Source organism: Tessaracoccus pujii (genome assembly GCF_054483895.1).
Genome location: NZ_CM137012.1, coordinates 57,672 through 172,162, shown reverse-complemented (window position 1 = coordinate 172,162; position 114,491 = coordinate 57,672). Strand labels below are relative to the sequence as shown.

Annotated in this window: 100 protein-coding genes, 4 tRNA genes, 1 pseudogene and 1 riboswitch (2 of these 106 cut by a window edge); of the genes and pseudogenes, 40 read left to right on the top strand and 65 right to left on the bottom strand. The window is 70.1% G+C overall.

Translation table 11 applies throughout. The annotated features are described in order from the left end of the window. Positions 1-155, top strand: the final stretch of a protein-coding gene (locus ACX1D0_RS00775; RefSeq protein ID WP_459019013.1) for a hypothetical protein. It extends 856 nt beyond the left edge of the window; the window shows 155 of its 1,011 coding nt (coding positions 857-1,011); its start codon lies off the left edge, out of view; the stop codon is at positions 153-155. 3 nt (positions 156-158) lie between these two features. Here the strand turns inward: ACX1D0_RS00775 and ypfJ are convergent, their stop codons facing one another. Next, the gene (gene ypfJ, locus ACX1D0_RS00770; RefSeq protein ID WP_459019012.1) at positions 159-1,049 is read right to left on the bottom strand and encodes a KPN_02809 family neutral zinc metallopeptidase; all 891 of its coding nucleotides are present in this window, start codon (positions 1,047-1,049) and stop codon (positions 159-161) included. Between the two features lie 93 nt (positions 1,050-1,142). On the opposite strand from ypfJ, the gene ACX1D0_RS00765 reads away from it, so the two are divergent. Beyond that, a complete protein-coding gene (locus ACX1D0_RS00765) occupies positions 1,143-1,835 on the top strand; it encodes an NUDIX hydrolase (protein WP_459019011.1) in 693 nt (230 codons plus the stop codon). On the opposite strand, the gene ACX1D0_RS00760 is transcribed toward ACX1D0_RS00765, so the two are convergent. Continuing rightward, a complete protein-coding gene (locus tag ACX1D0_RS00760; protein WP_459019010.1) occupies positions 1,825-2,652 on the bottom strand; it encodes a Bax inhibitor-1/YccA family protein in 828 nt (275 codons plus the stop codon). The genes ACX1D0_RS00765 and ACX1D0_RS00760 overlap by 11 nt on opposite strands. A 127-nt stretch (positions 2,653-2,779) precedes the next feature. Between ACX1D0_RS00760 and ACX1D0_RS00755 the strand changes: the two genes are divergently transcribed. Then, a complete protein-coding gene (locus ACX1D0_RS00755; RefSeq protein ID WP_459019009.1) occupies positions 2,780-4,198 on the top strand; it encodes an MBL fold metallo-hydrolase RNA specificity domain-containing protein in 1,419 nt (472 codons plus the stop codon). Between the two features lie 3 nt (positions 4,199-4,201). Here ACX1D0_RS00755 and ACX1D0_RS00750 read toward each other — a convergent pair. Both ACX1D0_RS00750 and ACX1D0_RS00745 read right to left on the bottom strand, forming a co-directional pair. Then, a tRNA-Leu gene (locus tag ACX1D0_RS00750) sits at positions 4,202-4,275 on the bottom strand. A 153-nt stretch (positions 4,276-4,428) separates the two neighbouring features. Continuing rightward, positions 4,429-4,896: a TY-Chap domain-containing protein gene (locus ACX1D0_RS00745; RefSeq protein WP_459019008.1), complete on the bottom strand. Its 468-nt coding sequence runs from the start codon at positions 4,894-4,896 to the stop codon at positions 4,429-4,431. A 142-nt stretch (positions 4,897-5,038) separates the two neighbouring features. Between ACX1D0_RS00745 and trhA the strand changes: the two genes are divergently transcribed. After that, entirely contained in the window at positions 5,039-5,716 is a 678-nt protein-coding gene (gene trhA, locus ACX1D0_RS00740; protein WP_459019007.1) for a PAQR family membrane homeostasis protein TrhA, read from the top strand. A 234-nt stretch (positions 5,717-5,950) separates the two neighbouring features. Here trhA and ACX1D0_RS00735 read toward each other — a convergent pair whose 3' ends face one another. Continuing rightward, positions 5,951-6,508, bottom strand: coding sequence for a hypothetical protein (locus ACX1D0_RS00735; protein WP_459019006.1), 558 nt, complete (start codon positions 6,506-6,508; stop codon positions 5,951-5,953). 155 nt (positions 6,509-6,663) lie between these two features. Between ACX1D0_RS00735 and ACX1D0_RS00730 the strand changes: the two genes are divergently transcribed. From ACX1D0_RS00730 to ACX1D0_RS00720, 3 genes are all read left to right on the top strand, one after another. Further along, the gene (locus ACX1D0_RS00730) at positions 6,664-7,383 is read left to right on the top strand and encodes a hypothetical protein (RefSeq protein ID WP_459019005.1); all 720 of its coding nucleotides are present in this window, start codon (positions 6,664-6,666) and stop codon (positions 7,381-7,383) included. A gap of 61 nt (positions 7,384-7,444) precedes the next feature. Beyond that, positions 7,445-7,963, top strand: coding sequence for an NfeD family protein (locus ACX1D0_RS00725; RefSeq protein WP_459019004.1), 519 nt, complete (start codon positions 7,445-7,447; stop codon positions 7,961-7,963). Between the two features lie 22 nt (positions 7,964-7,985). Beyond that, the gene (locus ACX1D0_RS00720; protein WP_459019003.1) at positions 7,986-9,479 is read left to right on the top strand and encodes a flotillin family protein; all 1,494 of its coding nucleotides are present in this window, start codon (positions 7,986-7,988) and stop codon (positions 9,477-9,479) included. Here the strand turns inward: ACX1D0_RS00720 and ACX1D0_RS00715 are convergent. From ACX1D0_RS00715 to ACX1D0_RS00665, 11 genes are all read right to left on the bottom strand, one after another. After that, on the bottom strand, positions 9,465-10,382 hold the full coding sequence (locus tag ACX1D0_RS00715; RefSeq protein ID WP_459019002.1) for a Ppx/GppA phosphatase family protein: 918 nt from the start codon (positions 10,380-10,382) through the stop codon (positions 9,465-9,467). The two genes, ACX1D0_RS00720 and ACX1D0_RS00715, sit on opposite strands and share 15 nt — an antisense overlap. Then, complete coding sequence (locus ACX1D0_RS00710; protein ID WP_459019001.1) at positions 10,379-10,903, bottom strand: DUF501 domain-containing protein; 525 nt, start codon at positions 10,901-10,903, stop codon at positions 10,379-10,381. The genes ACX1D0_RS00715 and ACX1D0_RS00710 overlap by 4 nt, the downstream gene beginning before the upstream one ends. Before the next feature lie 36 nt (positions 10,904-10,939). Further along, positions 10,940-11,575 carry an FtsB family cell division protein gene (locus ACX1D0_RS00705; RefSeq protein ID WP_459019000.1) on the bottom strand — a complete coding sequence of 212 codons (636 nt, stop codon included), beginning with the start codon at positions 11,573-11,575 and terminating at the stop codon, positions 10,940-10,942. A gap of 30 nt (positions 11,576-11,605) precedes the next feature. After that, on the bottom strand, positions 11,606-12,886 hold the full coding sequence (gene eno / locus ACX1D0_RS00700; protein ID WP_459018999.1) for a phosphopyruvate hydratase: 1,281 nt from the start codon (positions 12,884-12,886) through the stop codon (positions 11,606-11,608). Between the two features lie 76 nt (positions 12,887-12,962). Then, complete coding sequence (locus ACX1D0_RS00695) at positions 12,963-13,571, bottom strand: nucleoside triphosphate pyrophosphohydrolase (protein ID WP_459018998.1); 609 nt, start codon at positions 13,569-13,571, stop codon at positions 12,963-12,965. Between the two features lie 17 nt (positions 13,572-13,588). Beyond that, complete coding sequence (locus ACX1D0_RS00690; RefSeq protein ID WP_459018997.1) at positions 13,589-14,092, bottom strand: hypothetical protein; 504 nt, start codon at positions 14,090-14,092, stop codon at positions 13,589-13,591. Between the two features lie 65 nt (positions 14,093-14,157). After that, entirely contained in the window at positions 14,158-17,652 is a 3,495-nt protein-coding gene (gene mfd, locus ACX1D0_RS00685) for a transcription-repair coupling factor (RefSeq protein ID WP_459018996.1), read from the bottom strand. Positions 17,653-17,683: 31 nt separating this feature from the next. Beyond that, a complete protein-coding gene (gene pth / locus ACX1D0_RS00680; protein WP_459018995.1) occupies positions 17,684-18,268 on the bottom strand; it encodes an aminoacyl-tRNA hydrolase in 585 nt (194 codons plus the stop codon). After that, a complete protein-coding gene (locus tag ACX1D0_RS00675) occupies positions 18,265-18,870 on the bottom strand; it encodes a 50S ribosomal protein L25/general stress protein Ctc (RefSeq protein WP_459018994.1) in 606 nt (201 codons plus the stop codon). The genes pth and ACX1D0_RS00675 overlap by 4 nt, the downstream gene beginning before the upstream one ends. 142 nt (positions 18,871-19,012) lie before the next feature. Next, the gene (locus tag ACX1D0_RS00670; protein WP_459018993.1) at positions 19,013-19,906 is read right to left on the bottom strand and encodes a GTP-binding protein LepA; all 894 of its coding nucleotides are present in this window, start codon (positions 19,904-19,906) and stop codon (positions 19,013-19,015) included. An 82-nt stretch (positions 19,907-19,988) separates the two neighbouring features. Next, positions 19,989-21,020: a LacI family DNA-binding transcriptional regulator gene (locus ACX1D0_RS00665; protein WP_459018992.1), complete on the bottom strand. Its 1,032-nt coding sequence runs from the start codon at positions 21,018-21,020 to the stop codon at positions 19,989-19,991. Positions 21,021-21,168: 148 nt separating this feature from the next. On the opposite strand from ACX1D0_RS00665, the gene ACX1D0_RS00660 reads away from it, so the two are divergent. From ACX1D0_RS00660 to ACX1D0_RS00625, 8 genes are all read left to right on the top strand, one after another. After that, positions 21,169-23,943 carry a family 78 glycoside hydrolase catalytic domain gene (locus tag ACX1D0_RS00660; RefSeq protein ID WP_459018991.1) on the top strand — a complete coding sequence of 925 codons (2,775 nt, stop codon included), beginning with the start codon at positions 21,169-21,171 and terminating at the stop codon, positions 23,941-23,943. 144 nt (positions 23,944-24,087) lie between these two features. Further along, complete coding sequence (locus ACX1D0_RS00655) at positions 24,088-25,425, top strand: ABC transporter substrate-binding protein (protein ID WP_459018990.1); 1,338 nt, start codon at positions 24,088-24,090, stop codon at positions 25,423-25,425. Positions 25,426-25,574: 149 nt separating this feature from the next. Continuing rightward, positions 25,575-26,507, top strand: a complete 933-nt coding sequence (locus ACX1D0_RS00650) for a carbohydrate ABC transporter permease (RefSeq protein WP_459018989.1) — start codon at positions 25,575-25,577, stop codon at positions 26,505-26,507. Positions 26,508-26,512: 5 nt separating this feature from the next. Next, positions 26,513-27,337, top strand: a complete 825-nt coding sequence (locus ACX1D0_RS00645) for a carbohydrate ABC transporter permease (RefSeq protein ID WP_459020350.1) — start codon at positions 26,513-26,515, stop codon at positions 27,335-27,337. An 88-nt stretch (positions 27,338-27,425) separates the two neighbouring features. Then, entirely contained in the window at positions 27,426-28,421 is a 996-nt protein-coding gene (locus ACX1D0_RS00640; RefSeq protein ID WP_459018988.1) for a LacI family DNA-binding transcriptional regulator, read from the top strand. Positions 28,422-28,518: 97 nt separating this feature from the next. After that, positions 28,519-29,682 carry an L-rhamnose isomerase gene (rhaI, locus tag ACX1D0_RS00635; RefSeq protein ID WP_459018987.1) on the top strand — a complete coding sequence of 388 codons (1,164 nt, stop codon included), beginning with the start codon at positions 28,519-28,521 and terminating at the stop codon, positions 29,680-29,682. After that, positions 29,682-32,180 (top strand): FGGY-family carbohydrate kinase, encoded by a 2,499-nt coding sequence (locus ACX1D0_RS00630; protein ID WP_459018986.1) that lies wholly within the window; start codon positions 29,682-29,684, stop codon positions 32,178-32,180. Before rhaI ends, ACX1D0_RS00630 begins: the two co-directional genes overlap by 1 nt. A gap of 91 nt (positions 32,181-32,271) precedes the next feature. Further along, positions 32,272-33,480, top strand: coding sequence for an Nramp family divalent metal transporter (locus ACX1D0_RS00625; protein ID WP_527252171.1), 1,209 nt, complete (start codon positions 32,272-32,274; stop codon positions 33,478-33,480). 12 nt (positions 33,481-33,492) lie between these two features. Here the strand turns inward: ACX1D0_RS00625 and ACX1D0_RS00620 are convergent, their stop codons facing one another. The 3 genes from ACX1D0_RS00620 to glmU form a co-directional block, all read right to left on the bottom strand. Then, a complete protein-coding gene (locus tag ACX1D0_RS00620) occupies positions 33,493-34,917 on the bottom strand; it encodes a sugar porter family MFS transporter (protein ID WP_459018985.1) in 1,425 nt (474 codons plus the stop codon). A gap of 164 nt (positions 34,918-35,081) precedes the next feature. Beyond that, positions 35,082-36,056 carry a ribose-phosphate diphosphokinase gene (locus tag ACX1D0_RS00615; protein ID WP_459018984.1) on the bottom strand — a complete coding sequence of 325 codons (975 nt, stop codon included), beginning with the start codon at positions 36,054-36,056 and terminating at the stop codon, positions 35,082-35,084. A 5-nt stretch (positions 36,057-36,061) separates the two neighbouring features. Next, complete coding sequence (glmU, locus tag ACX1D0_RS00610; RefSeq protein ID WP_459018983.1) at positions 36,062-37,543, bottom strand: bifunctional UDP-N-acetylglucosamine diphosphorylase/glucosamine-1-phosphate N-acetyltransferase GlmU; 1,482 nt, start codon at positions 37,541-37,543, stop codon at positions 36,062-36,064. Between the two features lie 269 nt (positions 37,544-37,812). Here glmU and ACX1D0_RS00605 point away from each other — a divergent pair, with 269 nt between their 5' ends. The 5 genes from ACX1D0_RS00605 to ACX1D0_RS00585 all read left to right on the top strand — a co-directional run bounded on the left by ACX1D0_RS00605 (position 37,813) and on the right by ACX1D0_RS00585 (position 48,067). Next, positions 37,813-39,894, top strand: coding sequence for a glycoside hydrolase family 36 protein (locus tag ACX1D0_RS00605; RefSeq protein WP_459018982.1), 2,082 nt, complete (start codon positions 37,813-37,815; stop codon positions 39,892-39,894). Beyond that, positions 39,887-40,909: a LacI family DNA-binding transcriptional regulator gene (locus ACX1D0_RS00600; protein ID WP_459018981.1), complete on the top strand. Its 1,023-nt coding sequence runs from the start codon at positions 39,887-39,889 to the stop codon at positions 40,907-40,909. Before ACX1D0_RS00605 ends, ACX1D0_RS00600 begins: the two co-directional genes overlap by 8 nt. Beyond that, entirely contained in the window at positions 40,899-43,346 is a 2,448-nt protein-coding gene (locus tag ACX1D0_RS00595; protein WP_459018980.1) for a carbohydrate-binding protein, read from the top strand. The genes ACX1D0_RS00600 and ACX1D0_RS00595 overlap by 11 nt, the downstream gene beginning before the upstream one ends. A 175-nt stretch (positions 43,347-43,521) precedes the next feature. Then, complete coding sequence (locus ACX1D0_RS00590; RefSeq protein WP_459018979.1) at positions 43,522-44,580, top strand: LacI family DNA-binding transcriptional regulator; 1,059 nt, start codon at positions 43,522-43,524, stop codon at positions 44,578-44,580. Between the two features lie 106 nt (positions 44,581-44,686). After that, the gene (locus tag ACX1D0_RS00585; protein WP_459018978.1) at positions 44,687-48,067 is read left to right on the top strand and encodes a choice-of-anchor Q domain-containing protein; all 3,381 of its coding nucleotides are present in this window, start codon (positions 44,687-44,689) and stop codon (positions 48,065-48,067) included. Positions 48,068-48,128: 61 nt separating this feature from the next. On the opposite strand, the gene ACX1D0_RS00580 is transcribed toward ACX1D0_RS00585, so the two are convergent. From ACX1D0_RS00580 to ACX1D0_RS00570, 3 genes are all read right to left on the bottom strand, one after another. Continuing rightward, a complete protein-coding gene (locus tag ACX1D0_RS00580) occupies positions 48,129-49,349 on the bottom strand; it encodes a Gfo/Idh/MocA family protein (RefSeq protein WP_459018977.1) in 1,221 nt (406 codons plus the stop codon). Between the two features lie 120 nt (positions 49,350-49,469). Next, entirely contained in the window at positions 49,470-49,991 is a 522-nt protein-coding gene (locus ACX1D0_RS00575; RefSeq protein ID WP_459018976.1) for a DinB family protein, read from the bottom strand. Between the two features lie 74 nt (positions 49,992-50,065). Then, a complete protein-coding gene (locus ACX1D0_RS00570) occupies positions 50,066-50,245 on the bottom strand; it encodes a hypothetical protein (protein WP_459018975.1) in 180 nt (59 codons plus the stop codon). 125 nt (positions 50,246-50,370) lie between these two features. Beyond that, positions 50,371-50,467, top strand: a riboswitch (TPP riboswitch). On the opposite strand from ACX1D0_RS00570, the gene ACX1D0_RS00565 reads away from it, so the two are divergent. The 5 genes and pseudogenes from ACX1D0_RS00565 (at position 50,457) to ACX1D0_RS00545 (ending at position 54,280) form a co-directional block, all read left to right on the top strand. Further along, the gene (locus ACX1D0_RS00565) at positions 50,457-51,527 is read left to right on the top strand and encodes an ABC transporter substrate-binding protein (protein WP_459018974.1); all 1,071 of its coding nucleotides are present in this window, start codon (positions 50,457-50,459) and stop codon (positions 51,525-51,527) included. Its footprint overlaps the riboswitch before it by 11 nt. A gap of 73 nt (positions 51,528-51,600) precedes the next feature. Further along, positions 51,601-52,353: an ABC transporter permease gene (locus ACX1D0_RS00560; RefSeq protein WP_459018973.1), complete on the top strand. Its 753-nt coding sequence runs from the start codon at positions 51,601-51,603 to the stop codon at positions 52,351-52,353. Then, positions 52,350-53,027 (top strand): ABC transporter ATP-binding protein, encoded by a 678-nt coding sequence (locus ACX1D0_RS00555; RefSeq protein ID WP_459018972.1) that lies wholly within the window; start codon positions 52,350-52,352, stop codon positions 53,025-53,027. Before ACX1D0_RS00560 ends, ACX1D0_RS00555 begins: the two co-directional genes overlap by 4 nt. 254 nt (positions 53,028-53,281) lie before the next feature. Beyond that, positions 53,282-53,437, top strand: a pseudogene (locus ACX1D0_RS00550) (DUF4236 domain-containing protein); the annotation flags it as partial. A gap of 108 nt (positions 53,438-53,545) precedes the next feature. Further along, the gene (locus ACX1D0_RS00545; protein WP_459020469.1) at positions 53,546-54,280 is read left to right on the top strand and encodes a tetratricopeptide repeat protein; all 735 of its coding nucleotides are present in this window, start codon (positions 53,546-53,548) and stop codon (positions 54,278-54,280) included. Between the two features lie 13 nt (positions 54,281-54,293). Here ACX1D0_RS00545 and ACX1D0_RS00540 read toward each other — a convergent pair whose 3' ends face one another. From ACX1D0_RS00540 to ACX1D0_RS00525, 4 genes are all read right to left on the bottom strand, one after another. Beyond that, the gene (locus tag ACX1D0_RS00540) at positions 54,294-55,226 is read right to left on the bottom strand and encodes a hypothetical protein (RefSeq protein WP_459018971.1); all 933 of its coding nucleotides are present in this window, start codon (positions 55,224-55,226) and stop codon (positions 54,294-54,296) included. A gap of 59 nt (positions 55,227-55,285) precedes the next feature. Next, positions 55,286-56,284, bottom strand: a complete 999-nt coding sequence (locus ACX1D0_RS00535; protein WP_459018970.1) for an exonuclease domain-containing protein — start codon at positions 56,282-56,284, stop codon at positions 55,286-55,288. Then, the gene (locus ACX1D0_RS00530; RefSeq protein WP_459018969.1) at positions 56,277-56,660 is read right to left on the bottom strand and encodes a hypothetical protein; all 384 of its coding nucleotides are present in this window, start codon (positions 56,658-56,660) and stop codon (positions 56,277-56,279) included. Before ACX1D0_RS00530 ends, ACX1D0_RS00535 begins: the two co-directional genes overlap by 8 nt. A gap of 667 nt (positions 56,661-57,327) precedes the next feature. Further along, positions 57,328-57,406: transfer RNA gene (locus tag ACX1D0_RS00525), tRNA-Gln, on the bottom strand. Positions 57,407-57,579: 173 nt separating this feature from the next. Between ACX1D0_RS00525 and ACX1D0_RS00520 the strand changes: the two genes are divergently transcribed. From ACX1D0_RS00520 to ACX1D0_RS00505, 4 genes are all read left to right on the top strand, one after another. Beyond that, complete coding sequence (locus ACX1D0_RS00520; protein ID WP_459018968.1) at positions 57,580-58,947, top strand: 13E12 repeat family protein; 1,368 nt, start codon at positions 57,580-57,582, stop codon at positions 58,945-58,947. Positions 58,948-59,119: 172 nt separating this feature from the next. Further along, positions 59,120-59,689, top strand: coding sequence for a DNA-3-methyladenine glycosylase I (locus ACX1D0_RS00515; RefSeq protein WP_459018967.1), 570 nt, complete (start codon positions 59,120-59,122; stop codon positions 59,687-59,689). 272 nt (positions 59,690-59,961) lie between these two features. Continuing rightward, positions 59,962-60,174, top strand: coding sequence for a hypothetical protein (locus tag ACX1D0_RS00510; RefSeq protein ID WP_459018966.1), 213 nt, complete (start codon positions 59,962-59,964; stop codon positions 60,172-60,174). A 107-nt stretch (positions 60,175-60,281) separates the two neighbouring features. Then, positions 60,282-60,953, top strand: a complete 672-nt coding sequence (locus tag ACX1D0_RS00505; protein WP_459020467.1) for a TetR/AcrR family transcriptional regulator — start codon at positions 60,282-60,284, stop codon at positions 60,951-60,953. Here ACX1D0_RS00505 and ACX1D0_RS00500 read toward each other — a convergent pair. The 5 genes from ACX1D0_RS00500 to rsmI are packed head-to-tail and all read right to left on the bottom strand — an operon-like array spanning position 60,920 to position 64,916. Further along, positions 60,920-61,405, bottom strand: a complete 486-nt coding sequence (locus ACX1D0_RS00500) for a MarR family winged helix-turn-helix transcriptional regulator (protein ID WP_459018965.1) — start codon at positions 61,403-61,405, stop codon at positions 60,920-60,922. The genes ACX1D0_RS00505 and ACX1D0_RS00500 overlap by 34 nt on opposite strands. Then, a complete protein-coding gene (locus tag ACX1D0_RS00495) occupies positions 61,402-62,301 on the bottom strand; it encodes a 4-(cytidine 5'-diphospho)-2-C-methyl-D-erythritol kinase (RefSeq protein ID WP_459018964.1) in 900 nt (299 codons plus the stop codon). The genes ACX1D0_RS00500 and ACX1D0_RS00495 overlap by 4 nt, the downstream gene beginning before the upstream one ends. Before the next feature lie 44 nt (positions 62,302-62,345). Then, the gene (gene rsmA, locus ACX1D0_RS00490; RefSeq protein WP_459018963.1) at positions 62,346-63,209 is read right to left on the bottom strand and encodes a 16S rRNA (adenine(1518)-N(6)/adenine(1519)-N(6))-dimethyltransferase RsmA; all 864 of its coding nucleotides are present in this window, start codon (positions 63,207-63,209) and stop codon (positions 62,346-62,348) included. After that, a complete protein-coding gene (locus ACX1D0_RS00485) occupies positions 63,202-64,068 on the bottom strand; it encodes a TatD family hydrolase (RefSeq protein WP_459018962.1) in 867 nt (288 codons plus the stop codon). Before ACX1D0_RS00485 ends, rsmA begins: the two co-directional genes overlap by 8 nt. Beyond that, entirely contained in the window at positions 64,065-64,916 is an 852-nt protein-coding gene (gene rsmI, locus ACX1D0_RS00480; RefSeq protein ID WP_459018961.1) for a 16S rRNA (cytidine(1402)-2'-O)-methyltransferase, read from the bottom strand. The genes ACX1D0_RS00485 and rsmI overlap by 4 nt, the downstream gene beginning before the upstream one ends. A 25-nt stretch (positions 64,917-64,941) precedes the next feature. Between rsmI and ACX1D0_RS00475 the strand changes: the two genes are divergently transcribed. Then, the gene (locus ACX1D0_RS00475) at positions 64,942-66,495 is read left to right on the top strand and encodes a dolichyl-phosphate-mannose--protein mannosyltransferase (protein WP_459020466.1); all 1,554 of its coding nucleotides are present in this window, start codon (positions 64,942-64,944) and stop codon (positions 66,493-66,495) included. Here ACX1D0_RS00475 and ACX1D0_RS00470 read toward each other — a convergent pair. Then, the gene (locus ACX1D0_RS00470) at positions 66,492-67,583 is read right to left on the bottom strand and encodes an FAD-dependent oxidoreductase (RefSeq protein WP_459018960.1); all 1,092 of its coding nucleotides are present in this window, start codon (positions 67,581-67,583) and stop codon (positions 66,492-66,494) included. The two genes, ACX1D0_RS00475 and ACX1D0_RS00470, sit on opposite strands and share 4 nt — an antisense overlap. Before the next feature lie 93 nt (positions 67,584-67,676). Between ACX1D0_RS00470 and ACX1D0_RS00465 the strand changes: the two genes are divergently transcribed. Beyond that, positions 67,677-69,107, top strand: coding sequence for a uracil-xanthine permease family protein (locus tag ACX1D0_RS00465; RefSeq protein WP_459018959.1), 1,431 nt, complete (start codon positions 67,677-67,679; stop codon positions 69,105-69,107). Between the two features lie 53 nt (positions 69,108-69,160). Further along, positions 69,161-69,652 carry a flavin reductase family protein gene (locus ACX1D0_RS00460; protein WP_459018958.1) on the top strand — a complete coding sequence of 164 codons (492 nt, stop codon included), beginning with the start codon at positions 69,161-69,163 and terminating at the stop codon, positions 69,650-69,652. 4 nt (positions 69,653-69,656) lie between these two features. On the opposite strand, the gene nhaA is transcribed toward ACX1D0_RS00460, so the two are convergent. Both nhaA and ACX1D0_RS00450 read right to left on the bottom strand, forming a co-directional pair. Next, the gene (gene nhaA, locus ACX1D0_RS00455) at positions 69,657-70,931 is read right to left on the bottom strand and encodes a Na+/H+ antiporter NhaA (protein ID WP_459018957.1); all 1,275 of its coding nucleotides are present in this window, start codon (positions 70,929-70,931) and stop codon (positions 69,657-69,659) included. A gap of 240 nt (positions 70,932-71,171) precedes the next feature. Then, positions 71,172-71,768: a hypothetical protein gene (locus tag ACX1D0_RS00450; protein WP_459018956.1), complete on the bottom strand. Its 597-nt coding sequence runs from the start codon at positions 71,766-71,768 to the stop codon at positions 71,172-71,174. A 70-nt stretch (positions 71,769-71,838) separates the two neighbouring features. Here ACX1D0_RS00450 and ACX1D0_RS00445 point away from each other — a divergent pair, with 70 nt between their 5' ends. Continuing rightward, positions 71,839-73,029, top strand: coding sequence for a MarP family serine protease (locus ACX1D0_RS00445; RefSeq protein WP_459018955.1), 1,191 nt, complete (start codon positions 71,839-71,841; stop codon positions 73,027-73,029). A gap of 37 nt (positions 73,030-73,066) precedes the next feature. Here ACX1D0_RS00445 and ACX1D0_RS00440 read toward each other — a convergent pair. From ACX1D0_RS00440 to ACX1D0_RS00430, 3 genes are all read right to left on the bottom strand, one after another. Next, positions 73,067-73,142 (bottom strand) — tRNA-Ala (locus ACX1D0_RS00440). A 57-nt stretch (positions 73,143-73,199) separates the two neighbouring features. Beyond that, positions 73,200-73,934, bottom strand: a complete 735-nt coding sequence (locus ACX1D0_RS00435; RefSeq protein ID WP_459018954.1) for a hypothetical protein — start codon at positions 73,932-73,934, stop codon at positions 73,200-73,202. 91 nt (positions 73,935-74,025) lie between these two features. Continuing rightward, positions 74,026-75,318, bottom strand: coding sequence for a molybdopterin molybdotransferase MoeA (locus ACX1D0_RS00430; RefSeq protein WP_459018953.1), 1,293 nt, complete (start codon positions 75,316-75,318; stop codon positions 74,026-74,028). Positions 75,319-75,336: 18 nt separating this feature from the next. On the opposite strand from ACX1D0_RS00430, the gene ACX1D0_RS00425 reads away from it, so the two are divergent. From ACX1D0_RS00425 to mscL, 4 genes are all read left to right on the top strand, one after another. After that, positions 75,337-75,918 (top strand): 5-formyltetrahydrofolate cyclo-ligase, encoded by a 582-nt coding sequence (locus ACX1D0_RS00425; RefSeq protein WP_459018952.1) that lies wholly within the window; start codon positions 75,337-75,339, stop codon positions 75,916-75,918. Positions 75,919-75,958: 40 nt separating this feature from the next. Then, positions 75,959-76,228: an FmdB family zinc ribbon protein gene (locus tag ACX1D0_RS00420; protein WP_459018951.1), complete on the top strand. Its 270-nt coding sequence runs from the start codon at positions 75,959-75,961 to the stop codon at positions 76,226-76,228. Positions 76,229-76,289: 61 nt separating this feature from the next. Further along, entirely contained in the window at positions 76,290-76,910 is a 621-nt protein-coding gene (locus tag ACX1D0_RS00415; RefSeq protein WP_459018950.1) for an SAF domain-containing protein, read from the top strand. Between the two features lie 165 nt (positions 76,911-77,075). Next, positions 77,076-77,441, top strand: coding sequence for a large conductance mechanosensitive channel protein MscL (mscL, locus tag ACX1D0_RS00410; protein ID WP_459018949.1), 366 nt, complete (start codon positions 77,076-77,078; stop codon positions 77,439-77,441). A 65-nt stretch (positions 77,442-77,506) separates the two neighbouring features. On the opposite strand, the gene ACX1D0_RS00405 is transcribed toward mscL, so the two are convergent. The 13 genes from ACX1D0_RS00405 to ACX1D0_RS00345 all read right to left on the bottom strand — a co-directional run bounded on the left by ACX1D0_RS00405 (position 77,507) and on the right by ACX1D0_RS00345 (position 93,617). After that, positions 77,507-77,848 (bottom strand): hypothetical protein, encoded by a 342-nt coding sequence (locus ACX1D0_RS00405; RefSeq protein ID WP_459018948.1) that lies wholly within the window; start codon positions 77,846-77,848, stop codon positions 77,507-77,509. Then, on the bottom strand, positions 77,841-79,220 hold the full coding sequence (locus ACX1D0_RS00400) for a UTP--glucose-1-phosphate uridylyltransferase (RefSeq protein ID WP_459018947.1): 1,380 nt from the start codon (positions 79,218-79,220) through the stop codon (positions 77,841-77,843). Before ACX1D0_RS00400 ends, ACX1D0_RS00405 begins: the two co-directional genes overlap by 8 nt. A gap of 48 nt (positions 79,221-79,268) precedes the next feature. Beyond that, positions 79,269-81,866: a multicopper oxidase domain-containing protein gene (locus ACX1D0_RS00395; protein ID WP_459018946.1), complete on the bottom strand. Its 2,598-nt coding sequence runs from the start codon at positions 81,864-81,866 to the stop codon at positions 79,269-79,271. Beyond that, positions 81,863-82,966 (bottom strand): DUF8744 domain-containing protein, encoded by a 1,104-nt coding sequence (locus ACX1D0_RS00390; protein ID WP_459018945.1) that lies wholly within the window; start codon positions 82,964-82,966, stop codon positions 81,863-81,865. Before ACX1D0_RS00390 ends, ACX1D0_RS00395 begins: the two co-directional genes overlap by 4 nt. Continuing rightward, positions 82,926-83,384, bottom strand: coding sequence for a hemerythrin domain-containing protein (locus ACX1D0_RS00385; protein ID WP_459018944.1), 459 nt, complete (start codon positions 83,382-83,384; stop codon positions 82,926-82,928). The genes ACX1D0_RS00390 and ACX1D0_RS00385 overlap by 41 nt, the downstream gene beginning before the upstream one ends. After that, positions 83,384-83,665, bottom strand: a complete 282-nt coding sequence (locus ACX1D0_RS00380; protein ID WP_459018943.1) for a DUF2249 domain-containing protein — start codon at positions 83,663-83,665, stop codon at positions 83,384-83,386. Before ACX1D0_RS00380 ends, ACX1D0_RS00385 begins: the two co-directional genes overlap by 1 nt. Positions 83,666-83,726: 61 nt before the next feature. Further along, positions 83,727-84,416, bottom strand: a complete 690-nt coding sequence (locus ACX1D0_RS00375; RefSeq protein ID WP_459018942.1) for a sirohydrochlorin chelatase — start codon at positions 84,414-84,416, stop codon at positions 83,727-83,729. After that, a complete protein-coding gene (locus tag ACX1D0_RS00370; protein WP_459018941.1) occupies positions 84,413-85,558 on the bottom strand; it encodes a uroporphyrinogen-III synthase in 1,146 nt (381 codons plus the stop codon). Before ACX1D0_RS00370 ends, ACX1D0_RS00375 begins: the two co-directional genes overlap by 4 nt. Continuing rightward, positions 85,559-85,954, bottom strand: a complete 396-nt coding sequence (gene nirD, locus ACX1D0_RS00365) for a nitrite reductase small subunit NirD (protein WP_459018940.1) — start codon at positions 85,952-85,954, stop codon at positions 85,559-85,561. Further along, complete coding sequence (gene nirB / locus ACX1D0_RS00360) at positions 85,951-88,551, bottom strand: nitrite reductase large subunit NirB (RefSeq protein ID WP_459018939.1); 2,601 nt, start codon at positions 88,549-88,551, stop codon at positions 85,951-85,953. Before nirB ends, nirD begins: the two co-directional genes overlap by 4 nt. 106 nt (positions 88,552-88,657) lie before the next feature. Further along, the gene (locus ACX1D0_RS00355) at positions 88,658-90,142 is read right to left on the bottom strand and encodes an FAD-dependent oxidoreductase (RefSeq protein ID WP_459018938.1); all 1,485 of its coding nucleotides are present in this window, start codon (positions 90,140-90,142) and stop codon (positions 88,658-88,660) included. After that, positions 90,139-92,241 (bottom strand): molybdopterin oxidoreductase family protein, encoded by a 2,103-nt coding sequence (locus ACX1D0_RS00350; protein ID WP_459018937.1) that lies wholly within the window; start codon positions 92,239-92,241, stop codon positions 90,139-90,141. Before ACX1D0_RS00350 ends, ACX1D0_RS00355 begins: the two co-directional genes overlap by 4 nt. 2 nt (positions 92,242-92,243) lie before the next feature. After that, complete coding sequence (locus tag ACX1D0_RS00345; protein WP_459018936.1) at positions 92,244-93,617, bottom strand: MFS transporter; 1,374 nt, start codon at positions 93,615-93,617, stop codon at positions 92,244-92,246. A 364-nt stretch (positions 93,618-93,981) separates the two neighbouring features. Here ACX1D0_RS00345 and ACX1D0_RS00340 point away from each other — a divergent pair. Next, positions 93,982-94,057 (top strand) — tRNA-Arg (locus tag ACX1D0_RS00340). A 103-nt stretch (positions 94,058-94,160) separates the two neighbouring features. Here the strand turns inward: ACX1D0_RS00340 and ACX1D0_RS00335 are convergent. The 8 genes from ACX1D0_RS00335 to ACX1D0_RS00300 form a co-directional block, all read right to left on the bottom strand. Beyond that, positions 94,161-95,174 carry a dihydroorotate dehydrogenase-like protein gene (locus ACX1D0_RS00335; protein WP_459018935.1) on the bottom strand — a complete coding sequence of 338 codons (1,014 nt, stop codon included), beginning with the start codon at positions 95,172-95,174 and terminating at the stop codon, positions 94,161-94,163. Next, positions 95,174-98,746, bottom strand: a complete 3,573-nt coding sequence (gene nifJ / locus ACX1D0_RS00330) for a pyruvate:ferredoxin (flavodoxin) oxidoreductase (RefSeq protein WP_459018934.1) — start codon at positions 98,744-98,746, stop codon at positions 95,174-95,176. Before nifJ ends, ACX1D0_RS00335 begins: the two co-directional genes overlap by 1 nt. Then, positions 98,743-100,380, bottom strand: coding sequence for an NAD(P)-binding protein (locus tag ACX1D0_RS00325; protein WP_459018933.1), 1,638 nt, complete (start codon positions 100,378-100,380; stop codon positions 98,743-98,745). Before ACX1D0_RS00325 ends, nifJ begins: the two co-directional genes overlap by 4 nt. A 120-nt stretch (positions 100,381-100,500) precedes the next feature. Next, positions 100,501-100,860: a thioredoxin gene (gene trxA, locus ACX1D0_RS00320; protein ID WP_459018932.1), complete on the bottom strand. Its 360-nt coding sequence runs from the start codon at positions 100,858-100,860 to the stop codon at positions 100,501-100,503. A 105-nt stretch (positions 100,861-100,965) separates the two neighbouring features. Next, complete coding sequence (locus ACX1D0_RS00315) at positions 100,966-101,721, bottom strand: class I SAM-dependent methyltransferase (protein ID WP_459018931.1); 756 nt, start codon at positions 101,719-101,721, stop codon at positions 100,966-100,968. Next, positions 101,714-102,403 carry an iron-dependent transcriptional repressor DtxR gene (locus ACX1D0_RS00310; protein WP_459018930.1) on the bottom strand — a complete coding sequence of 230 codons (690 nt, stop codon included), beginning with the start codon at positions 102,401-102,403 and terminating at the stop codon, positions 101,714-101,716. The genes ACX1D0_RS00315 and ACX1D0_RS00310 overlap by 8 nt, the downstream gene beginning before the upstream one ends. 48 nt (positions 102,404-102,451) lie before the next feature. Continuing rightward, positions 102,452-103,588 (bottom strand): N-acetylglucosamine-6-phosphate deacetylase, encoded by a 1,137-nt coding sequence (locus ACX1D0_RS00305; RefSeq protein ID WP_459018929.1) that lies wholly within the window; start codon positions 103,586-103,588, stop codon positions 102,452-102,454. Positions 103,589-103,597: 9 nt separating this feature from the next. Beyond that, the gene (locus tag ACX1D0_RS00300; RefSeq protein WP_459018928.1) at positions 103,598-104,560 is read right to left on the bottom strand and encodes a hypothetical protein; all 963 of its coding nucleotides are present in this window, start codon (positions 104,558-104,560) and stop codon (positions 103,598-103,600) included. A gap of 124 nt (positions 104,561-104,684) precedes the next feature. Here ACX1D0_RS00300 and ACX1D0_RS00295 point away from each other — a divergent pair, with 124 nt between their 5' ends. Further along, positions 104,685-105,305, top strand: a complete 621-nt coding sequence (locus ACX1D0_RS00295) for a hypothetical protein (RefSeq protein WP_459018927.1) — start codon at positions 104,685-104,687, stop codon at positions 105,303-105,305. 4 nt (positions 105,306-105,309) lie between these two features. Here the strand turns inward: ACX1D0_RS00295 and ACX1D0_RS00290 are convergent, their stop codons facing one another. The 5 genes from ACX1D0_RS00290 to nagB all read right to left on the bottom strand — a co-directional run bounded on the left by ACX1D0_RS00290 (position 105,310) and on the right by nagB (position 112,417). Next, entirely contained in the window at positions 105,310-108,711 is a 3,402-nt protein-coding gene (locus ACX1D0_RS00290) for a pyruvate carboxylase (RefSeq protein ID WP_459018926.1), read from the bottom strand. Positions 108,712-108,798: 87 nt separating this feature from the next. After that, positions 108,799-110,346, bottom strand: a complete 1,548-nt coding sequence (locus ACX1D0_RS00285; RefSeq protein ID WP_459018925.1) for an NCS2 family permease — start codon at positions 110,344-110,346, stop codon at positions 108,799-108,801. 68 nt (positions 110,347-110,414) lie between these two features. Next, entirely contained in the window at positions 110,415-111,185 is a 771-nt protein-coding gene (locus tag ACX1D0_RS00280) for a DUF3027 domain-containing protein (protein ID WP_459018924.1), read from the bottom strand. Next, on the bottom strand, positions 111,186-111,569 hold the full coding sequence (locus ACX1D0_RS00275; protein ID WP_459018923.1) for a cold-shock protein: 384 nt from the start codon (positions 111,567-111,569) through the stop codon (positions 111,186-111,188). A gap of 41 nt (positions 111,570-111,610) precedes the next feature. Next, complete coding sequence (gene nagB, locus ACX1D0_RS00270) at positions 111,611-112,417, bottom strand: glucosamine-6-phosphate deaminase (RefSeq protein ID WP_459018922.1); 807 nt, start codon at positions 112,415-112,417, stop codon at positions 111,611-111,613. Positions 112,418-112,585: 168 nt separating this feature from the next. Here nagB and ACX1D0_RS00265 point away from each other — a divergent pair, with 168 nt between their 5' ends. Further along, positions 112,586-113,290 (top strand): hypothetical protein, encoded by a 705-nt coding sequence (locus ACX1D0_RS00265; protein ID WP_459018921.1) that lies wholly within the window; start codon positions 112,586-112,588, stop codon positions 113,288-113,290. Here the strand turns inward: ACX1D0_RS00265 and ACX1D0_RS00260 are convergent. Beyond that, a complete protein-coding gene (locus ACX1D0_RS00260; protein ID WP_459018920.1) occupies positions 113,287-113,793 on the bottom strand; it encodes an NUDIX hydrolase in 507 nt (168 codons plus the stop codon). The two genes, ACX1D0_RS00265 and ACX1D0_RS00260, sit on opposite strands and share 4 nt — an antisense overlap. Next, positions 113,786-114,491, bottom strand: partial view of a copper homeostasis protein CutC gene (locus ACX1D0_RS00255; RefSeq protein WP_459018919.1) — the 3' portion only. The gene runs 5 nt beyond the window's last position; the window shows 706 of its 711 coding nt (coding positions 6-711); its start codon lies off the right edge, out of view; its stop codon occupies positions 113,786-113,788. Before ACX1D0_RS00255 ends, ACX1D0_RS00260 begins: the two co-directional genes overlap by 8 nt.

Genomic DNA, 114,491 nt, shown 5'->3' with positions numbered 1-114,491 from the left:
CCGTGGCTCAGTTCCAGACCACGTCGGAGGAGCAGTGCGACGTGCTCATCGACATGAGCCTCCAGCGCTCCGCGCCGGTGGCACGCGTGGACTGCCAGGGCGAAGTGCACTACGCGGACCTCGAAGGCCGCGACATGACCGACCTTGTCGGCTGACCGCTACTGCCCCAGATCGTCGGTGGAGAACGTGTCACACACGTTCGGGTCTCCGCTGTTGAAGCCCTTGGCCACCCACAGCTGCCGCATCTCGGATGAACCGTGCGTCCAGCTCTCCGGAACGACACGGCCGCCCTGCTGCTCCTGGATGTGGTCATCGCCGACTGCTCGGGCGGCGTCGACGATGCGGTTGAGGTCGTCCTGCGTGATCGACTCGATGGGCGATTGCGGATCCTTGAGGGTGTTGTTGAACCACACCCCGGCGTAGCAGTCGGCCTGGAGCTCGAGGCGCACCTGGCCGGAGGTGGGTCCGGTGTCGTTGCCCATGGAGCGCGCCTGCTGCATGGTGCCGGTCAGGTTGGAGATGTGATGGCCGTACTCGTGGGCGACGATGTAGGCCTCCGCGGCGTAACCGCCGGCCGCGCCGAGCTGGTTGAGCAGAACGCCCATGAACTCGGTGTCGATGTAGATGGTCTGGTCTCCGGGGCAGTAGAAGGGGCCCATCTCAGACGAACCGGTACCGCATGCCGTCGCCACCTGGCCGGTGAACAGCTGGGTGGTGCCGGGCTGGTAGCCCTCGACGACCTGACTCCAGTAGTTCTCGATGGCCACCACGTAGGCCGGCCATCGGCAGTCCGGGTTGGTGTCGATGTCCGCGCCGGTCTGGCACTCGGGGTTCTGGCCCACCGTCGAGGGTTGCGCCTGACCACCGCCCAGGATGTCGTCCGGATTGATGCCCAGGTTGCCCCCGCCGAAGACCAGCAGGAGCAGGGTGATGATGAGGCCGCCGATGCCGCCACCGACGGCGATCCCGCGGCCGCCACGGCGACCGCCGCCTCCCCCGCCGTAGCGGACGTTGGCGTTGTCGATGCGGGCATTGTCCCGGAACTCCATGGATCGCTCCCTCACGCTTGGTCCGTCCATCCTAACCGGACGGCCGTCGACGCGGCAGAGGATCATCTCCGGACCAGCGACTAGACTTGTCCAATGCGCGTCGTCGGTGTCACCAGTCCCGTGGGGGCGCCGGTGGCAGGCTTCCCCGTGGAGCACGGACGCCACCCCCGGGTCACCATGTTCGACCATGGCTTCGTGCCCCTCCGCCCCCTCGGGGCCACCATGCAGAGCGATGACATCGTCTTCACGTGGCTCGTGCGCGAGGTGTGCGCGGCGGACCACCGCCCTCAGGAGCGTCACACGGTCTACGTGGCCCCGTCGCAGGAGACGCCCCGGCTGCACCAGCGTGTCGGCGCCTACGCGCTCGTGTTCTCGGACCGCGGGATCCTGGGCACCGTGAACTCCTCAGCCACGGCGGCCCCCGGAACCTGGGCGCTGCCGGGCGGTGGGGTGGACCCGGGTGAGTCCCCGTCGGATGCGGTGCTGCGCGAGATCTACGAGGAGACGGGCCAGGAGGTGGTGATCGACAGGGTGCTGACCCTGGAGTCCGAGCACTGGGTGGGCCGTTCGCTCTCCGGGAGGCTGGAGGACTTCCACGCATTGCGGGTCATCTACGGCGCCACATGCAAGACACCCAGTGACCCCGTCGTCCACGATGTGGGTGGATCGACGCAAGAGGCCAGCTGGGTGCCGACGCGCTCATGGCGCAGATTGCATTGGACCAACAGCTCCCGGACGCTGCTGTCGCAGTTCGCCCGGAAGCTGGGCCGTCCGCTCAGTTCCTGAAGTAGCTCATGATGCGCAGGATCTCGGTGTACAGCCACACCATGGTGACCGTGATGCCGAGGGCCGCGCGCCACGACTCCTGAGCCGGGGCCTGGGCCGCGATGCCGCGCTCGATCGAGTCGAAGTCCACGACGAGGCTGAGCACCGCGAGGATGACCGCCAGCACCGAGATGCCGATGGACAGCAGTCCGGCGCCTGAGCCGATGTCGCGGATGCCGAGATCGATGCCGAACAGCGCGAGCACCAGGTTGACCAGGAATACGGCCGCCAGCGACGCGGTGGCAATGAAGACCACCTTGCGGAACTTGGCGGTGACGCGGATGTTGAAGAACTTGTACGCGGCGAGCGTGGCGCCTGCCGTGACGAAGGTCGCGAGCACCGCGGACACCACGATGCCGGGGTACATCAGCTCGAACAGGAGCGAGAACGCGCCCACGAAGACGCCCTCGACCGCAGCGTAGAACAGCACGCCGCCGACGGGGAGCTTGGCCCTGCCGGCCACGAACAGCACCGTGACGAACCCGACGAGGGCCGACACGATCACGGCCGGCATCAGCAGGCTGGTGGGGATGAACATGAACGTGGCGATGGCCACGACGAGCACCACGCCGAGCGTGATCGCGCTCTTGGCGATGACGTCGTCCAGGGTCATCACGCCGCCGACGCGGGCCGGCTGCTGGGAGGGTGCGTAGGGCGACTGCTGGGGGTACTGGGAGTATTGCGGCTGGTCGTAGCCGTAGCCGGGCTGCGGGTACTGCTGCTGCGGGGCAGCGTTCCGCGCGAAGGCGTCGGGGCGACCGATGATCGGATTTGCCATGTCACTTGCTCTTTCTGGGCTGACCCAAGGAGGAGTCTGTCGGTCTCCATGGTACCGAGGACCGCAACACATCTGCCCTTCGACGGGTTCGGCGTGGCGACCCCGCCGTCGTGCGACGATCGGAGTCATGAGCACTCCTCAGACCGCGACCCTCACGTTCCTCGGTGCGGCCGGCACTGTCACCGGCTCGAAGTACCTGCTGACCCTCGGCGGCAGGCGGATCCTCGTCGACGCCGGCATGTTCCAGGGCGAGAAGCAGTGGCGGACCCAGAACCGGGCGGACTTCCCGGTTGATCCCGCCTCGATCACCGACGTGCTCCTCACACACGCGCACACGGACCATTCGGCCTACCTTCCGGCACTCGTCAAGCACGGGTTCCGGGGGCCCATCTGGTGCACCGAGGCCACGATCCGCCTCGCCGAGATCGTGCTGCGGGACTCCGGCCGGCTCCAGGAGCAGTCGGTCACGGATGCGCTCCGCGGCGGCTACTCGAGGCACGAGCCGCCCGAGGCGCTCTACACCGGCGTGCACGTCGAGGACACTCTGCCGCTGATGCGCCCCGTCCCGTTCGACACCGATGTGGACCTCGACGGTGTCACCGCCCGCTGGGTGCGCGCGGGCCACATCCTCGGCTCCGCGAGCATCCACGTCCGGTTCGGGGACCGCAGCGTGCTGTTCTCCGGAGACCTGGGCCGCCACGACCACCCCATCCTCAAGCCCCGTGAGACGCCGCCCGGGGCCGACGTCGTGCTCTGTGAGTCCACCTACGGCGACCGCGAGCATCTCGAGCCCGAGCTGGCGCACGAGCCGTTCGCCGCGGCCATCCGTCGCACCGTCGAGCGTGGCGGGCAGGTGGTGGTGCCGGCGTTCGCGATCGACAGGACCGAGACGGTGCTGCACGCGCTGGTGCGCCTGACGCGGGAGGGTCGCATCCCTCGGGTACCCGTCGTCGTGGACGGGCCGATGTCGATCGCGGCCCTGGCCGTGTACGCCGACGAATCGCTGGGCGAGTTGGCCGAGGACATCACACTGGCCGACTTCACCGACCTCGACCTCGGTGAGGCTCGCGAGGCGCGGGACTCGAAGAAGCTCAACAGCCGCACCGACCCGATGATCATCGTCAGCTCCTCCGGCATGGCGGAGGGCGGGAGGGTGCTCTATCACCTGCAGCGGCTTCTGCCGGACCCGCGCAACACGGTGGTCCTCACCGGCTTCCAGGCAGAGGGGACGCGCGGCCGTGCGCTCGAGGAGGGCGCCCACTCGGTGAAGATCAACGGCCGGTACGTGCCCGTCAAGGCTGAGATCGTCCGGGACCACGAGTTCTCGGTGCACGGGGACGCCTCCGACCTCCTCGACTGGCTGCGTGAGCTGGACAGGGAGCCAGAGACGGTGTTCATCACGCACGGCGAGCCGCAGGTCGCGGCCACGTTCGCTCGTCGGATCGAGGACGAGCTGGGCTGGGTGGCGGTGGTGCCACGGTTCGGCGAGGTGGTCAGCCTGCTGGCCGACGGCGTGGATCCCGATGACCTGGACGTCGCGGACTGAGGGTGCCCCCGACGGGATTCGAACCCGTACTGAAGCGGGTTTAAGCCGCCTGCCTCTGCCAGTTGGGCCACGAGGGCGCGACGGCGATTCTAGCCGCGCGACAACACCTCCATCTGGTGCACCACCCGCTTCACCGCCTCCTCTGATCGGTCCGACGGGTACCTGTACTTGCGCAGCAGCCCGAAGGCCGTCACCTCCCTCCCACTGCCGTTGCCGGAAACGTGCCGATGTCAGTCGCGGAACCCGTCGCCGCGAACGGCGAATCCTCCACCCTTGAGAAAGGCTGGGTGGATCACGGAGAACACGTCGCGGAGCACGGAGGCTGCCACGGCCGCGGCCTGCATCGCCTCACTGACGGGGAGCACCAGCCGATACGCCGAGCTGTGCCTGCTGAAACGGCGCAGCCCACACTTCCGCAACGCGGACATGTCGGCCCGGGTCAAGCGATAGGCGCAGGCCAGGACATCGTTGCCCTCCACGATGACGCCGACCTCGCCCTCCCATGCGAAGGTCATGACGGAGGGGGTGGCTTCCATCCCGGATCCGCCGTCCTCGTCGTCATCGTCCACGTAGCCGTCATCGATACTCGCCAGCAGGTATTGCCCTGGACGCAACTCCCGCACCGCGGCTGCGTACTCCTGCTCGAACGTCCGCCACGACGCCTCCACCGTGGCTTCCAGATCGATCACGTCGTCCATGAGGACCTCCTACCGTCCGCGCGCCGACCTGAGTGTCGACGACTGACGCCGACGCTAGGGCGCAGGTACGACAGTTTCGCCCCGGTAAACTGCGTCGTGACGGGACCCCCCTCACGCACGGCCACACGGCGGAAGGCGGCTGGTGAACAGCGCTATCAGAAGCAGGGACGGCAGCATCCACGTGACCGACGAGCGGTTCAATACCCTCTCGCACCTGGTGGCCTTCTGCTTCTCGGTCATGGGGACGGTCCTGCTCGTCTCCCAGGCCGTCGCTCAGGGAGACCCCTGGAAGATCGTCGGGTTCGGCGTCTACGGGCTGTCCCTCATGACGCTCTTCGCGGCGAGCACGCTCCACCATGGGCTCGACCGCGGACCCCGGGTGAACGAGGCGCTGCGGACGCTCGACTACGCATCGGTCTTCACCCTGATCGCCGGCACGGTCACTCCCCTCGTGCTGGTGCTCTTCCGCAGTGTCTACGGATGGGCGGTGTTTGGCGCGGTGTGGGCCGTCGCGATTCTAGGGATCGTGCTCCGTTCGGTGTGGCGTCGAATCCCGAAGTACGTCACCAACACCCTCTACATCACGCTCGGCTGGATGACCATCGCGCTGTTGGGCGCGGACGTCTCGCTCCCGCCGACGGCACTCGTCCTGCTTGCGGCGGGCGGTCTGGTGTACAGCACGGGCTTCGTGATCTACGTGATCGAGCGGCCGAACCCCTGGCCCGGCCGGTTCGGCTTCCACGAGATCTGGCACGTGCTCGTGGCCGTGGCGGCGTTCCTGCACTACCTCTTGATGTATCGCTACGTGCTGCCGGCGTGATCCACGCCTTGTCGAGACGACGAGACGCGGCTCGTTTGCCGCTCTCGGAGTTCACAGGCGTCGATCACCCGTACCACCGTCGGCCGCGGTTGCTCCGCTGAACTCATCCGCAGAGCGAGGATCGTTGCGGACGTGGCCCAAGCCGCCGGCGTCCTGCCAGCCCAGCGGACGTCGGCCCGGCCAGAAAGAATCTCTCTACGACTTCACCCGATTGGTACGCCTTATCGAAAATTGTCAGTGGTCGGTTCTAGCGTGGAGCACATGAAGGATTCGGCGCGCGAGATCGCGGAGCAGCTGCGCTCCGTCGACGAGCTGCGCCGCTTCGCCGAGGCGACCACGCTCACCTTGATCTGCGAGCTTGCCGAGCAGTACCACGTCGAGGACGACGACGTGCTGGAAGTCCTCGCGGAGCGGAAGGTGATCGTCGGCGGCAGCGGCACCCCGGCGGTGTCCGAGTTCATCGGTCTGGAGTTGGCAGGGCTCCTGCGCTGCCCCCCGGTCGTCGCCGCTTCCAAGCTCGCCGCCGCACTCAACCTCAAACACCGCCATCCCCGCCTGTACACCGCGGTGCAGCAGGGGGAGATCGAGGCGGCGCGTGCCTGCAAGGCCGCAGAGCTGTGCCTGGACCTCCCGGCCGACATGGCAGATCATGTCACCATGCGGTGGGTCGCGAAGCAGGATGCGTTGGGCTGGACGGCTTCGCTCAACCTGCTGCGGAAGATGATCATCGAGGCAGACCGGGCCCGCGCCGCGGAACGCGAACGGCAACAGCGCGCCACCCGCGGAGTCCACCTCTGGGGCCTGTACGACGGGGTGATGAACCTCACCGGCCGCCTCGACGTGATCGACGCCCGCTACCTCGACGCGGCCGTCGCCGCATCGCGGACCTCCTCGCAGCCGAGCAGCCCGCAACGTCGAAGACGATCCTGCGCGCCAAGGCGCTCGGAGTGCTCGCCAACCCCGCCTACGCGCTGGCCCTCCTCCAACGCGCCGCACAACCCGCCCTCCTGGACGGCCCCTCTGCCGTCGCCCTCGAGAGCGCGGCCGCCACGCCCGACAACCAAAGCATCCCGCTCGGTGCGGGCGTCGCCCTGCCGGACCCTCCCGACGAGTCGGGGGGCGCACAGCGGCACGATCCGCACTGCGTCGGCGCCCTCTGCGGCACCATCACCACGCCGCTGGCCAAGCTCCGCCCCAAACTGGAGCTCGCCGTCCACATCCACACCGACGCCATCGGCCACCTCACCGGCGCTGCCCGCGTCGACAAGGCCGGGCACATCACCACCGCGCTGCTGGCCGAACTCCTTCCGGGCCTCGAAATCACAGTGCAGCCGGTGATCGACCTGCCGGAAATCCCCGCCGAGGACCACTACGTGCCCACCGTGGGGCTGAAGAAGGCCCTCCTACTGACCCTGCACCACGAAATGTTTCCCTACTCACAGCGCCGAGCCCACGGCCTGGACCTGGATCACACCCAGCCCTACGTGCCGGGCTGCCACGGCCAGACCTGCGTCGGGAACCTCGCCCCCCTCGGACGCAAAGCCCACCGCGCCAAGACCGCACGACACTGGCGCGTCGACCAACCCAGACCCGGACAGTTCTACTGGTTCAGCCCTCTCGGTTACCGCTACGAGACCACACCCACCGGCACCCGCATGCTCGCCTAGCGAGAGGTGCACGGGGCGCCCGCTACGCTGGGAGTGTCCACCCACCGGAGGGGAGCAGCCGTTGACTACGTTCTTGATCATCGGCGCTGTCGGCATCGCGCTCGTACTGGCGACCCTGATCCTCGGTGATGTGCTCGACGGAGTGCTCGGCCTCGACGCCCTGGACAGCGATCTCTTCTCGATCTCCAGCATCGCGGCGTTCGTCGGGGCCTTCGGGTTCGGCGGCGCGCTCTCCCTGGCACTGGTCCCCAACACGCTGCTCGCCGTCGTGGTCGGCGGAGCCATCGGCTCCACCGCCGCGTGGGGCGCCCTGTGGCTGACCAGGCGGCTGCGTGCCGGCGAAGACGCCGCGACCTTCCGCTCGGACTCGATGATCGGCCACCCGGCCCGTGTCATCACCCCCATCCCCGCCGACGGGTACGGGGAGATCCACGTCACCGTCGGCGGCCACGTGCGCAAGGTCAGCGCCCGGTCCGCCCGGCCCGTCGCTGCAGGCACCGAGGTGTGGGTCTCCTCAGTGATGTCACCCACCGCCGTCGAGGTCACACCCACAGACCACACCCCCGAGATCACCGACTGATCCCGCCTAGAAAGGCACTGCCATGCCCCCCGCCCTGCTCCCGATCGCGGGACTCCTCCTGCTGTTGCTCCTCGTGGGCCTCCTCGTCGCCAGCCGCTACAAGGTGGCCAAACCCAACGAGGCGTTCATCATCACCGGCCGCAAGGGCAAGGAGGTGCGCAACCCCGAGACCGGGCTGGTCTCCACCGACCTCAGCGGCCAGAAGGTGGTCATGGGAGGCGGCGTGTTCGTGGTTCCGTTCATCCAGCGCCTCCACGTGCTGGACCTGTCGTCACGTCGCATCATGGTGACCATCCGCAACGCCGTGTCCGGCCAGGGCATCAAGCTCAACGTCGACGGCGTGGCCATCGTGAAGGTCGGCGGCAACGAGGATTCGATCCGGGCCTCCGCCCAGCGCTTCCTCAGCCAGCAGGCCGAAATCGAGACGTTCACGCAGGAGACGCTCGCCGGCTCGCTGCGCTCCATCGTCGGGTCCTTGACGGTCGAACAGATCATCCGCGACCGGGCGGCCTTCGCGCAGCGCGTCACGGACGAGTCGGAGTCCTCGCTCACCGGACAGGGCCTGGTGCTCGACACGTTCCAGATCCAGGACATCACCGACGACGGCACCTACCTGTCGGACCTGGGCCGCCCCGAGTCGGCCAAGCTGGGCCGCATGGCCGCCGTGGCGGAGGCGGAAGCGCGCCGCGAGGCCGAGCAGGCGCAGATCGCCGCCGAGCAGGAGATCGCGATCGCCACCCGCGCCCTCGTCCTCAAGCAGGCCGAGATCCAGGCCGAGACCGACGCCGCCCGCGCCCAGGCGGCCGCCGCCGGGCCCCTCGCGCAGGCGGACCGGGACCAGTCCATCCTGTTCGAGCAGGAGAAGGTGGCCGTGGCGCAGGCGGCCTTGAAGGAACGCCAGCTCGACACCGAGGTCCGGCGCCCAGCCGACGCCGAGCGCTACCGCGTCGAGACGGCCGCTGAGGCTCAGCGCAACGCGGCCATCTTCGAGGCCGACGCCCGGAAGGCCGCCTCGATCGCCAACGCCGAGGCGGAGGCGGAGAAGGCCCGGCTGAGCGGCGTCGGCGAGAAGTCCCGGCGCTCGGCGCTGGCGGAGGCCGAGGCCATCGAGGGCGCCCGCCGCGGCGAGGCTGAGAAGGCCCGGCGCACGGCGGAAGCGGAAGCGGTCCGCGCCGAGGGCGAGGCTCAGGCGGCCGCGGTGCTGGCCGTCGGCCAGGCGGAGGCCGAGGCCATGAACAAGCGCGCCGAGGCGTTCGCGCACTACAACGACGCCGCCGTGCTGCAGATGCTGATCGAGGTGCTGCCACAGATCGCGGAGAAGATCGCCGCGCCGATGGGCAACATCGACACGCTGACGATCGTGTCCACCGAGGGCGCTGCGGCACTCCCCAAGGCCGTCACCTCCAACATGCTGCAGACGATGCAGATGGTGAAGGACGCCACCGGCTACGACCTCACCGCGGTCCTTGACCGGTTCGCCGCCAGGGACGCGGCCCCGGAGTCAGCGGTGCAGTAGCCCGAGCGCGATCCCGTCGAGGATGTCGGTCTCGCTGACCAGCACCGCTCCTCCCGGGACGCGGCGGGAGATCTCGTCGAGGATCAGCCCGCCGGCGCCGAGGACGGCGGCGCGGAGCGGGTGCATGCACGGCTCTGCGGCGGTCTCCTCGGCGGTCTGCGCCAGCCAGCGGTCCACCGTGCGGGCAATGTCGTCGCGGCTCAGCACCGTCTCATGGACCGCCTGGCGGGAGTACTCCTGCAGCCCCAGCACCGACGCCGCGACACTCGTGACGGTCCCGGCGACGCCGATGGCGGAGGTCAGGGAGGCGAAGTCCACGCCCGCGCCGTCGAGGAGGTTGCCGACATGCGCGCGGGCGGCGGCCACCTCGTCCGCCGTGGCGGGATCCGAGGGCATGAGGCGCTCCCGGACCCGGACGGCGCCGATGTCCAGGCTGACCGCCGAGGCGATGGTGGGGCCGTCGTGCACGACGATCAGCTCGGTCGACCCTCCGCCGATGTCGAACACCAGCGCCGGCGTTGGCGTGTGCACGCCGCTGAGGACACCCATCGTCGAGAGGAGCGCCTCCTCGTCGCCGGAGATGACGTCCACCTCGACATTCAGGCGCCGGCGCACCGAGGCTTCGAAGACGTCGCGGTTACTCACGTCACGGGCGGCAGAGGTGGCGACGAACCTGACGTCACCCACCTGGTGGCGCTCGATCAGGCCCGCGAACTCCTCGAAGATGACCTCCGCGCGGGCGAGTGCGTCGGGGTGGAACTCACCCGTGGCGTCGACGCCCTGACCCAGGCGGGCGAGGCGCACCTCTCGGGCCAGTTCCGTGACGCCGCCGTCGCTTTCCCGGCGCAGGATGAGCAGGCGGATGGAGTTGGTGCCGCAGTCGACGGCGGCGACGGTGATCATGCGTCCTCCGGGAGGCAGGGGGTGGTCCAGAACTCGCCGAGCAGCGCCAGCGCCTCGTCCCCGAGGGGGTTGACGCCGGGTCCGGCGGCGAGCGAGTGGCCGACGAGCACGTGCAGGCACTTGACCCGCGTGGGCATGCCGCCGGCCGAGATGCCGTCGATCTCCTCGACGTGGCCGAGTTCGGCACGGTCCGCGAGGTAGGCCTCGTGGGCCGCGCGGTACCGGTCCGCCAGCTCACCGTCGGCGGCCAGCCGCTCGGTCATCTCGGCCATCAGGCCCGACGCCTCGAGGGTGGAGCATCCGGCGACGGCGCGCTGGCAGGTGAGGTAGTAGGTGGTGGGGAAGGGGGTGCCGGTGGCGAGCCGCGGCTGCGTCTTCACCACGCCCGGCCTCCCACAGGGGCAGCGCCACGCCACGGCCGCGACACCGCGCGGCTCACGTCCGAGCTGCGCCTCGACGGCGGCGAGGTCCGCCTCGCTGGGCCCGCCGTCGTGGGCGTCCGGGTGCTGGGTCTGGGTCATGAGGCCTCCTTCCGATGCCCGAGCCTAGCGGCCATCTCAGCGCTCCGGCGTCGGCGCCGGGCTGGGTGCGACGGTGCGGTCGGGATCCGCCGCCGGTGACGCGCTGGGCTCGGGAACGGGCTGGTCCGCTACCGCGACGGAGCCCCACATCCGCTCCCACCACAGACCGGTCTCGCCGGGTCCCGGGGCGTCCTCGATGGTGGCGCCGTCCAGCGGCTGCCCGTCCGCGCCGATGACGCGGTATCCCACCTCGCCGGGCATCACCCAGCCGAGCCGGACCCGGGCGACGGAGCGGACGTATTCCGGATCGTTCCAGCGGTTGAGCTTGTCCTCCAGGTCGGCGATCCGTTCCTGCTTGGCCGCGATGTCGGCCCGAACGGCCGCGATCTCCTGAGACTGCGCGAAGTACACCCGCAGCGAGTGCGCCAGCACCAGCGCCAGTCCGGCGGTCACGACGAGGAGGACCGCGAGCCGCCACGTGGCCGACAGCGCCCTCTGCGCGCGCGGCACCGGACCCGGGCGGGTGTCCATGGCCGCCCGGACGTCCGGCTCGGCGAGCGGCTCGACGCGGGGGCGGTGGGTGCGCTCCCCCGGACGCGCAGTGGTCCGGGCCCGCGGAGTTCCGCGACCCGGACCACTGGTGGTCGGCTTGTTCCGAGGAGTCTGAGGCACTGATCCAGTGTGCCGGATCAGGCCCTCAACTCATCCCTTGAAACGCGGGAAGGCCGAACGACCGGCGTAGACGGCCGCCTCGTCCAGGTCGTCCTCGATGCGCAGCAGCTGGTTGTACTTCGCCACCCGGTCCGTGCGCGCGGGGGCGCCGGACTTGATCTGGCCACAGCCGAGCGCGACGGCCAGGTCCGCGATGGTCACGTCCTCGGTCTCACCCGAGCGGTGCGACATCATGGTGCGGTAGCCGTTGCGGTGCGCGAGGTCCACCGCGTCGATGGTCTCCGTCAGGGAGCCGATCTGGTTGACCTTCACCAGCAACGCGTTGGCGGTGTCGGTGTCGATGCCCCTCTGGATGCGGGTGACGTTGGTGACGAACAGGTCGTCGCCCACGATCTGCACCTTGCTCCCGAGGCGATCGGTCATGGCCTTCCAGCCGTCCCAGTCCTCCTCGTTGAGCGGGTCCTCGATGGAGACCAGCGGGTAGGCGTCGACGAGCTCGGCGTAGTAGTCCACCATCTCGTCGGCCGTCTTGGTGGCACCCTCGAACGCGTAGCCGCCGTCCTTGTAGAACTCGGACGCCGCGACGTCGAGCGCGAGCGCCACGTCGACGCCGGGCTCGTAGCCGGCCTTCTTGATGGCCTCGACGATCAGGTCCAGGGCGGCGCGGTTGGACTCGAGGTTGGGAGCGAACCCGCCCTCGTCACCGAGCCCGGTGTTGAGGCCCTTCTCCTTGAGGACGGCCTTGAGGGCGTGGTAGACGCTGGCGCCCATCTCGACGGCCTGAGCGAAGCTCTCGGCGCCGATGGGCGCGATCATGAACTCCTGGATGTCGACGTTGGAATCGGCGTGGGATCCACCGTTGAGGATGTTCATCATCGGCACGGGCAGGATGTGGGCGTTGGGGCCACCGACGTACTTGTACAGCGGCAGGCCGGCCTCCTCGGCGGCGGCGTGTGCCACTGCCAGCGACACGCCCAGGATGGCGTTGGCGCCCAGCTTGGACTTGTTCTCCGTGCCGTCGAGCTCGATCATGGCCAAGTCGACGATGCGCTGCTCGGAGGCGTCGAGACCGAGGATCTCCTCGCCGATGACCTCGGTGACGTTCTGGACGGCCGTCAGCACGCCCTTGCCGCCGAAGCGGCCCTTGTCACCGTCGCGGAGCTCAGCGGCCTCGAAGGCGCCGGTTGAGGCACCGGAGGGGACAGCGGCGCGGCCGCTGGCACCAGAGTCAAGCTCGACCTCGACCTCGATGGTCGGGTTTCCTCGAGAATCGAGGATCTCGCGTGCCTGGATGAATTCGATGGATGCCATGTGCTCCCTTTCAAAGAGGTTTCTCTTATCTGTCCAGCCTAGCTAGCCACGAGGTGGAAAGCAGCGGCGGGACGGCTTAACTTTCCGCGCTCCGGACGCGGCTCTCGAGCTCCCGGAGCGCGTGCCTGGCGGCCGCGTCGGCGTCGATGCCGTGCGCCTGTGCGCGCGCCACCAGCGCGAGGATGCCGCGACCCACCGTGGCCTCGTCCACCGGCTCGTCCGGGAGGTCGACGGCGACGCCGTGTGACCGGCTGCGGGAGATCACCTTGTGGGCGCGCCCCAGGACGCTGAGCGACTCGGCGATCCCCTCCAGCGCCGAGGACCTTCCCTTCTCTGCCCGCTTGCGCTCCTCCCACGACTGCCACATGTCCTGCGGCACGTCCTCGTCGGCGAACACGTGGGGATGGCGCCGCACGAGCTTGTCCGCGATGCCGCGCGCCACATCCTCGATCGTGAACCGGTTCTCGTCCTCGGCGATGCGGGCGTGGAAGTACACCTGGAGCAGGAGGTCACCGAGCTCCTCCTGCAGCTCGACGTCGTCCCCGGTCTCCACGGCGTCCACCACCTCGCACGCCTCTTCGATGAGGTGGTTGAGGAGGGAGCGGTGGGTCTGCTCGGCGTCCCACGGGCACCGCACCCGCAGCTCTGCCATGACCTGGCGCAGCCGTTCGAGCTCCGAGGTCATGGCCGTGGCGTCGGGGGTCAGGAGGGAACCGACATCGAGCCGGTGCCGGTGACGCCTGCGCCCGCAGGATCCCACTGGCCGTAGCGCGGGTTGAGGTTTACCTCGACCGCCTCGAACTGCTGCTGCAGCGCCGCGATATCGGCACTTTCGCCGAGCTTGGTGACCAGCAGCTGCAGCTTGGCGCTGTTGGCCGCGACCCTCGCGCACTCGTCGTTGCCCAGCGCCGGGCTCTCAGCGGCGTTCTCGCGCAACACCGCCAGCGCCTCCTCGTCGGTGACCGTCACGTCCGCGTCCGTCGCGATCCGGTCCGCGATGGCGCCGAGGATTTCCGACATCAGGAGCGCGCTGCGCTCAACCTGGTCACTGCCGATGCCTACGGATTCGCAGCCGGCGACGTCACGGTCCAGCTGGGCCTCGGTGATGCGCACGTCGCCCACCTGGGCGGCGGTGCTCGGCATGGGGCTGCAGCCTGCGAACAGGGCCGCGGCGGCGACCAGCGGAACAAGGCGCATCAGCTTCATGGGTGTCCTCTCGAGAACCTTCGGTGGGGCCGCGGCGGGCGCCGCCGTCAGCCTAGCGCATGGCTTCAGGCGAACAATTGCGCCAGCAGCGTGGTGGCCCAGGCCAGGTGATCGTCCTCCGGTTTGGGCACCAGAACCTGGTCTGCGGACGCCTTGACGCTGGCGCCCGGGTACAGCCGCTGGAGCCTCATCTGCTTCGATTCCGGCAGATGCAGCGGGGACAAACGCACCATCTTGCCCTGGGGAACGATCTCCTGGATCCCGTGCGAGCGGGCCAGCATCCGCAGCCGGGACACGCCCAGGAGCGCGTCGACGGGGGGCGGCAGCTCGCCGTAGCGGTCCGTGAGCTCGGCGCGGACTGCGTCGACATCGGACTCGGTGCGGATCTCGGCGATCTCCTTGTAGCTCTCCAGCCGCAGCCGCTCCGAGGAGATGTAGTCCTCCGGGATGTGCGCGTCGATCGGCAGTTCGATGCGCATCTGCGGCTCGGGCTCCGTGTCCTCGCCGCGGTAGTTCGCCACGGCCTCACCCACCATGCGCAGGTACATGTCGAACCCGACGCCCTCGATATGGCCTGACTGGTCCTCCCCCAGGAGATTGCCCGCCCCGCGAAGCTCCAGGTCCCGCATGGCGATGGCCATGCCGGCGCCGAGGTCCGTGTTGGCGGCCATGGTGGCGAGGCGCTCGTGCGAGGCCTCGCTCAGTGGCCGGTCCGCCGGGTAGAGGAAGTATGCGTAGCCGCGTTCACGGGAACGGCCCACCCGGCCCCTGAGCTGATGAAGTTGGGAGAGCCCGAGCGTGTCCGCGCGGTCGATGATCAGGGTGTTGGCGGACTGGATGTTGAGGCCGGCCTCGATGATGGTGGTCGACACCAGCACGTCCGCCCGGCGCTCCCAGAAGTCCAGCATGACCTGTTCGAGGCGCGTCTCGCTCATCTGCCCGTGCGCGGTGACCACCCTTGCCTCGGGGACGAGTTCGCGCAGGTGCGCGGCCGTCTTCTCGATGGTGCCCACCCTGTTGTGCACGAAGAACACCTGGCCCTCCCTGGCCAGTTCGCGGCGGATGGCGGCCTTCACCTGGGCGTCGTCGTGCGGACCCGCGAAGGTCAGCACCGGGTGCCGCTCCTCCGGCGGTGTGGCGATCACGCTCATCTCGCGGATGCCGGTGATCGCCGTCTCCAGGGTGCGCGGGATGGGGGTGGCGGACATGGACAGCACATCGACGTTGACGCGCATGGCCTTCAGCCGCTCCTTGTGCTCCACGCCGAACCGCTGCTCCTCGTCGATGATCACCAGCCCGAGGTCCTTGAACTGGATCTCCTTGCTGAGCAGCCGGTGGGTGCCGATCACCACGTCGATCCGGCCCGTGGCCAGGCCGTCGACCACCTTCTTGGACTGCGCATCGGTCTGGAACCGCGACAGTTGAGCCAGGTGCACGGGGAAGCCCGCGAAACGCGACGCGAAGGTCTGGTAGTGCTGCGTGACGAGCAGGGTGGTGGGCACCAGGACAGCCACCTGCTTGCCTTCCTGCACCGCCTTGAAGGCGGCGCGCACCGCGATCTCCGTCTTGCCGTAGCCCACGTCCCCACAGATCAGGCGGTCCATGGGCACGACCTTCTCCATGTCCGCCTTCACGTCGGTGATGGCGGAGAGCTGGTCCGGGGTCTCCACGAAACTGAAGGCGTCCTCCAGCTCGCGCTGCCAGACGTTGTCCGGCCCGAAGGCGTGGCCCTTGGTGGCCTGCCGGGCCGCGTAGAGCTTGATGAGCTCGGCGGAGATCTCGCGGACGGCCTTGCGGGCCTTGGCCTTGCGCTTGGTCCAGTCCCCGCCGCCCATCTTGTCCAGCGTGGGCGATTCGGATCCAACGTAGCGGCTGAGCTGATCCAGCTGGTCCATCGGCACATACAGCCGGTCCCCCGGATGTCCCCGCTTGCTGGGGGCGTACTCGACGACCAGGTAGTCCCGCGCGGCGCCCTGCACCGTGCGCTGCACCAGCTCGACGAAGCGGCCCACGCCGTGCTGCTCGTGCACCACCGGGTCACCGGCCTTGAGCTCGAGCGGCTGGATGGCGGCCTTGCGACGGGCGGGCAGCTTGCGCTCGGCCCGGTCCAGGACCGTCTGGCCGGTCAGCTCCGCCGCGGTGATCACCTCCACCCTGGCCTCATCCGCGCGCCATCCCTGGCGCAGGGAGGACAGCACCACCGAGACGCGGGCGGGCGTCGGCGGCTCCGCAAGGTCGTCGAGGGCGGCGGCGATGCCGGCCTCCTCGAGCACCTCGATCATGCGAGCGGCCAGCCCGCGGCCCTCGACGCACAGAACCACGCCCCACCCGTCGGCCAGTTTCGCGGCGATGTGCCGGGTGGCCACCTCCGTGTCGCCGCGGAAGGACTCCGTGGTGGTCACGCGGACGGTGCGCGAATGCACGGAATCCGCGTCCATCGCGTGGGGTTGGTCGTCCGCGGCGAACGGCGACAGCGACCACCACCCGTGCCCGATGGACAGGGCGTGCTGGCGCACATCCGAGAGGCTCCAGTAGGCGGAGGCCCCGAGATCCACCGGCGACTTCCCGCCCCCGGCCGCGGCGGCCCAGCTGGCCTCGAGGAACTCCTGGCTCGTCTGCACCAGCTCAGTGGCGCGCGCCCGGATCAGTTCCGGTGATGCGGCCAGCACCAGCGACCCCGCCGGCAGAACGTCGACCAGGAGCTCCAGCCCGTCCACCAGCACGGGCGTGAGCGCCTCCATGCCCTCGACGGCCTGCCCCTCGGCCATGCGGCCGAGCATGTCGCCGAGTTCGGGGTGCTGAGCCGCGAGCCGCTTGGCGCGGTTGCGCACCGCAGTCGTGAGGAGAAGCTCGCGGCAGGGCGGCGCGATGACGACGTCCGCCGTCTCCCCCGTCGAGCGTTGATCCGCGACCGTGAAGGAGCGGATCTCGTCCACCTCGTCACCGAAGAAGTCGATGCGCACCGGGTGCTCCGCCGTGGGCGGGAAGATGTCCACGATGCCGCCACGCACGGCGAACTCCCCGCGCCGCTCCACCAGGTCCACACGGTTGTAGGCGGCACCGGACAGGTCCGCGAGCAGGGTGGAGAGCGGGTATTCCTCGCCGACGACGATGCGCACGGGAGCCATGTCCGCCAGCCCTCTGACCTGCGGCTGCAGGACGGAGCGGATGGGCGCCACGACGACGCGGGGCGGGGGCTGCTCCCCCTTCCCGGCGAGGCGGCGCAGGACGGCCAGGCGGCGGCCGACGGTGTCCGCGCGCGGGGAGAGCCGCTCGTGCGGGAGCGTCTCCCACGCAGGGTAGTAGGCCACCTGGTCCTCGCCGAGCAGGCTGCCGAGCTCGGTGGTGACCTGCTCCGCCTCCCGGTAGGTGGAGGTGACCAGCAGGACGGTGCGTCCGGACTCCTCGGCGAGGGAGGCGGCCAGCAGCGGGAAGAAGGGCGGCACCGCCGTCACGTCCAGCGTGGTGACGCCGGAGCGCCGCGAATCCGCGAGGGTCGCGGCGAGGGCGGGATCGCGCTCGAGGGCGCGCAGCAGTCCGGGGAACTTCACAGCGACCATCCTTCCACGGCTCTCCGACAGGACGCGCTCGTCAGGAGTTGAAGCGGTTCTGCGTGGCCACGAGGCCCTCGCGGACGAGCAGTTCGACGGCGTCCGCCGCCACCGCTGCGTCCACTCGCAGCCCCTCCAGATCCGAGGGCTTCATCTTCGCCAGCACCCAGGCCGCGGCGTCCTGCCTGCCTGGCGGCCGCCCGATGCCCACGCGGACGCGGTGGAAGTCACCGGTGCCGAGGTGGGCGCGGATGGACTTGAGCCCGTTGTGGCCGTTGTCCCCGCCGCCCATCTTCACGCGCAGCCGGCCGGCATCCAGGTCCAGCTCGTCGTGGACGGCGATGACGTGCGAGGGCTTGATCTTGTGGAACGCCGCGACGGACTTCACCGCGGAACCGGAGTCGTTCATGAAGGTGGTGGGTTTGGCCAGCACCAGCTTGATGGGCTCCGGACCCGGGAGGGTCACCGTGGCCAGCTCCGCCCGCTGGCGCGAGTTCACGGAAAACGACGAACCGTAGCGGTCCGCAAGGTCCGCTACGGCCCAGTACCCGACGTTGTGCCGGGTGGCCTCGTACGTCGGGCCCGGGTTCCCGAGCCCGACGACGAGGAAGGTGGAATCGGTCACTCGGCCGCGGGGACGCCCTCGGACGCACCCTCGGCGACGTCGGTCTCACCGAGGTCCGCGACCGGGGCCTGGCCGACGCTGACCACCACGACATCGCCCTCGACGCCCGCGATGACGCCCTCGGGAAGCGTGATGTCCGCGACGGTGAGGTGCGAGCCGATGGTGAGGCCCTCGATGGAGACCTCGAGCTCGTTGGGGATGTCGGTGGCGGGCGCGAGGACCGTGAGGTTGTTGAGCTCGTGGTTGACCAGCGCGCCGCGCTCCGCCTCACCGGTGAAGACCAGCGGGACCTCGACGGTGACCTTCTCGCCGGCCGTGACCAGTACCAGATCGATGTGGTCGATGGAGTGCAGGATGGCGTGGCGCTGAATCTGCTTCGGCAGCGCGAGGAAGGGCTTGGGCTCGCCCTCGACGGTGATCTGGAGCAGCACGTTGGGCTGACGGAGCGCGAGGAAGGTCTCCCGGGCGGGGAGGGCCAGGTGCACGGGATCCATACCGTGGCCGTAGAGCACGGCGGGGGTGGCACCGGCGCGACGGAGACGGCGCGAGGCGCCCTTGCCGAACTCGGTGCGGGTGGTGGCGGTCAGATCGACGTCGGCCATGGGTGAACTCCTCAAGCTCTTTGGATATCTACGCGTGCGGGCGCCGAGCGAGGAAGGAGGCTAGTCGATCACGGACCCTGGGGGTCCCTCGCCAGGCAGCCCCGTAAGCTTACCCCCCGGGTGTGGGGGCGTGCGAATCGGCCTAGAGAACGACCTGGTTCGGACGCGGCTGATCGAAGTTCCGTTGCCCGCGGTACATCTCCACGGACTCGCGCAGCGCCGTGAGGAAGTAGGGCGGGAACTCCATCCCCTTCTCGTTGGCCCACAGCAGCTTGGCCTCGAGCCGCCCGATCTCACGCGCGTAGATCTCGATCTCCGCGTCGATGCCCAGCTCGGCCATCACTCCCCCGAACTCCTTCTGGTAGTACGTCACGTAGTCCACGCCCACCATGGTGAAGGAGTTCGCGCGCAGCAGCCGCGCCACCTGTACCTGCCAGGGCCTGAGCACCCCGTCCTGCACCATCTTCTCAGCGCTCAGCCGGTAGAAGGCGAAGTGGCCGGGCTCCTGCTGCTTGATGGGGTGGATGATCGTCTCCGCGATGGCCGTCTCCCCCATGCGGGTGAGCTCCTTGATCAGCGAGGAGTACGCCAGGACCGCCTGCCGCTCGGTCGACGCGCCGGTGAGGTAGTAGAGCATCCGTGAGATGTCGTGGACGGGCTCCCAGTGCGCGAGCGCGCCGAGGAGCTTCATGCGCAGCGGGATGGTCATGAACGGCTCCTGCGGCTCCATGCCGAGGTCGCCCTGGAGCTGGTCCAGCAGGTAGCCGTGCGCCATCTCCTGGTCGTACCAGACGTCCTGGTAGAAGATCCGGTCCACCTCGCTCACATCGGGCAGGATGGTGAGCAGCTCGAGGACGTTGCGGTCCACCTCCAGTTCGACGCGCGCGAGATAGTCGATGACGTGCGCGAACCGCCGGCGCACCGCCTCGGGATTGTGGACGGTTCGGTCGGCCGAGCCCAGCTGGATCGGCGGATGCCTGTCCCCCAGCTCCAGGACGAAGCTCTTCAGCGAGGCGTCAGTGATCAGTGCGGCCATGGCGCTCCTCCTAGTCACCTCCAAGCATGGCCGATTCCCACCACCCGGTCATGACCCAGTCCACCACCCGGCCGACCACGGATCAGTGCATGGGCGCCGCCGTCGACGACCGCTCGATCAGCTCCGGCCTGATCACGTGACGGGTCGGTGGCCGGGTGGGGTCGGCCAGCTCGTCGAGCAGGATCCGGGCCCCGACGGCGCCCATCTCGTCGCCGTGCTGCGCGACGGTGGTGAGCGTGACCGGGCCGCCCCACGCGTTGCTGTTGGCGTCGCAGCCCATCACGAGAACATCCTCTGGCACACGCACTCCGCCGGCGGCCAAGACCTGGATGACGGCCATCCCGGTGAGGTCGGCCACACAGATGATTCCGTCTGGGCGCTCCCCCGAGGGCAGGTCGACGAGCCGTCGTCCGGCGACGATGCCGCCGGCGACCTGGAGGTCGGTGGTGTGGATGTCGATCACCTGAACACCGGCGGCCTCCGCGACGGCGCGTCGCACGCCCCGGCGCCGTTCGTCGGCCGGCTGCAGAGACTCCGGGACGCCGACGAACGCGAGCCGGCGGCAGCCGCGCTGCATCAGATGGGTGGCCGCGAGGTACCCGACGTGCTCGTTGTCCACCAGCACCGTGGACCAGGTGGCGCCCGGGGTGTCGTGGTTGAGCACCACCACACGACGGCCGTGGGAGGCCAGGCGACCCACGTCGCCGTCGGGGTCGAACTGCGGCGCCAGGAGCACGCCGGCCACGCGCGTCTCGTCGAAGTAGTCGAGGTGCTCGCGCTGCTGCCGCGGATCGGTGTCCGAATCCGTGATCACCAACTGATGGCCGCGCTCCCGGATGGCCGCCTGGGCCCCTCGGGCGATGTCCACGAAGAGGCTGTTGCTGAGGTCGAAGACATTGAGCCCGATGGCGTGCGAGCCCGCCCCCACGAGGGACCGCGCGTTGAGGTTGCGCACGAAACCGAGGCGGTCGATGGCTGCCTGCACTCGTGCGACGGTCTCCGGTCGGCACCCCTCAGGCCGGTTGAGCACGTTGGACACCGTGCCGAGGGACACGCCCGCCTCACGGGCGACGTCGTTCATGCTGGGCAGCCTGCCGCCGGTGCGCGGGTTCATACAGAGCAATGTAGGGCCCCGGGGTGAAACGCTCCAGTAGTGATCGCGCGCATCCCCGACGGGCCCTTGACGAATTCCCCATCTCGGTCCACCATGATGGTGAAACGTTTCATACGGAAGCGTGCGTCTCAACGTCGAGGAAACCTGCATGACCACCACCACGCGGCTCAGAGTCGAAAACCGTCCCATCTCACCCGTCGTCCTTGGCCTGGGCGACCCAGCCCCTCGCCTGTCCTGGCAGGTGACCGACGCCCCGGACGGATGGGTCCAGTCCGGCTACGCCATCGAGATCGACCGCAACGGCGCGGCGACCGTGCACGAGGAGGCCTCGGCCGAGCAGCTGTTCGTCGCCTGGCCCCAGGCGCCCCTCGCCTCCCGCGAGCGCGCCGTCGTGCGTGTCCGCGCCCGTGGCAACGACGGCGAGTGGGCGGCATGGAGCGAACCCGTCGCGATCGAGGCCGGCCTCCTCGAGGCGGAAGACTGGCAGGCCCGCTTCATCTCCCCCGCCACGCTCGGCGGCATCCTCACCCCGGCGCCGCTGCTCACCACGGCGTGGACCCTTCCCGCCGACGTGGTCAGCGCCCGCCTCCACGTCACCGCGCACGGCCTCTACCAGATGACCATCAACGGCCGTCGGGTAGCCGACGAGTACCTCGCCCCCGGCTGGACCACCTACAGCCACCGGCTCCGCTACCAGACCCACGACGTCACGGACCTGCTTCAGGAGGGCGCCAACGACGTCTCCGCCCTGCTCGGCAACGGCTGGTACCGCGGCCGCCTCACCTGGGGCAACCGTCGCGCCATCTACGGCGACCGGCTGGCGCTCCTGGCCCAACTCGAGGTCCTCACCGCCGACGGCACGCGGCACGTCCTCGGCACCGACGACACCTGGCGCGCCCACACCTGGCGCGTGCTGGCCGACGACATCTACGACGGCTGCACCACCGACCTGCGCATCACCGAGCCCCGGGGCGACGACGCCGTCGAAGTGATCGACGCCGACCTCGGCCTGCTGGTGGCCCCCGACGGCCCGCCCGTTCGTGTCACCCAGGTGGTGCCCGCCCAGAAGACGTGGCGCTCCCCGTCCGGCGCTCTGCTGATCGACTTCGGCCAGAACGTCGTCGGGTGGGTCCGCCTCACCGTGCGCGCCGAGTCCGGCCGCCAGGTGGTGGTGACCCAGGCCGAGGTGCTGGAGCACGACGAACTCGGCATCCGTCCGCTGCGCACCGCCAAGGCCACCGACACCTACCACCTCGCGGGCACCGGCGACGAGGTCCTGGAGCCCACCTTCACCTTCCACGGCTTCCGTTACGCCCGCGTCGACGGCGTCGACGAGGCCGAGATCGTCTCGGCCGGGGCCGTGGTCATCCACAGCGACATGGAGCGCACGGGCTGGTTCGACTCCTCCCACGACATGCTCAACCGGCTGCACGAGAACGTGGTGTGGGGCATGCGTGGAAACTTCGTCGACGTGCCCACCGACTGCCCGCAGCGCGACGAGCGCCTGGGCTGGACCGGTGACATCCAGGTGTTCACGCCCACGGCCGAGTTCCTCTACGACGCCACCGGCTTCCTGCGCTCGTGGCTGCGCGACCTCGAGGCCGACCAGTTCGACGACGGCGGCGTGCCCATCGTGGTGCCCAACGTCCTCGGCGGCATGGTGGCCACCGCCTGGGGCGACGCCGCGGCGATCGTGCCCACCGTGCTGCACGAACGCACCGGCGACGACGCGGTCCTGGCCCGCCAGCTGCCCAGCATGCGCCGGTGGGTGGAGTTCCTCGACAAGGCGGCAGGCGACGACGGCGTGTGGTCCGGCGGGTTCCAGTTCGGCGACTGGCTCGACCCGACGGCCCCCCCGGAGGAACCCGCCCGCGCCAAGGCCGACCCCGACGTGGTGGCCACCGCCCACGTGTACCGCAGCGCCGACTTCACGGCCCGCGCCGCCGCCATCGTCGGCGACGCAGAAACCGAGGCCTACGCCCGCTCCGTCGCTGATCGCGCACTCGCCGGCTTCCGCCGCGAGTTCGTCACCCCCGGCGGCCGCATCCTCAGCGACGCGCAGACCGTCTACGCCATGGCCCTGGTGTTCGACCTCCTGGAGAACGACGGACAGCGCGCTGCGGCAGCCTCCCGACTGGCCGATCTGGTGCGCATCTCCGGCTTCCGGATCTCCACCGGTTTCGTCGGCACGCCCCTGGTCACCGATGCGCTGGCCGACCACGGCCACGTCGAGACCGCCTACCGGCTGCTGCTGCAGACCGGCTGCCCGTCCTGGCTGTACCCGGTGACCATGGGTGCCACCACCATCTGGGAGCGCTGGGACTCGATGCTGCCCGACGGGACCATCAACCCCGGCGAGATGACGTCCTTCAACCACTACGCCCTCGGCGCGGTGGCCGACTGGCTGCACCGCACCGTCGCCGGTCTCGCCCCCGCCGCACCCGGCTACCGGCGGATCCGCATAGCGCCGCGCCCCGGCGGCGGCCTGACGCACGCCTCCGCCCGCCACCTGTCGCCGTTCGGCGAGATCGCGGTGGGCTGGCAGCGGGACGGCGACGACGTGGTGGTCTCCGCCACGATCCCCCCGGGCGTGACCGCGGACGTGGACCTGCCCGGCGCCCCCGTCGAGGCGGGATCCGGCACCCACGAGTGGCGCGTCAGCCTGCCCGAGCCGGCCTACGGTCCGCCCTCGACAGTGCGCGAACTCATGGACGATCCCACGCGATGGGACCGCTTCGTGGAGGGCACCATCGCGGCGCCCCTGAGGGGCATGGTGCACTTCACCGACGAGGCCTCGGTGGCCGACCGGATGGCCGCGCACCTCGAGGACCCCGTGGAGGTCCTGGTGGATGCGTTCACCCTCGGCGGCAGCGACGGCGGCCGCGACGAGATCACGGCCGTGGTGCGCGAGAGCCTGACCTGAGCAGCCGGTCACGCCCGACGCCGGCCGGCTCGGGCGTGACCAAACTGAGATCTGGAACCCCTTGACAGGGAGACCAGCAACATTTTAACCTTTCAACATGCAGGTGAAACGTTTCATCTGATTGAGTCCAACGGAGGGCACTACATGAATCTCAAGAAGACCGGAATCGCCAGCATGGCGATCGTCGCGGCCGCCGCGCTGGCCGCCTGCACCCCCGGATCGCTCGGCTCCACCGACGACCCCACCGCCTCCGGTAGCGGCGCACCCGCCGCCGAGGCCGTCGAGATCACCCTGCTGGTCGACAACTCGGAAACCTCTCTCAACACAGCCCAGGCGATTGCCGACGGGTTCAACTCGGCCCAGGACGAGGTGGTCGTCGACATCGAATCGCGGCCGCAGGGCACCGACGGCGACAACGTGGTCAAGACCCGTCTCGCCACCGACGAGATGAGCGACGTCTTCTGGTACAACTCCGGCTCGCTGCTCCAGGCCCTGGATCCGACGACGACCCTGGTCGACCTGTCAGGCGAGGCCTTGATGGACCGCGTCGACGACGCGTTCAAGCCCGCCGTGAGCAGCGGCGACGCGATGTTCGGCGTCCCGGTGGGTCAGGCCATGGGCGGCGGCATCCTCTACAACAAGGCCGTCTACGCCGATCTCGGACTCGAGGTGCCCACCACGTGGGACGAGTTCATGGCCAACAACGAGAAGATCAAGGCCGCCGGCATCGACCCGGTCATCCAGAGCTACGGCGACACCTGGACCTCCCAGCTGTTCATCCTCGCGGACTTCCACAACGTCACCGCCGAGCAGCCCGACTGGGCGGAGAAGTACACGGCGAACGAGGCCAAGTACGTCGACGAGCCGGCCCTCAAGGGCTTCCAGCGGCTCGAGGAGGTCTACAAGGCCGGCTACATGAACGAGGACTTCGCCACCGCCAAGCTGGATCAGGCACTCACTCAGCTCGTCAGCGGCGAGGGCGCGCACTACCCCATGCTGTCCTTCGTCATCAACACCTACGTGGGCCTCTCCGAGGACGCGGCCGAGAACATCGGCTTCTTCGCCCAGCCCGGCGACGACGCCGCCACCAACGGGCTCACCGCATGGACCCCCGCCGGCCTGTACATCCCGAAGACCACCGAAGGCGACAAGCTCGAGGCGGCCAAGAAGTTCGTCGACTGGGCGGCCACCCCCGAGGCCTGCGACGCGCAGACCGCCGCCGTGACCCCCACCGGCCCGTACCTTGTCAAGGGCTGCGAACTTCCCGATGATCTGCCGGCCGCCGTCGGCGACCTGCAGGTCTATTTCGACGAGGGCAAGGCCAGCCCCGCGCTGGAGTTCCTCTCGCCCGTGAAGGGCCCGAACCTCGAGAAGATCACGGTCGAGGTCGGCTCCGGCATCCGCTCCGCCGCCGACGGCGCCAAGCTGTACGACCAGGACGTCGAGAAGCAGGCCCAGCAGCTGGGCCTCGAGGGCTGGTGATCCACCCCGGCCGCTAGGCCGGACCACACACCCGCGGAGGGTGGGGTTGTTCGCTCCTCCCCACCCTCCTCCCTGTTCCCCACGACACTGAAACCCGCGGCACCGCAGCCGCCCACGACGACGTGATCTTCAGCCCTCAAGGAGCCTCCGTGACCGCCACCCACTCCCCACCGCGCGCGGCAGCCGGGTCGCAGCCGGCCGCCAGGCCGCGCATCTCCCCCGTGCACATCGACAAGAGCTACCCGCTGTGGTTCTTCCTGCCGGGCGGCATCGTGTTCATCGCCCTCTTCATCGTCCCCACCGTGTTGTCCTTCTACTTCGCGTTCACGCGATGGACGCTGTTCAAGTCCACGTTCGTCGGCTTCGACAACTTCGTCACCTTCTTCAGCGAGCCCGGCCTCGTCGGGGCGCTGGTCAACACCCTCATCTACGCGTTCGTCACCTCCGGCACGAAGGTGGTGCTGGGCATGCTGCTGGCCGTCGTCCTGGTCCAGCACATCTGGGCCCGCGGCTACCTGCGCTCGGTCACGTTCTTCCCGGTGCTCGTCTCGGCCGTGGGTGTGGGCCTCACGTTCCAGGTGCTGCTGAACCCCACGTCGGGCGTGGTCAACGCAGCTCTGGGCGTGGTCGGCATCGAGGGGCCGCGCTGGCTGGTCGACCCCAACATCGCACTGCTCACCGTGGCCGCCATCGACGTCTGGAAGGGCATCGGCCTGGCCACGCTCATCTACATCGCCGGCCTGGTGGCCATCCCCCAGGAGTACTACGAGGCGGCCAAGGTGGACGGCGCCAGCGCGTGGGACATCTTCCGCAGCATCATGCTGCCGCTGTCGTTCCCCGCCACGTCGACGGTGATCATCCTGTCGCTGATCGGTGGCCTGCGCTCCTTCGACCTGATCTGGACCACCACCCAGGGCGGTCCCGGCTTCGCCTCGGACGTCATCGCCTCGGTGATCTACAAGCAGTACCAGGCGGGCTTCTACGGCCTCTCCACCGCGGGCAACGTCATCCTCTTCATCGTCGTGACCGCGATCATCTACCCACTCTCGCGGTGGCTCAACTCCAAGGAGGTGGCCCAGTGACCAGGATGCGGCCCATCGGCTACATCGTCGGGATCATCGGGATCGCGCTGACCAGCGTGATCTTCCTGCTGCCCTTCGCCTTCATCCTGCTCACGGCCATGAAGCCCAAGGCCGAGGCGAACCTGCTCCAGTTCTCCTGGCCCACCGAGATCGTGCTGTGGCAGAACATCGTCGACGTGATCCAGACCCGCGACTTCATGCTGATCATCGCGTTCATCAACTCGACCATCCTCACCGTGGCAAGCGTCACGCTCATGGTGATCTTCGGCGCGATGATCGCCTACGTGCTCCAGCGCCGCAAGAGCTGGATCAATCCATGGATCAACGGTCTCGTGCTGGCCGGCCTGATCATCCCGCCGGCCGTCGTGCCCACCATCTGGGTGATGCAGACTCTCGGGATCTTCAAGACCCTGCCCGGCCTGATCCTCATCGAGGTGGCCTTCGGCCTGTCGTTCACCGTCCTCATGATGCGGGCGTTCATCGCAGGCATTCCCAAGGAGATCGATGAGGCGGCGATCGTCGACGGCGCCGGCCCGATGCGGCTGTTCTTCCAGGTGGTCCTACCGCTGCTGCGGGGAGTTGTCGTCACGGTCGTGGTGGTGCAATCGGTGTTCGTGTTCAACGACTTCCAGAACCCGCTCTACTTCCTCCCAGGCGACAGGAACGCCACCGTGCAGCTGACCCTGTTCAACTTCCAGAGCCAGTTCAACACCTCGTACAACCTTCTCTTCACCAACATCCTTCTCATCACCATCCCGCCGCTGATCATGTACATCTTCTTCCAGCGCCAGATCGTCGCCGGCATGACGTCGGGCGCGGTGAAGGGATGACGACGTGCCCCCCGGGGTACGGCGCGTAGAGTATGCGCCGACCCCTGATCCCGATCGGAGCCCGGTGAACCCCCATCCGCGCCTGAGCATGCGTGACGTCGCTGACATGGCGCGAGTCTCGATCGGCACCGTGTCCAACGTCGTCAACAACCCCGAGCGCGTGCTGCCGGCGACCCGGGAGCGCGTCCAGGAGGCCATCGCGGCACTGGGCTGGGCACCCAACCAGCAGGCACAGGCGCTGCGCGCCGGCAAGAGCCGGATCGTCGGCCTGGGCGTCATGGACGTGGCCAACCCGTTCTTCGCCGACGTCCTGCGCGGCGCCCAGGCGCGGCTCGAGGAAGCCGGCTTCGCCGCCACCATCGGCGATTCCGACAACCGCCCGGAGCGCGAGGCATCGGTGCTGCGCTCCTTCCGTGACCAGCGGGTCCGGGGCGTCATCCTCGGCCCCATCGGCGCCACGCCGCCGGAGGTCGACGCCCTTCTGCATGCCCGCATCCCCACGGTGCTGGTTGATCGGGCGCACGGCGGCACCGGCTGCACCGTCGGTGTAGACGACGTGGCCGGCGGGCGGATCGCGGCCGAACACCTGATCACCGAGGGGCACGTCGCCCTCGCCTTCGTCGGTGGACCCTCGACGCTTGCGCAGGTGCGCGACCGTCGCGACGGCGCCGAGCGAGCGGCCAAGGAGGCTGGAGCGAGCCTGCTGGCCATCTCCGTGCCCTCCTTGAGCTTCGCGTCCGGGCGGTCCGCCGCGGAGCATCTGGCGGTCCTGCCCGTCAGCGAACGGCCCACCGGCATCTTCTGCGCCAACGACATGATCGCCATCGGCCTTCTTCAGGGCCTGGTGGCTGCCCGGATCCGGGTGCCGCACGACGTGGCCATCGTCGGCTACGACGACATCGATTTCGCCGCCGCCGCCACGGTGCCCCTGTCCTCGGTGGCCCAGCCGAGGCGGGAGCTCGGCGCCGCGGCGGCGGACCTGCTGCTGGAGGAGATCGCGGACCAGGACGCCGGACGCACGCATGAGCACCGCACCATCACCTACACGCCGACGCTGATTCCCCGGGCGTCGAGCGTCCTGTGATCCGCGGATCACGACCCGGTCATTGACCGGCCCCACCCACTGTTGTATCGTTTCAATCAATCGCCTGAAACGATTAAAATGCGCGAGGAGGCGCCCCATGATCAGCAACACCATCAGCAAGCAACTCGAGGCCCAGGTCATCGAGGTCCCGTCGTGGGCCTACGGCAACTCGGGCACCCGCTTCCGCGTGTTCGGGACGCCCGGCACCCCCCGGACCATCCAGGAGAAGCTGGCCGACGCCGCCCAGGTGAACCTGTACACGGGCCTGTCACCGAAGGTCGCGCTGCACTACCCCTGGGACAAGGTCGACGACTGGTCCGCGCTCAAGGCCTTCGCGGCTGATCTGGGCGTCGAGCTCGGCACCGTCAACTCCAACACCTTCCAGGACGAGGCCTACAAGTTCGGCAGCCTCGCCCACAACGACGCGGCAGTCCGCCAGATGGCGATCGACCACCACCTCGAGTGCCTGGAGATCATGAACGAGATCGGCTCCACCGACCTCAAGATCTGGCTCGCCGACGGCACCAACTACCCGGGCCAGGGTGACATCCGCCGTCGTCAGGACTGGCTGGCGGACTCGCTGGCCAAGATCTACGGCCAGCTCGGGGCCGAGCAGCGGCTCGTGCTGGAGTACAAGTTCTTCGAGCCGGCCTTCTACCACATGGACGTGCCGGACTGGGGCACCTCGTACGCCCACGTCAACGCGCTCGGAGATCAGGCCCTGGTCTGCCTGGACACCGGCCACCACGCCCCCGGCACCAACATCGAGTTCATCGTCGCCCAGCTGCTGCGCCTCGGGAAGCTCGGCTCGTTCGACTTCAACTCCCGCTTCTACGCCGACGACGACCTCGTCGTGGGCGCGGCGGACCCGTTCCAGCTGTTCCGCATCCTGTGGGAGGTGCGCCGCGGCGACGGTTTCGACCCGGCCAACGGCGTCGCGTTCATGCTGGATCAGTGCCACAACATCGAGGACAAGATCCCCGGCCAGATCCGCTCCGTGCTCAACGTCCAGGAGATGACCGCCCGCGTACTGCTCGTCGACGCCGACGCGCTGCAGGCGGCTCAGGACTCCAACGACGTCCTCGGAGCCAACGCCATCATGATGGACGCCTTCTACACCGACGTTCGCCCGATGCTGGCCGAGTGGCGCGAGGCCCGCGGGCTCGCGGCAGACCCGATGAAGGCGTTCGCGGACTCCGGCTACCTGGCGAAGATCGCTGAGGAGCGCGTGGGCGGGGCGCAGGCGGGCTGGGGAGCCTGATGCCGCAGCAGTCCGTCATCGCCGTCGACCTCGGCGCGACGAGCGGCCGGGTGGTGCTGGCCACGCTCACGGAGGGGCGGTTCAGCCTCGACGAGGTGCACCGCTTCTCCACCGCCGCCCACCAGAGCGACGACGGGCTCCGGCTCGACGTCGTGGCCCTGTTCGACGAGCTCCAGGCCGGCATCGGCCGCGCGATGGAGGCCGCCCCCCACGGCGTGGCCGCGCTCGGCATCGACTGCTGGGCCGTCGACTACGGCCTCCTCGGAGATGACGGACTGCTCGAACTCCCCTTCAACTACCGCGATCCCCGCACCGAGCGCGGCCGCACGCTCGTGCGGGCCCGGATCGGGGAGGCGGAGCTGTACTCGCGCGTCGGGCTGCAGGACGTGCCGTTCAACACGGTCAACCAGCTGGCCGACGACCTCGCCGCCGGCCGGCTGGAGCGCGCCACACGCTTCCTTCTCCTCCCGGACCTGCTCGCCTACTGGCTCACCGGCAAGGAAGTGGCGGAGCGCACCAACGCGTCGACCACCGCACTGCTGGATCCCCGCACCGGCCAGTGGGACTGGGACCTGATCGACCGCCTCGGCTTCCCGCGTCGCATCTTCGCCGACGTCGTGGAGCCCGGCACGGTGGTGGGCGAGATCGTCACCGGCCCGGCCGCCGGCGTGCCGCTCGTGGCGGTGGGCTCGCACGACACCGCCTCCGCCGTCGTCGGCGCTCCGCTGGGGGCCGACGACGTGTTCATCTCGTCGGGCACCTGGTCGCTGGTCGGCATGGAGCTCGACGCGCCGATCCTCACGGAGGAGTCGCGGCAGGCGAATCTCACCAACGAGGGCGGCGTGGACGGCACCGTGCGTTACCTCAAGAACGTCATGGGGCTGTGGATCCTGTCCGAGGCGGTGCGCCACTGGGCGGCCGAGGGCCGCGAGCTGCCCGTTCCCGACCTCGTGGAGGCCGCCCGCGCGGTCACCGACGCCCCGCACTTCGACGCCACCCACCCCAGCCTGCTCCCACCCGGGGACATGGTCGGCCGCGTCAAGGCACTGGCCGGCGGCGACGAGCGGCTCGACGACCCGGCCGTGTTCACCCGCGCGCTCATCGAGTCACTCGCCGACGCCTACGCCGATGTGATCGGCGAGCTGTCGTCGATCACCGCGCGCACGCCCGGGCGCGTCGTCGTGGTGGGGGGCGGCAGCCTCAACCGCCTGCTGTGCCAGCGGACCGCGGACCGCACCGGGCTGCCGGTCTCGGCCGGCCCCGTCGAGGCCACCGCGCTCGGCAACTGCCTGGTGGCCGCCCGCGCCGTCGGCCTCCTCGACGGCACCCTCTCCGACCTCAGAAAGACAGTGATGGCCTCCTCCACCGTGACCCGGTACCTCCCCCGCCCCGAGAAGGAACTCGCCGAGATCACGTCGCTGTCCAACGAGTTCGGCGCCAATCCCGGCTTCGTCCGCGCGGGTGGCGGCAACTCGTCGGCCAAGGCCGACGGTGTGTTGTGGATCAAGCCCAGCGGCGTCTCCCTGGCCGGCATCACCGCCGAGGACCTGGTGCCACTGGACCTGCAGGTGCTGCTCGACTCCCTCGACGCCCCGGACCCGGACCCCGCCCTGGGTGACCCGGTCAACCACATCGCCGGGCTCGCCCGCCTCGACGACGGCCCCCGGCGCCCGTCGGTGGAGATCCTGTTCCACGCGCTGATCCCGGACACCTACGTGTTCCACACGCACCCGCTGCTCATCAACGCCGTCACCTGCAACGCCGACGGCGAGCGGCTCACCACCGAACTGTTCGGCAACGACGTGCTGTGGGTGGCCTACGTCGATCCCGGCCTCCCGCTGGCCCGCGAGATCGCGGCACGCCGCGACGAGTTCTCCGCCCGCACCGGCCTGCCCGCCCCCAAGGCCACGTTCCTCATGAACCACGGCCTCATCGTCGCCGGCGACAACCCGGGCGAGGTGCGCGCCGAGAGCTACCGGATCCTCGCCAGGATCGAGGAGGCGGTGGCTTCGGCCTCTGCCGACGAGCCGGCCGCGCGGTCCACTGCGGACCTGGACGCCGTCGCCGAGGCGTTCCGCACCGCGCTGGACGCGGTGGCCGTGGCCACCGACGACGGCGACATCGCGCGCACCTTCCCGGCAACCGAGGCCGGCGCGCAATTCCTTGTCGAGGGTCCGCTGATCCCGGACCAGATCGTCTACGCCGGCTCGTTCCCGCTCGTCGCGGGAGGCGCCGACGCAGTACCTGCCGCGCTCGCCGCGTTCCGCGAGGCTCGGGGCGTGGACCCCGTGATCGCGGTGGTCCCGGGCGCGGGCGTGGTCGCGGTGGGAGACTCCGAGAAGTCCGCCACAACCGCGCTGCAGGTCTACGTCGACGCCCTGACCGTCGGCCGCGCGGCGACGGCGCTGGGCCGGGTCCGGGCACTCAACGAGCAGGAGCGTCGTTTCATCGAGACCTGGGAGGCCGAGGCCTACCGCCAGCAGGTTGCCAAGGCCTGATCCGGCTTCAGCCGACGGCCGGAGCCTCCGTCGGGGGGCGGCGTTGATGGCAGGTTCACACCATCGGCCCATGGTTGCCTAGACTCCGGGCATGATGGGTCGCCGCACCGTCGCCCTGCTGGGCCCCGCGTTCGTCGCGGCGATGGCCTACGTCGACCCCGGAAACGTGGCGGCCAACCTCACCGCAGGGGCCACCTTCGGCTACCTGTTGGTGTGGTCGTTGGTGCTGGCGTGCCTGATGGCCATGCTGGTGCAGTACCTCTCCGCAAAGCTGGGCGTGGTGACCGGCGAGAGCCTCAGCGGCCTGGTCCGGTCCGCCCTGCTGAGGCGTCGCGGCGGGCCGGTGTGGCGCGCGCTGTACGCGGCCCAGGCGCTCACCGTCGCCATCGCCACGGACGTGGCCGAGGTCGTGGGCGGCGCCATCGCGCTCAACCTGCTCTTCGGGCTGCCGCTCCCCGCCGGGGCCGTGATCGTCGGCCTGGTGTCCATCCTGGTGCTGCAATGGCTTCGGTCCCGCGGAGAGGTCTTCTTCGAGGCGCTGCTCGCCGGAGTCCTCGCGATCATCGCGATCGGCTTCCTGTCCAGCCTGTTGTGGCTGCCACCGGATCCGATCCAGGTGGTGGGCGGTCTCGTCCCGAGGTTCGACGGCGCCGAGTCGCTGCAGCTTGTCGCCGCGATGCTCGGCGCCACGGTGATGCCGCACGCCGTGTACCTGCACTCAGAGTTGGCTCGGACCCGCCACTCGGGATCCGAGGAGACGGTGCCGCGGCTGTTGCGCGTGCAGCGGGTGGACGTGGCGGTGGCGCTCACGGTCGCGGCCTTCGTCAACGTGTCGATGCTGCTCTTCGCCGCCGCCGCCCTGCGGGGCGCGACGGTCGACTCCATCGAGGCCGCACACGGCGAGGTCGCGGCGCTCGTGGGCCCCGTCGCCGCGACAGTCTTCGCCATCGGACTCCTGTTCTCCGGCGTGGGCTCGGCCATCGTCGGCACCGATGCCGGCGCGGGCATGGTCCGCGACCTCGTTTCGCCCCGGATCACTCCGACGGTGCGCCGGTTGATCACGCTGGTGCCCGCCGTCGCCATCCTGCTGGCCGGCCTGCCGCCCACGCAGGCGCTCGTGCAGTCCCAGCTGATCCTGAGCTTCGGCATCGGGTTCGCGGTGGTGCCCCTGGTGGCGCTGACGGCCAGCCGACGCACCATGGGCGAGTACCGCAACCCCGTGTGGCTGACCGCTGTCGCGTGGGCCGTGGTGGCGGCCGTGTTGGCGCTCAACGTCGCCGTGATCGTCACCAGCCTGTAGCCCCTGTACCGCTCAGCGGAAGATGCCCGCCTGGAACGACCCCTCCAGTTCTTCCAGCGAGCGTCCGCTGGTGTTGGGGAGGTACTTCCACAGCAGCACGAAGCAGACGACGCCGACCCCGAAGAAGAGGCCGAAGACGCCCTGGAGCCCCGACACGCTCACGATGATCGGGAAGGCGAACGTGAGGGCCGCGTTCATCAGCCACATGCCCAGGATGGACACGCCCATGCCGAAACCGCGCATGCGCAGGGGGAAGATCTCGGACAGGCACACCCAAACCGGCACGTTGAGGGCCAGCTGCATGAAGAACACGAAGGTGACGCAGAGCGTCAGGATCACCCAGGCCCGCGTGGTGCCCTGCGGCATGGTGGCCGCGGCCACCAGGATGAGTCCGTGGACGAGCGTGGTCGCCGCGAACCCACCGACGATCATGGTGCGCCGCGGGACGCGGTCCACCAGGAGGAAGAGGCACAGCGCCGACCCGACCACGGCGAGCACGCCGTTGGCGATGTTGGCGACGATGGCGGCATCCGAGGAGAAGCCGGCCTCCTTCAGAAGCTCGGTGCCGTAGTACATGATCGAGTTGATGCCGGTCAGCTGCTGGGCGATGGCGAGACCGAGGCCGGTGAGCACGAGCCGCCGGATCCAGGGGGCGCCCATGTCGCGCCACCCGCCGAGCTGGGTGCGGGCCTCGACCCGGGCCAGTCCCTCGACCTCGTCGATCTCGGCGCGGGCCCGATCCGGGGTACGCACCTGCTCGAGGACCTCGAGTGCCTCCGCGTGCCGTCCGCCGGAGATCAGCCAGCGGGGCGACTCCGGCATCTTGAGCATGCCGATGAACAGGGCCACCGCGGGGATCGCGCACATCGCAAGCATGTAGCGCCAGACGCCCTCGTGATCGCCCCACACGTTGGCGATCACGGCGTTGATGACGAAGGCCAGCATCTGCCCCAGCACGATGGCGAGCTCATTGCGGCCGGAGAGGGCACCACGCCTCTCCGTCGGGGCGAGCTCGGCCAGGTAGACGGGCACCGTCACCGAGGCAGCGCCGACGGCGGCGCCCAGGACGAAGCGGGCCGGCAGCAGCACGGCCAGGCCGGGGGCGAACACGCAGCCGAGGGTTCCGATGAAGAACACGACGGCGACCATGGTCAGCGTCCTCTTGCGGCCCAGCCGGTCGTTCATGCGGCCGCCGATGAGGGCGCCGATGGCCGCGCCGACGAGCAGGGTCGCGGTGACCAGGCCCTCGGTGAAGCTCGTGAGCCCCAGCTCGATCTTCATGGGCTCCAACGCGCCGTTGATCACGCCTGTGTCGTAGCCGAACAGGAGGCCGCCGAAGGTGGCCACGATCGCGATGTTGTCCAGCCGGCGCTGGTGCGCGCCCGGCCGGAGGGGCGGCAGCGCCACCTGGTTCTGTGCGTCCCGAATCGTTGTCATGTGCGCCTCCCTGTCCGTCAGTGCTCGACGATGAGTCTTCATTCCGGGCCGGCTGGCACCTGGGCCCGTGCACACACTCTAAATCATGTACTTACAAAAGACCCGCCGACCCCCACTAAGAGTCCTAGTGGAGATCGGCGGAGTCAGAATTGTCTGGACGAAGGTTAGGACACTCCCCCGAACAACGACGTCACGGAGCCATCGAGGAAGACAGCGGCGATCGCCTTGGCGATCAATGGCGCGATGGACAGGACGGTCAGGTTGTTGATCGGCTGCTCCGTGCGGATGGGCAGCGTGTTGGTGACGATGATCTCGGAGACGTTGGCCGCGTTGAGGCGCTCGACTGCGGGCCCGGAGAAGATGCCGTGCGTGGCCGCGGTGATCACCTTGGAGGCGCCGCGGTCGTGCAGCGCCTGCGCCGCCTGAGCGATGGTGCCCGCGGTGTCGATCATGTCGTCGACCAGGATGCACACCTTGCCCGCGACGTCGCCCACCACTTCATGCACGGCCACGGTGTTGGCCTTGTCGTGGTCGCGCCGCTTGTGGACGATGGCCAGCGGGGTGCCGAGCACGTCGGTCCACATGTCGGCCAGCCGCACCCGGCCGGCATCGGGCGACACCACGCACATGTTGCCCACGTCGTAGTTCTTCTTGACGTATTCCGAGAGGACGGGGAGGCCCCACAGGTGGTCGACGGGACCGTCGAAGAAGCCCTGGATCTGGGCCGCGTGAAGATCCACCGACATGATCCGGTTTGCGCCCGCCGCCTTGTACAGGTCCGCGACCAGCCTGGCCGAGATGGGCTCGCGGCCGAGGTGCTTCTTGTCCTGGCGCGCGTACGGGTAGAAGGGCGCCACCACCGTGATCCGCTTGGCAGAGGCCCGCTTGAGCGCGTCGACCATGATGAGCTGCTCCATCAGCCACTCGTTGACCGGGGCGGTGTGGGACTGGATGACGAACGCGTCGCAGCCGCGAACGGACTCCTCGAAGCGCACGTAGATCTCGGAGTTGGCGTAGGTGAGCGCACGCGTGGGCACGATCGGCTCGTCCATGATGGCGGCCACCTCCTGCGCCAGCTCGGGGAAGGCGCGCCCGCTGAAGAGCATGAGGTGCTTGTTGTTCTTGGCGATCTGCGACACGTCGATCAGGCCTTCTTCTTCTCGCGGGATTCCAGGACAGCGGGGTGGACGCTGCCGTCGTGCTCGGCGGCTGCGGCCGCCGCCTTCGACTCGGGTCGACGCTCGGTCATCCAGCCGTCGATGTTGCGCTGCCGGCCCCGCGCCAGGGCGAGGCTCCCCGCCGGGACATCATCGGTGATCGTCGACCCGGCACCCACGAGGGCCCCGGGACCGATGTCGACCGGCGCCACGAGAACCGTGTTCGAGCCGACGAACGCCCGCGTGCCCACATGCGTCGTGGACTTGTTGACGCCGTCGTAGTTGGCGAAGATCGTGCCCGCGCCGATGTTGACGCCCTCGTCGATGATCGCGTCCCCGGCGTAGGTGAGGTGGGGCACCTTGGCACCGTCGCCGATCACCGCGTTCTTGGTCTCGACGAACGTGCCGATCTTGCCGCCCTTACCCAGCTCCGTGCCGGGCCTCAGATAGGCGAACGGGCCGACGGTGGCGTTCTCACCGATCACCGCGAATGAGCCGTGCGTGCGGATCACCTCGGCGCCAGGGCCGACCTCCACGTCCATGAGCGTGGTGTCCGGGCCGATGATGGCACCCTCCCCCACCGTCGTGGCGCCCTGGAGGATGACGCCGGGCATGAGGAGCACGTCGCGAGCGAGGTCCACGTCCACGTCGATCCAGGTGCTCGACGGGTCCACCATGGTGACGCCGGCCAGCATCCAGGCGTCCCGGATGCGGCGGTTCATCTCCAGGTTGATCCGGGCCAGCTGCACCCGGTCGTTGACGCCCTCGGTCTGCCACACATCGTCGATCAGATGCGCGCCCACGCGCTGGGCGCGCTGGTGGGCGAAGGTGAGCACGTCGGTGAGGTACTGCTCGCCCTGTGCGTTGTCCGTGGTCAGGGAGGCCAGTCCCTCGCGGAGAGTGGCGGCGTCGAAGACGTAGATACCGGAGTTGATCTCGTCGATGGCGCGCTGCTCGTCGCTGGCGTCCTTGTGCTCGACGATCCCGGTCACGGCGTCGCCGTCGCGAATGATGCGGCCGTAGCCGGTGGGGTCCTCGACGCGCGCCGTCAGCACGGTGACCGAGTGGTGGTGGGCGCGGTGCACGGCCACCAGCTGGCGGAGGGTGTCTCCGGTGAGCATGGGCACGTCGGCGTAGGTGACCACCACGTCGCCCTCGAACTCGCCGAGGTCAGCCAGTCCGCACGCGACGGCGTGGCCGGTGCCCAGCTGGTCGTCCTGGACCGCGGTGGTAACAGCCTCGGACAGCTTCTCGAGGTGGTCTGAGACCTGCTCACGGAGGTGACCCACCACGACGACGAGGTGCGCCGGGTTCAGCGCGGCAGCCGCGGAGACGGCGAAGCTGAGCATCGGTTTCCCGGCCACCTCGTGGAGGAGCTTCGACTTGGCCGACTTCATGCGGGTCCCGCCGCCGGCGGCGAGAACGACGACTGCCGCGACGGGCGCTAGGTCGCTGTCAGTGGTGGACACGGGTGTTTCTCCTTCGGTCGCCGACCGCGAGCTCCGCCGGGGGCTCACCCGGTCAAAATACCAGCCCCGCCCCTGCCCCTGCGCGCTGTACGCCTCTCGGGTGACCACCGAAGGGGCCGGAGCGCGGAATCTCTCCCCCAGTGACGGTGTCCTCGCTCGGGTCTGAGCGGGGACACCCGCACTGGGGGAGCGTTTCCGCGATGAAGGTCGCTTGAAAACGTTATCAGACTGTGTTTGACTGGCCGCGACCGCGCGACGAGGGAGTGACCGTGACCGATCTGGCCTGGGGGCACGCAGGGCTCACGCTGACCTTCTCCACGAGTCCAGATGGGCCAGTGGCACTGACCACGGCGAGGGCCGACGGGGTGGAGGTCAGCTCCGCCGAACCCGTCGGCCTCGTTCAGATCCTCACCGCCGGCTCCGGGCACGCGCTGGCCAGCACCCGCGTCGGGATGACCGCTCTCGGGGAACACCTCCGCTACGTCCGGCACGAAACGTCAACGGAGGGTGCGTGGCACCGCCTCCGCCTCACCCTCGCCACCCCCGGTATCCAGGCCGACGTGCTCCTGGCCTCCCCCGACGGCGTGGCCGCGTTCTCCTCAGAGGTCACCGTGACGGCCACCGGGGAAGTACCGGTCTGCCTGCGGTCCGTCTCCTCCTGGGCCGCGCCGCTCGGCGTGCGCGACGCGGGGGCCTGGGAGTTCCACAGCGCGGCCAGCGACTGGCTGGCCGAGTCGCGGTGGAGCGCCCGGTCCTTCCGTCCGGACCTGTTCCCGGCGATCGCCGCCCAGCTCACCGGGGTGCGGCCGAGGGGCACCGCGACACTCGTCTCCCGCGGCACCTGGTCCAGCGGCGAGCACGCCCCGGTCGCCTCCGCGACCTCGGACTCCGAGGGCGCGGCCTGGCTGTGGCAGGTGGAACACAACGGGCCTTGGCGGATCGAGGTGGGTGAGGAGCACGAGGACTTCTCCGTGGCCCTGTCGGGCCCCACGGACCTGGACCACGCCTGGACGCTCGTCCTGGCCCCGGGAGAGTCGTTCACCACCGTCGCGTCCGCCGTCGCCCTCGGCGCCTCCCTCGACGACGCCGCCGCCGCGATGACCCGCTACCGACGCGCCGCGCGCCGCCCGCACCCGGACAACGAGCTGCTCCCCGTGTGCTTCAACGACTACATGAACACGCTGAACGGCGATCCCACCAGCGCGAAGTTGCTCCCCCTCATCGACGCGGCGGCCGAAGTAGGCGCGGAGGTGTTCTGCGTCGACGCCGGCTGGTACGACGACTCCGGACACTGGTGGGACAGCGTCGGCGAGTGGCTGCCGTCGACCAGCCGCTTCCCGGGAGGGCTCGACGAGGTGCTCGGCCGGATCCGGGGCCACGGCATGACGCCCGGCCTCTGGCTCGAGCCCGAGGTGATCGGCGTGCGCAGCCCCATGGCGGACCGGCTTCCCGCGGGGGCGTTCCTGCAGCGGCACGGCCAGCGGATCGTCGAGCAGGACCGCTACCACCTGGATCTGCGCCACCCCGCCGCCCGCGCGCACCTCGACGACGTCGTCGACAGGCTCGTGCGCGACTTCGGGGTGGGCTTCTTCAAGCTGGACTACAACATCAACCCCGGCTCGGGCACGGATCACGCGGCCCCGAGCGTCGGACATGGGCTGCTGGAGCATTCGCGCGCCGTGCTGGCCTGGCTCGACGGCGTCCTCGACCGTCACCCCGGGCTCATCCTGGAGAACTGCGGCTCCGGCGGCATGCGCGCGGACTTCGCCATGCTGAGCCGCCTGCAGCTGCAGTCCACCTCGGACCAGCAGGACTTCCGGCTCTACCCGCCGATCGCCGCGTCGGCGCCGCTGCAGATGCTCCCCGAACAGGCCGCCAGCTGGGCCTACCCGCAGCCCGGCATGGACCCCGAGGAGATCGCGTTCTGCCTGGTCACGGGGCTGGTCGGCCGCATCTACCTCTCCGGGTACCTCAACACCATGACGGAGCCTGAGCTCGGCCTCGTCCGCGAGGGGGTCGCCGCAGCCAGAGGGCTGCGCGCCGAACTCCCGCACGCCCTCCCCTTCTGGCCGCTCGGACTGCCTGCGTGGGCGGATACCTGGGTCGCCGTCGGACTCCGCACCGGCGACGACGCCCTCGTCGCGCTGTGGAAGCGGGGCGAGGCCGAGGGCGTGGCGCTGCCGGTCCCCCGCCTCGTGGGCCGGGAGGCGACGGTGACCGCCGTGTTCCCGCGGGCCGCGGGCGGCTGGGACCTCCGCTGGGACGCCGCGACCGGCCTGCTGCACGCCGAGACCGCCCTGACCACCAGCGCCCGCCTGATTCGACTCACGCCCTCGGAGCGCCGTGGGTGAGGCGCCGGCGCCGCCCGCCACCATCAGGGACGTGGCCGCGCTGGCCGGGGTCTCGGTGCCGACGGTGTCGCGGTATCTCACCGGCGCCGCGCGGGTCAGCGACGACAAGCGCGCCCGCATCGCCGCCGCCGTCGCAGAGCTGGACTTCACGCCGAATCCCGCCGCCCGGGCGCTGGGTGGGCGGGCGCCCGGCGTCGTCGCGGTGCTGGCGGGCAACACGTCGCGCTACGGCTACGCCGAGACCCTCCGCGGGATCGAGGAGGCCGCGCGGGCCGACGGCCACCTCGTCACCATCACCGCGCTGGACGGGGCCGGGGAGGCGCAGCTCGACGCCGCCGTCGGTTTGGCCCTGTCTCAGCCCGTGGCCGGGGTGATCGTGCTGGCGTTCGACCCGGCGGGCGTTGCGGCACTCAATCGCCTGCCCTCCGGGGTGGCGGCCGTAGCGCTCGCGGGGGGCCGCTTCGACGGAAGGGCGCAGATCGTCATCGACGAGGACGCCGGCGCCTTCGCGCTCACGTCACACCTGCTCTCACTTGGACATCCGACGGTGCACCACGTACGCGTCCCCTCCCCCGGGGGCGAGGGCGGCCGCACCGCGGGCTGGCGCCGGGCGTTGCACGCGGCGGGCAGGCAGGTGCCCGTCATCATCGAGGCGGGCTGGGACCCGGCCGAGGCCCGCCCTCTCGGAGCCGCGCTCGCTCGGCGCGACGACGTGACGGCAGTGTTCTGCGGAAACGACGAGGTGGCCATGGGACTGATCGCCGGCCTCCGAGACCTGGGCGTATGCGTCCCGCGTGACGTGAGTGTCGCGGGGTTCGACGACCATCCACTCGCACAGCTGTGGGACCCGGCGCTCACCACCGTCGCCCAGGACTTCGCCGAGCTGGGCCGCCGAGGCTGGCAGCTCCTCCGCGACCGCGCGGTCGGACCATCCCGCATCACGCTCACCCCAGACCTCGTCCTGCGCGCCAGCACCGCCGCGCCCCGCACCGGAAGGCCCGCCCGTGACCACTGACCGACTCGTCGTCGATTTCTCCTCCCCCGTCGGCCCGTTCCGCGGCGGCGCCTCCGGCACGCTGTACGGGTTGGGCGACGACGGCGTCCCCACGGCAGCGCTGCTCAACGGCGCCCACCTCACCAACACGAGTCAGAAGGCACCGTTCGGGACGCAGCACCCCAGCGGAGACGCGCTCGCCGTCGAGGGGGGTTTCTTCGCCAAGCACGGCCGCGACATGTACATCTACATCCAGGACCACTACCCGGACTGGCCGTATCACGGCGGCCGGAGGCCCGGTGACGGCCCGGACGGCACCTGGGCGTTCCTCGACGTGGTGGAACGGATCACCGAGGCCGTCGCCACCCGCTCGGCCCGGCCCCGCGACTACGTGCTGATCCCCTTCAACGAGCCCGACGGCGGCAACTGGTACCCCGAGTGGCCCGAGCATCGCGAGCAGTTCCTCGCCGACTGGCTCGCAGTCGTGGGCGTGATCCGGCGCGTCTGGGCGCGCCACGGCTTGGGCGCGCCAAGGATCGGCGGGCCTGGCGACATGCAATGGCAGCCCGAGCGCACAGCCGACTTCCTCGAGTTCGCCGTCGTCCACGACTGCCGCCCGGACGTCTTCATCTGGCACGAGCTGGGCATCGACAACCTCGGCACCTACAGGGGGCACCTGCGCGAGTATCGCGCGATGGAGGCCGAGCGGGGCATCGCGCCCATCGACGTCAACATCACCGAGTACGGCATGCTCCGAGACATGGCCGTCCCCGGGCAGCTGATCCAGTGGCTGGCCATGTTCGAGGACACCAAGGTGGACGCCCAGATGGCCTACTGGAACTACGCGGGGAACCTGTCGGACAACACCGCCCGCGCGCACGGCGCCAACGGTGGCTGGTGGATGCTCAAGTGGTACGGCGACCTGGAGGGCGCGACGACGGTGGCGGTCACGCCGCCGCGGCCCGACGTGCCGGACACCCTCCAGGGGATCGCCGCCGTCGACGACGCCAACCGCCGCGCCACCGTGTTGTTCGGCGGGACGGACAGCGACGTGCTGCTGGAGGTGGCGGGGCTGGACCCGGCACTGTTCGGGGCTCGGGTGGACATCGAGGTCCGGGAGGCGGCGTTGACCGGCGTCGACGGACTGCACGCCGCGCCGCGGGTGGTGTCGTCGGTGCGCGCGGTGCCGTTGGCCGACGGTGGGCTCAGCCTCCCCGTCGCGCCCTACGACCGGTTCTGCGCCTACCAGGCGCTGATCACCCCCGCCGTGGCCGGGGCGTCGGCCGTTGATCCGTGGTGCGCGACGGTGGAGGCGGAGGACACGGTCCTCACGGGGGCCGAGGTGTCGCGGTACGACCCGAAGGCCGAGGAGGGCTGGCAGTTCCTGGCCGCGGGTGGGGCGGACGTGTCGTCGTTCCGGGAGGTCTCCTCGTCGGCCGCGTGGACGGTGGAGGTGCCCCGCGACGGGACGTACCGCTTTCAGGCGATCGGCAGCGCAGCAGGCGAGCCTGGGCGTCACGCGCTGTTCGTCGACGGCGGGTTCGCGGTCTTCGTCGACCATCCGGCGAGTCTCGCGCTCAACGAACGGTCGCGGGGGAAGTACCGCGGGAGCGCGGAGGCGACGGTGCCGCTGGCCGCGGGTCGGCGCGAGTTGTCGCTGCGGACGAGCGTCGACGGGGTCTCGCTGCTCCCGGGGGCCGAGGTCACCCTGGACCGGTTCGTGCTCATGGACGCCACCGATGGTGATCCCGCCACCTACCCGGCCAGCACGTTCAGGCTGTTCGACGGCGCCCGTCTGGACTGGACGACGCTGGGCGACGGCGGGGCCAGGCTGGCTGGGGCCGGGCGCGCCGACGTGTACGCATCGGCTTGGGAGTCGGGCTACCACGATCTTGCGGTCGCGGTGGTGGGTGACGGGGGCGCGAGTGTTGCGGTGAGGGTCAATGGCCAGGACGCCGGAAACCTCGAGGTCGCGGCGGGGGCCGATGTGGGCACTGCGAGGGTGTTCCTGGTGCAGGGCGTCAACGAGATCGAGCTCAGCTGCCCCGCCGGAACATCCCTGGTGACGTCGCTGCTCGTGACGCGCGCCGTCGAGGGCGACGCCGCCGTGATCCGGCTGCCCTGGCACGACGGGGGCTCCATCGCCCGCGCCGGGGCCCTGTCCTCCGCGGGCGAGTTCGTCGTCATGGTGACCTACGCCAACGCGGAGCTCCGAGGCGACCACGACTACAACCCCCAGGTGGTGGACCGGCGCATCGAGGTGTGGGAGGGGCACCGACGAGTGGGCCGCGCCCATTGCCGCTACACATATTCCTGGGACAACGTCCTCGAGCGCGCCATCCCGGTGACCCTGATCACGAAGGACCAGCCGCTACGCCTGCTCAATCCGGACGGCGACCTCCCGCTCATCCGTGAGGTCACGGTCGCCCCCCTGCGTGTCCAGCCGCTGTCAGGGTGAGTCGGCCAGATCCCCCGTGGTCATCGCATCCACCTCCGGGCTGGAGATCAGGCCCAGCTGACGAGCATCTGTGGCACGGTTCCTTCGGGTGCGGGCGCGTCCGCTCCGGCGCAGCCCTCCGAGTAGCATCGCGTCAGGCCGCAGCCGCGGCGGAAGGCAGTAGCGAGGAGACGTCGTGGCATCATCGGCCCGCACCCCACGACGCCCCAATCTCGAGCAGGTCGCAGCCGCCGCCGGGGTTTCCAGGGCAACCGTGTCGCGCGTCGTCAACGAGGTCTCGACGGTGGATCCGGAGCTGCGTGAGCGCGTGAAGCGGACGATCGCGGACATGCGGTACGTCCCGAATCACGCGGCCCGGACGCTCGCCACCAGCCGCACCGACGCCGTCGCCCTGGTCGCCGCCGAGCCGGACCCTCGGGTGTTCGGCGACCCGTTCTTCTCCGCCATCGTCCGCGGGGTGAGCCAGGAACTGCTGGACGCCGACGTCCAGTTGACCCTGCTGATGGCGCAGTCCTACCCCGATCTGGACCGCATCGAACGCTACCTCCGCAGCGCACCGCTCGACGGGGTGTTGCTCATCTCGGAGCACGCCACCTACAACCCCATCCCCCGCGCGATGCTCGACGCAGGGATGCCGCTCGTGATCGGCGGGCGCCCTATCGATGACTCCGCGGGCGTGCCCTACGTCGACAACGACAACGTCGGTGGTGGGCGGATCGCCGCCGAACACCTCATGGCGAGGGGATGCCGGAGGATCGCCACGGTGGCAGGACCCGCCGACATGTCCGCCGGCATCGACCGCCTACGGGGCTTCACCGAGGCCCTCGGGGCACTCTTCGACCCGAACCTGGTCGAGCACGGGGACTTCACGCAGCCGAGCGGCGAGCTGGCCACCGAGCGCCTGCTGAGCCGCTCCCCGGAGATCGACGGGATCGTCGCCGCATCCGATCTCATGGCGCTGGGCGCCCTGCGCGCCCTCCGCCGCGCCGGTCGACGGGTGCCGGACGATGTGGCGGTGGTCGGTTTCGACGACATCCCCCTGGCGGCCGCCGCGGAGCCGCCGCTCAGCACGGTGCGTCAGGACACGGTGCTGCAGGGTCGCGCGATGGCGCGGATGCTTCTGGGAGCCGTACGCCCGGATCGGCTTGCCCCGCCTGAGCCCGGACTCCCGGATCTGCACGGACTGGACAGGCTCGTCCTCCCGGTCACGCTGGTCGCGCGCGAATCCGCCTGACCCCCTTGCCTCGGCGGAAGTTCTTTGGTTCACTGAGAGAGCGCTCTCTGGGAGCGCTCTCTACGGGCGAGGATGCCCGTAGAGCCCCCACACGAAAGACCACCGCATGTCCGGACCGGGGTCCCCATCCGTCCCGAGAGCAGGTGGCGCCGCCCTGGCGACCGCCCTGCTGCTCTCGTTCCTCACCGCTCCCTCCGCCATCGCCAATGGGCTTCCTGTCGTCGACGACTTCGAAGCTCCCCTGGTGACCGGCGCCTCCACCTCCGGCGGCGTGCCGCTCGGCTTCTTCGTCGCCACCGATCCGAACAGCACGACGACCTTCGAGCGCACCACGTCTGCACCGGAGCGTGAACCGGGGTCCGCTGAGGGCAACCACGTGCTGAAGGGCGACTTCACCGTCAACTCCTTCGGCGTGATCATCCACGGCTTCGAGGACGAGACCGGGGCCGAGTGGGTCTCCCAGGACTGGAGCGCCTTCGAGGGCCTGCAGTTCGAGCTTTACGGCCAGAACACCGGCACCAACCTGTTCATCGACGTCATCGACAACACCACCCCCGGGTCCACCACCGACACCGCGGAACGGTTCAGCGCGGCCTTCGTCGACGACTTCTCCGGCTGGAAGACGATGCAGCTGCCGTTCGCCGACATGGCACGCAAGGAGATCGGCAACGGCGCCCCCAACGACGGCTTCGGCCTCACCGAGGTCCATGGCTGGGCGTTCGGGACGCTCGCGACGAGCGGCACCCAGTCCTACTACCTCGACGACTTCACGCTCTACGGGGTCGCGCCGGAGCGGCCGCTCACCGTCGGGTTCTCCGTGGCCGACACGCAGGTGGTGGAAGGATCGACCGCGACGGTCGAGGTGAAGCTGAGCAAGCCCTCGGCCGATCCGGTGACCGTCGACTGGTCCACCACCACCGGCACCGCGACACCCGAGCGCGACTACGTGCCCAGCTCCGGCACGGTCACCTTCGAACCCAACCAGACCCGCGCGACGATCGCCGTCGAGACGATCGACGACGACGCCTACCAGGGCGAGCGTGGAGTCGTCCTCGAGCTGAGCAACCCTCAGGGCGCCGCGATGGGACGGCCCCCGCTGACCCGCCTTCTCATGCTCGACGACGAGAGCTACGACCCGAGCCTCGTCGACGGATTCGAGGCCGGAGCGTACTTCTGGGAGGCCACCAAGCGCACCACGGTCGACACCCGTGAGATCGCCGCCGGCGACCCGCTCGCCGTGCCTGCCCAGGACGCGTACGAAAACGTGCTCGAGGCCTCGCTCCCCACCTCGGGCTACACCGCGGTGCGCCGCGAGTTCCCAGCGCCCCAGGACTGGAGCAGCTCGGCCGGGCTCGAGTTCCTCTACCACGGCACCGGCAGCGGTAAGAAGGTGAGCGTCGGCATCGAGAACAATGCCACGCAGGAGGGCGACGCGGATCCTGCGACCTGGGAGCTCGCCTGGGCCGACGAGTTCAACACGCCCGCCGGCACTGCGCCGAACGCCGACATCTGGACCCACGAGATCGGCGACGGCACGATCATCGGCAAGCCGGGCTGGGGCAACGACGAGCTGCAGTACTACACCGACAGCACCGACAACGTGGCCACCGACGGCGAGGGCAACCTCGTCATCACGACCCGGGAGACCGACCCCGAGACGGCGCAGCAGTGCTACTACGGCCCCTGCCAGTACACCTCCGCCCGCCTGGTGACTCAGGACAAGGCCGAGTTCCAGTACGGGCGCATCGAGTCCCGCGCGCAGGTCCCGTCCGGTTCGGGCCTGTGGCCCGCGGTGTGGGCACTGGGCAGCGACATCAACCGCAACCCGTGGCCGGCGTCGGGCGAGATCGACATCATGGAGAACGTGGGCCGCAACCCGAACACGGTGTTCGGCACGATCCACGGCCCTGGCTACTCGGGGGGACAGTCCTACGGTGGCACGTACGACTTCGACGTCCCCGTCGCCGACGACTTCCACACGTTCGCAGTCGAGTGGGCCCCCGGTGAGATCACCTGGACGGTGGACGGCATCGAGTTCCACGACGCCGCTCCCGCCGACGTGGACCCGAACCAGTGGGTCTTCGATCACCCCTTCTTCCTCATCATGAACACCGCCGTCGGTGGCAACTTCGGTGGGGCGGTGGGCGCGAACACGGTGTTTCCCCAGACCCTGAAGATCGACTACGTGCGCGTCTACCAGCCCGTGGCCCGTCCGGTGACGTTCACCTCGACCTTCCGCGACGACGTCGCGGGATGGCGCACGATGACGGTTCCGTTCAGCTCGTTCATCAACGACGACGGCGCCACGCTCGACCTCGCAGACGTTCGCGCGATCACCCTCAGCGCGCAGACCAAGCGCGGCCAGTTCCTTCTGGCCGACGACCTGCGCCTGACCTGCTCCTCGGTCATGGAGGTCACCACGGACGCGGACACCGGTCCGGGGTCCCTGCGCTCCGCGCTGGGCGCGGTGTGCGCCGGCGGGACGGTCACCTTCTCCGAGGACCTGGCCAGGGCGACCATCCTCAGCGGCTCCGAGCTCAAACTGGGCAAGGACGTCACCATCGACGCGTCGGCGGCGCCGGGGTTGACCGTCAGCGGCCAGGGCTCCAGGCGGGCGCTCGTCGTCAACGCAGGCGTGACGGCCACGGTCACCGGGCTCACGCTGCGCGACGGCTACGGCTTCGACCTCGCCGGCGGCGTGCTCAACAATGGGAACCTGACGCTCGACCACGTCGTGGTCGCTGACAGCGAGGTCACCACCGGTGGCATCGACTTCTGGAAGGGCGGGGCCGGGATCTACACCGGCGAAGGCGCCACGCTCGTGCTGCGCGACAGCACGGTGCGAGACAACTCCGTGACCGGCGGCGCCGGGGGCGGGGTGTACGGGTTCTTCAACTCCACCATCACCATCGAGCGCTCGACCGTCAGCGGCAACTCCTCAAACGACGTCGGCGGCGGCATCCGGTCGCTCGGCGACACGACGATCGTCAACAGCACGATCAGCGGCAACGCGTCGACGGGCTGGCACGGGGGCGGGGTGTTCCACACCGACGGCGCCCTGACTGTCTCGTCCTCGACCGTTACCGGCAACAGCTCACCCGGGGGAACCGCGGGCGGGCTGTTCCTCGGCTCGTTCGGCGCCCTGGACGGCCGGGCCACGATCCAGGGCTCCTTGGTGTCCGGGAACACGGGCGACGAGTGCGTCATCTTCTACGGCGGTCCGTTCGCAATGGAGTCGGGCGGCGCCAACGTGCTCGGGGATGCATCGTGCGGCGAGGCGTCCGACACGGACGTCGTCGTCGCGGACGCGCTCCTCGGGCCGCTCGCCGACAACGGCGGACCGACGCTCACCCACTCGCTGCTGCCCGGTAGCCCCGCCATCGACGCGGGCGATGCGGGGGCGGCACCCGCCACGGACCAGCGCGGCGTCGCGCGTCCGCAGGGCGCCGGTCCCGACGCCGGGGCCTTCGAGGTGGAGGTGCCGTGACCTGACCCAGCAGGCCGGGTAGCACGTCGGCGGGTGGCTCGCCTCCACGCTGCTACCGGGGTCAGTCCCAGCCGGGATCGGCCGGGCCGTCGCCGTGGTCTGGGATCGGGAGCCGCGCCCCGTTCTGGCGTGCGGACTCGAAGGCGACGACCCCGGGCAGGGTGAACCGGGCCGCCCGCCAGGCGTTGACGGGGGGCTGGGTGGCCGTGGTCACGGCGCGGACGAAGTCGTCGGCGAGGTAGTGGTGGCTGCCCTCGTGACCGTTGTGGGCGCCGTCGAACTCGCGCGGCAGGCGCGCGCGGTCCTGCACCTTGGCGCTACCGGAGGCGAAGCTCTGCATCAGCGCAGGATCCACGTCACCGAAGCCCTCCGGCAGCTCGCCGGGCCCGGTGGCGAGCAGGTCGCTCACGTCGAGCGTCGCGCCCTTGGCGTAGTCCTCGCCTTCGGTCTTGACGCTCAGGGTCGCGCCGTCGCCGGACTGCTCGAAGACCTCCTCGGTGCCATAGAAGCGGAACCGGGACTCGTGGCCCTTCCAGTAGCCCACCCGGCGGAACTCGTTGGTGCGCATCGCGCCGCCGTCGGCGAGCTCGAACAGGGCGGTCATGTTGGAGAAGTCGTTGCCCCAGCGGGAGATGGACTTGTCGAAGATGCCGTCGGTCCCTGTGTCGACGATGCCGAGGCACGACACGGAGGTGGCGTAGGTGGGCAGCGCCCCGAGCACGCCGCCGATGGCGTGGGTCGGATACAGCATGGGCGGGTAGCTGGCGGTCGGCTTCCAGTCCTCCCCGCCGCTGAACTGGTAGGCGGCGGAGAATCCGTTGTCCATGTCGTGGACGTAATCGCCCTCGGAGTAGAAAACGCGGCCCAATTCGCCGTCGGCGATCCGCTTGCGCGCGTAGATCACGGCGGGGTTGTAGTAGCTGGTCTCCCCCATCATGTAGATCAGGCCGGTCTCCTCGACCTTGGCGACGATGGCTGCGATCTCCTCCGCGCTGATGGCCATCGGGACCGCCGAGTAGACGTTCTTGCCCGCCTCGAGCGCCTTGAGGGCCAGCTCACCGTGGCTCCAGCGCTGCGTCATGATCGCCACCGAGTCCACATCGGAGGCCAACAGGGCGTCGACGTCCGCGAAACTCCCGGCCAGGCCGTACTGCTCGACGTGCTGCGCGGCCCGCTCCGGAACGAGGTCGGTGACGTAGACCTCCTCGACGGCTGGGTGCAACTGCCAGAGGCTGATGAAACTCCGGGCGAACTGGCCGGTTCCGATGACACCGATCTTCATGAGGGTGCAGTCCTTTCGACTGAATGCGTGGGCCGCGGCGACGCGGCGACTGCAAAGTTACCCACTGACGCCCCCTCCGCGCTCCATGCTCGACCTGTGCGACCGTCAGATCGACGGGCCTCAGCGCAGCTCCAGTGTGAGTTGGGCCCGGTGATGCCGGTAGTGCCGAGGAGCCCACCTGAGCACGTCGGCTCGGTTCATCCACGGCTGGAAGTACGGATCCCAGTTCTCCGGCACGCTCATCCCCCGCCCGAGCTCCGCCGGCGTGGCCCCGTCCGCCCAGCCGATCAACCAGGAGGTGTCGCGGCGCATCCACCCTTGGATCAGCCTGAGTGGCACCACACGCCCACCCGCGGCGCTTGCCGCATAGTTGATCCACCCGTAAGGCCGGCTGGCGGCGGCCAGGAGCCTGGCCCATGCTCGCGATGCGCCAGGCGGCAGGCGCGAGAAGCCACCGATCAAGGGGATGAACACCCTGGCGATTCGCTGACCGAACCACAGGTGGAACAGCATCTCCCGGTTGGTCCACCTCGTGCCAATGGTGCGTGCGTCCAGCCGCGCGTCGGCGGCGCCCGCTATCAAGCGGTCGAAGTCCTCCCGCATCCATTCCAGTTCCGCGCGGGCCTCGGGGTCCACAGCCACCAGTCCACACTACGCACACACCACGGGCGCCGGTGGAGGGGCCGACACCGGACCTGTTGCATGAACCGGGTACGTCAGGGGGTCAGGGCTGCGGCGCTGCGCGACCAGTCCAGGCCGTCGATCCATGCCATCGAGTGCTGCGACGGGACCATCGAGTGGTTCGAAGCGTCCGCGGTGCTGTCCCGATTGCACAGGCCGCCGAGAGCGACATCGACGGGCAGGCCGTGCAGGTCTATGCCGGGCCCGGCTGCCACTTCGTGCAGTACGGCCTGCGCAGGGGCGAGATGTTCAGGCGATACGGCCTCCAGGGTCTCGGCCTGAGGACTCGGTCCACCTTGCGGGAGCCGGTCGAGCGTGCGGCCGAGGATCCCCTAGACTGGCCCGCGACACGGGGTGCCCCCAGACGAGGGGCTGAGAACACACCCGCGAACCTGATTCAGGTAATTCTGACGGAGGAACTGTCCTGTGACCACGTTTACGCTCCCCACCATCCCCCGACGCGCCACGAAATCCGGGCCGTGGCGCCGGCTCATCGCCGCCCTCGCCACACTCGCCGCCGTCACCCTGGGCGTCACCGGATGCGGGCCCGACGCCGGCGCCGCGATCCCCGACGACACCACCGTCGTGCGCTTCGCCCTCGACTGGACCCCCAACACCAACCACACCGGCCTGTACGTGGCACTCGAGCGCGGCTACTTCGACGAGGCCGGGATCGAGGTGGAACTCCTGCCGTTCAACCAGTCGCTACCCGACCAGTTGATCGACGCCGGCCAGGCTGAGTTCGGGGTCAGCTTCCAGAGCAACTTCACCGTCGCGAAGGCCGCCGGCGCCGAGATCGTCTCCGTCATGGCCGTGCTGCAGAAGTGGGCCACCGCAATCGCGGTCAAGGCCGACGGCGGCATCGCCCGCCCGGCCGACCTCGACGGCCGCACCTACGCCGGATTCGGTGAACCTGCCGAGGAACTCATGATGCAGCGGGTCATTCAGGCCGACGGCGGCGCCGGGGACTTCGAGACGGTCACCCTGGGCACGTCCGCGTACGAGGCCCTCTACGCAGACCGCGCGGACTTCACGGTCCCCTTCCTCGCCTGGGAGGGCATCGAGGCGGAGCACCGCGGCTACCCCCTGCGCTACTTCCACTACACCGACTACGGCTTCCCCGACACCTACAACGTCATCGTGTCCGGGAGCCCGGACTGGATCTCGGAGCACCCGGACCAGGCACGCGCGTTCGTGACCGCCCTGGTCCGCGGCTACGAGTTCGCCGCCGAAAGCCCCGACGAGGCCGCCCAGATCCTCATCGACGCCAACCCGGGCTTCTTCACCGACACCGATCTCGTCATCGAAAGCCAGCGCATGCTGTCCGACGAATACCTCACCGACGACGCGGGACTGGTGGGCACCCAGACAGAAGACACGTGGCAGCGCTACGGGCGCCTCCTCGTGGACAACGGCCTCCTCGACGGTCCCGACGGCCGGCCGCTGACCACCGAACCGGACTGGGCCGGTTACTTCACCGATGACCTCGTCGGCTGACACAGCCGCCCTCCCGCGACGGCCACCTCCGCGACACAGCCGGCGAGGCGAGCGCCTCCGGGCGGTGTGGCCGGTGGCGGTGAGCCTGGCCGTCCTGCTGACGCTGTGGGAGCTCGCGGTCGCGGTGTTCCAGCCCCGGCCGTCGATCCTGCCGCCACCGAGCCGCATCGCCGAGCAGGCGCTCATCCACGCCCCCCAGCTCGCTGAGCACACCTGGGCCACCCTCATCGTGACACTGGCCGGGTTCACCTGCTCGCTCGCCTTCAGCTGGGCGGTCGCCATCACCGTCGACTTCAACGACACCCTGCGCCGGGCGATCACACCGCTCCTCGTCGCGTCCCAAACCATCCCGATCATCGCGATCGCGCCCCTGATGATCCTGTGGTTCGGGTTCGGCCTGCTGCCGAAGATACTGCTCGTGGTGCTCGTCACCTTCTTCCCCATGCTCCTGGGGCTGATCGAGGCCTTCCGCGCCACACCCTCCGGCAAGGCAGAACTCCTCGCGAGCATGGGAGCCACCCGCTGGCAGCAATTCCGCTACCTGCGACTGCCCCAGGCGCTACCGGCGTTCTTCACCTCGCTGCGGATCGCCGTCACCTACGCCGTCGTCGGCGCCATCTTCGCCGAATACGCCGGCTCCACCGCCGGCCTCGGGGTCTACATGGCAGTCCAGAAGAACGCCTTCCGAACCGACCTCGTGCTCGCCGCCGTCGCGACCACCGCCGCGGTCAGCATCACCCTCTTCGCTCTGGCCGTGCTCGCCGAACGACTCGTCGCCCCGTGGGCACGACGAGTCCGGCACGACCCCGCAGGGCGGCGCCGGTGAACGCCCCCATCCTCCAGGTACAGCACCTCAGCCACCACTACCCCGACGGCACCGCCACGCTCGACGCCCTCAGCTTCGACCTCCACGAGGCCGAAGTGGTCTCCCTCATCGGCCCCAGCGGCTGCGGCAAGAGCACCCTGCTCCGCGTGCTCCTCGGACTCGAGCAACCCACCTCAGGGCAAGTGACCCTCCGCCCGGGCACCCCGAAGCACCCCTTCGCCTACCACGCCCAGGACGACAACCTCTTCGAATGGCGCACCGTCATCGACAACGCCGCGCTCGGCCTCGACGTGGCCCGGCGGAATCGGGCGGCGAGCAGGGCCCTGGTCCGCGCCATGCTCCCCGAGTTCGGCCTCGACGGCTTCGGCGACCACTTCCCCAGCCAACTGTCCGGGGGAATGCGACAACGCACCGCCCTGCTGCGCACCGTCGCCCAACATCGCCCGATCCTATTGCTCGACGAGCCCTTCAGCGCACTCGACGCCCTCACCCGCTCCGACCTCAACACCTGGCTCAGAGACGCAGCCACGCGCCACGGCTGGACGATCCTGCTCGTCACCCACGACCAGGCAGAAGCAAGGTTCCTCTCCCACCGCATCATCGAACTCAGCGCTCGACCGGCCACCGTGATAGGGATGTTGCACGATTCTGCGAGTGGCAAGCATCAGTCCTAGTCAAACCGGCTCCCCGGGCAGGAGTCGAACCTGCTGCGCTAATCCTGATTCAAAGAGGGTCGAGAGTGGGCCTTCTCGTCGGTTCTCGTCCCGCCTCCCCGCTCAGCTCTCCCATGGCGTCGGTTCTCATCCGCTCTCATCTGGTCCGACGGGCCGCCGTTTGTGACCAGGTTGTGACCAGGCTTGCCCTCGGGAAAAGGAGGAAGTCCCGGCCTTCGCCGTCGGGTGGCCCGGCCCACCCATAGGATGCGGGCATGGGGTTCCGCATGCGCAAGTCATTCAAGGTCATGCCGGGGGTTCGGATGACGGTCACGCCCCGGGGGGTCAGCACCTCAGTAGGCAGCAAGTACGGCCGGGTCTCGGCCCACTCAAGTGGACGTGTCACCACGAGCGCCAGCGTCCCCGGAACGGGTGTTTCCTACGTCTCCACGTCCAGCGGGGGGCGACGGAGCCCCTCCCCGAGTGCGAGGGTATCCGCCGCACAGTCCCCTGCGCCACCGAAGCCAGTAGCACCGGGATTGCTCGCGCCGAAGTGGGAGAAGGAGTTGTTCAAGGCGCTGGTGGCTCAGAACGTGGGCGCGCTGGCCGGTATCGCACATACGTACCCAGAGGCGCGCTACATATGCATGGCATTGGACGCTTTCATGTACCAGGGGCCGGACAAGGACGAGCGCGGCCGTCCGATCTTGGAAGAGCTCTGGCAGTCGGGCTTTGACCCCGAACAGGATCGGTTCATGCAGAAGTACGTGGCCAGTGCCACGACCTCAATCAGCGTCGCGCCAGGAATCAGCGCAAGCCTCCCCCTGAGCCGCCAGGCAATCGGGTTGGCTCTGGCAGAGCTACGCCAGGAGTCGGGCGACCTCGCCGGCGCAACCGACTTGGTGGAGTCATTGGAGCCCTCTACGCTCGCCGCGGTATCGCTCGCAGAGCTGTACGGTGCCCAGGCCCGATGGCAGGACGTCGTGGATCTGACGAACGGACTTGAGGGCAACGACGATTTCACCATCTTCCTCCTGACACAGCGCGGCATCGCTCTCCGCGAGCAGGGCTACTTCGAAGCAGCCCGTGAAGCGTTCAAGTCGTCGCTCTCCCGGCGCTCTCAGCCTGCTGAGCTCAGGCACTGCACGCTGATCGAGCGAGCCGCCGCCTACCAGGCTGAGGGAAAGCGGGCGATGGCCCGAAAGGACCTCGAACGAGTCTTGGCCGAGAATGCGCTGTACCCAGGCCTCAAGGAAGCTCTCGACTCGCTCTGAACCCAGCAGGGTGTTAGCGCCCGCGCAACGCGCTCGGCATCAGGCCACGATGCCCGCCAGAGCCAGCAGGGCGGTGCCGACGAACTTGGTTGTCTCGCTGGCAAAACGCCGCGGAAACAGCTGCCAGGATCTTGTGCCCCAATGACTCCTTAGTCCCGGCCTGTGCCTCGACCCTGACTGCCTCCAGGGCGCTCCTGACCGGTTCCGCGCCCTTCAGGTCCGCAGCGTCGAGCTGCCGGATCAACTCAGACACCTCGTTGACCACCTGCGCCCTCTGATCGCTGCTCAGACTCATGGTCACGTGCTGCACGTTCCCGGTGCCACCTGACTGGACCGCGCCCACCGTGCTGTTGGCAATGTATGTATCCGCCCGATTGTCGACATACGAGGCAGGTGCATGACGCATCCCCAAAACGTGAGAAACACGCCGTCCGGCCGCGGCAGCGGCGCAGCCATCGGGGGTGATTCTGGCTCGGAGGACTCCCACTTGCCGCGTTCCCAAGGTTTCAATGAGCCCCTTGCTACCCAGGTACTCGGCAGCCTCGCGGATCTCGTCGTCAGAGAATGCTGAGCCGAACGCCGATGCGTCATCATGGCCGAAGAATCCGACTAGGTGCGTGTACTCGCGATGGCCAACGAGCCACTGCAACAGCGCACCCTGGACCGCATCCCGTCGCGCCACCCCGCTGACTCTGCTGTCCCGCAGCATCCGGGTGATTCTCCGCCCCCGCGCGCTCAGGGTCATCTCGCCAGCTGCCGAGGTGTCGCGCTCCGCCAGGCCTGACCCCCTCAGATCCCGAACCACGTCAACCGCGTCGTTGACGGTCCAGCCGAGTTCGTCGGATAACTCGCCGATATGCACGACGTTCTGCGGCTTGTCGAGCGCAACCAGCAAAGCTTCACAATGCTCATCGCTGAGGCCTTCCAAGGTTGACCAATCATCCATGTTTCGACCTCTCCTCGCCTGATGGAACGTCCGCCGCAGAGTCTAGGGGCGTCAGGGAGTCACAGTGATTCCACGTGGGCCTTGACATACTCTGGCGTGAGCCGCTCAGGGTTTACTACAAGGAGATCGCCGCCGTCCAGCACCTGGCGGAAATCCACCTCAGTCATCAACTCAATGTCCTGGCCCTTGTCTTGAAGGTCGAACGCCTTCCGCGCCTTCCCTGAGTAGGACGCACCGGGCCTCAGATTCGCTGGGTTGAAGTCGCCAAGCACGAGAACGTTGGTGCGCTTAGTCGTGTTGGGTTCAGGGATTCCCCCGGCCTTGGCTACCGCCTCCCACGCAAGCTGACGGGTCATCGACATGAGTGCCCCGGTGAACACGACCACGCGCTCATAGAGATACCCGTCCGGGTCAGCGTCAGCGTTGACGTCGGGACGGACTAGTCGGCTACCGCCGCCGCCCGAGGAGACACAGACGGAGCCACGGTAGATACCCGATTCCATGCGACCGATGACGACGTGATGAGCCTTGGCCAGCTCTTCGAGCGTTGCCACCTCGGCCGCTCGCGCCATGCCAGCCACGATGCCGGCGACCGCGCGGGCGTCAGCCAGAGCGTCGTGATGATCCAAGAGCGTGGCTCCGCACGCCTCGGCTACGAATGGGAGTCGGTAGGACGGCAGACGATAGGCGCGCCGCCCAAGGACCAGGGTGCACAGGAACGAGACCCTCGGCCACTCGATGTTGTCAGCGGCGCAGGCATACCGCATCACCCCGATATCGAAACCCGCGTTGTGAGCCACCAGGACATCGGAGCCCACGAAATCGAGAAGGCGAGGTAGAATCTCGCGCCATCGTGGAGCTGACGCCACCATCTCCGGCGTGATCCCGTGGAGCGATACGTTGAACGGCGCGAACCAATCTGCGGCTTCCGGAGGTCGGATGAGCCAGTGCCGCTCATCGACGATGACCCCGCCCCGAACCTTGACCAACCCAACAGAGCAGGGCGACCCGCGATAGCTGTTCGCCGTTTCAAAGTCGATTGCGGTGAAGTCAAGCATCGAATGCCGCCAGAGGCTCCGGCACGGCCCGAGAGGCAAGCTCGATAGGCAGCTCAGCCAATTCCTGGCTCCACAACTCAGGTGGCATCATCCAGGGCGTCGTGCCGTTGCCATCCGCTGTTCTTCTGAGCCTCTCCTCCTCCGCCTTGAGCCATCGACGCCAGGCTGAGGCCAAGTAGTTGGCGACGCTGAGAGCACGGTCAGTGGGCAGGTTGAGCGCCTCCGTCGACGCGGGCACAACAGGCGTGGCCGAGAAGGTTGGACGAACGATCGCGTACTTCCGTGTGCGGCGAACGTAGTCTTCGACTGCGCTGAGGATGCGCTCCTGGTGGCGCGTTGTCTCGGTTACAAGGGCATCAATGTCCTCGGTGGTCATGGCAACGCCCGCAATAGGGAGACGATCGACGGTCGATCCGTCAGTAATGAGCACCACACGTTCTCTGGTGAGGCTATGGACCTTGCGCTGAGCAGACGGGTCGAGGTCAAGATCTAGAGCGACTGCGTTCGTGTGCTCGACATCATCTGTAGCGCCGACTCGGGTCGTGTGCCACACAGCCACCACCGACGAGTCAGGCTGGCTATCGATTACTGCAAAGCCCTGCACTGCGTTCCCCCGATTTCACTAGCGCTTCTCCGTCAGCCTAGCCCTCGGGTGCGTCACCGCCGGCGGCAGACCAGAGAACTGCCAGCTCCGGAGAATGATGAGCAGAGTGGCGTTGTCCGCTCCGCTCATGGTGTGTCCATGAACGATTACAGAGACGCCGTCACGGAGGTGCAGCACGAGGTTGCCATCCTCCCGCCTGCCATCTGCAACGGTTGCATCGAGGAGAACACGCACTCATCCGGCCGGATGCCTTGGCTGGCCAGGTTGGCGGTCATCTGCTCAGCCTGCATGCGGTCGAACCGGAGCCGCCTCACGCGGTACTCGGCGCACAGGCCGAGCGCTGGGAAGCTCTTCAGCGCTTTGTGGCCAAGGACCAAGTTGGGCCGGTCCCATCCGGAACGGGGGACCGGCCCAACGTCTTGTCAGACCTGAGTCTGAGCTCCCCGGGCAGGAGTCGAACCTGCTGCGCTAATCCTGATTCAAAGTCAGGCGGGCCCTACCGAAAGACCAACCGGGGAACGGCCCCGGAGGGCCTCGACTGAGTCTATACAGCCTCAACCCTGGGCGACCACCCGCGGTGAGCGCATCCGGCTCCGCCCAGCTCGGCGCTCTAGAAAGTCGTGAAAGAAAATGTTGGCCGGAGCGATCCTGGAGGCCGAAATTGTCAGAGGTCCTTTCTATCGTCAAGGGCATGAAGACAACGGAGGCGCAGCACCTCGCAGACCAGCTGCGCGCCAATCGGATCACGAAACGACGAGCCGAAGCCGACGAGCTACGGCTGGTCTCCCAGCTGGCCGTGGGCTATCACCTCGACACCGAAGATGCGGTCCACGAGGCCCTCTACGAGCAGGACCTCCAGGTCGGCGGCGAGGGATGCCCACTGATCTCGGAGTGGTTCGGCCTCGAACTGGCCGGGCTTCTGGGCTGCACCACCCGCCAGGCCGTCAGCCTGACCGGCCGCGCCCTCAACCTTCGCTACCGGCACCCCACGCTGTGGACCGCCGTCCAACAGCTTCAGGTAGATCCCCACCGCGCCGCCGCGGCCGCCGGTCGCTGCGAATCGCTCCCCCAGGAGGTGGCCGACACCCTGTCCACGCGCTGGTTGAAGCAGCAGCACCGGCTCAGCTGGACGGCGTCGATGAACCTGATCGACAAGCTGATCATCGACGTCGCTCCCCAGCTCGCCGCCGAGGAAGAACGCAGGACCCTGGAGGCCCGGCACGTGTCGATCTACGCGTACCGCGAGGGCTCCATGCAGGTCTCGGCCCAGCTCGACGTTCTGGACGCCAAGTACCTCGACGCCGCCATCGAGCAGATCGCCGCACTCCTCCCGGCCGCGGACCCGACCGCCGCCGGCGTCTCCAAGGCCGAGCTACGAGCCCGGGCGCTGGGCGCTCTGGCCCACCCCGCCTATGCGCTGGCGCTGCAGCAGCAGGCCGCCGCTCAGCCGGCCCTCATCGACGGCGCCTCCCCAGGTCCCACCGCAGACCAGGATCCCGACGCGGAGCGCCACCGTCCATACCCCGCGGGCTGCACCGGGCACACCTGCGGAACCATCACCACGCCGCTGGAGAAGCTCCGTCCCGTCACTCAGGTGTTCGTCCACATCCCGGCCGCAGCTCTGGCCGGCCTGGAGGGCCCAGCCCGCGTCGAAGGCGCCGGCGTCCTCACGCAGGAAACGCTGCGCCTCCTCCTCGGCGACAAGCAGCTTGTGGTCCGCCCAGTCATCGACCTGCCGGGGATTCCGGCCGAGGATCCCTACCGCCCCAGCCACAGGCTCCGCGAGGCGGTGATCCAGATCTTCCCCACCGACGCCTTCCCCTACTCCCAGACGCCCAGCCGCGGCCTGGAGCAGGACCACACCGTGGCGTACCGGGCTTCCGGGCCACCTGGACAGACCCGGACAGGCAACCTCGCGCCACTGAGGAAGCGCGTGCACCGGGCCAAGACCGCCGGCCACTGGCTCGCCCACCTGCAGAGTCCAGGCTGTGTGCTGTGGCGCAGCCCACTCGGCTACCTCTATCGCGTCACCCCGCACGGCACCGTCGCCCTCGACTGATCCGCGCACCACAGCCCACTTGGCTCAGCCCGCCACCGAACCGGTGAGCGGGCCACGAGCGCGCGCCTGATCGCGCTGTGACTTATCCCCAGCCCGCGAAGCCGTCCGGGACATCGCCATGTGTGCGGCCCAGAGTGGGGGCACACTCGAATCTCTGAAGGGAGATCAACTCATGGACAAAGTGCGCTGCTTCGGGGCCAACGACGAGCTGTACCGGGCCTATCACGACGACGAATGGGGACGCCGGGTGCCGGACTCGCCGGACGAGCGCGCTCTGTTCGAGCGCCTCTGTCTGGAGGGATTCCAGGCGGGCCTGTCCTGGCTGACCATCCTCCGCAAGCGCGCCGCGTTCCGTGCCGCGTTCGCCGGCTTCGAGCCCGCCGTCGTGGCGGAGTTCGACGAGGACGATGTGGAGCGGCTCATGGCCGATGCGGGGATCGTGCGCAACCGCGCCAAGATCACCGCGGTCATCGACAACGCTCAGGCCCTGCTCGCCCTGCACGACGACGGGCGACGGCTGGCAGACCTCATCGCGGAGCATGCACCCGAGGCGCGGGAGCATCCCCCGCTCACGTTCGCGGATGTGCCGTCCCAGACCCCTGGGACAGTGGCCCTGAGCAAGCTGCTGAAGGGCCAGGGGTTCCGCTTCGTCGGGCCCACAACCCTCTACGCGCTCATGCAGGCGGTGGGCCTGGCGGATGACCACATCCAGGGTTGTTGGCTGGCGAGGACGGCCCCCTGAACGCGCCTGAGGCCGGCCCCGCACAGGGACCGGCCTCCACGCTCAGAGGGGGGCTGAGTCACTTCTTGGACTTCTTCGACTTCTTGGCCACCTTCTTGGCATCCTTCTTCGCAGACTTGGCCACCTTGTCGGCCTTCTTCGCGACCTTTTTGTCCTTCTTCGCCATGATTTCACCTCCTGTACGTCAATAGCTCGTTGACACTCTGAGTCAACCACCAGGAGACACTCCTGTCAAGACTTCATTGACGCGTGTCGCGGGTTACGATGCCACCATGGCGGACAAGGGTCAGGCAGAGGCGCGGACGACGGCGCTGGCAGCGCTCGATGCCGCGCGCCTTGCCCGCGAAGCGGCGGACGCGGCCGAGAGCGCGGCCGTCAGGGACGCGCGCACCGCCGGCGCCTCGTGGTCACGCATCGGGGAGTTGTACGGCCTGACGAAGCAAGGGGCGCAACAACGCTTCAAGAAAGCCACAGACGGCGGCTGAGCCGGCACGGGCGGAAGGCGGCGTCCGGTCGACGTGTGTCGCGACGTGCGAGAATGGCACACGTGTCCACCCGCCAACCCGCCCGCGCACGACGTCCTCGCACCAGGATGACGTCTGCGCAGCGCCGTGAGCAGCTGCTGGAGATCGCACGCGAGCTGTTCGCGGAGCGCGGATTCGAGGGGACCTCCGTCGAGGAAATCGCAGCCCGCGCCGGGGTCTCCAAGCCTGTCGTCTACGAGCACTTCGGCGGCAAGGAGGGCGCCTACGCCGTCGTGGTGGACCGAGAGACGCAGGTCCTCCACACGTCCATCCGCACGGCGCTGACCACGCCCGGGGCCGGTTCCCGGGAGCTGCTGGAGCGCGGCGCCATGGCCCTTCTGGACTACATCGACCGCTGTCCAGACGGCTTCCGCATCCTCTCGCGGGACTCGTCGACGGGACAGCCGAGCGGCTCCTTCGCCTCCATCCTCAGCGACATCGCCGCGCAGGTCGAGGACATCCTCGCAGGCGAGTTCGAGCGCAGCGGCCACGATCCGCAGTTCGCCGGCCTGTATGCGCAGGCCCTCGTCGGCCTCGTGGCACAGACCGGCCAACAGTGGCTGGAGCACCGCGAGCCGCCTCGCGACGTGGTGACCCGCCACCTGATCAACCTGGCCTGGAACGGCATGGCCCACCTCCAGACCGAGCCGCGGCTCATCATGGAGAGCATCGACCGTCGCCGCAACGGCACGCCCGAGGATGAGGATCAGGCAGACCCGAGCAGCAACCGCCTCAGGTAGCCGGCCAACCGCGCCCTGTCCTCGGCCGTCCAGGAGACCAGCAACTCCTCCTCCACCCGCACCAGCGACACCAGCGCGGCATCGACGAGCGCCAGCCCGGCGGGCGTCAACGTGACCAGCATCCCCCGACCGTCGTCGGGGTCCGGATCTCTGGTCACCGCGCCGCGCGCCACCAGTCGGTCCACCCGATTCGTCATGGTGCCGGACGTCACGTGCGTCTCCCGCAGCAGCTGCCCAGGGGAGAGCCGGTACGGCTCGCCCGCGCGACGCAGCGCGGCCAGCACGTCGAACTCCCATCCCTCGATGGCGTGGACCGCGAAGGCCCGCTTGCGATGGTCGGCCAGGATGCCTGACAGCCGGTCCACGCGGGACCAGATGTGCATGGGCTCGAGGACCAGATCGCCGCGCTCGCGCGACCAGGCCGTGACGACCTCGTCGACCTCGTCGCTCATCCGAGAACCTGCGCTCCCTGCACGGGTCCGTAGGCACGCCTCACGGCGCGCACCCCGCTGAACACGCCGAGCGTCTCGGCCAGTTCGTGGCTGTGTGCGTCCGAGCCTGCCAGGAACGCGCAGGTGGGCCCCGAGCCGCTGACTACCGCGCCCAGCGCGCCGGCGGCGAGCCCGATCTCGAGCGTGCGGGCCAGCGTGGGCTGCAGCGATATGGCGGCGCGCTCGAGGTCGTTGACCAGTGCCGCGCCGACAGCGGGTGCGTCCCCGGCGCGCAGGGCCTCCAGTAGGGCAACGGGGATGGCCGTGTCCTGGGGCCCGGTCATGCGGTCGAACTCCTTGAACACCGCCGGGGTGGACAGGCCGGTGTGCGAGAGGGCGAGTGTCCAGTGGAAGGTGCCGCTGGACATCACCGGCGTCAGCGTCTCACCGCGGCCCGTGCCGATGGCGGTGCCCCCAAGGAGCAGGAACGGAACGTCCGACCCCAGCTGCGCGGCCAGGTCGTGCAGGTCCTCGCGCGTGGCGCCCAGATCCCACAGCGCGTTGCAGGCCACGAGGACAGCCGCCGCGTCGGCCGAGCCGCCGGCCATGCCGCCGGCCACGGGGATCCGCTTGCGGATCTGCAGCGTCACGCCCAAGTCCGGGCGCCCGAACCGCGCCGCGAGGAGCTTCGCGGAGCGCATGGCGAGGTTGGTGTCGTCGACGGGCAGGAATCCGGCGCCCTCGCCCTGGAAGGAGAGCCGGAAACTGCCCGCAGGGGCGGACTCAGCGGTCACCTCGTCGCCGAGGGAGACGGCCTGGAAGACGGTGCCCAAAGCGTGATAGCCCTGCTCGTCGGTCCCGCCGACCCGCAGGGCGAGGTTCACTTTCGCGGGGACGCGAACCCTGACCGTCGTCACGCCTTGAACCTAGCGCACTCGGGCGCTGGCGCCCAGCGTGTTCGTCAGCGCATCCGCCCCGTGAACTGCTCGGCGATCGCGGCGAACTGCGCCACGCCCAGCATCTCCCCCCGCAGCTGTGGATCCACCCCTGCGGCGTCGATGAGGTCCGACGCCGACAAACCCGCCCCCGCCAGCCCCGACAGGGCCGCACGCAGCATCTTGCGACGCTGGGAGAAGGCCGCGTCGATCACCCGGAACGTGTCCTCCCGCGAGGCCGTGGCGGCCGGGGCGGGTCGCCTTGCGATCCGGACCAACCCTGAATCGACATTCGGCACCGGCCAGAACACCTTCGGCGGCACGGTCCCCACGCGCACGGCCTCCGCGTACCAGGCCACCTTGGCGCTCGGCACGCCGTAGACCTTGCTACCCGGGGGAGCGACCACCCGGTCCGCCACCTCCAGCTGCACCATCACCAGACCGTGCTGCCAGCCCGGGAACAGTTCCAGCATGCGCAGCAGCACCGGCACAGAGACGTTGTAGGGAAGGTTGGCCACCAGCGACGTCGGCCCGGGTCCCGGCAGTGCGTCCACCTGGAGCGCGTCGGCGCTGACCACAGTGAGCCGGGCGGCCGCGTCGTCGCCCATCCGCTCCTGGACGGTCCGCTCCAGGCGTTGGGCGAGCCGCTCCTCGATCTCGACGGCCACCACCCGGGCACCCGCCTCGAGCAGCCCGAGCGTGAGGGAGCCGAGGCCGGGCCCGATCTCCAGCACCACATCCTCGGCCGTCACGCCGGACAAGGCGACGATCCGGCGCACGGTATTGGGGTCGACGACGAAGTTCTGGCCCCGTTGTTTCGTGGGGCGCAGATCCAGCTCAGCCGCGATGCGCCGCACCGACGCGGGGTCCAACAATCCGAGCTCAGGCATCGGAGCCCCAGTGCCCGTACGCCGCAGCGGTATTGGCCACGATCTGGTCACAGAATTCCGCGAGCTCCACACCCAGCAGATCCGCCATGAACCGCACGGTGTGCGGCAGCAGGTAGGGCGCGTTGGCCCTGCCCCGCTGGGGCGCGGGGGTGAGATACGGCGCGTCGGTCTCGACCAGGATCCGGTCCGGCGGGGTGGCGAGCGCAGCCTCGCGCAGCGCACCGGCCGACCCGAACGTCACCACGCCGGGAAACGACAGGAACGCGCCGCGCTCGACACAGCGCCGGGCGAAGTCCGCATCCCCGGAGAAGCAGTGCATCACCACACGTTCGGGAACCCCCTCGTCGTCGAGGACGCGCAGCACGTCATCGTGGGCGTCGCGGTCGTGGATCATCAGCGTCCTGCCGTGAACCTTGGCCCACCCGATGTGCTCCCGGAAGGAGCGCTCCTGTGCGCCGCGACCCTCGGGCTCCCGCGTCCGGTAGTAGTCCAGTCCGGTCTCCCCCACCGCCGCCACCACAGGCAGCGCGACGAGCGGCTCCAGCTCGGCGAGCACGGCGGCCAGCCCCGACTCGCCGTCGCGCAGGAACGTGCGGGCGGCGTCGTTGGGGTGCAGCGCCACCGCGGCCCGCACCGACGGCTCCGCCGTGGCCAGCTCGACGGCGAACCGCGCGGACTCCGGGTCGCAGCCCACCTCGATCACCCGCGTCACCCCCACCTCGGCGGCGAGCCGCAGCGAATCGGCGGGCTGCAGCCCGGAGTACTGCGCCGTGGTCCACAGGTGCGTGTGGTTGTCGACGACAGGGCGCGGCAGCGCCTCCGGAAGCCGGGGTAGGTCGAGGGCCTCGAGGGGGTTCACTGCGGGATCTCCTTGTCCGCCAACGCGGCTGCGTACAGTTCCTTGCGATTGGCGCCGGTGAGCCGGGCCACGTCCGCCACCGCCTCTGACAGTCTCGCACCGCCGGCCCTGGCCTGCCGAACCAGCGCCAGCGCGTCCTCCGCCGATTCGGTCGCGGCCTCGGCGCCGCCGATCACCACCGTCACCTCGCCCCGCACGCCGTTCGAGGCCCACACGGCCAGCTCCGCCAACGGGCCGCGGACCACCTCCTCGAACGGCTTGGTGAGCTCGCGGCACACCGCGCCCGCTCGGCCCTCGCCCAGCTCGCGGGCAGCGTCGCGCAGGAACTCCTCCAGCCGGTGGGGCGCCTCGAAGAACACCATCGTGCGCTCCTCGGTCGCCAGGCCGGCCAGCCGCCTGCTGCGCTCCCCTGCCTTGCGCGGCAGGAATCCCTCGAAGCAGAACCGGTCCACGGGTAGGCCGGAGACCGCCAGCGCGGTCAGCACCGCCGACGGCCCCGGGACCGCGGTGACCCGGAGGCCGGCGTCGACGCACGCCACGACGAGCCGGTATCCCGGGTCGCTCACCGACGGCATGCCCGCGTCCGTGACCAGCACCACCCGCCGACCTGCCGCGACGGCGGTGACGAGCTCTGCGGTCCGGGCGATCTCGTTGCCCTCGAAGTAGCTGAGCACCCGGCCCTGCGGGTCGATGCCGAGCCGTTTGGTCAGGAGCAGGAACCGACGGGTGTCCTCGGCCGCGATGACGTCCGCGGCCACCAGGACGTCGCGCAGGGTCTGGCTGGCGTCGTCGGACGAGCCGATGGGCGTGGCGGCCAGGATCAGGGCTCCGTCAGGGAGGGGGTGCATGGCCTCAGCCTATGATGCCTGTGTGCTGACGACCCTCCAGGCTCTCGACGACGGCCGCCTCCGGGACCGGACCGTCGGCTGGATCGTCACCCTGGGCATCACGGCGATGGCCTTCCTGCTGCGCCTCTACAACCTCGGCACACCGCATGCCCTCATGTTCGACGAGACCTACTACGCCAAGGACGCCTGGGCGATCCTGCAGTCGGGCTACGAGCGGCAGTGGGTCGACGACGCCAACGACATGATCCTCGCCGGGGACCTGTCGGGCATGAAGGAGGCTGCGGCCTACATCGTCCATCCGCCGGTGGGCAAGCTGCTCATCGCGGCCGGCGAGGCCATGTTCGGCATGAACCCCTTCGGGTGGCGGTTCATGGCCGTGGTGTTCGGCACGCTGCTGGTGTTCTTCACCATCCGGATGGCCAGACGGCTGTCGCGCTCCACCCTGATCGGCGGGGTGGCGGGGCTGCTGCTCACGTTCGACGGACTGGCGTTCATGATGAGCCGGATCGCGCTGCTCGACATCTTCCAGGCCACGTTCGCGGTGGCCGGGGTCGCGGCGCTGGTGGCGGACCGCGACTGGTTCCGGCACAGGCTGGCGGACCATCTGCGCAGCAGGGGCCTCCCGGACCTCGGGGGCTCGTTCGGGCCGCTCCTGCTCTGGCGTCCGTGGCGCCTGGCGGCGGGGCTGATGTTCGCCCTGTCCGTGTCGGTGAAGTGGAACTCGCTGTTCCTCATCGCCGTCTTCGGGATCCTCGTGGTGTTCTGGGACGTGGGCGCGCGACGCCTCGCCGGCGCGGGCCGGAGGCAGTGGTGGTCGCTGCTGGTGGACGCACCCATGGCGTTCGTCAATCTCGTCGTGGTGGCGGTCCCCGTCTACCTGGCCTCCTGGTTCCGCTGGCTGCAGACCGACGGCGGCTACTACCGGGGGTGGGGCGCCGACAATCCGGACGACCGGGTGGTTCAGCGGTTCGGTGAGGCGCTGGGTTCGCTGTGGCATTACCACGTGGAGATGTACCGCTTCCACACCGGCGACGGGATGATGGTCGACGCCACACACTCCTACGAGGCGCACCCGGCCGGTTGGCTGTTCCTGCAGCGCCCCATCGCCATCTACGCGATCAACGACATCCAGCCCGGGGATCAGGGCTGCGAGGCCGTCGGTACCACCTGCGTGAGCATCGTCAACGGCATCGGCACACCGCTCCTCTGGTGGGCGGCGGCGCTGGCGCTCGGCGCCGGCCTCGTCTGGTGGGTGATGGGCCGCGACTGGCGCTTCGCCGTGCCGCTGCTGGCCGTGGCGGCCACCTACGTACCGTGGTTCCGCTACGCCGGGCGCCCACTGTTCTTCTTCTACGCCATCATGATCATCCCGTTCAGCGCCACCGCGCTCGCCATGGCGATGGGCAAGGTGCTCGGCCCCGCGCACCACCCGCGTCGACGCTGGCGTGCGATGGCGGTGGGCGTGCTGCTCGCCCTCATCATCCTCAACTTCGCGTTCTTCTACCCCATCCTCACCGCCGAGGTCATGACCCGGCCGGCGTGGCTCCTGCGGATGTGGTTCGGTAACGCCTGGATCTAGTGTCCTGAGCCATCGCGGTGCCTGAGGAGCCGTGACCCGTACGCCCGCATGCGGCTCAGCCTGGGCAGCGCGTTGACGGGCGAGCCGTCGCCCAGCAGCAGGCCGGCCAGGTAGTAACCGCTGGCGGTGCCGTTCATCAGTTCGCCGCGACCGTTGCCGCGCGCGTAGAACCCGCCCGGGATCGCGGAGGCGCCGACGACGGGGCGGCCGTGATCGCTGGGATCGATGGCGAGGTGGCCGGTCTCCACCGCCGATGCGCCCAACTCGGTGGCCGCCCAGGTGACCAGCTCCGCGGCGGCGGCGTCGATCGACGAGAGCGTGACCTTCTGGCCCAGCACCATCACGCGCTCCCCCAGAGGCCGGATCATCCACGCCTGCCCGGAGGCGTGGAGGCTGATCTCACTCACGGGGCGGGCGGGGCGGCAGTGCACGACGGGGACCCACTGGGCGGGGCCGACGCGGGCCACCCGGCCCCAGGGACTGACTCCGAGCGTGTCGATGACGGCCACGCCGCTGACCGTCCCCAGCTCCCGAACCCAGGCCAGGTTGTTGCGGAATCCGACGCGCGTAAGGCCCTCGACGCGCCTGAGGTGGGTGACGGTCACGCTGTGCACCACCTGCGCGCCCGCGTCCACGGCTGCGGCGCGTAGCGCCATCGCGTAGGCCAGGGGGTCGACGCTCAGCGCAGTGGTGAGGAGGATGGCGCCGTCGCGACCGGGAACCACCGTCGCGTCCACCCCCGCGGCCCGGTACATGTCGGCCAGTTTTCGTGTCTCGCGGTCGTCCCCGCCCGGCAGCGACCCGTCGCGGAGCGGCATCGACGCCACCTCCGGGTAGATCTGCCTGATCTCCGCCATCGCCGCGACATTGCGGCGGGCATGTTCCAGGACCCCCTCTGCGCCGTAGGCGTGGGCCATCGCGGCCACCGTCGACGCGTGCCCCACCGCCGCGACCCCGTGCCCGATCGCGGCGCTTCGAAACTCCTGATTGGGGTCGAGCACCAGCACGTCGTAGCCCTCCGTCGCCAGACGGCGGGCCACTGTCAGTCCCGCGACGCTCGCCCCCAGGACCACCACGTCGTGCGCCATGGGCCCAGCCTAACCCGTGACCGTCCGCGGGTGCCGGTGCGGGGGCCGCGTCGGGCAGGCAGTAACATCTGGCCGACGAAAGGAATGCGCCCCATGTGGAAGCTGCACAACAACGGAGTCCTCGAACCAGACGCGGTCGTGAAGCCGACGGAGAGGCTGAGTTGGGGCCGCACCGTCGGGCTCGGCGCCCAGCACGTGGTGGCCATGTTCGGCGCCACCTTCGTCTTCCCACTGCTCATGGGCCTCAACCCCCAGCTCGCCGTCATGATGTCCGGCGTCGCGACGCTGGTGTTCCTGTTCGCCGTCAAGCACCGGGTGCCGAGCTACCTGGGTTCGTCGGCGTCCTTCGTGGGCGTGGCCACGGCCGTCTACACGGCCGGCGGTGATCCGGCGGACCTCACCGGCGCGCTGTTCGTCGTGGGGTTGACGCTCTTCATGGTGGGCCTCATCATCCACTTCGCGGGTGCCCGCATCATCCACACGGCCCTGCCTCCCGTGGTGACCGGCGCCGTGGTGATGCTCATCGGCTTCAACCTGGCCCCCGTCGTCGCCTCCGTGTACTGGCCCGTGGACCCCTGGCTGGCCTTCACCGTGATGCTCATCGTGATCGCGCTCAGCATCGGGCTGCGCGGCTTCATGGGTCGCATCGCCATCTTCCTGTCGCTGGTGGTGGGCTACCTCCTCAGCTGGGTGTTCGACCTGGTGTTCGGCCCGCTGCGGAAGGTGGCCGAGGACGGCACCGTCACCGAACAGCTGCGCGTGGACTGGTCCGCCGTCGCCAACGCCGACTGGTTCGGCCTGCCCCCCGTCACAGACCTGGCGAACTGGACCTACGGCGCCGCGGACAACGTGGTGGGCTTCCATCTCCCGAGCTTCTCGTTCGCTGCCATCATCGTGGCGCTCCCTGTGGTCATCGCGCTGATCGCCGAGAACACCGGCCACGTCAAGGCCGTCGCGGAGATGACCGGCGATGACCTGGATCCGGTCATGGGTCGGGCCATCGCCGCCGACGGCGCAGGGTCCATGATCGCGACCTTCGTGGGCGCCGGTCCCACCACGACCTACGCCGAGAACATCGGCGTGATGGCCGCCACCCGTGTGTACTCCACCGCCGCGTACATGGTGGCCGCGCTCGTGGCCATCCTCTTCGGCTTCTCGCCGAAGTTCGGCGCCGTGATCTCCGCCACCCCGGGGGCGGTGCTCGGCGGCATCACCGTGGTGCTCTACGGCATGATCGGCCTGCTCGGCGCGAAGATCTGGAAGGAGAACCGGGTGGACTTCGGCAACCCGCTCAACCTGATCCCGGCCGCGGCGGGCATCATCATCGGCGTCGGCAACGTGACCCTGCCCTTCGGCGGCGGATTCGACCTGGGCGGCATCGCGCTGGGCACCATCGTCACCATCGGCATCTACCACCTGGCCCGGCTCATCGCACCGCGCTCCATGCGCGAGGCGGCCGACGGCGCGTCGATCATCTACGACGCCCCCGGCATCTACGTCGACGAGGACGACGCCGCGCGCTGACCCGGTCCGGACGCCCCGCGGCGGGGTTGCCGCGGGGCGATACGGTGGGGCGCGTGGACCACCTGCAGAGCACCTTCCGCGACGCCATGGCGCGCGTGGCGGCGCCGGTCACCGTGATCACCACCGCCATCGAAGGCGTCCCGACGGGCACGACGGTCTCCGCGTTCGCGTCGCTGTCCATCGCGCCCCCGATGGTTCTGATGGCGTTGGACAACCGTGGGGGCATGATCGAACGGGTCCGGGCTTCCGGACGGATCGGGGTCAACGTACTGGCCGCCGAACAGGCCGACGTCGCGCTCAGGTTCGCGCGCCGCGACGTCGCGGACAGGTTCGCCGGCCTGTCCTGGCACGACGACCACGGCCTTCCCCACCTCGACGGCGTCGTGGCCTGGCTGCGCTGCGACGAACTGACGTTCGAGCCGGGTGGGGACCACACGATCATCCTCGGCACGGTGTCCGCGGCCGAAGTGGCCGGTGTCGCGTCCCTGGCGTACCACATGCGCCAGTTCCAGCCCCTCGCCCCCAGCCCGCACGCCGGAGGCTGACGGGTCAGTCGTCGGAGACGTCCCGCGCGTCACGGATGGGGGCGCTGTGCATGTCCGGCATGCCGTCCTGGTTCATGTCGCGGCTGCGCAGCTTGCGCGCGTCCCACCGCAGGGTGATCGCGGCGAGGACGGCGGCCAGGAACGAGGCGAGCAGGATGGCCAGCTTGGCCCCCGCGGTGTGCTCGGCATCCGGGAAGGACAGTTCCGCGATGAGCAACGAGACGGTGAAGCCGATGCCGGTGAGGAAGCCGATGGGGAGGAGGTCACGCAGGCCGATGCTGTCCGGCAGGCGCAGCGGGGTGAACCTCGTCACCAGGGCCGTGAAGCCGAGGACCCCCACCAGCTTGCCGAGGACGAGACCCAGCACGATGGCCAGCACCACGGGTTGCCCCAGCACGCTGGCGGGGCCGTCGCCGTCGACCATCGAGACACCGGCGGAGAAGAAGGCGAACAGCGGCAGCGCGATGCCCGAGGAGAACGGCCGGACGGCGTGCTCGTAACGGTGGGTGCGAGTCTCGGTCTCGCCGTGGATGGCGAGGGCGGGCACGACGAAGCCCAGCAGCACGCCGGCGATGGTGGCGTGCACACCTGAGGCGTGCATGAGCGCCCACGCGGCCAGGGCGAGCGCCAGGAGCAGCCATGGAGCCGGCCTGCGGCTGCGTACGACGTACGCGAACAGCGCGACGGCGACCAGCGACGCACCGAGCCAGAGCAGATCCAGCCCGGCGGTGTAGAACACCGCGATGATGACGATGGCCAGCAGGTCGTCGACGACGGCCAACGTCAGCAGGAAGGTGCGCAGCGCCCGGGGCAGGCCGCGGCCGAAGATGGCCAGCACGGCGATCGCGAAGGCGATATCCGTTGCTGTGGGGATGGCCCAGCCCTGCAGCGCGGTGCGGTCCCCCAGAAGAGTGACGACGGCGACGTAGATGAGCGCCGGCACCATCATGCCGCCGAGGGCGGCGAACACCGGCACCGCGGCCTCGCGGGGTCGCCGGAGGCTGCCCGCGACCATCTCGTGCTTCAGTTCGACGCCGACGATGAAGAAGAACACCGCCAGCAGGCCGTCCGCGGCCCACTTGGCGAGCGAGAGGTCCAGGTGGAGGGCCTCCGGCCCGATCACCGTCTCCGACAGCGCGGCGTAGCCCTCGTGCCACGGCGAGTTGGCCCAGACCAGGGCGATCACGGCGGCGATGAGGAGGAGAACCCCGCTGGTGGTCTCGAGCGTCACCCAGCGACGGAGGCGCTGGCGGCGGCCCAGCTCGGATGGAGTGGTCATGATGGTCCCTTCGGTCGATCTGACGACCGGCATGCCGGCCACGACGTCGACCAGGCTTCCCGACACTCCGGGGACCTAAGATACCCGACGATCCCGGCTCGGGCGGACGTGGGTGGTGTGCCGAGCCGGGAGCGCCTCTCGGCGCGGGGCCGCTCTCAGCGGCAAAGGTTGGAGCCCGGGGCTACCGCGGCTCGGCACGGGACCGAGGATACCCGGCGACACCGTCGGGGCAAAGACCCGTCACTCCAGCTCGCCGCGGCGCCACAACCGGGCGCTCGCCGCCAGATCCTCCGCCAGGCTCATCAGCCTGTCGGCGTGCACGTCGTCACTGGGCTGCAGGTTGCCGCGGCCGGCGGACACGACACGGGCGAAGGCGGCGGCCCGCTCCAAGGCCAGGCCGAGGTCACCGTCGAATACTCCCCTGAGGATGTCGTCGGCCACGCGGCGCACCTCGTCCGGGCCGGTGGGATCCGCCCCGGCGACGGCGTGGTTGGGCTCCGAAATGTGCACGCCCGCCGCGTACTCACGCGCCGCGTCGTGCGGGTGACGCTGAACCCATTCGCGCAGCACGTACAGGCGATACAGCACGCCGGGCAGCGACCGCGCGGGGCGCGAGGACCACAGGTCCGCCAGCGTGGTGATGCCCACCTCGTCGACGACGGTGATGAGGCGCGCGGTCACTGCCGCGTCGCGCCCGGTCCGGCCGGCCCCTACCAGCGCCGCAGCCGTCTCGTGCGCGGCGTGCAGGTCCGCGACGGGGTCCACGCCTTCGCCCATCTCGTCGATCACGGACGGCGCCCTCAGCGCGGGGCGGCGGGGCTTGCGGGGCTCGGACACGCCCTCCAGGCTACGCGACCCTGCGGGGGCGCCTGGCACTCTGGAGTGGTCCACACCGCCAGGAGCCCTCATGAACTGGATCCTCGACGCAGTCATCGTCGCCATGCTGGTCAGCTATGCGGTCCGCGGGTGGCGGGCGGGGCTGCTCGCGGGGGCCTTCTCGCTGGCGGGCACCGTCGTCGGCATCGTCGCGGGGTTGTGGGCGGGGCCGCAGGTGGTGGCCGCCGTCGGCTCGGCGTGGCCGATCCTGCTGCAGATGCTCGCCCTCATCACCTCCGCGATTCTCGGCGCTGCTCTGGGCGATGCGCTGATCGGGTCCATCGGCCGCCGCTTCCGCGGGGCACGGAGCCCGAACCCCGTCGATGCGCTCCTCGGAGCGGGCGGGGCGGTCCTGGTCTCCGCCCTGGTGATCGGCGTGCTGGCCGCCGCCATCAAGCCCATCGCACCGAGCGAGTGGGCCCGCACCATCGACGGGTCGAGGGCGTTGGGCGTGATCGGACGCGCCCTGCCGGCGGAGGCCGCGAGGCAGGCGTCGCGGCTCACGGACGTGCTCGATGCGGCCGGCTTCCCCCGCGTCTTCAGCGGCCTCTTCCCCGAGCCGGAGCTTCCCGTGCCCGACCCGGACGACGGCACCGCGGAGTCACGGGGGGTGCGGGGGGCGGCGGACAGCGTGGTGAGGATCGCGGCCGCGGTGCCCGAGTGTCGCGGCCCACTGGCCGCCAACACGGGCAGCGGGTGGGTCAGCGCACCGGAGCGGGTGGTCACCAACGCCCACGTGGTGGCCGGCTCCGACGACGTGGCCGTGCAGGTGGGGGGTCGGGAGCTCGCCGCCACGGTGGTGGCCTTCGATCCCGACCTCGACGTGGCCGTCCTCCACGTGCCGGGCCTGCGGGCCGAGCCGCTGCCACGGTCCGCGGCGCTGGCTTCATCGACGCCGGTCGCGGTGGCGGGCTACCCGGGAGGCGGGCCCTACACCGTCACGTCGGGGCGCGTCCGAGGCACCATCAACGCTCAGGGCGACGACATCTACGGCTCCACGGGCGTCACTCGCGAGGTCTACGCGCTGCGCGCGCACGCCGAGCCCGGCAACTCCGGCGGCCCCGTGCTGACGGAGGCGGGTGAGGTGGCGGGGACCGTCTTCGCCGTCTCGCTGGCCGACCCCGAGACCGCCTACGCCCTCACCAACTCCCAGACCACCGCCCTGATCGACGGCGCCGCCTCGGCCACGGGTGAGGTCAGCACTCAGGGCTGCGCAGCCTGAGCCGGGACGTGAAAAAGGCCGGTCCGTGGACCGGCCCTGGTGGAGCTAGGGGGATTCGAACCCCCGGCCTTCTCATTGCGAACGAGACGCGCTACCAACTGCGCCATAGCCCCAGAAGCATCGAAAGCCTAGCACCGTGCCGAGCCCGACTCCAAGTCAGGCCCGCGCCGCTACTCCCCGACGGCTTGGGGTCGAACGGTGGCCGCGGCCGGCGTCTCCGCCGGGTTGTCCGCGGTGGGGATGAGCGTCGAGCCGGTCACCGGCGCCGACAGGTCGATGGTGCGCACGGTGCGCGGCAGCAGGGGCTGCTGCACGTAGGTGGCGGGCGCGACCGGAATGGGGTCCCACAGGGCGCCCATGGTGGTGGGCATGGAGAGGTCGATGGAGATTTCGATGTTCTCGGTGGCCTCGCGGTCCGTCAGGTCGATCGTGACGGTGTCCTCGTCCTCGTCGAAGCCTGTCCGCACCGCTGCGGCGCGGGCGTCGAGGCTGCGCTGCATCGCGACGACGGAGAGGCGCGCCACTGCCATGAACGCCACCAGGAGCCCGCCGGGGATGAGCAGCGTCCACCAGCCGACGATGCCGAGGCCGGCCAGCACCGTCAACGTGACGAGCGCCAGTGCCAGCACGGCCATGGCGGCCAGCCGACGGCGCGCGGCCTGCCGCGCCACGAGGCGCAGTTCATTGAGTTCCGCACGGCGGGTGAGGGGTGTGGAGACCCGGGCGCCGTCGTCGGCCTCCACGTAGTCCACGACGTCGCGGCTGAGGATCCGCACCGAGTCCGAAAAGCGCTGGGTGGGGTCCCCGTCGAGGTCGCCGTCGACCTCCTGCGTGCTCAGGACCCAGGGCAACCCGAGTGCCAGACCGACGAGGACGACGATGGCGATGAGGATTCCGGCGAGCACGTGGCCTACGTTAAACAACAACCGTGTGATTTGCGTCCCTGGCTGCGGCGAGTCGGCAGGATCGCTGGTCAGGAACTTGTCGCGGGCGGCGTCACTCCTCGTCGAACAGCCACACCTTGACGGCCTCGCCCGCCTTGACCTGGTCCACGTGCTCGTCGAGGACGATGAGGGCGTTGGAGTGGGCCAGCTCCCCCAGCGCGTACGGCTCGGAGACCTGCGCGACGTGGCGGATGCTGCCCTCGGTGGTGACGCGTCCGCGCAGCAGGTGCATCTGGCCGCGGTGCGAGCGGAGGCCGACGGAGGCGAGGGCCCGCACGGCGCGGTGCTCGGTCCGGGTCCCCATGAGCTGACGGATCAGCGGGCGGGCGAAGACGTGGAACGACACGTAGGCGCTGACCGGGTTGCCGGGCAGCATGAGCATGGGCACCCGGTCCTCCCCGACCAGTCCGAACGTCTGGGTGCGGCCCGGGGACATGGCCACGTTGACCGTGTCCACCAGCCCCAGATCGCTCATGACGGCGGCCACCGCCTCGTAGTCCTCTCGGCGGCCGCCGGTGGTGGAGATCACAAGGTCCGCGCGGATCAGCTGGTCCGTGACCGCCTCCATGATGGCCTCGCGGTCGTTGGAGTGCACGGCGACCCGGAACACCGTCGCCCCGGCACGCTTGGCGGCGGCGGCGATCATGAAGGAGTTCGCGTCGGTGACCTCGCCGTGCTGGACGCTGCTGGTGGGGTCGATGAGGTGCTCGCCGGAGCTGACCACCACCACGCGCGGCCGCGGCCGGACCATGACCTTGTCGATGCCGGCGCTGGCCAGCAGCCCCATGCCCCGATCGTCGAGCACGTCACCCTCACTCAGCAACCGGGTGCCGAGGCGCAGATGCTCCCCCGCCGCGCGCACGTACTCGCCGTCGCTCACGCGTTCGATCAGGCGGACCCGCCCGTGCTCGAGGGTGCCGAAGGTGGCGGGGAGGACGGCGTTGGCACCGCGGGGCAGTACCTCACCCGGAGCGACGGCGGCCGCGGCGCCCTCGGGCAGCCGCTCAACGCCGAGGTCCACGATCTCCAGAGGCTCGGCCAGGTGGCCGTCGTCGTCTGTCAGATCCTTGGCGCGCACCGCGTAGCCGGGGACCTTGGCGGTGCTGTTGGGCGGTACGGCGATCATCGAGTCGATGTCCTCGCACATCACCTGGTCCAGCGCCTCGAGCAGGGCCATGCCGAACGGCCGCAACGGCTCGACGAGGCTGAGCAGGTACCCGGTGTGATCCGCGACACTGCGCAGCCCGGCAGCGTCCAGGGCCGGCGGCTCCGGAAGACGTGGCTCCTCCACCACCACGTCCTCGCCGACGACGGGCTCCTGCTTCTTCCGCGCAAACCAAGCCATGGTGCCTACGATAGGCCAATGACCCTCTCCGCCCGGAAGGACGCGCTGCGGGCCCGGATCTCGGCGGAGCGCGCCCGCGTGACATCCGGGCAATGGGTGGTTGACAACGCCGCCCGCACCCGGCACGCGCTGGCCCTGGCCGACGGGCTCCCCGTCGGGACGGCCGCCGTCTACGCCGCCCGACGGGGAGAACCCGGCACCTCTGACCTCATCGACGCGCTGGCGGACCGCGGCTGGAGACTGCTGCTCCCGAAGCTGGTCCGGCAGGTGGCGTGGGCGGAGTTCGACGGGTGGGAGGCCACGACGGCGGGCTGGGGCGGCATCCCGCATCCCAACGGCCCGGCCCTTCCGCCGGAGGTCCTGGCCGAAGCTCGGCTCATCGTCGTGCCGTGCCTGGCCGTGGGCCGCGACGGGTCGAGGCTCGGCACCGGCGGCGGCTGGTACGACCGGGCGCTCACGCACCGGGGGGCCCGGTCCACGGTGATCGCGCTCGCCCGGGAGGCCGAGGTGCTCGACGACATGGCACCGCTCACGCTCCCCCACGACCGTCCGGTGGACGGCTACGTCACCGAACTCGTTTCGGTCCTCCTGCCGCTCTGAACTACCATGGGTGGAGTCGTCTCCCACCGAGGAACCCTGTATGCCCACTTACCAGTACCGTTGCACCGATTGCGGCACCGATCACGAGGCCGTGCAGAAGTTCACCGACCCCGCGCTGACGGACTGCCCGCAGTGCGACGGCGACCTGCGTAAGGTGTTCAGCGCGGTGGGCGTGGTGTTCAAGGGATCGGGCTTCTACGCCACCGACTCCCGCTCCGCCAAGACCGCGGCCACCGCGGCCAAGCCCGCCGCGAAGAGCGAGCCGGCCAAGGCGGGGGCCGCACCCAAGGCGGAGGCCAAGTCGGCCTGATCCCGGCGCGACCGTCCTGTGGACAACGGGACATCGAAGGCCCCGCGCACGATCAAGGGGCATGAGACGCATCCTTACGCGCGTCGCGGCGTTCGTGTCCTGGCACCGTCGCGCCGTCGCTGCCCTGCTGGCCGCCCTCTCCGTCCTGCTCGTCGCCACCTGGTTGCAGGAGCCCGACGGTCCCACGGTGCGGGCTGCGGTGACCGCGGCGGGACTGCCGGCCGGGCACCAGATCGCCTCCACCGACGTGGCCCTCAGGGACCTCCCCGCCCATCTCGCGCCCTCAGGTGATCCGCCGGGCCTCGACGACGTGGTGGGCCAGGTGACGGCCGTGGGCCTCGCGGCCGGAACCGTCCTCCAGCCCGGGCTCCTGGCCACCGGTCAGAGCATGGCCGCTGGGCGCGCCGTCGTGCCGATCGCCCTTCCCGACGATCAACTCCGGTCCCTCCTCCGCCCGGGGGACGCGGTCACGCTCGTGGTCACCGCGTCGGAGTCTGCGGAGGTGTTGACCCGGGACGCGAGGGTGGCGGCGCTGCCGTCGCCGCCCGGAGGCTCGGCGCTGGCCGTGGCCGGTGTCGGCTCGGACGGACTCGTCCTGGTGGACGTTCCCGCTGAGGAGGCCCCCGCGGTCGCGGCGTTGGGGCAGACCGGGCAGCTCAGCGTGATCCTCGGCGTGGCCTGACACCCTCCGGTTGACGCGTCCGTCGACCCCGGATAGCGTCTCGTTGGGCTCACCGCCCCCGGTCCGGATGGCGCCCTGCCGTCCCACTGGGCCACCCCGTCGGTCAATTCTCTGTCGACGGGACATCTCCGCCCTCCGGCGGAACACACAAGGAGACCGAACCCCATGAAGGGCTTCAAGGAATTCATCCTGCGCGGCAACCTCATCGAGCTGGCCGTCGCGTTCGTCGTCGGCGCCTCGTTCGCCACCGTCGTCACCGCGTTCACCACCATGTTCATGGACGTGCTGGGCAAGCTCGGCGGCACCCCGGACTTCTCGGCGTGGAAGCCGGGCGGCGTCTCGGTTGGCGTCTTCCTCACCGCGCTCGTCGCATTCGTCATCGTGGCCGCCGTCGTGTACTTCGGCGTTGTGCTGCCCTACGCCAAGGCCAAGGAGCGCTTCGCCAGGACCGAGGCCGAGGCCCCGGCGCTCACCAAGTCCGAGGCGCTGCTCGAGGAGATCCGCGACGCGCTGACCACCAACCGCGTCTGAGCTGACAGACCTCTCACAGGGGCGTCACCCTCTAGGGGGGTGGCGCCCCTGTGGCGTTCCCGGCCTCACCAGTGCGGCGGCCGGTCCGCGGCGAGCCGGAGTTCGTCGCGGTCCAGCGGCCGCGTCCCCTGAGGCGCAGGAGTGGCCCCCGTGAGGCCCAACGCCTCCCGAGCCTCAGCGAGGGCGGCGTCGAAGCGGGCGAACCCGAGGGCGCGGCGCACCTCCAGCGGCACCGCGAAGGGCCAGGGTTCACGGGCCCGCTGGCGCTGCGCGCGCAGGGCGGCCAGCGCCCCGGCGTCGAAGCCCAGCCCGGCGAGCTCGTCGACCAGCGCCGACGGGGTACTCACGTCAAGCCGCCGGCCGGTCAGCGCCAGACCCAACGCGACCGCGAGGTCCGCGTCAGCCACCGAGCATGGCGCCGTCGGGGACGCTCTGCGCAGACCCCTCATCGGCCAACTCTGCGGCACCGACGACGCTGACCCCGGCGCCGAACGTCCAATCCCCCTCCACCTTCAGCGACGTGGCCCGGCGCAGCGAGGGCGCCACGGGGATGCGGGCGAGGAACTTGCCCACCTTCTTGTAGAACCGCGGGTCGAGGCTGATCTCCGGGGACGCGGTCGTGGTGGCGACGAGGCGCCCCTCGTCGGTGAGGTCGTAGACGTCCGAGCGGAGGAGGAGCAACTCGTTGGTGGTCTTGACGGGGAGGAAGCGGTCGCGGCCCACACAGATGGCGGTGGCTCCCTCGAACACCTCGATGGCCGCGCCCATGGCCGACTCCACCTGGATCACCGGCGTCGAGTCGCCGTCGGACGGGTCCACCGTCTTCTCGTTGCGGATGAGCGGCAGCCCGAGCACGGAGTTGCGTTCGGTGAGAGTGTCGCGGAGAACCTGGAGGTCGAACCACAGGTTGTTGGTGTGGAAGAACGGGTGGCGGTGCTCGTCTGTGAAGAAGTCCATCTCCTCCGGGGCCGTCTGCGCCGTGTCGCGGAGGATCAGCTGGCCGTCGGACCTGCGGACTGCCAGGTGGCCGCCCTTCTTGTCGTTGATGGTGCGGCGGCACACCTCGGCAGCGTACGGGGCACCGGACCGGGCGAACCACCCGGCGATGGTGGCGTTGGGCGCCGCGCCGAGGTTGTCTCCGTTGGAGACGCACGCGTAGCGGAAGCCGTGCTCGAGCAGCTGGTCCAGCACGCCTGAGCCCTCGAGTGCGGGGTAGAGATCCCCGTGTCCGGGCGGGCACCACTCCAGCGTGGGGTCGGCCGGCCACTCGACGGGGGTGAGATCGTCCGCGCGGAGCTTGGGCTCCTGGTTCTGCATGAAGCTGAGCGGCAGATCCTCGACGGGGAGTTCCGGGTACCGCTCCAGATGGGCAAGCGTGTCCGCCTCGGTGCGGAACGAGTTCATGAGCAGCAGGGGAAGGCGGGCGTCGTAGCGGTCCCGGGCCGCCAGCACCTGCTGGGCGAGGAGGTCCAGGAAGGTGAGCCCGTCGCGGACCTCAAGCAGAGTCTTGGCCTGGTCCAGCCCCATCGAGGTGCCGAGGCCACCGTTGAGCTTGATGATCACGGTCTTCCCGATGGCGTCGCGCGCCTCCGCCTCCGTGATGTCCACATCGGCCAGCATCGGCGGATCCAGCAGCGGATCGATGGTGTCCTCGCGGATCACGCCCGTGGCGCCCGATTCGAGGAGCTCGTAGAAACGGGAGAAGACCTCGATGGCGGGGGCCGCGACCCCGGCGTCGATCATCTTCTGGCGGGCGGCGTTGAGGCCGGCTTCAGACACGGCTGTTTCCCTTCGTTGCGGTTCCAGACCGATCCTAGGCCACCCGCTTCAGGACACCTCGACGATGCCATGGGCACCGCGCTCCGCGTCGACCATGACATGGCTGACCACCGGGTAGCGGCCCGGCTCCGGGAATTCGAGCTCCACGAACCCGCCCTCGGCCGCCCCGAGCGCGAGCGTCTGGGCGCCGCCACCGGTGCCGCCGAACGGGTCGAGGCCCTCCTTGAGCAGGTAGCCGCCCTCGCGGTAGACGGTGTCGAACTGCGCGCCCACGATGTGGAAGCTGGTGGAGCGGTTGGGGCCGGCGTCGAGCACCCAGAAGCGGACCCGCTCCCCCACCCGCGCGACGAACGGCCGCTGGTCGTACTGGTTGGCCACCCCGTTGAACACCACGCGGTCGGGCTGCTCCGCCGTCACCGCGTCCGCGTCGACGTCCGTCGCAGCCTCCGCGGTGGCGCCGTCGTCGGCGAGGAACACCTCGGACTGGACGACGACGTACTCGCGGTCCACCTCCGGCAGGCCTGCCGCGGGCTCGATGATGACCGCCCCGTGCATCCCGGCGGCGATGTGCGCGCTCATCGGCATCGTGGAGCAGTGGTACATCCACACCCCCGCGCGCTGGGCCGTGAAGCGGTAAGTGAGCCGCTCCCCGGGCGCGATGGTGCGCATCGGCCCCTCGGGGTTGAGCGCGCTGGCGTGGAAGTCGATGGAGTGCCCCATGGAGCCGTCGTTGATCAGCGTGATCTCGAAGGTGTCGCCGACGCGGCCGCGGAGGGTCGGTCCGACGCTCCCGCCGTTGAAGGTCCAGCGTCGCTGCCACACCCCCGGCGCCACCTCGAGCGGCACCTCGGTGACGCGAAACTCGTAGCGTCGCACCGTCTCGTCGGTCAGGGGTGGTGCCACCGGGTCGACGACGGCGCTCAGCTCCGCGTCCGTGTCACCCGCCACGGGCCTGTGCCCGTGCTCCGGTTCGCCCGCGGCATCGGAGCCGGCGGCCGGCGCGCCTGCCACCACCACCTCGAACGTCATGCCCATCTGCCGGTGACCCACGACGGTGCACCAGCCCGCCATACTCTGCCCGACCACGCCCAGGTCCAGCTCCGCGCTCTCCCCTGGCGCCAGCCGGGGGGTGCGGAGGGTGCCGATCAGGAGGTCGTGCACGGTGGTGGGATCCTCGTTGACCAGCTCGATGATCACCCGGTCCCCCGGCCGGGCCTCCACGCGGTCGGGCACGAACCGCATGCCGCGGGCCGCCACCTCCACCCTGACGGTGTCGCCCGTGGCCGACACGGACGAGGCCGGGGCGGTGGTCGACGCCAGGCCGGCCGCCGCCGGATCGAGGCCCACGCCGACGCTGAGCGCGATGGCCAGCGCCGCCACGCCCGCCACGAGGCCGTCCCCGGTGAAGACGCTTCGCCGTTCCGTCATCTCGGCCGCCGGCTCGCCGGCCATGGCCCGGCGGCGCTCCGCCACGGACGCCCGGATCCCCCGGATCATGAGCGGAAGGAACGTTGCCAGCGCGGCGAGGACCAGCACCGAGACGGTCACCTTGACCCAGCTGGGCAAGGGCGCCACCCACGCGAGCAGCCCGCCGTTGATCACGACGAGCCGCACGGTCGCGAACCGGTCGAACTCGGCGGCCCCCGCCCGGACCACGCGGGGGCCTCCCCCGATCACCGAGGGCAGGAGGTAGGACAGGGCCCCGGTCACGAGCTGCAGCAGGAAGCCCACCACCCACAGCGACGCCAGCATGGGGTAGCCGGAGGCCAGTTCCACGTCGTCGGAGCGCCCGATGTGCACGGCGGTGGCGAGGATCGCCACGCAGCCCCAGACGGCCCCGGCAAGGATCGACGCGGCGGCGAATTCGCGCGGCGGCTTCGCCCGCAAGGGCCGCACCAGACACCGCCCCCACCACACCAGCGCGGCCGAATAGGCCACCAGTCCGGCCACCGCCAGCGGTCGCACGCCCACCAGCGAGCCCGCCACCACCACGGCGATCGCCGTGAGCAGCGCGGGCAGCGCCTGCCTGGCCAGCCGCTCGGCGCGGTCGTCCATGCGGGTGCGCAGCACCGTGGGCCAGAACGTGACGAACGTGCCCACCACTGTCAGCCCGATCCAGCCGAGCAGCATCGTCATGGTGTGGGCCACCAGCAGGGCGGCGTGCCAGCGGTCGTCCAGGCCCCACGCGAGCGCCGCGCCGAACCCGGCACCGACCGGGAGGCAGGCCGCAGCCGCGACGTAGTACCTGATGCAGACCCGGAACCGCCCCGGCAGGGCGCGCCGGAGGTCACGCACCAGGACGGCCCCGTGCCACAGCACCGCCGCGGACACGACGGTGGCGCCGGCCGCGGCCAGCCACCACTGCGCCGTCGGGACGCCGACGAAGACCAGAAGCGACCCGAGCCCCAGCACGGCGAGGCGCACGTCCGCCCTGCGGCGGGTGGCGTCGTCGTCGCGTGTCTTGAGCAGTGCGGCCGTGAAGTGCGCGCTCCACACCATCACCGAGTGGGTCAGCGCGCCGAGCGCGACGAGATGGACCAACAGCCAGGTGGATTCAGGGATCCAGCGATGCGCCACGGCCACCACCACGGCGGCCACCAGCCACAGGACCAGCGCGTAGTCGCGAAGCGACCGTCGGCGCCTCACCCGCGCACCGCCGACGCGACGACGGTGAGCGCGAAGACCAGCAACGCAGCAACGGTCACGATTCCTCCGGTTCGATACAGGTCACCCACGGCGAGGAGGTCGCCGAGGATGCGGGCCGTCATGCCCACGTGCAGCAGCCCGAGCGGGAGCCACATGGACGGCCGGTACGGCAGGGGGCGGCCGATGACGGCCGGGAAGATGGTGGGCGCGTGGGCCATGATCATAGACACACCGAAGCCGAGGAACACGCCGTGGATGGTGGCGTCGTAGTGGCCGTGGGCGGCGGGTTGTCCGACGACGGCCCACACCGCGCCCGCCACCGCGAGCCAGAGGTTGCCCGCGAGGAGAGCGGCGGCGTTGAATCGGCGGAAGCCGGCGGCGCGGATCATGCGCCGGCCCACGTCGTCGCGGATCAGCCACGCGGCGATGAGGACGCACCCCACCCCAAGTACGCGGAAGCCCACGGCGGGCAGCGCGGCCGCGACGGCTGCGCCGAGCGCGACCACCGTCGCCAGGGCAAGGAGGGTCGGCACCGCGCGGGCGCCCATGATGAGCTGCGCCAGCTCGGCGCGCTCGGCCGCGATCGTGATCACGACGAAGGCGGCCAGGAGTGGGAGCGCGGCCGTGACGTCGGCGGCGAGGAGGGCCGCTGCGGCGAGCGGCACGAAGAGCGCGCCCAGCGCCTGCGCCGCCACCAAGGGGAGCGGGGCACGGAACCACAGCGCCACCGCCACCGCGAGGAACGCGACCCCACCGTCGAGCAGGAGCAGCCCGCCGAGCATGGGCGGGGCGCCGAGGATCAGCGCCAGTGATCCCGTGGCCAGCAGGGCAGGCGCCAGGTAGGCGACGGGCCGGCGGAGCGCCTGCGCCCGCTCCAGGGAGATGAGAGTGCCCATGAAACCCAGCGTCATCGCCGGACCGTGGAGGTCGGCGAGCCGGTCCGAGGCCACCGGCGCCCACAGGCCCAACCGGAGAAGGGCCGCGTCGAGGCCCGTCAGCAGCGACACCCCGGCCAGCGCGACGAGGGCGACGCGGAGCCGGAGTGTCGCGGCGGGGGCGTCAGTGGTGGTGCGCGGTGCCGGAGGCGTGATCGTGCTCATGGGTCCTGCCGTCGATCTCGGTCCACTCGTCGCCGTCGAGGCCGAGGGCCGCGGCGGGGAAGAGCCCGTTGTCCTCCTTGTCGATGTGGTCCCGCAGGGCCACCTCGAAGGAGTCCATCAGCGAATGGTCACCCGCCGCGATCGCAGCCAGGAGTTCGTCGAGGGAGCGGTGCTCGCCGCACAGCGTGGTCACGTGGTCGGCGAACTCGTCGCGGCGCTTCATGACGGAGAACAGGCCCACCTCCTCGGACTGCGTGTGCGGCCCGAGCAGGAGAGCGAGGTCGCGGGCGCGCCCCGGCACGTCACCTCCGTCGACGACGGCGCGGCGCAGCTGGCCGCACGCGTTGACGATGGTGACGTGCTCGGCCATGAACCGGCCGATCACCGTGATCGAGTCGCACCCGCAGTAGCTGCACATCAGACGCGTGCCAGCTTCAGCTTCCAGGCCTCGGGCCCCTCCTCCACGTAGCTGACCTCGATGGCGTCGCCGTGGCGCTCCGAGATCTGCCGCAGGAGCGGGACGGGGTTGTGGGGGGCCACCAGCACGAACGCGGCGCCCGGCTGCAGCCCGTCGACGACTCCGTGGATGGCCGCGTGCCGGACGGCGTGAGGGATCACGCGCGCGTCGAGCTCGGGGAGGGACTCGTCATGACCGCCGCAACCGCAGCCTGACTTCGGGGTGAGGGAGATCTCTGTCATGCGCCACAGATTACTACAAGTAGTTTGTATCAAATCTCCGGGGTCCGGGATGTCCCGGCCGTCAGTCGTCGAGAAGCCTGCAGCCCGACCGGTACCGGTCCACCACCACATCTACGAGCCCGGGATGGGCGCCGATCGGCTCGGCGAGCAGGTCTCCGCCCGCGCGGGCGAGCCTGCGCTGGAAGAACCCGTGCCCGATGAGGTACGAGGCCAGGGCCACCGGGCGATTCCCCCGGGCGGCGGTCACCGCGTCGGACACCGTCGGCTCGGCCTTCGCCAGGAAGCCCACCGTCACCGGCCCAGCCCAGCGCTCCTGCACACCGCGCGCCACGCCGCGACCCACGTCTGCCGCCTCCGGGCGCGACGACCCGGCGACTCCCACCACCACCGCGGCATCCTCCGGTACGCCGGCCTCCAGGAGCCGGTCCACGAGTGCGGCCTCCAGCCGGGGGTCCGGGCCGAGCGGGCCTGTGGAGACCACCTGTCCGGGATGCGAGGCGATCGCGTTGCGCACGTCCACCTCCGTGTGGAAGCCGAGGGTGAGCAGCACCGGGACCACGACGACGGTCTCCCCGCGGGCGACGAGTCGGTCGACGACGACGTCCAGCTTGGGCTCCTGTACGTCGACGTAGGCGGCCTCCACGGTCACATCCTGCAGCCGCTCCGCCACCGCCGCCGCGATGGCCAGCACGGCCGCCTGGCCGTCCGGGTCGTCGGTGCCGTGCGCGCAGACGACGAGGGCCGGTCTCATGCGCTGACCTCCAGGCGGTATCCGCGCCGTGGCACCGTGCGCACGAGCGAGCGGTCCCCCATGCTATCCCGGAGGCGTGCCACCGCGACCTCCGCTGCGTGCGGGTCGTTGGAGCATCCCGGTAGCACGGCCAGGATGTCCTCGCGCGAGACCACCCCACCCCCGGCTTCGACGAGGGCGCGCAGCACGGCGAACTGCACCTGGCTGAGCGGCAGGGCCTTCCCGTCCAGGCTCGCGGCGGACCGCCGCAACCACAGCACACCCGCCGGCGTGGCCACCTCGGCCACGCCGCGCGCGGACAGCGCCGCGGTGAGCTCCCGCACCAGCGCGCCCAGCCGGAACCGGTCCGGGATCAGCGGGGTGAGGCCCAGCTCGATGAGGGGCGCCGCGGTGACCGGCCCCACGGTCGCGGGCAGGACGGGCCCGGCCATCGCCTTGATGGCCGCGTCCCTCAACCCCTCCCGCTCGCAGGCGGCGAGGAACTCCACCACGCCGTGCGCGGACGTGAAGGCCACCGCGTCGACCTCGGCGGCCGCCACCAGTCCGACGGCGCGGCTCACGGCCTCGGGGTCCGGGGAGGGTCCCCAGCGGTACACCACCAGCGACGTGACGCGGGCGCCCAGCTCGACGAGGAGCTCGTCGATGCCGTCGCTGCCCGCGCCGTGGTGCTGCACGGCCACGTGCAGGCCCGCGACCCCCTCGGTCTCGAAGAGCTCTTTGATCTCGGCCGCCGTCTCCGAGTCCGCCACCCAGTCGGCCGTCAGGCCGGCGCCGTGGACCGCGCCCTGCGCCTTCGGGCCGCGCGCGATGATCCGGGCTCCCCTCAACACCTCCAGCAGCTCACCGGCAGACCCTGCGGCGTCCGCGGCCTCCATCCAGCCGCGGAACCCCACGCCTGTGGTGGCCACCACCGCGTCCGGGGGATCGGCGATCAGCGCTCTGGTGTGTGCGATCAGCAGCTCATCGTCGGCGTGCGGCACGATCGAGAGGATGGGGGCCCGGATGATCTCCACCCCGCGGCGCTCCAGCGCCGAGGCCAGTTCGGAGGCGCGCCGCTTCGCGGTCAGCACGACGCGGCAGCCGGCGAGCGAGTGCGCGCCGGCTGCCGCGGTGGAACCGTCGGCGGTCACCGTCGCGTCCATTCAGCCCGCCCTGGCCAGGCCCTCGGCGGGCCGACGCAGCGGCGCCTCCTCTGTGACCTGCGACCCGACGAACACCCGTCCGTCGAGCACCGCCACGGCCCACGTGCCGAGCGCCTTCGCGGGGTCCGACAGGCACACGCCTGTGCGGAGGTCGAAGGCCTGCTTGTACATGGGAGAGAAGAGTACGGGCACGTCCTCCCCGTCCACCAGGGACGAGCCCACGAGCCCACGGGCCATGACGTTGGCCCGGGCGAAGGGGTCCCACATGCCGACGGCGACGACGCGGTCGTCGTGGAGCCGGACGATGGCCACCTGCCGGCCGTCGATCAGTGCGGCTACGGGCCGTTCCGGCAGCAGGTCGTCAAGGCGGCAGACGGGTTCGGCGGTGGTGATCATCGCGCTCCTCCAATGGGGATGGTGGGTCCGGCGACCAGGACCGGCCGCCGCTCGGAATCGACCAGCTCGACGCCGGAGGTGCGGTCCGCGTCCGTGGCGGGACGGACCTGTCCACGCTCCCCCACGTACTGAAGGTTGTCGTCGACGGCGTCGGCCGCGTTGACGAAGCCCGCGAACCGGGCCAGCTTGACCGGGTCCTCCAGCACGTCGCGCCACTCGTCGCGGTAGCCGTCGACGTGGCCGGCCATGGCGACGTCGAGGTCCGCGGCGATGCCGAGGGAGTCCTCCATGATCACCTTCCGGACGTGATCCAGGCCGCCCTCGATCGACTCCAGCCAGACCGCCGTGCGCTGAAGGCGGTCGGCGGTGCGCACGTAGTACATGAGGAAGCGGTCGATGGTGCGCACGAGCTCCTCGGTGGTGAGGTCCTCGGCCAGGAGGACGGCGTGACGGGGGGTGAAGCCGCCGTTGCCGCCCACGTAGACGTTCCAGCCCTTGTCCGTGGCGATGATGCCGACGTCCTTGCCGCGGGCCTCGGCGCATTCGCGGGCACAGCCGGAGACGCCGAGCTTGAGCTTGTGCGGCGAGCGGAGGCCGCGGTAGCGCAGCTCCAGGTCGATCGCCAGGCCGACGGAGTCCTGGACGCCGTAGCGGCACCAGGTGGACCCGACGCAGGACTTCACGGTGCGCAGCGACTTGCCGTAGGCGTGGCCTGACTCGAACCCGGCGTCGACGAGGCGCCGCCAGATGTCGGGCAGCTGATCGATCCGTGCGCCGAACATGTCGATGCGCTGGCCGCCGGTGATCTTGGTGTAGAGCCCGAAGTCGCGGGCGATCTGGCCGATCACGATGAGCCCGTCCGGGGTGATCTCGCCGCCGGGCACGCGGGGCACGACGGAGTAGGTGCCGTCCTTCTGGATGTTGGCCAGCACGTGGTCGTTGGTGTCCTGGATGGCGGCCTGTTCGCCGGCGAGGATGTGTCCGTTGCCGAGGCTGGCGAGGATCGAGGCGACGACGGGCTTGCAGATGTCGCACCCGCGGCCGCGGCCGTGCCGGCCGATGATCTCGGAGAAGGTGGTGAGCCCGGTGATCCGGACCACGTCGAACAGCTGGGCCCGGGAGAGCTCGAAGTGCTCGCACAGGGCGTTGCTGACGACCGTGCCGGATTTCTCGAGCTCCGCGACCATCAGCTTGCGGACCAGCGGCAGGCAGGAGCCGCAGCTGGTGCCGGCCTTGGTGCAGGCCTTGACGCCGGCGAGGTCGGTGCAGCCGCCCTCAGTGACGGAGCAGCGGATGGCACCGGCGGTCACGTTGTTGCAGGAGCAGACGGGGGCGTCGTCGGGCAGCTCGCCCTGGACCGGGGCGCCCTCCGCGCCGGCGGGCACGAGGTAGGCGGCGGGGTCCACCCCGAGCGGCCGGCCCAGCAGGGGCCTGAGGCCGGCGTAGGCCGAGGCGTCGCCCACCAGGATGCCGCCGAGCAGGGTGCGGGCGTCGTCGGACAGGACCAGCTTCTTGTACACGCCGGCGATCGGGTCGGTGTAGACCACCGACAGGGCGCCCTCGGTGGCGCCGAAGGCGTCGCCGAAGCTGGCCACGTCGACGCCGAGGAGCTTCAGCTTGGTGGAGAGGTCGCCGCCGGTGAAGGTGCCGGAGCGGCCGAGCATCTGGTCGACCGCCACCTCCGCCATGGTGTAGCCGGGGCCGACGAGGCCCCAGACGCGGCCCTGGATGCAGGCCACCTCGCCGATGGCGAAGATGTCAGGGTCGGCGGTGCGGCAGGTGTCGTCGACGACGATGCCACCGCGCTCCCCCACCTCGAGGCCGGCGTCGCGGGCGAGTTCGTCGCGGGGGCGGACGCCGGTGGCGAAGATCACCACGTCCACGGCGATGGAGGTGCCGTCGTTGAAGACCATCTTCTCGACGGCGATCCGGCCCTTGATGGCCGAGGTGGCGGTGCCGACGCGGACGTCGACGTCCATGGCCTCGATGAGGCGTTTGAGCGACTCGCCGCCGCCCTCGTCCACCTGCAGGGGCATCAGCCTGGGGGCGAACTCGACCACGGTGGTGTCGGCGCCGAGCTTCCGCAGCGCGCCAGCGGCCTCGAGGCCCAGCAGGCCGCCGCCGATGACGGCGCCGCGGACGCGACGCTTCGGGTTGCGTTCCTGCAGCGTCTCGACGTAGCCGCGCAGGGCGGCCACGTCGTCGATGGTGCGGTACACGAAGCAGCCGGGCAGCTCACGGCCGGGAACAGGCGGCATGAACGCGTAGGAGCCGGTGGCCAGCACCAGGGAGTCGTAGGCGTGCGACATGCCGTTCTCGGTGATGACGGTGTGCGCCGCGGGGTCCACGGAGACCACCTTGGCGCCGCGCCGCAGCTTGACGTTCGGGTCCTGCCAGAGGTGCGCCTCGCCGAGGTTGAGCAGCTCGGGGTCGCGGTTCTCGAAGTAGCTGGTCAGCGCCACCCGGTCGTAGGGGGGACGGGGCTCCTCGGCCAGGACGGTCACGCGCCACTCGCCGGCCTCGTCGCGCGAACGCAGGGCCTCGACGAATCGGTGGGCGACCATGCCACCTCCGACCACCACACACAGCTTGCTCATATCGGCCTCCAGGGGTCTAGTCGGTTGGGCTCCTTGGTATCTACGACGCTAGGCGGCGCAGTTTCCGGGGCGGGATCATTCACGTTTCGGGTGTGAAACAAGCCACTCACGCGACGGTGACCCGCTCGAGTGAGGTTCGCGGAGTGCCGGCGGCGCCGAGGGCGGCGACCAGGCTGCAGACGTCGGCCGTGCAGCTTCCGCAGCCGGTGGAGGCGCGGGTCGCCGTCGCCACGGCCTCGGGGGTGTCGGCGCCGGCTTTAACTGCATCGGTGATGGCCGCCTTGGTCACGGCGTTGCAGCGGCACACGATCGCGGCGTCCGGCAGGTCGGCCACAGACATCGACGGCGCCGCGCCGGCGAGCGGGCGGGCCAGCAGGGCGGCCGGGTCGTCGGGGACGGGTGTGCGGGAGTCGAACGCCACCGTCAGGTCGGCCGCGACCTGGGGATCGCCGACGCAGGTGGCGCCCACCAGGAGTCCGTCCGCGACGGCCACCCGCACCCGGCGGCGGCCCACCGGATCGGTGAGGGACAGCACCCGCGGCGCGCCGGGCGCGAACTCGTCGGCCGGGAACTCCCCCATGGTGACCGCCTCGAGGCCCTCGGCCTTGACCCGGAACACGCCGGAGTCGGCGCCGAGCACGGGCCGGGGTCCGGACCGGCCGCTGATCTTCTCGGCCAGGTGGTGCGCGAGGACGCGCGCCTGCTCCCAGCCCGGGCCCACCAGCCCGGGGCAGCCGCGGGGGGGGCGGGCGCAGTCGCCGATGGCGTAGATGGCCGGGTCGTCGGTGCGGCACGTGTCGCTCACGAGGATGCCGTTTCGCACCCACAGGTCGGCGGCCTCCGCCAGGCGGGTCCGGGGCCTGACCCCGATCGCGACGAGCAGGAGGTCGGCGGGGATGTGCCTGCCGCTGGTCAGCCTGACGGAGGTGAGGGCGCCGTCACGGCGACGCTCCACCCCGGCGACGCGCACGTCGACGAGGATGGTGATCCCGCGGTCCGTCAGCCCTGCGCGGACGACGGCGCCGCTCGCGGGATCGAACTGGCGGTCCAGCGGCGCCGAGCCGCGGTGCACGATGGTGGCGTCGCTGCCGGCCTCGGCGAGCGCGACGGCGGCCTCGATGCCGAGGACGCCTCCCCCCATGACCACGACCCTGGCGCCGGCGGCCGCGGCCGAGCGGACCCGGTCCGCGTCGTCCCAGGTGCGCAGCGCGGCCACTCCCGGCATGGGGGTGCCGTCGGCGCGGACCACGCCGTCGACGGTCGGGAACACCGGCTCCGCGCCGGTGGCCAGCACGAGCGTGTCGAAGGGGTGCTCCTCCCCCGTGGAGTCGACGACCGTGCGGTTGCGGCGGTCGATCCCGGTGGCCTTGCGGCCGCGCAGCATCCGCACACCACGGCTCTCGGGCAGCGTGAGCCCGGGCAGGTCGGCCCGGCCCATGATCACGTCGGGCAGGAGGATCCGGTTGTAGGCGGCGTGCCCCTCCTCGCCCAGGACGGTGACCTCGACGTCGTTGAGGCGGTGGGAGGCCAGGTCGGCGAGGAAGCGGTGCCCCACCATGCCGTGACCCACGACCACGATCCGGTGACTCATGCCGCCGCTCCGATCCGTGTCAGCCGCACGGCCGCGACCTTCAGCTCGGGCATGCCCGAGATGGGGTCTGTGGCGGCGTTGGTGACCCGGTTGACCGCGCCGGCGTCCGGGTAGTGGAAGGGCATGAAGACCGTGTCGTGCCGGATGCCCTCGGTGAGCCGGGCCACCGCCTCGCAGCTACCCCGGCGGGAGTGGACGGCCACCTTGTCCCCCGCCGCGACACCGAGCCGCTGGGCCAGGAGCGGGTGCATCTCGACGTAGGCCTCCGGCTCGACGTTGTTGAGCGCGGGGACGCGGCGCGTCTGCGCGCCGGACTGGTAGTGCTGGAGGACCCGGCCGGTGACGAGGTAGAGCGGCAGCTCGGGGGTGAGCGTGTCGTCGGGAGGCGTCTCGTCCACGGGGTGGAGGACCGCGCGCCCGTCAGGAGTCTCGAAGCGGTCGAGGAAAACCCGGGGGGTGCCGGGATGTTCGGGGGCAGGGCAGGGCCAGTAGAGCGCGTCGCCGTCGCGAAGCCGCTGGTGGCTGAAGCCGGCGTAGTCGGCCACGCCGCCCGCGCTGGCCCGGGCCAGTTCGTCGAACACGACCGCGGGATCGGCGCTGAACGGGATGGGGCTTCCCAGACGCTCAGCCAGGTCGCTCCACACCTCCAGTTCGGTCCGCACGCCGACGGGGGGCAGGGCGGCGCGGGCGCGCAACAACAGGCGACCCTCGAGGTTGGTCATGGTTCCGGTCTCCTCCGCCCATTGGGTGACGGGGAGGACCACGTCGGCCATGGCCGCGGTCTCGGACAGGAAGAAGTCGGCCACCACGAGGAGGTCGAGTGCCTGGATCCGCTCGGTGAGGCGCAGGACGTCGGGCAGGCTGACCACCGGGTTGGACCCGTGGATGAGCATCGCCCGCGGTCCGCCGGGGGTGGCGAGCGACTCGAACAGCGCGACGGCCGGCTTCCCGGGCCCCGGTAGTGAGTCCGGGTCCACTCCCCAGACGGCGGCGACGTGCGCGCGGGCGTCTGGGTCGGTGATCGAGCGGTACCCGGGCAGCTGGTCTGCCTTGAGCCCGTGCTCGCGGCCGCCCTGGCCGTTGCCCTGGCCGGTGAGGCAGCCGTATCCGGACCCCACCCTCCCGGGGAGCCCCAGGCAGAGGGCGAGGTTCACGGCGGCGGTGACGGTGTCGGTGCCGTGGGCGTGCTGCTCGGCCCCGCGGCCCGTGAGCACGTAGGCGCCCCGTCCCCCGCGCGCGGGGCTGGCTGCGGCGAGGAGGCGCGCCGCGCGCCGCAGTTCGGTGACGGGCACGCCGGTCACGCGCTCCACCCGTTCCGGCCACCACGCAGCGAGGCTGGCGCGCAGGTCGTCGACGCCGTTGGTGCGCTCGGCGAGGTAGGCCTGGTCGACGAGGCCCTCGGTCCACAGGATCTGGGTGAGGCCGAGGAGCAGAACCAGGTCCGTGCCGGGCAGCGGGCTGAGGTGGAGGCCGCGGCCGTCGCCGGTGAGGGCCGCCGTCGGCGTGCGGCGAGGGTCCACGACGATCAGCCCGCCGGCCTCCTGCGCCCCGGACAGGTGGGTGCAGAAGGGCGGCATCGTCTCGGCCGGGTTGGACCCGACGAGCAGGATCGCGCCCGCGCCGTCGAGATCGGTCAGCGGGAACGGCAGACCGCGGTCGAGCCCGAAAGCCCGGCGGCCGCCCGCCGCCGCCGACGACATGCAGAAGCGTCCGTTGTAGTCGATGTTGGGGGTCCGCAGCGCCACCCGGGCGAACTTCCCGAGCTGGTAGGCCTTCTCGTTGGTGAGCCCACCGCCTCCGAAGACAGCCACCGACTCCGGGCCGTGCTCGGCCCGCAGCCGCAGCAGCGTGTCGGCGACGAGAGCGAGCGCGGTGTCCCAGTCGGTCGCGACGAGTTCCCCGTCGCGCCGCACCAGCGGGGAGGTGAGCCGGTCCGGCGCCGTCAGCACCTCGGCCGACGTCCACCCCTTCTGGCACAGGCGGCCCCGGTTGGTGGGAAACTCCAGCGGGGTGACCGCCGGCGTTGCACCGACGGTCGCCCCTGGCGCCACGGCCATCGCGCACTGGAGGGCGCAGTAGGGGCAATGGGTGGCGGTCATGATCAGACCTTCAGTGTCGCGAGGGGCGAGGTCCGCCGCAGGTAGACGAACCAGGTGACCCCGAGCATGAGGAGATAGACCCCCACCATCACCCAGAGCGCCGGCTGGAGGCCGCCCGTGACGGTCCGCGAAAGCGCGAAGCCCTGCGGGATGAGGAACCCGCCGAAGGCGCCCACCGCACCGGCGATGCCGATGCACCCGGCCGCCGCGCGACCAGCCGCGACGAGCGAGGCCGGATCGCTGCCCGACGTGCCGGAGAAGACGGCCGGGATCATCCGGTACACCGAGCCGTTGCCGATGCCGGTGAACACGAACAGCCACAGGAAGGAGAGGAAGAAGACCGGGAACGACTGCGCCTGCAGGCCCATGATGGCCCCCACCGCCCCCACGGCCATGGCCGCGAAGGAGACGCAGGTGACGAGCGCGCCGCCGATGCGGTCGGACAGGTAGCCGCCGAAGGGGCGGGCGAGTGAGCCGACAAGGGCGCCCATGAAGGCCAGCGAGAGCGTCACCGTCGGGAAGAGGTTCCTCAGGAGCGTCGGGAAGGTGGCGGAGTAGCCGATGAACGAGCCGAACGTGCCGATGTAGATGAACGAGATGATCCACGTGTGGGGGTGGCGCAGCGCGGCCGCGTAGGCGCGGGGATCGGACTTCGCATTGGACAGGTTGTCCATGCCCCGCCACGCCAGCACGGCGGCCAGCAGTGCCAGGGGGATGAACATCAGGCCGGCCCGGTCCAGGCTGAGCCCCGCACCCAGGGTGATCACGATCGGCACCGCCAACTGCACCGCAGCGGTGCCGAGGTTGCCGCCGGCGGCGTTGAGGCCCAAGGCGGCGCCCTTCTCCTTCGCGGGGAAGAAGAACGAGATGTTGGCCATCGACGAGGCGAAGTTGCCGCCGCCCACGCCCGCCAGCGTGGCGATTCCCACCAGCGCGATGAAGGGCAGATCCGGATGGTTGACCGCCCACGCCAACGCCCCGGCCGGAAGGAGGAGCAGCATCGCCGATACCACCGTCCAGTTGCGGCCGCCGAAGCGCGGGACCGCGAAGGTGTACGGCAGGCGGAGGGTCGCGCCGACGAGCGCCGGCGTCGAGACCAGCCAGAACATCTCGTTGATGCTCAGGTTGAATCCCACCCCGTTGAGCTGCGGCACGACGATGCTCCAGAGCGCCCACACCGCGAACCCGAGGAACTCGGCGAAGATGGACAGCCAGAGGTTTCGGCGGGCGATGGGCCGGCCCACGCTCCCCCACTGGTGGGGGTTCTCCGGATCCCAGCCGTCGATCCAGCGGCCGGGACGGCGCGTAAGCCCGCTTGTGAGGGCGTCGAGGGCCAGGTCGGGCTCGCTCGACGGGTGGATGCGAGTGGTGGTCATGGTGTCGCTCCTTCGGCTCTTTCTCGGTCACGGGCTGTGGTGAGCGACGCTGCTCGAGTACGAACCTAAGTTCCCGGTGTGTCGACCGATCACCCGCCGGGTAACGGAGGTGTCACTTCTTCCTCACGCCCGCCGTCGGCCGGCTGTGAGGGCGAGGGCGACTTGAGCCGGACACGGCTTTCGATGGAGGTCGGTGAGCCTACGACGAGCATCGACGCCCGGATCGCCGGATTTGATCGTTCCACGTCCCGCGAGACCCAATCCCGGCTCAAATGCACTGGCCGCGCCTCCGGGGACGGGTGCGGTCTGCAGCATCGGCTGCGGCCCGGTATCCTGTCCGTTGGCCCGTGGTTCAGGGCCGACTGGCCCCGTAGCTCAGGGGATAGAGCAGAGGTTTCCTAAACCTTGTGTCGGAAGTTCGAATCTTCCCGGGGTCGCCACCATCACTCGACGCGTTCCAGCGTCCCGTCGGGTCGGCGCCTGAGCTGAAGCTCCTGCCACACGTGACCGCAGCAGGTCCGGCACGCGCCTATCGTAGGGAGGTCAGCGCAGCGACCCGTACGTCGACTTCGCCTTCTGCAACGCCGACACGTATCCCTCGCGCTCGTAGGCGTCCGGCGACGCCTCCGCGGGAACCGACAGAAGCCCCCGCGCCTTGTTCAGCGACAATCCCTTCGCCTTCAGCCACTGCCCCAGGCCCTCGACGAGCACCTGCGCGTACGCCGGCCCCCGGCGGATCAGCGACGACGTGGTCATCACCACATCGGCCCCCGCAAGGATGTACTTGACCACGTCGTCGGAGGTGTCGACGCCGGTGGTGGCCGCCAGCGACGCCTCGACCCGCCCGCGCAGGACCGAGATCCAGGTCCGCGGCAGGCGCGCCTCCACCGGCGACGACAGGCTCACGCCCGCCTCCACCGTCATCCGGTCCAGATCAATGTCCGGCTGCAGGAACCGGTTGAACAGCACCAACCCGTCGGCGCCGGAGGCAGCCAGGCGCACCGCCATGTTGCCCACAGACGAGAAGAACGGACTCAGCTTCACCGCGACCGGGATGCCGACGGCGCCCTTCACGGCCGCGAGGATGGCCAGGTGACGCTCCTCCACCGCGAACCCGGACATGGTCACGTCCCCTGGAACGAAGTAGATGTTGAGTTCGATGGCCGCGGCCCCCGCGTCCTCGAGGCTGCGCGCGGTCTGCGTCCACCCGCCCAGCGACGCGCCGTTGAGCGAGGCGATCAGCGGCACGTCGATGGCGGCGGCCGCCTGCTCCACCAGCCTGAGGTACGAGTGGCTGGCATCGTGGCCGGCCCGGGGCACCGTCGGGAAGTAGGAGAGCGCCTCGGCGTGCGAGTCCTCGTACATCTCCTCCAGCGCCGCCGTCGCCTCTGCCTCGCGGCGCAACTGTTCCTCGAACAGGGAGTAGAGCACGACGGCGCCCACTCCGCCGTCGGCCAGTGACCTCACGCCCTCGACGGTCTGCGACAACGGTCCGGCCGACGCGACGACGGGGTTGCGCAGGGTGAGGCCCAGGTAGGTGGTGGTGAGATCGGTCATCATCGGTTCCTCGGATCGGCTGCGAACTGGTGAGCGCCCCGGCTGGCCAGCTCTTCGTACTCGGCCCACTTGCGGTCCACCTGCTCCTGCGCGAGGACGAGGAGGCGGTCCGCCTCCACGGGATCCGCCGCGCGAAGCACCTTGTAGCGCAGCTCCGCGGACTGGTACTTCTGCAGCGACATCCGCGGCCGCGGCGAATCCAGCAGGAACGGGTTGCCGCCCGAGTCGCGGATGACGGGGTTGTAGCGCATGAGCGGCCAGTGGCCCGAGTTGACGGCCCGGTACTGCTGCTCAAGGCCCTTGCGGATGTCGTAGCCGTGCGCGATGCAGTGGCTGTAGGCGATGATCAGGCTGGGGCCGTCGTAGGCCTCGGCCTCCCTGAATGCCTTGAGCGTCTGCTGCGGGTCCGCCCCCATCGCCACGCGCGCCACGTAGACCGACCCGTAGGCCATCGCCTGCATGGCCAGATCCTTCTTGTTGGTCAGCTTCCCGCCGGAGGCGAACTTCGCGACGGCGCCCAGCGGCGTGGACTTCGAGGCCTGGCCGCCGGTGTTGGAGTACACCTCGGTGTCCAGGACAAGGATGTTGACGTTGCGCCCGGAGGCGAGCACGTGGTCCACGCCACCGGAGCCGATGTCGTAGGCCCACCCGTCGCCGCCGACGATCCACACGGAGCGGCGCATCAGGTGATCCGCCACGCTGCGCAGGTCTTCCGCGGCGATCCCCTTGAGCCCGACGAGCTTCTCCTTCAGCCGGTTGACCCGGTCCAGCTGCGCGGTCAGTTCGGAGCCCTGGCGTTGAGGCGCGCCCAGGATTCCGTCGACCAGAGCGTCGTCACCGATGTCGCCGCGGAGTTCGGCCAGCCTGGTCCGGGCGAGGTTCTCGTGCAGGTCCGCCGCCAGGCGGATGCCCAGGCCGAACTCGGCGTTGTCCTCGAACAGAGAGTTGGACCAGGCCGGACCGCGGCCCGCGGCGTTCTTGGCCCACGGTGTGGTGGGCAGGTTGCCGCCGTAGATCGAGGAGCAGCCGGTGGCGTTGGCGATGGTTGCGCGGTCGCCGAACAGCTGGCTCAGCAGCTTGAGGTAGGGCGTCTCTCCGCAGCCGGAGCAGGCTCCCGAGAACTCGAACAGCGGTTCCAGGAACTGGGTGCCGCGGATGGTACCGAAGTCCACGCGGGAGCGGTCGTTCTGCGGGATGGTCTCGAAGTAGTCCACCGCCGCCTTCTCCTTCTCGCGGTCCAGGAGCGGCACCAGGTTGATCGCCCGACGCGACGGCTGGTCCACCGGCTTGACCGGACAGGCCTCCACACACAGGCCGCATCCCGTGCAGTCCTCCACGTAGACCTGCAGCGTGTAGCGGGTCTGCGGCAGCCCTGCCGCGTTGAGCGGCGCGGACAGGAATCCCTCCGGGGCATCGCCGATCGAATCGGCGGAGTAACTCTTGGCGCGCAGCACCGAGTGCGGGCATACGAACGCGCAGTTACCGCACTGGATGCAGGACTCGGCGTCCCACTCGGCCACGATCTCGGAGATGTTGCGCTTCTCGAACTTGGTGGTGCCCGACGGGTAGGTCCCGTCCACCGGCAGTGCCGAGACCGGCAGGTCGTCGCCGCGACCCGTCAGCATGGTCGCGGTCACCGTGCGCACGAACTTGGGAGCGTTGGCCGGCACGGGTGGGATGAACCCGTGATCCGAGGAGGCGAAGTCCGGCACGACCACCTCGTGCAGCTCGGCCAGCGCAGCATCCACGGCCTCGTGATTCTTGCGCACCACCTCCGCGGACTTGCGGGCGTAGGTCTTGGTGATCGCGTCCTTGATCTTCTCGATGGCCTTGTCCCGTGGCAGGACGCCCGAGATGGCGAAGAAACAGGTCTGCAGGATGGTGTTGGTGCGGCTGCCCAGTCCGGCCGCGCGCGCGACCTTCCCTGCGTCGATGACGTAGACCTTGATCCCCAGTTCGATGATCCTGCGCTGAACCGGAAGGGGCAGCTGACGCCAGGTCCCATCGGGTCCGTAGGGGGCGTTGAGCAGCAGCACGGTGCCGGGCCGGGCGAACTCCAGCACATCGACCCGCTCCAGGATGGACCAGTGGTGGCAGCCGATGAAGCCGGCCTGGTTGATCAGATACGGCGCGTGGATGGGGTGCGGCCCGAAGCGCAGGTGCGAGACCGTCCGTGACCCCGACTTCTTCGAGTCGTAGACGAAATAGCCCTGAGCAAAGGTGTCCTCTGAGGAGCCCAGGATCTTGATGGTGTTCTTGTTGGCGCCGACGGTGCCGTCCGAGCCGAGGCCGTAGAAGACGGCGCGCAGCGTCTCTGGATTCTCCAGGTCCAGCGTCGGGTCGTAGTCCAACGAGAGATGGGTGACGTCGTCGTGGATGCCGACGGTGAACCGCGGCTTGGGCGTCTCCCGAGCCAGCTCGTCGTAGATGGCCACGACCATCGCGGGCGTGAACTCCTTCGACGACAGCCCGTACCGGCCTCCGATGGTGACGGGCAGCGCGTCACGCAGCCCGCCGGCCACTGCCTCCGCCAGCACGGAGGTGACGTCGAGGAACATCGGCTCACCGGTGGCGCCGGACTCCTTCGTGCGATCGAGGACCGCGAGGCGAGTCACCGTGGCCGGCAGTGCCGCCAGGAACGCGTCGGTGGGGAACGGGCGGTAGAGACGGATCTGGATCACGCCCACTCGCTCGCCCTGGGCGTTGAGGCGATCGACCACCGGCGTGACGGCCTCGATGCCCGAACCCATGACGACGACGACACGGTCCGCGTCCGGCGCACCGTGGTACTCGACGAGCCCGTAGCGTCGGCCGGTCAGTTCGGCGAACTTGTCCATCTCGTTGGCGATCACCTTCGGCGCCCACTCGTAGTACAGGTTGGCGGTCTCCCTGGACTGGAAATAGGTGTCCGGGTTCTGGGCGGTGCCACGGATGAACGGGTTGGCGGGGCTCAAGGCACGGGCGCGGTGCTCCATCACCAACTCGCGCGGGATGAACTGGCGCAGCTCGTCGTCGGTGAGCTTGGTCAGGGTGTTGAGTTCGTGCGAGGTGCGGAACCCGTCGAAGAAGTGCACGATCGGCAGCCGGGTGCGGAGCGTGGCCGAGTGCGCCACCGCGGCCATGTCGTGGGCCTCCTGGACGGAGGCGGAGCTGAGCAGGCAGACGCCGGTCTGGCGCACCGCCATGACATCCTGGTGGTCACCGAAGATGGACAGGCCCTGCGTCGCCAGGGAGCGCGCGGCCACATGGAACACGGTTGAGGTGAGTTCGCCGGCGATCCGGTACATGTTGGGGATCATCAGCAGGAGCCCCTGCGAGGCGGTGAAGGTGGTCGACAGCGCGCCGCCCTGCAGCGCCCCGTGCATGGCGCCGGCGGCACCGCCCTCGGACTGCATCTCGATGACGGTGGGCACCTGCCCGTAGATGTTGGTGCGGCCGTGCGCCGCCCACTCGTCCGCCAGCTCCGCCATCGTCGACGACGGCGTGATGGGGTAGATGGAACACAGCTCACTGACGCGGTAGGCGACGTCCGCCGCCGCCTCGTTGCCGTCGATGATCGCCTTGGTGCTCATCGGGTGCCCTCCTGGATCATGTCGATGGCGTGCACCGGGCACTGCTCGTAGCAGGTGGCGCAGCCGGTGCATTTCTCGTAGTCGAAGCGGTAGCGGTTGCCCTTGCCCAGTTTGATCACGGCGTCCTCCGGGCATGCGCCGAAGCATCCGTCGCACTCGAAGCAGTTGCCGCAGCTCAGGCAGCGGTTGGCCTCGTAGCCGGCCTCGGCGTCGGTCAGGCCGGCCATCACCTCACCGAAGCCCTCGAGTCGCTCCTCGACGTCGGTCTCCTCCTGCACCCGGCGCTGGTGATCGCCGAAGTACCAGAGGTTCATCATCGGCAGGGTGACCACCGCGTTCTTGTCGCGCGGCACCCATTCCTCCTTGTTGAGCCAGGCGTCGATGCGGCGGGCCGCCTTCTTGCCGTGGCCCACGCCGATGGTGACGGTGCGGTCCGACGGCACCGCATCGCCGCCGGCGAAGATACCCGGCACGGCGGTCATCAGGCTGGTGGGATCCACGTCCACCACGTCGTCGTTGAAGCTCATTCCAGGAATGGCCCGCAGGAAGTCGGTGTCCGCGCGCTGGCCGAGCGCCAGGATCACGGTGTCTGCGGCCAGCGTCTCGAAGCGTCCGGTGCCCCGGGCCTTGCCGTTGTCGTCGAGTTCCATGATCTCGACGGTGAGGTCCTCCTCGTTCATCGAGGTGATGGTGCGCAGCCAGTTCATCTGCACGCCCTCCGCCTGGGCACCTTCGAGTTCCTCGGCGTGCGCGGGCATCTCGGCGAGCGTTCGACGGTAGACGATGACGGATTCCTCGGCGCCGAGCCGACGGGCCACTCTCGCCGCGTCCATGGCGGTGTTGCCGCCGCCGTACACCGCGACCCTCCGTCCGATGATGGGCCGTTCCCCCGACGCCACCTCCCGCAGGAAGCTCACGGCGTCCACCACGCGGGTGGCGTCGGTGGCGGGGATGTCCACGCGCTTGGAGATGTGCGCACCGACGGCGACGAAGACGGCGTCGAAGTTGCCGTCGCGCTGGGTGGCGAGCAGGTCCTTGATGGGGGTGTTCTGGCGGAACACCACGCCCATGGCGACGAGGCGCCCGAGTTCGGCGTCCAGCACGTCACGGGGCAGGCGGTACTCGGGGATGCCGTAACGCATCATGCCGCCCGGCTTGTCGCCGGCGTCGAATATCTCGACGTCGTGCCCGAGGCGGCTGAGGTGGTACGCGGCCGACAGGCCCGCCGGGCCGGAGCCCACCACCATGACACGCCGGCCGGAGCGACGGCGGGGCGGCGGGAAGTGCCATCCCTTCTCGATGGCAAGGTCGCCCAGGTAGCGCTCGACGGAGTGGATGGAGACGGCCTCGTCGAGGTCCTTGCGGTTGCAGTCCGTCTCACAGGGGTGGTAGCAGACGCGGCCGTGGATGGCGGGGAACGGATTGTCGGTGACGAGTTGGCGCCAGGCGGCCTCGGCCTCGCCGGCCTTGATCAGCCGCAGCCACTCCTGGATGTTCTCCCCCGCTGGGCACCCCGCGTTGCACGGCGGGAGCATGTCCAGGTAGATGGGCTTCCGCGATCGGACCGGAGCCACTCGACCTGCGGTGTGACTCAGGTCCGGTTGGACGGTCATGTCCCTGCGCTCGGCGGCCATCGTTGCCCCTTCTCGTAGCTACTACTCAGCATCGTAGGGGGGTGGGGTATGGCGGGGGCACTGGGGGCAGACAAAGGGCCCGCGTTGTCACGCGGGCCCTCGTCGGCGGAGCTGGGAAGCTCAGCCTGCGGTCTTGGTCTCCTCGACCAGGGCCTCGATGTCCAGGGCCTTGATCTGCTCGATCAGGGAGTCCACCTGCTTGCCGTTGAGCAGGCCGGCCTGCCGGAACACGAGGTTGCCCCTGCGGAAGGCCATGATGGTGGGGATGGACTGGATGTCCCATGCGGCCGCCACGTCCCGGGCGTCCTCGGTGTCGACCTTGCCGAACACGACGTCGTCGTGGCGGGTGGAGGCGTCTTCGTAGATGGGCGAGAAGCGCTTGCAGGGCGCACACCAGTCCGCCCAGAAGTCGACGAGGACCACCTCGTTGTCGTTGACGGTGGTGTTGAAGTTCTCTGCGGTCAGGGTGGTGGTCGCCATGGAGCGATCCCCTTTCTTCCTTGGATCTCGTGCGTCGTCGTCGGTACAACCCCCGCGCGCGGCGCGATATTCCCTCCGCCGCACACCCCATGGGGTATACGAAGCCTACTTGATGGCGATGAGGCGACGCATGGGCAGTGGCACCCGCACGGGGCCGGACTCTGCGGCGCGCGCGGCGAGGAACTCCACCGCGGCGAGCGTGCGGGCGCGGTCCGTGGCCCCTCGGAGGCCGGCGAAAAGCATCTCGGCGTCGTCGCGGTCGGCGACCTCGACGTAGTACTTGGCGCGCTTGTCCTCCGCCTTCGTGAGTCCGGCTGTCAGGAGTGCGTCGCGGGCCCGGAACTCGGTGAGGCCGGGCAGCAGCGGCGTCACCCTGAGGATGTGGGCGAGGCGGCCGACCAGCCTGAGGTCCGTGGTGTTGGCCGGACGCAGCGAGGGCGTGAGCGCCGCGAACACCCCGCCCGGGCGCAGCACCCGCGCCACCTCCGAGAGCAGGCGGGGGCGGTCGGAGACCACGGCGATCCCGAGGGACGAGACGACGGCGTCGAAGCTGCCGTCCGCGAACGGCAGGTACGAGGCATGGCCGAGCACGAGCGGCCCCCTGCCCCTGCGCCGGCCCTCCACCAGCTCCGCCTCCGAGCGGTCCAGGCCGATGACCGTGCGGCCGGGGCGGGCCAGCCTGTCGATCATGGCGCCTGCGCCGCACGCCAGGTCCAGCACGGTCACGGCCGATGCGGAAACCGAGCGCGCCAGCCACTCGTAGGGAGTGTGGTTGCCGCCGTAGGCGCGGCTGAGGACGTCCTCGATGGCACCGGGTCCGCGCGTGCCGAACCACCTCAACGCCTCATGGTTCTCACTCATCGCGACTCACGAACAACAACTCCGACGCGAACAGGCCCACCTCGGTGGTGGTGCCGTCGATGGTCACCAGCACCACGTCCACGTCTCTCCTGGCGAGGAAGGTGACCCCGGGCCTGAGGCCGGCGAGTGCCAGAGCGGGCAGCATGGCCGGGTCCGCCTGCAGGTTCTCACTCATCCGCTGCAGCACGAAGCGCTGCGGCTGATCAGTGACGAGGTCCGCCAGGGGGTCCGCGTGGTCCCGGAACGGGACGTGGTCCACGTCCACGCCGAGCTCGCGGAGGCCGGGAATGGGGTTGCCGTAGGGCGAACGGGTGGGCGAGTCCAGGATCGCGACGAGCCGCTTCTCCACGTCCACCGAGATGACGTGCTCCCAGCGGCAGGCCTCGTCGTGCACCTTCTCCCAGTCCAGCCCGATCACCTCGGTGAGCAGGCACTCCGCGAGGCGGTGCTTGCGCATCACGTCGCGCGCGAGGGTGGCACCGGTGCGGGTGAGCCGGATGGTGCGGTCCGCGTCCACGTAGAGGAGTCCGTCTCGCTCCATGCGGGCCACCGTCTGCGACACCGTGGGGCCGGACTGGTGGAGGCGCTCGGCGATCCGCGCGCGGAGAGGCCGCACCCCCTCCTCCAGCAGCTCATAGACGGTGCGGAGGTACATCTCCGTGGTGTCGATCAGGTCGCTCATCCCAATACCTCCTTCACCGCCCATCCTAGTGTCGCGCATTCGCCACCATCAGGGCCGAGGCGGGACCACCCAGTCGCCGCGGCGCATGACGCCGTGCAGGCGGCCGTCGTCGTCGACGAGGCAGACGTCGGCCCAGAGCCCGGCCTCCAGGCGGCCCACCTCGTCGAGGCGGTGCCACGCGGCCGGGGTCGTGGCGGCCATGAGGGCTGCATCGGGGATACTGACGCCCACCTCCTGCACCACGAACTCGAACGCGGCCGCCATGGTGAGCGTGGAGCCGGCGATGGCGCCCGGGGTCCCGTCGGCGGTGACGAGGCGGGCCGTCCCGTCGATCACCTCCACCTCGAGTTCACCCAGGACGTAGCGCCCGTCGCCCGAGCCCGTGGCGCTCATCGCGTCGGTGACCAGGGCCACGCGACGGGGGGTCGCGGCGTCGATCGACATCGCGGCGATCACCGGCTTGTGGTGCACGCCGTCGCAGATCAGCTCGACCATGACCCGCTCGTCGGCCAGCAGCACCGGCACGGGGCCGGGCTCCCGGTGGTGGATGGGGCGCATGGCGGAGAACAGGTGGGTGGCGACGGTGGCTCCCCACTCGATGGACTCCGCGGTGGCGATGTCGTCGGCGTCGGAGTGGCCGAACGCGACGGCGACCCCAGCCTCGACGAAGCGCCGGGTGGCGGTCTCCGCGTGCGCGCGCTCGACGGCCAGGGTGATCATCTTCAACGCCGGGCCGCCGGCGTCGATGAGCCGCTCCACCGCCTCGGGATCGGGGTCGCGCAGCAGCGCCTCGGCGTGGGCGCCCTTCCGTTCGGGTGCCAGGAACGGCCCTTCGAGGTGGATGCCGGCAAGGTGCCCGTCGTGGTGCAGCGACCGCAGCACCGCGAGCTGCGCCTCCAGTTTGCCGAGCGGCTCCGTGACGGTGCTGGCGAAGATAGTGGTGGTGCCGTGGCGCCGGTGGTACTCGATGGCCTCGACGTTGCGGCCCGGGTCCGGGTCACCGAAACTGACTCCGACGGCGCCGTGGCAGTGCGTGTCCACGAACCCCGGCACCGCCCAGAGCCGCCCCCCTCCCCCGCCTGGCTGGACCGCCACGATCCGCCCGTCCTCGATCCGGATCGTCGCGTTCTCCACCACACCCTCAGGCGTGACGGCGTGGGCGACGGTGAACTGAGACGTGGGCATGGCCCAATCCTAGGACCGGACGAAGAAGGTCACCGCCCCGGCCGTGAGGGCGACGATGCCCGCGAGCACCAGGGCGATCGTCGTGCCCGTGCGCGCCGGCGCCGGCTCCTGCTGGGGATCATCGGACGCGGTGCCAGACGGGGACGCGGACGCCGACGCCGAGGACGGCGCCGGGCCGGGCGACGAGGGCGCCGCCGAAGGCGCGACCGTGGTCGTGACGTCCGAGGAAGGCACCTCCACCTCGCGGATGGCGGGGTTGCCACCCACCAGAATCTGATCGTCCGGGCCGACTGCGATGGACTCGCCATCGGGTGCGCCGACGATCGTGTCGGTAACCAGCGTCTCCCAGGTGAAAGCGTCGATGTACTCGATTCCGATGGCTGTACGCAGCGCCATGGTGGACCCGTCGGACAGGAAGACGCCGTCGCTGACCCCCGCGGGGGCGTCCGTGACGCGCACGAGGGTGTTCATCTCCTCCCGCGACGGCTCGAGCTCCGCCCGGTAGATGCCCGGGTCCTCCCCTGCGGTGACGACGTAGATCCGGCCCCTACCCGACAGCATCATCGCCTCGGCGTGCCGGGGTCCGTCCTCGTAGACGAAGTCGTAGGCGTGATAGGTGATCCGGGCCTCCTCTAGCGGCGAGAGGCGGTACACCACGACCGAGTCACGCGCCGCGTCCTGGTCTCCGATGTCACCCACCCACAACCTGTCACCACGCCACGCCAGGGCCTGCACGGACTCGAGCTCCGCGTCGAAGGACACCTCCCTGCCGTCCGCGTCGATCACCGTGCCGTCGTCGGCGCCCGGTCCGGCCAGCCAGAGGGTGGAGGATCCGGATCCGTAGGCCATACCCACGACGGGGGTGGAGCCCTCCGGCGGCACGATCTCCTCCCCCAGCGCGGATGCGGCCGCCCCTGCGGACAGTCCCAGGCCGACGATGCCGGCCGCGGCCACCCGTCCGAACGCGTTCATCTGCTCCCCACCAGGCTTCCGAGGATGACGAGCACCACGAGGGCCACCAGGACGCCTGTGACGATCATTCGGCGAGTTCTCGGATTCACTGTGCCGATGCTACGCCCACGGTTACCTTGGGTGCATGCAGGAGCTCGTGGCGTGCGCGGTCTCGATCGACGATGTGCGGGACGTCTTCGGCGCCTCGCCCGCTCTCGCTGATCGGCTACGCGCCGCAGCGGCCGCACGCTTCAGCAGCCAGACACCGAAGCGCAGGCAGTGGATGCGGCCCCTGATGCGCCGCGACCCCGCCTTCAGGGTGGACCCGGCCGCGCCGTCGAGCCGCGACGTCGAGGCCCTGCTGGCGGGAGGGTTCATCGCCCCGGACCGGGTGGGGCCCTCGTGGGTGGTGCTGATCGGGTGGCTGGAGGAGCTCTCCGCGGCGAGCCGGCGCACCCCGTGGGACGAGGCCGCCTTCGAGCGGGCCGAGTGGAACCTCGCCCGCGCTGGTCTCAACAGCGACTACTCGCTGCGCAGCCTCGGGGACCGGGACCTGGGCATCCCGTTGCGCCCGCTGCCGGGGCAGGTGGCGGGCTACGCCAAGCACGTGCACGCCGTCGAGACCCTGCGGGCTCTGAGGGCGGCCTACGACCACCCCGAGCTGACCGCCGAGGACCGGCGAATCCTCACCCCGATCCTCGACGTGCTCGAGACAGCATCCCGGCAGCCGCGCCTCGACGTGGTGGTGGTCGGCGCGACCGCCTGACGGCTCACGCCGGGTCGATCACCAGGACCAGGTCCCCGCCCTCGAGCTGGGTGGTGCCGGGAAGCACCACGCGCCTGACCACGCCGGCGATGGGGGCGTTGATGGCCGCCTCCATCTTCATGGCCTCGATGGTGGCCACCTGGTCCCCCACCGCGACACTCGCGCCCTCCTCCGCCGTCGGCGTGACGGCGCCGCTGAACGGGGCAGCGACATGGCCCTTCTTCGTCGGATCGGCGCGCTCCGCGGTGGCCACCTCGGACTTGATCTTCAGGTCCCGCACGCGCACGGGCCGGATCTGGCCGTTGAGCAGGCACATGACGCTGCGCTTGCCGCGCTTGTCGGGATCCGAGATGGCCTCGATGCCCGCCAGCAGCGTCACGCCCTTCTCCAGCGTGATCGAGTACTCCTTGCCCCGCTCCATGCCGTAGAGGTACGGAACGGTGGGGAGCACGGAGATGTCTCCGAAGTCCTCGCGCTGCTGCTCGAAATCCTTCGTGGGGCCGGGGAACAGCAGCCGGTTCAGGGTCTCCTGGCGCGTGCGGCCCGGTTCGGCCAGCAACGCCAGGTCCCCGTCGGCCACGTCGGTGACCCGCACCGGGGTGCGTCGGCCCTCGATGGCCCGGCTGCGGAACGGCTCAGGCCATCCGCCGGCGGGCTTGCCGAGCTCACCGTTGAGGAAACCGACGACCGAATCGGGGATGTCGAACTTCTGCGGGTCCGCCTCGAACTCGGCGGGATCGGCTCCGACGGCGACGAGGTGCAGGGCCAGGTCCCCCACCACCTTCGACGACGGGGTGACCTTCGTGGGGCGGCCCAGGATCTTGTCCGCCGCCTCGTACATGTCCTCGATGGCCTCGAACTTCTCGCCCAACCCCAGCGCGATGGCCTGCTGGCGCAGGTTGGACAGCTGCCCGCCGGGGATCTCATGGCTGTAGACGCGGCCTGTCGGGGCGGGGAGCCCGGACTCGAAGGGCCGGTACATCTTGCGCACGGCCTCCCAGTAGGGCTCAAGGTCCAGCACGGCCTGCGCGTCCAGCTCGGACTGCCGCTCCGTCTGGTCCAGCGCCGCGACCAGGGCAGACATCGGGGGCTGTGAGGTGGTGGAGGCCATCGCCGAGTTGGCCACGTCCACCGCGTCCACGCCGGCGTTGATGGCCGCCATGAGCGTGGCCAGCTGGCCGCCCGTGGTGTCGTGGGTGTGCAGGTGGACGGGCAGGTCGAAGCGCTCGCGGAGGGCGGTCACCAGGCGGCGGGCCGCCTCGGGGCGCAGCAGGCCGGCCATGTCCTTGATGGCCACGATGTGCGCCCCCGCGTCGACGATCTGCTCGGCCAGGCGCAGGTAGTAGTCCAGCGTGTAGATCTTCTCCGCCGGGTCCAGCAGGTTGGAGGTGTAGCAGAGCGCCACCTCCGCCACGGACGGCGTTTCGCGCACCGCGTCGATCGCGGGGCGCATCTGCTCGACGTCGTTGAGCGCGTCGAAGATGCGGAAGATGTCCACGCCGGTGGCGGCGGCCTCCGCGACGAACGCGTGCGTCACCTCGGTGGGGTACGGGGTGTAGCCGACGGTGTTGCGGCCACGCAGCAGCATCTGCAGGTTCTGATTCGGCATGGCCTCGCGCAGCGACGCGAGCCGCTCCCACGGGTCCTCGCCGAGGAATCGCAACGCCACGTCGTAGGTGGCGCCGCCCCAGCATTCCACCGAGAACATCTGCGGCAGGAGGCGGGCCTGCGTGGGCGCCACGGCGAGCAGGTCCTTCGTACGCACGCGGGTGGCCAGGAGCGACTGGTGGGCGTCGCGGTAGGTGGTGTCGGTGATCCGCACCGGCACCGCCTGACGCAGCTCGGCCGCGAACCCCTCAGCGCCGAGCGCGAGGAGCCGCTGCCGCGAACCGTCCGGCGCCGGTGAGGCAAGGTCCGCCGGCGGCAGCTTCACCGCGGGATCCAAGGTGGTGGGAGCCTCGCCGTGCGGGCGGTTCACCGTGACCTCGGCGAGGTGCCGCAGCAGCTTGGTGGCGCGGTCCGCGGGCGTGCGGGCATGGAGCAGGTAGGGGCGTTCGTCGATGAACGACGTGGTGACGCCGCCGGCCGCGAAGTCCGGATCATCCAGGACGGCGCGCAGGAAAGGCACGTTGGTCGCGACACCGCGGATGCGGAATTCCGCCAGGGCGCGGCGGGCCCGCGCCACGGCCATCGGGAAGTCCCGGCCGCGCGCGGTGAGCTTGACCAGCAGCGAGTCGAAGTGGGGGCTGATCTCGACGCCGGTGCCCGTGGTGCCGCCGTCGAGCCGGATGCCGGCGCCGGAGGCGGAGCGGTAGGCGGTGATGAGGCCGGTGTCGGGGCGGAACGAGTTCTGCGGGTCCTCGGTGGTGATGCGGCACTGGAGCGCGGCCCCCCGGATCTGCAGCTCGTCCTGACGCACGCCGATGTCCTCCAGCGACTCGCCGCCGGCGATGCGCATCTGGGCCTGCACCAGGTCGACGTCGGTGATCTCCTCGGTGACGGTGTGCTCCACCTGGATGCGCGGGTTCATCTCGATGAACACGTGTTCTCCGGCGCGTTCGCCCTCGGTCTCGATGAGGAATTCGACGGTCCCCGCGCACGTGTAGTTGATGGCCCGGGCGAACTTGACCGCGTCCGCGGTGAGCTTGTCCCGCAGCTCCTGCGAGATGTGCGGCGCCGGCGCGATCTCGATGACCTTCTGGTGGCGCCGCTGGATGGAGCAGTCCCGCTCGAAGAGGTGCACCACCTCGCCCTGCGAATCGGCCAGGATCTGGACCTCGATGTGTCGCGGCGCGCCGACAGCCTGCTCGATGAAAACCGTCGGGTCACCGAAGGCGGCCTCCGCCTCGCGCATGGCGGCACCCAGCTCGTCGGCCATCTTCGCGGGATCGTCCACGCGGCGCATCCCGCGGCCGCCGCCACCGGCCACCGCCTTGATGAAGACGGGGAAGCCGATCTTCTCAGCCGCTCTGGTGAGCTCATCGGTGTCCGTCGAGGGGGGGCAGGACGCGAGGGTGGGGACGCCGACGCGGCGCGCCTCGTTGAGGGCGCGCACCTTGTTGCCGGCGAGCGTGAGCACGTCCGCGGACGGGCCGATGAAGGTGATGCCGTTGGCCTCGCAGGCCGCGGCCAGGCCCGGGTTCTCGGAGAGGAAGCCGTACCCGGGGTAGATGGCGTCCGAGCCGGATTCCTTGGCTGCCCGGATGATCTCGTCGATGTCCAGGTAGGCGCGGACGGGGTGGCCCTCCTCCCCGATGAGATAGGACTCCTGCGCCTTGATCCGGTGATCCGCGTTGCGGTCCTCGTAGGCGAAGACGGCGACGGTGCGGAGGCCGAGTTCGTAAGCGGCGCGAAACGCGCGGACGGCGATCTCGCCTCGGTTGGCGACCAATACCTTCTGGAACATGGGCGCCAGACTACCGGGCGGGCCCTTTCGGGCACACCACGCTTCCAGCGATGCGCCGCGCCCCTTGACGGCGCGGCGCACCCTGTGTCAGTTGATCAGGCCGAGCAACGCGCCCTGCACGAAGTAGATGACGAACAGCGCAGCCACCACGTACATGAGCGGGTGCACCTGCCTGGCGTGGCCCTTGACGATCTTGATGAACACGTACGCCAGGAATCCGGCGCCGATACCTGTGGTGATCGAGTAGGAGAACGGCATGAGGATGATGGTGAGGAACGCGGGGATCCCCACCTCCGCGTCGTTCCAGTCAACGTCCACCACCTGGGCGATCATGAGGAACCCGACGAAGACCAGCACCGGGGCCGCCGCCTCGGACGGAACCATGTTGATCAGCGGGGCCAGGAAGATCGCCAGCAGGAACGCGGCACCGGTCACGACGGACGCCAGACCGGTCCGGGCTCCCTCGCCGACGCCCGCGGTGGACTCGATGTAGCAGGTGTTGGACGAGACGGAACCGAATCCACCGGCAGCGGCAGCGACGGAGTCCACCAGCAGGATCTCCGTGGTGCGCGGCGGCATGCCGTGCTCGTCGAGTAGGCCACCCTCGCTGCCCACGGCCACGACGGTGCCCATGGTGTCGAAGAAGTCGGCCAGGAGCAGGGAGAACACCAGCACCGCGAGCGCCAGGAAGTTGGTGAAGGAGAAGGAGCCGTCCGGGAAGAACGCGCCGATCATGTCGACACGGCCGATGAGGCCGAGGTCCGGCAGCGAGGCGACGTCGGAGATCTGCGGCACGTTGAGCGACCACCCGACGGGGTTGAGTCCGTCGGCGGTGAACTGCGGCCCGATCTTCGCGATGGCCTCGATGATCACCGCGGCGACCGTCGCCACGAGGATGGAGATGAGCATCGCGCCCTTGACCTTCAGCACGTGCAGCGCGATGAGCACCATGATGCCGATGAAGAACACCGCGATGGGCCAGCCCATGAGCGAGCCGTTGATGCCCAGCTCGACCGGGGGCGCGCCAGCGGGCTTACGCACGATGCCGGCGTTGATGAGGCCGACGAAGGCGATGAACAGACCGATGCCGACGGAGATGGCGGTGCGCAGCGTCCTCGGGATCGCCTTGAAGACGGCCGTGCGGAAGCCGGTCAGCACCAGGATGAAGATCAGGATGCCCTCCCACACCACGAGGCCCATGGCCTGCGGCCAGGTCATCTGCGGAGCCAGGACGTAGGCGACGAGGGCGTTGAGGCCCAGGCCGGTCGCCAGACCCAAGGGGAATCGGCCGAAGATGCCCATCGCGAGGGTGAGGAGACCCGCGATCAGCGCGGTGGCAGCCGCGACCATGCCGATCGACTGACCGACCGCCGCGTCGTTGACCACCGTCATGGCGGCGTCGGTGAACTTCGGCTGACCCGAGATGAGGTTGCCGCTCTTGTCCACGGCGGTGCCGATGATGAGGGGATTGAGGGCGATGATGTAGGCCATCGCGAAGAATGTCACCAGGCCGCCGCGGATCTCCCGCCCGACGGTCGAGTGACGCTTGGTGATCTCGAAGAAGCCGTCGAGACCGGAGCGCTGGCGCTCCGTCTCGGGATGCAGCCGTGCTGCCTTGGGAGTATTGGTAACCACGGACCGTTATCGTACGGCCACCCGGGCGCGCGGATGAACCGGGGTCCACCGGTGGCCCGGGGAAGCGGTCAGTCGAAGAGCGTGTGGTCGATGCCGACGGTGTCGAACGCGGGCGCGGGCAGTTCCCGGGCGTGGTCGACATCGGCCACGTCCGAGTGGCCCCCGCAGCCGTGTTCCAGCGAGACGACGCGGCCGTCCCACGGGGAGTACTGGTTGGTGCAGGCACCGAACAGGGTGCCGAGCGAGCCGCGGAGCGCGATGAAGTAGCCACACGTCATGCACGGCGCGGGCGCCTCGCGGGACCCCTCGTCGGAGGGTCCGGGCGGTCCCTCGAGCCAGCGCTCGGCCGCCTCGTCGCGACCGTACCTGCTGAGCACGCGGGCCCGGCCGAGGCCCAGCTCGGCCACCGTGGTGCGCAGCTGCACCCACTCGGCGGGGTCCGCGTCCGCGGGGAGGTCCGTGGCGGAGAAGCCGGGCTCCAGGCGGGGGTCGTCGTCCGGGGTGGGCATGAGGGTGCCCGGCACGATGTCGCCCGGGCCGATGCGGTCCGCCCAGGGCACCCACCGCGGTGCGAGCAGCGCGTCCGGGCGCGGCAGGAGCACCACCTCGTTGACCGTGGGGTCCTTGGCGCGGGAGGCGCGCACCAGCGTGACGGCCCACTGCCAGTCCAGGTATCCGGGCCTGAGGCTCTGGAACAGGTGCGTGACCAGCCTGTCGCCGTCCTCCGCCACGATGCCGAGGTGCTCACCCACCGACTCGTCGTCCCCCACCTCGACGGCGGCGGCGCGGGCCAGGTCCACAGCATTGACCGTGACGGCATCCAGCTTGGGCTTTGCCATTTACAGCTCCAGTTCGTCCGCGACCCGGCGCAGCAGCTCGGCCACTCGCGTGGCGTGCTTGGAGTCCGGGTGCCTGCGGTGACGGTAGTCATTGCCGATGCCGTCGAGCATCTTGATGAGGTCTTCGACGATGACGGCCATCTGCTCGGGGTCCTTGCGCGACGCCTTGGACAGCGACGGCGGCGTCTCCAGCTCGCGCAGGCTCAGCGCCTGCTCGCCTCGGCGACCCTCGATGACTCCGAATTCGACGCGCTGCCCCGCCTTGAGCGCCTCGACGCCTGCGGGAAGCGCGTTGGAGCGCACGTAGACGTCGCCGCCGTCGTCCTTGGTGATGAAACCAAAGCCCTTCTCAGCGTCGAAGAATCGCACTTTACCGGTAGGCACGTCGCCCTCATTTGCACTAGTAGCCAGTCAGACAGTGCAGTCTATCCGGTTCGGCGGGCCCTCCCCAACAGGCCGCCGATGACGCGCTCGGTGGCCCCGATGTGCCGGAAGTAGTCCGCGTGCCGGAGTTGGGAGCCGGCCGCCTCGTCGACGATGATCACGGCGCGCGGATGGAACTGCAGTATCGAGGCCGGGCAGGCCGCGGCCACCGGCCCCTCCACCATGGCCGCCACGGCCGCGGCCTTGTGCTCGCCGGAGACCACCATGAGCGCCACCCTGGCCTCCATGATGGTGCCCAGTCCCTGCGTCACGCAGTGCGTGGGGACCTCGTCGTCGGAGGCGAAGAAGCGCGCGTTGTCGCGCCGGGTCTCGGGGGTCAGGGTCTTGACGCGGGTGCGGGAGGAGAAGGAGGAGAACGGCTCGTTGAAGCCGATGTGGCCGTTGCTGCCGATGCCGAGGATCTGGACGTCGACGCCGCCGACCGATGCGATGGCCGCGTCGTAGGCGTCCGCGGCGGCCTGCAGATTTGGTGCCGCGCCGTCGGGCACCCGGACCCGGGCGGGGTCCATGCCCAGGGGGCCGACGACCGTGCGTGCGATGACGCTGCGGTAGCTCTCGGGGTGCTCAGGCGGGATTCCGACGTACTCGTCCAGCGCGAAACCCAACCCGTGGGACACGTCGAGGGCCCCGGCGTCGACGCGCCTGGCCAACTCGGCGTAGAGCCTCAGCGGTGAGCTTCCCGTGGCCAGCCCCAGCACCGGCGTCGGGATCCCCTGCAGATACTCGGCCACCCGGTCCGCCGCCAGTTCGCCCACCCGCTGCGCATCCGCGCACAGCACCACTTCCATCGCCGTCGGCCTCCTGTGCCTCAGTCACCGGCCTCCGCCGCTGCAGCGAGCCTAACCATCGCCGTCTGGGACCCGCGCGTTTGACGTCCATACGCGCACCAGATGCTCACGTCGGCTGCGCGATCACGGGGCGGACCAGGCTGTCCGGCCGCCGGTAGCATGGGGCGCATGGCGAGTTGGAAGGACGGCGCGGCCTACGCGCCGACGGAGCGGCCCGACGGGTTCGCCACGCCCCGCGCCGAGCCGTTGACGTCCGGTGACCCCTGGGCCTCCTCCACGCCGGGCCCCATGGCCCCGCCCGCCACGTTCGAGGCCATTCCCCAGCCGCCGCTCAGCGAGGTGGCCGCCGGCCAGGCCCCCACCCGCGATCCGCGGGACGCGTTCGCCGTCTCGTCGGCAGCGATCGCCCCGGGGCCGAAACCCGGCGTGGCGCGGGACCCGCGGGAGCCCATCGTGACCTCGGCACCCCAGCCGGTGGGCCCCGAGTGGGCCAGCGCCGCAGGCAGCCAGTTGCCAGCGCCCACCGGGCCCCCGCTTCCGCCACCGGGCGAACTGCTGCCGCCTCCGTCGGCGCCACCGGGTCCGCGCGCCCAACCCCAGCAGCGCCAGCTCGCCTTCATCGCCAGCGGGCTGTGCCTCCTCGGTTTCATCCTGCCCGCCCTGTCGCCCTTCGTACTGACCGCAGCCGGGGCGTTGGGCACCCGGATCCAGCCGCTCACCGGGCGCGCGGGCGCGTCCGCGCTGTCCATCGGCCTGGCCACCCTCGGCTGGCAGCTCCTCACGGACACGCTGGGCCGCACCTCCACCGTCGGCATGCTCGTCTCGCTGGCCTTCACCGTCGTGTTCGCCGTCGGCGCGCTGCGCAACCGCTAGAGCGGTAGCTCACCCACCGGCACCGTCGACTCCTCGACGTCGCCCAGGTCGACGGGGACCTCGCCGTCCCAGCGCGCGAGGGTCGCGATCTCGGCCGGCCATGTGTGTTCCGGGAGGGCGTCGAGGGGGAACCACGCGCTGGACACGTGCCGGGACCGCTCACGCCGGGTCAGCCCAGCCGACACCGGTTCGAACCGCTGCGTGTGGTAGCGGAAGAACGTCTCCTCCTGGATGAGGATGCGGTCCGAGTAGCCGCGGAAGAGTCGACGCACGGCCACCGGGCCGACGAGCTGGCCCTCGTCGACGATGAGGCCGGTCTCCTCCTCGAGCTCGCGGGCCGCGGCGGAGCGGACGCGCTCGCGCGGCTCCACTCCCCCGCCGGGTGCCTGCCAGAACCTGGAGCCGGGCACGCCGGGATCCGTGTCGCCCAGGAGCAGCACGTCGTCGCCGGCCAGCACGATCACGCGCGCCGCCAGCCTGCGGGTGACCGGGCGGTCAGCCATGCGTCTGCCGGATGTGGGCCACTTCGTCGTCGATGAGGTCGCGCCAGCTGGCCACCAGCTCCGAATCGACGTAGGCCTTGAAGGAGCCGCCCGGCCGCGCCGGCGAGCCGATGTGGAACGCGCGGACCCCCGCACGCACCAGCCACGGGACGTGCTCCGCGGACAGGCCGCCGCCGGCCATGATGAGGCGCGCCGCCTCCGCGTCCGTCCGGGCCCGGCGGAGGAGATCGTCCAGTCCGTGCTCGACCCCGCGTGCCGAGCCGGCGGTCAGCACCTGGTCCAGCCGGGGCAACGTGCGCAGGTCCGCCCACGCCCGGTCCGGATCCAGGCAGTGGTCGACGGCGCGGTGAAAGGTCCAGGGGAAGGTGCCACCGTCCACCAACGCCGTGACCACCTCCGTGTCGATGCGGTTGAGTCCGTTGAGGAAGCCCAGCACCACCCCGTCGGCGCCCGCGTCGAGATAGGCCGCGATGAGTCCCGTGAGCCGGGTGGCCTCGCCGCCGTCGGTGCCGAAGCCGGCCCTGAGGCGCACCATGGGGCGGATCTGGATCGACGTGGCCCGGCGGACCTTCTCGACGGTGCGCGGCTCGGGGGAGAGGCCGTCGTCGTCCATGGTGCCGACCAGCTCGATCCGGTCCGCGCCGCCCGCCTCCGCGCGCTCGGCGTCCGCCGCGTGCAGTGCGATCACTTCGAGCAGA

What these genes read in the sequence shown, in the direction of transcription:
- mscL (WP_459018949.1), top strand. Translation starts at nt 77,076, where the DNA reads ATGAAGGGCTTCAAGGAATTCATCCTGCGCGGCAACCTCATCGAGCTG.
- ACX1D0_RS00760 (WP_459019010.1), bottom strand. Translation starts at nt 2,652, where the DNA reads ATGGCAAATCCGATCATCGGTCGCCCCGACGCCTTCGCGCGGAACGCT.
- ACX1D0_RS00445 (WP_459018955.1), top strand. Translation starts at nt 71,839, where the DNA reads ATGAACTGGATCCTCGACGCAGTCATCGTCGCCATGCTGGTCAGCTAT.
- nagB (WP_459018922.1), bottom strand. Translation starts at nt 112,417, where the DNA reads ATGGAAGTGGTGCTGTGCGCGGATGCGCAGCGGGTGGGCGAACTGGCG.
- ACX1D0_RS00325 (WP_459018933.1), bottom strand. Translation starts at nt 100,380, where the DNA reads ATGGCCGCCGAGCGCAGGGACATGACCGTCCAACCGGACCTGAGTCAC.
- ACX1D0_RS00620 (WP_459018985.1), bottom strand. Translation starts at nt 34,917, where the DNA reads ATGACAACGATTCGGGACGCACAGAACCAGGTGGCGCTGCCGCCCCTC.
- ACX1D0_RS00315 (WP_459018931.1), bottom strand. Translation starts at nt 101,721, where the DNA reads ATGAGTGAGAACCATGAGGCGTTGAGGTGGTTCGGCACGCGCGGACCC.
- ACX1D0_RS00260 (WP_459018920.1), bottom strand. Translation starts at nt 113,793, where the DNA reads ATGGCTGACCGCCCGGTCACCCGCAGGCTGGCGGCGCGCGTGATCGTG.
- ACX1D0_RS00695 (WP_459018998.1), bottom strand. Translation starts at nt 13,571, where the DNA reads ATGACCTCGGAGCTCGAACGGCTGCGCCAGGTCATGGCAGAGCTGCGG.
- ACX1D0_RS00630 (WP_459018986.1), top strand. Translation starts at nt 29,682, where the DNA reads ATGCCGCAGCAGTCCGTCATCGCCGTCGACCTCGGCGCGACGAGCGGC.
- ACX1D0_RS00290 (WP_459018926.1), bottom strand. Translation starts at nt 108,711, where the DNA reads ATGTTCCAGAAGGTATTGGTCGCCAACCGAGGCGAGATCGCCGTCCGC.
- ACX1D0_RS00660 (WP_459018991.1), top strand. Translation starts at nt 21,169, where the DNA reads ATGACCACCACCACGCGGCTCAGAGTCGAAAACCGTCCCATCTCACCC.
- ACX1D0_RS00745 (WP_459019008.1), bottom strand. Translation starts at nt 4,896, where the DNA reads ATGGACGACGTGATCGATCTGGAAGCCACGGTGGAGGCGTCGTGGCGG.
- ACX1D0_RS00350 (WP_459018937.1), bottom strand. Translation starts at nt 92,241, where the DNA reads ATGACCGCCACCCATTGCCCCTACTGCGCCCTCCAGTGCGCGATGGCC.
- ACX1D0_RS00515 (WP_459018967.1), top strand. Translation starts at nt 59,120, where the DNA reads ATGGACAAAGTGCGCTGCTTCGGGGCCAACGACGAGCTGTACCGGGCC.
- ACX1D0_RS00625 (WP_527252171.1), top strand. Translation starts at nt 32,272, where the DNA reads ATGATGGGTCGCCGCACCGTCGCCCTGCTGGGCCCCGCGTTCGTCGCG.
- rsmA (WP_459018963.1), bottom strand. Translation starts at nt 63,209, where the DNA reads ATGCCTGAGCTCGGATTGTTGGACCCCGCGTCGGTGCGGCGCATCGCG.
- nhaA (WP_459018957.1), bottom strand. Translation starts at nt 70,931, where the DNA reads ATGACCACTCCATCCGAGCTGGGCCGCCGCCAGCGCCTCCGTCGCTGG.
- ACX1D0_RS00665 (WP_459018992.1), bottom strand. Translation starts at nt 21,020, where the DNA reads ATGAACCCGCGCACCGGCGGCAGGCTGCCCAGCATGAACGACGTCGCC.
- ACX1D0_RS00335 (WP_459018935.1), bottom strand. Translation starts at nt 95,174, where the DNA reads ATGACCGATCTCACCACCACCTACCTGGGCCTCACCCTGCGCAACCCC.
- ACX1D0_RS00305 (WP_459018929.1), bottom strand. Translation starts at nt 103,588, where the DNA reads ATGCCCACGTCTCAGTTCACCGTCGCCCACGCCGTCACGCCTGAGGGT.
- ACX1D0_RS00580 (WP_459018977.1), bottom strand. Translation starts at nt 49,349, where the DNA reads ATGAAGATCGGTGTCATCGGAACCGGCCAGTTCGCCCGGAGTTTCATC.
- eno (WP_459018999.1), bottom strand. Translation starts at nt 12,886, where the DNA reads ATGGCATCCATCGAATTCATCCAGGCACGCGAGATCCTCGATTCTCGA.
- ACX1D0_RS00640 (WP_459018988.1), top strand. Translation starts at nt 27,426, where the DNA reads ATGCGTGACGTCGCTGACATGGCGCGAGTCTCGATCGGCACCGTGTCC.
- ACX1D0_RS00670 (WP_459018993.1), bottom strand. Translation starts at nt 19,906, where the DNA reads ATGGCCGCACTGATCACTGACGCCTCGCTGAAGAGCTTCGTCCTGGAG.
- ACX1D0_RS00430 (WP_459018953.1), bottom strand. Translation starts at nt 75,318, where the DNA reads ATGGCTTGGTTTGCGCGGAAGAAGCAGGAGCCCGTCGTCGGCGAGGAC.
- ACX1D0_RS00530 (WP_459018969.1), bottom strand. Translation starts at nt 56,660, where the DNA reads ATGACCACCGAGGACATTGATGCCCTTGTAACCGAGACAACGCGCCAC.
- nirD (WP_459018940.1), bottom strand. Translation starts at nt 85,954, where the DNA reads ATGATCACCACCGCCGAACCCGTCTGCCGCCTTGACGACCTGCTGCCG.
- ACX1D0_RS00720 (WP_459019003.1), top strand. Translation starts at nt 7,986, where the DNA reads ATGCCCCCCGCCCTGCTCCCGATCGCGGGACTCCTCCTGCTGTTGCTC.
- ACX1D0_RS00675 (WP_459018994.1), bottom strand. Translation starts at nt 18,870, where the DNA reads ATGGCCGACGTCGATCTGACCGCCACCACCCGCACCGAGTTCGGCAAG.
- rsmI (WP_459018961.1), bottom strand. Translation starts at nt 64,916, where the DNA reads ATGCACCCCCTCCCTGACGGAGCCCTGATCCTGGCCGCCACGCCCATC.
- ACX1D0_RS00655 (WP_459018990.1), top strand. Translation starts at nt 24,088, where the DNA reads ATGAATCTCAAGAAGACCGGAATCGCCAGCATGGCGATCGTCGCGGCC.
- ACX1D0_RS00645 (WP_459020350.1), top strand. Translation starts at nt 26,513, where the DNA reads ATGCGGCCCATCGGCTACATCGTCGGGATCATCGGGATCGCGCTGACC.
- ACX1D0_RS00415 (WP_459018950.1), top strand. Translation starts at nt 76,290, where the DNA reads ATGAGACGCATCCTTACGCGCGTCGCGGCGTTCGTGTCCTGGCACCGT.
- ACX1D0_RS00585 (WP_459018978.1), top strand. Translation starts at nt 44,687, where the DNA reads ATGTCCGGACCGGGGTCCCCATCCGTCCCGAGAGCAGGTGGCGCCGCC.
- ACX1D0_RS00375 (WP_459018942.1), bottom strand. Translation starts at nt 84,416, where the DNA reads ATGAGACCGGCCCTCGTCGTCTGCGCGCACGGCACCGACGACCCGGAC.
- ACX1D0_RS00715 (WP_459019002.1), bottom strand. Translation starts at nt 10,382, where the DNA reads ATGATCACCGTCGCCGCCGTCGACTGCGGCACCAACTCCATCCGCCTG.
- ACX1D0_RS00465 (WP_459018959.1), top strand. Translation starts at nt 67,677, where the DNA reads ATGTGGAAGCTGCACAACAACGGAGTCCTCGAACCAGACGCGGTCGTG.
- ACX1D0_RS00265 (WP_459018921.1), top strand. Translation starts at nt 112,586, where the DNA reads ATGGCGAGTTGGAAGGACGGCGCGGCCTACGCGCCGACGGAGCGGCCC.
- ACX1D0_RS00345 (WP_459018936.1), bottom strand. Translation starts at nt 93,617, where the DNA reads ATGACCACCACTCGCATCCACCCGTCGAGCGAGCCCGACCTGGCCCTC.
- ACX1D0_RS00690 (WP_459018997.1), bottom strand. Translation starts at nt 14,092, where the DNA reads ATGAAGCTGATGCGCCTTGTTCCGCTGGTCGCCGCCGCGGCCCTGTTC.
- ACX1D0_RS00385 (WP_459018944.1), bottom strand. Translation starts at nt 83,384, where the DNA reads ATGTGCAGCTACTGCGGGTGCGACTCGATCACGGTGATCGGCCGGTTC.
- ACX1D0_RS00535 (WP_459018970.1), bottom strand. Translation starts at nt 56,284, where the DNA reads ATGCTTGACTTCACCGCAATCGACTTTGAAACGGCGAACAGCTATCGC.
- ACX1D0_RS00765 (WP_459019011.1), top strand. Translation starts at nt 1,143, where the DNA reads ATGCGCGTCGTCGGTGTCACCAGTCCCGTGGGGGCGCCGGTGGCAGGC.
- ACX1D0_RS00420 (WP_459018951.1), top strand. Translation starts at nt 75,959, where the DNA reads ATGCCCACTTACCAGTACCGTTGCACCGATTGCGGCACCGATCACGAG.
- nifJ (WP_459018934.1), bottom strand. Translation starts at nt 98,746, where the DNA reads ATGAGCACCAAGGCGATCATCGACGGCAACGAGGCGGCGGCGGACGTC.
- ACX1D0_RS00470 (WP_459018960.1), bottom strand. Translation starts at nt 67,583, where the DNA reads ATGGCGCACGACGTGGTGGTCCTGGGGGCGAGCGTCGCGGGACTGACA.
- ACX1D0_RS00425 (WP_459018952.1), top strand. Translation starts at nt 75,337, where the DNA reads ATGACCCTCTCCGCCCGGAAGGACGCGCTGCGGGCCCGGATCTCGGCG.
- rhaI (WP_459018987.1), top strand. Translation starts at nt 28,519, where the DNA reads ATGATCAGCAACACCATCAGCAAGCAACTCGAGGCCCAGGTCATCGAG.
- ACX1D0_RS00310 (WP_459018930.1), bottom strand. Translation starts at nt 102,403, where the DNA reads ATGAGCGACCTGATCGACACCACGGAGATGTACCTCCGCACCGTCTAT.
- ACX1D0_RS00505 (WP_459020467.1), top strand. Translation starts at nt 60,282, where the DNA reads ATGACGTCTGCGCAGCGCCGTGAGCAGCTGCTGGAGATCGCACGCGAG.
- ACX1D0_RS00390 (WP_459018945.1), bottom strand. Translation starts at nt 82,966, where the DNA reads ATGAGCACGATCACGCCTCCGGCACCGCGCACCACCACTGACGCCCCC.
- nirB (WP_459018939.1), bottom strand. Translation starts at nt 88,551, where the DNA reads ATGAGCAAGCTGTGTGTGGTGGTCGGAGGTGGCATGGTCGCCCACCGA.
- trxA (WP_459018932.1), bottom strand. Translation starts at nt 100,860, where the DNA reads ATGGCGACCACCACCCTGACCGCAGAGAACTTCAACACCACCGTCAAC.
- ACX1D0_RS00540 (WP_459018971.1), bottom strand. Translation starts at nt 55,226, where the DNA reads ATGGATGATTGGTCAACCTTGGAAGGCCTCAGCGATGAGCATTGTGAA.
- ACX1D0_RS00710 (WP_459019001.1), bottom strand. Translation starts at nt 10,903, where the DNA reads ATGACCCAGACCCAGCACCCGGACGCCCACGACGGCGGGCCCAGCGAG.
- ACX1D0_RS00500 (WP_459018965.1), bottom strand. Translation starts at nt 61,405, where the DNA reads ATGAGCGACGAGGTCGACGAGGTCGTCACGGCCTGGTCGCGCGAGCGC.
- ACX1D0_RS00370 (WP_459018941.1), bottom strand. Translation starts at nt 85,558, where the DNA reads ATGGACGCGACGGTGACCGCCGACGGTTCCACCGCGGCAGCCGGCGCG.
- ACX1D0_RS00510 (WP_459018966.1), top strand. Translation starts at nt 59,962, where the DNA reads ATGGCGGACAAGGGTCAGGCAGAGGCGCGGACGACGGCGCTGGCAGCG.
- ACX1D0_RS00355 (WP_459018938.1), bottom strand. Translation starts at nt 90,142, where the DNA reads ATGAGTCACCGGATCGTGGTCGTGGGTCACGGCATGGTGGGGCACCGC.
- ACX1D0_RS00300 (WP_459018928.1), bottom strand. Translation starts at nt 104,560, where the DNA reads ATGAACGCGTTCGGACGGGTGGCCGCGGCCGGCATCGTCGGCCTGGGA.
- ACX1D0_RS00755 (WP_459019009.1), top strand. Translation starts at nt 2,780, where the DNA reads ATGAGCACTCCTCAGACCGCGACCCTCACGTTCCTCGGTGCGGCCGGC.
- mfd (WP_459018996.1), bottom strand. Translation starts at nt 17,652, where the DNA reads ATGGTCGCTGTGAAGTTCCCCGGACTGCTGCGCGCCCTCGAGCGCGAT.
- ACX1D0_RS00520 (WP_459018968.1), top strand. Translation starts at nt 57,580, where the DNA reads ATGAAGACAACGGAGGCGCAGCACCTCGCAGACCAGCTGCGCGCCAAT.
- ACX1D0_RS00280 (WP_459018924.1), bottom strand. Translation starts at nt 111,185, where the DNA reads ATGGCAAAGCCCAAGCTGGATGCCGTCACGGTCAATGCTGTGGACCTG.
- ypfJ (WP_459019012.1), bottom strand. Translation starts at nt 1,049, where the DNA reads ATGGAGTTCCGGGACAATGCCCGCATCGACAACGCCAACGTCCGCTAC.
- ACX1D0_RS00380 (WP_459018943.1), bottom strand. Translation starts at nt 83,665, where the DNA reads ATGACAGAGATCTCCCTCACCCCGAAGTCAGGCTGCGGTTGCGGCGGT.
- ACX1D0_RS00295 (WP_459018927.1), top strand. Translation starts at nt 104,685, where the DNA reads ATGCAGGAGCTCGTGGCGTGCGCGGTCTCGATCGACGATGTGCGGGAC.